Raw genomic sequence first — 99,244 nt, 5'->3', positions numbered from 1 at the left:
TGACCATATTCAGATCCCAAATTCAACGGTATACAAAAACATCATCAGAAATATCAGTGCCAACCCTAATTCAAGAGGTAATTTTGTTATTGGTGTTGGTTATGATTCAAGTGTTGTTGAAGCGCAAAAGCTCGCAATGACAGTGCTGCATATGACGGAAGCTGTGTTAAAAGAGCCAGAACCTCAAGTTTTAGTTGATAATTTAGGATCTTCAACGGTTAATCTTAGAGTGTACTTTTGGATTGATACCCATCAACATAGTTTACTAAAAGTTTCTTCATTATTAATGAGAACAATATTAAATGAGTTCGAACAAGCAGGTATTAGCATGCCGGATGATGCTCGAGAGGTTATTTTTCCTGATGGTATTAAATTAACGGGCGCTGATCATTTAGTTGCAGATAAGCAAAAACAGCAAGAAAGCGATGAAGAGAAAGATAAGCTATTGAAAAAACAGGACAATCAATTGGATAATAAAGCTTTATCAACTAAAATTAAAAATCAACATCAAGACGCAGATTTTACAGAAGATTTGAGTAGCGATGCTGATACTATTCGAGAGCAGGCTAAATCTGCAAGAAACCCAGAACAAGGGCAGAATATATTGTAGCTAGTTTAACTAGATAGCATAGTAAGGTAGATTTTTAGTTCGATGAAAAGAGTATGCGAATTTGAATTTTGTGGGTAAACGGAGTCATCCCAAATGAATTGGTTACAACCTAAGGTTTTTGCAGAGCTGCTGATTAAGAGGAATACGCTCTGGTTTCTGCTGTTACTTATTTTTGTGGGTTCGTTAAACGCAAAGGAACAAGTTCTGCTGGTTGCAGAAGAGCATGTCCCTTATATTGGATTAAACATACCTAATCAAGGTTATGTACATCAAATCGTTTCAGAAGCATTTAATCGTCAAGGAATAAATGTTGATATTGTCTATTACCCCGCAGCAAGAGCCCAAAAATTAGCAATCGAAGGCAAAGTAGACGGAATTCTACCTGTTTATGAAAACAACTTACTCTCGGACACATTTCTGTATTCAAAACCCTTTCCTGGAGATGTCATAGGCTTATTGAAGCGCAAAGATACAGAGGTTTCTGTTGATATTGACAAAAAGAACATAAATGAAATATTTAGTGAATTGCGTAACTATCATTTTGGTTTGGTTAGAGGAAGCGCCTCAGAACAGTTAATTGAAGAGTCTCAATATTTAAGTAAGCAGTATGTGTCAAATAACTTAATAAATATTGATAAGCTTTACGCCAAACGAATTGACTTTGCACTTATCGATAAATTCAGTGCTGGGCACTTAATTGTTTCTCAGCGTCCTCATATGATAGGAAAGTTAGAGTTTGTTTATCCCGCTCTTGTTGATAAAGCCTTTCATATAGCCTTTACCAAAAGCAATGTAAATTCACAACGCTACTTAGAGCTATTTAATCAAGGTTTAGCGTCAATGGCGGCTGATGGTCGTCTAGCACAAATTCTAGCCAAGCATGGCTTTGCTATTTCGCCGTCTAATGAGGATAAGGAAGCAAATAAAACATCTTTGCTTATAGGTACGGTAAATAACGCGGACATGCTCATATTAAAAGACCTTTCGAGTCATTTTGAGGCCAGTAATCCTGATGTAAAACTAAGGTGGAAAGTGTTAGATGAAGAGGTGTTGCGAAAAAGGTTATTAACAGATCTGTCAATAAACGCTGGTGAGTTCGATGTTATGACAATAGGTTCATATGAGGTACCTATTTGGGCTAAAAATGATTGGATAATACCAATAGACTCTTTACCGCAGAAATACGATTTAGATGATATTGTTGAAAGCGTTAAAAATGACGTTTCCGTCAATGAACAACTTTATGCTTTACCTTTTTATGCTGAGTCTTCAGTAACTTATTATCGCGCAGATTTATTTAAACAAGCGGGCATTGTAATGCCGCAACAGCCAACCTTTGAACAAATATATGACTTCGCCAATAAACTAAATTCACCTACAAAAGGCGTTTATGGTATTTGTCTGCGTGGCAAAGCTGGATGGGGTTCGAATTTGGCATTGATTACGACTATGGTGAATAGTTATGGCGGAAGTTGGTTTGACCTAAATTGGCGACCTCAAATTGCTACTAAAGAATGGCATAATGCAGTTTCCATGTATGTTGATTTGATTACTAAATTCGGCCCTCCAAACGCAATAGATAATAATTACGTAGAAAATCTCAATCTGTTTCAAAGGGGAAAGTGTGCAATATGGATCGATGCCTCTATTGCAGCCAGTGCACTAGCTGATTCAACTCAATCTGAGTTTAGTGAGCATATTGAAATGGCAAATGCGCCAATCGCACTGCATAAAAACGGATCAAATTGGCTGTGGACTTGGTCTTTAGCAATTCCAAGCTCTTCTTCTCACAAAGAAGTCGCCACTAAGTTTGCACAATGGGCCACATCCAAAGAATACATAGAGTTAGTAGCAGAAAAGTATGGTTGGCACTTAATACCTCAAGGAACGCGTAAATCATCATACGAAAATGAAGCTTATATAAAAGCTGCGCCTTTTGCTCCAGTGGTAATGGAGACCATTAATAGTATCGACTTGTATCATTCAACATTTAAGCCTAGCCCCTATTTAGGCGTTCAATTTGTGCCTATTCCTGAATTTACATCAATGGGCGATCAAGTTGCCGAGCTTATAGCAAAGGCCTTGAGAAAAGAAATTACGATTGAGTTTGCATTGAAACAAAGTCAAATTTTGGTTGAGCGACAAATGCGAATATCGGGTTATTTTTAGTCGTATTGTGATTAAATTGAATCCGAAATAAAAATATTTGCTCTAAAACGCTATTCTACAATGAAAATCCCATCTTCCACTGTTGCGATGTATCTGGAAAGTGTACAATCGGTTTCTTGTAATAAGAACAAGATGTTATGAAAAAAATTGCGACTTTAGGGCCTCCAGGAACATTCTCTGATATGGCCACAGGTATTTATACCGCCAATCAAACAGACACCTATCAAGTGGAGTATTTTCCAACGATTGTTGGCACCCTTGCTGAAATCGGTAAAAGCTGTGATATCGGTATCATACCTATTGAAAACTTCTCCGAAGGCTTTATAGCTCTTGTATTAGATGAACTTATTGCTGCAGATTTGCATGTAGCCAGTGAGATTATTTTACCCATCAAGTTTTCTATGATCAGTAATGCTAAATCGTTATCTGAGATCCAACAACTGTATGTGCAATTTGTCGCTCGTGGCCAGTGTTTTGAGTTTTTAGATGAAATCAGCCATGCAAAAATAGTGACCACAGATAGCAATATTGAATCTCTTAATCGTTTTAAAGATGCACAAATACCCAGTGCGGCAATTGTTCCATCTACTTCGTATCGAAAAAGTGATTTTCCACTGGTTGTTGAAGAAGTAAATGACTATAAAAATAATCAAACCCGGTTTTTAGTTATGTCTAAAACGGCATTGCCTACATCAAAGGAAGCGGACAAGACTAGCCTAATTGTTCTAGACGATCATGATCATCCAGGTTATTTAGGGGAAGTACTGCTTTCATTTTCTAAGCGAAATATCAACCTCACCTCGATAATCTCTCGTCCGACGCGCAAAACGTTTGGCAAATATCATTTTTTCATCGATTTTGATGGGAATATTGATGATCCTATCGTGGCGGATGCGTTAAATGAAATTGGCAAAACGAATAATCTAAAATTACTCGGTTCCTATAAAAAGGCTAAAACCCTCAGTTAACCTGCTTTTTATTTAGGCGAGGGTAATGTTTTGGTTTTCCAGAGGATTCCATTTAACCTTTATAAATTGACGGCTATGCAATAATCACAACCTAAATTCTTAGCCATATTGTCGAACTCTACTCTTAAATTATGCAATGTTTTTTGCGAAAAATTGCATTACTAAATATGTTTAACATAGGTAAATTATGTCCACTATCACCTTATTTGCGATGCCAGGTAGTTGCTCAAGAGTTTCTTTGATTTTATTAGAAGAGGCGAAAGCTGATTACCATATTCATTGGGTGAATTTAATGAATGGCGATCACAAAACTCCTGAATTTAAGCAAATCAACCCTAAGTCGAAGGTACCAGCACTTTCTATAGCAGGCGAAGTACTGACTGAAAACCCCATGATCATCAAATATATTAGCACGCAATTTCCAGAAGCTAATTTATTACCTAAAGTCGACACTGGTTTAGCTGAATATCAGCAAATTTCTGATCTATGTTTTTGTTCATCAACTATTCACCCTTTAGTGACTCGATTCTGTATCCCTACTTTTTTTGCCGAAGAGAGTTGTGCTACCAGTGTTAAAGAAAAAGCCCTTGCTGCCTTGCATGAAGGATTAACTTGGGTAGAACAGAGGTTAGCTGAAAGCACTTGGTGGTATGGTGAACAATGGAGCGCCATGGATGCTTACATTTTTTGGATAATAACGCGTTTACAACGCTGTGATTTTAGCTTAGCAGACTTACCCAATTTAGCTCAACATACTGCAAATATGCTTAAGCGTGATTCAGTTATACGGGCTTTGGAAAAAGAGAAATTAGTCAATCAATAGAATTAAAATGCCAATAGTATTTAGGTTTTAGCGTGTTATTTCCCCGGTATTATTTGTATTGCTAAATGGCTGAGTGCAATACAGTGGGAAAGCTAATTAAAGTCGTTTTTAATGTCTGCATTTGTTTAACATTATTGACTGTTTTGAAATTAACATGGGATTAGAATAATCATATGAAACAACGAAGTATTGCAGGTACTTGGGTATCTGAGATTGGCCTAGGCTGTATGAATTTGAGTCATGCGTATGGTAACCCACCTCAAGAGAAAGAGGCTATTGCATTGCTCGAAAAAGCAATAGATTTAGGTGTTACCCATTTTGATACTGCTGCACTTTACGGTTTTGGAGCTAACGAAAAATTAGTGGGTAAAGTACTTAAACCCCATCGACAGCGTATTTTCTTGGCCAGTAAATGTGGTATGCGAGGGGTAAATGGAAAACGAATCATTGACGGCAGCCCTAAAGCTATCAGAGAGACTATAGAGCAGTCACTGTTGAGTTTGCAAACAGATGTATTGGACTTGTATTACTTGCATCGTTGGGACAAAAGTATCCCCATAGAGGAAAGTGTTGGAGAGCTTTCTCGTTTGGTGAGTGAGGGGAAAATTAAGAGCATTGGTTTGTCTGAAGTGTCCGCTGTAACTTTACGAAAAGCCCACTCGGAACATGCAATTTCGGCGCTGCAAAGTGAGTATTCATTGTGGACACGTAACCCAGAAATAGCCTGCTTAGAAACCTGTTTGGAGTTGGATATCGCATTTGTTGCCTTTTCACCATTAGCAAGAGGTTTTTTAAGTGGTGAAATTACCGATTCAAGTGGTTTATTAGACTCGGATATTCGTAAAAACATGCCACGGTTTCAAACTCAAAATTTACAAAAGAATTTAGTTTTACTTGAGCAACTCCAGAGTATCGCCAAAGAATATGATTGTAAGCTTTCCCAGTTAAGTCTTGCTTGGTTATTACATCAAGGGCCTCATGTCTTGCCAATTCCAGGCACCACACGAGTAGACCACCTCGAAGATAATATGAAAGCCTCAAAAATTGTTATTAAACCCGCTGATTTAAAAAAGCTGGAGCAGGTTTTTAATAGTAGTGCTGTCACTGGAGGCCGATATCCATCTGCCACACAGTTAGAAATTGATACTGAAGAGTTTTAATTTAAAGGCAACACCTGTTTTGCATATTCATTGGCCCAACCATACACAGATAATGGGCTTCGACGTTTTGAAACTGTGATGAACAAGCATGGAATTTTTTGTTAATGATTTTTTAGGTCCGCAACTTATCCTGTTATTAGTCATAGTTGCGGGTTTTAGCTCTTTTGTCACAGCTGGCTTTGGTGCAGGGGGAGGGGTTTTTCTGTTGCTGGTGATGGCCGCTGTTATGCCAATATCTGCAGTTATACCGGTACACGGTCTTGTTCAATTAGGCTCAAATACAAATAGGGCTATTTTAACCTTTCGCCACCTTGATAAAAAAATGCTGGTTTATTTTGGGTTGGGAGCCATTATTGGGGCATTTTCCGCGTCTTTGGTAGTCACACAACTGCCCCTAGCGTTAATGAAGTTATTACTAGGTGTGTTTGTTATTTATTTACTATGGGCAAAGCTACCAACCCTCAATGAAACGTCAGTATTCGGAAAAATTGTGGTTGGCATTGTTACCACGTTTTTGTCTATGTTTGTTGGTGCTAGTGGCCCTTTAGTGGGGAGCTATATGTACATGAACAATTATGAAAAATTAGCTTTTACTGCAACGTTTTCCTCGTGCATGACCTTCCAACATTGTTTAAAAGCTCTAGTATTTGGTGTCATAGGCTTTGCTTTTTGGGATTGGTTGCCATTAATTATTGTCATGGTATTAAGCGGCACAGTGGGTACTTGGTTTGGAATTAAGCTACTTAAAAAGCTTCCTGCAGAAAAATTTAAGCGGATTTTTAAGGTTATCTTGACGTTGATGTCTATCCACCTAATTTGGCAAGCCGGAATCGCCATATATCAATAAGTTTAGTGGTTTTGAGCTGCAATCATCAGGATGGTAAAAAATAAAAAAGCCCCGTAAAACGGGGCTTTCAGTTTACTTAGTTAACCCTTAAAAAGAAGCGGTAACTTCTTCAGAGCATGCAGTGCTTGCATCACAAATCATGTACACAAAGGTGGTACCTGAGGCGCGATACTCTTTATCACGATAACTACCGGTGTTTTCTACTGTCTCGAGTAGAGCACCATTACGGTAGATATCAACCATATCTGCACCAGAACCTGAGTATGACAAATCAACTAGCAGGTTACCGAAGCGAGATAAATAGGCTCTATCGATTTCAAGTTCAATATCGACACTGGAAACAGCAACGCTTTGAACCACTGTGTCCGATTGACCTTCAGCATCAGTTGTTGTTAAGGAAACATCATAGCTGCCCGTATCTGGGAATATATGAACTGGATTGACGTCTACCGAAGTCGCGCCGTCACCAAAGTCCCAATAGTAGCTAACAATATCATTGTTGACGTCGGTACTTTCATTGGTAAAGGTAACCTGTAAACCGTCAGATTCATAGCTAAAGGCTGATACTGGTGGCGCTTCTGCAACTTCACCTATTCCAGTAATCGTGAGTTCCCAACCATTAAGATTACCGTTATCACCGTTATAGATATCTAGCACATTTAATGTCCAATCACCGGTGGCCACTTCACCATCAAAGGCACTGGATTCAAAGCTCTCAACAATGTCATCTTCACTACCGCCAGTGTTAGCTGTAAGTACTGTTGATGTGCCAGAAGGAGAGGTCAATGTAAGAACTAAATCACCTCTATAGGTATGGGTGATATTAACAAAAGTACTAGTTCCAAAAACAGTCAATGGATCAGCAATGTTGATAACTGAATCAATACCAATATCATCAGGATCATCTTCATTCGGAAGGGTAGGTATAGAGGTGTTGTTACTATAAACAAAGTCGTTCAGCCCAAGCGGGAACACATATAAGCCTAAGGATTTTTCTTTGACAATGTCACCACTCGTTCCCGTTACTGTGAACTCGTAGTCGCCATAAGGCGTATCATCCGCCGTATCAACTGTTAGGGTAAATGTATCACCTGGCTCTACAGTGGTTGCAGATAACACACCTAGACCAGAACTATCAGTTAACGATAAGCTAACGTCACCTTCCCAATCAGAGATGCTACCCACTTCGAATGTATAAACAGCGCTTTCACCTGCGGTAATTTCCAAATTAACTGGGCTAACACTAAACTTAAAGCCTGGAGTGGGATCTGCCTCTAATAATGCCTGGTGAACATTAAGACGTTTACCAGTAACCGTTCGACCTTGCATTACCGCATTATCATCACCTGTTGCCATTAACAGGTCTTTCATCTCAAGTGCCGTTAAGTCAGGGTTAAATGACCAAACTAAAGCCGCTGCACCAGCAACATGTGGAGTTGCCATTGATGTGCCTGAATAGCTCGAATAGCCATTTCCTGGAGTAGTCGACAAAATAGCGGTGCCTGGCGCGGCCATATCGACAGTGGTTAATCCATAAGAGTACCCAGAGTCACCATCTGTACGGTTAACACTTGCCACTGAAAGGACATTGTCATTCTCATAATTAGAAGGGTAGTGAGGGAGTGCATCATTGTCAGTACCATCGTTTCCTGCTGCGGCTACAAATAATATATCTGCATCACCCGCCGCTGTAATCGAATCTTTTAAAGCTTGACTGAAAGGACCTCCGCCCCAACTGTTATTGAGTGCTCGGACGTTTACGCCAGCATCTTTTAGAGACACAAAATAATCAATACATTCAATAGCACCAGCGGTATCACCGAATCCATCTGCCGCAAGGAATTTACATCCCGCAATCGACACCTCGTGGTTTACGCCCACAACGCCAATACCATTATTACCTGTAGCACCGATAGTTCCAGAAACATGGGAGCCATGACCTTGATCATCCATCGGATCGGTATCACCGTTGACCGTATCTATGCCATACACATCATCAATATAACCATTGCCATCATTATCGATTCCGTCACCAGCAATTTCACCTGGATTCATCCACATATTATCGGATAGATCTTCATGCAAATAATCTACACCAGTATCTATAACACCAATTACAATACTGCTGTCCCCAGTGGTAATATCCCAAGCTTCGGGAGCATCAATATCAGCGTCTTCAATGCCGCCGCTTTGGCCTGTATTATTTAACCCCCATAGGGAACCAAAATCGGCATCATCTGGAATGAGCGCTCTGCTGACGATATAGTTTGGTTCTGCATATAACACAGCAGGGTCGGCTCTAAGTGTTTCAAGAGCAGATTTTACAGACCTTCCACTCAGCTTTAATTTTGCCAATCGCCCATTCATCAAATGAGAAAAGCGATCATCAATTTCATCTCTGTTTAAATCAGTAATGCGGGCAGCAATTTTAGCTCTGGCTGATTTCTTTTGGCTCACAGAAGCACCGTCTTTATATACAACTAAGACTGAGTCTGTTTTATAGCCATGCGAATTGGAAGCATAGGCATGGCTGACGGCTAGCGCTGGTAACAACGCCAGTGTGATTGCAGAAAGTTTGGCTTTCATAATTAAAGAATCCTAAATAAACACAAACAAACTTAGCTTTACGCTAAGTGACGGTTATAGATTCTCCAAACAACTTAACAATGAGTCTTGCATTTACACAACTAGTTCAGAGTAGCCCTAAATTATGGCTTTTATCCACCTTGAAGAACAAAAATACAACTTTTTTGGTAATAATATTGGGCATTTTTGTAATTCTGGTACTAAAGGATTAGGAGCAAAATCCTTACCTTTGTACGCCCATTTTAAATGTGATATTTACTAGCACTAAAGTGCTAACTGGTTGATTTGGTCAAGTTTGGTTTTTATTTAAGTGTATGATTTTTATGTTAATAATAAATACAACTTTAGGGCTATAGCGCTTGCTAGTCAGTTGGGTTTAAAGTCTTTCGCAGGTTTCAGAGCCGTATTTGTAGTGGACAAGGAGTTGTAAAAGATGATTGGAAGCCCCCGCAATAAGATTAACAGACTTTGGAGAACTCACTTTCTCAAAAACTTGGGGTCAGTTACCCTTTTTAGCGCGTTGTTACTTTCATCCTCTCCTTGCTTTTCACAACAAGACTCTCTAGACCTTGTAGACTCTCCTTTAACTTTAAGTCTAGCTCGTACCGTCAATTCTGATGCATCACAAAGCGTGCTAATTATTGATCAATACGGCATACACAACACAACACATATAATTCAAACAGCCAATTCTTCAAATCACATAAGTGTTACACAAACTGGTAATAGCAATTTTGCGGACATCACACAAATTGGGGTAGGAAACTACGTTGATTTGGTGCAAAGCGGTGATGAAAACTTGCTCGAGGTTGTACAACAAGGTGATTTTAATTTGGCGAATATAAGCCAACAAGGTGAGCAGAGTTTTATAGTTCATCAAATTGGAAACGATATGGTTGTAAACATCACCCAATATAAGAAGTAAAGCTGTTTACAATGACTCATGGAGAATAAAATGAAGTTTAGAAAAACGATAGTAGCCAGTTCTATTTTAATGGCGGTATTAGCAGCACAAGCTGGTATTGCTCAAGCACAAAATGCAGTTAAAGATGACAATCCATCAATCCAATCAGATTTCATGATTGATGCTGTGGGTAACGTTATTAACTTAACTCAATCTGCTCCCGTTGGTAATTCTGTAGGTAACGAAGCAATATTAACGCAAGAGGGCGATTTAAATGGCCTTGATATCACCATAGTCGGTGATGCAAATATGGTTGAAGCGGATCAAATGGGTGAAAGTAATATCATTTATGGCACCGTCACCGGTGATGAAAATGATGTAACTCTTTATCAAAATGGCATTCAAAATGATGCGGAAATTGTTGTCCAAGGAAATTTCAATGAAGTAGAGATTACGCAGATGGGAGATGGAGGTCCCTTTGGTTTTATTTTTAATCGTTCAATAAATGACATTACCGGTGATGACAATATATTAATTGTGGATCAAGGTGATGGTGGCAACTGGGCGAACAACTCCATTAGTGGTTACGGTAATGAAGTGGAGATTACGCAAACCGAAGATTGGCATGAGTCCTATATTAGCAATCTTGTTGGTGACGACAACGAAGTTGAGGTGGATCAAGGCGGCTACTATAACATTGCAAGTTTCTCAGAAATTACGGGTAACGATAATGAAGTTAGACTTGAATCTGACGGTGAATACAACAGTATCTACGGTTATGTCTACGGCGATGATAACAGCATAGACTTTGAACAGACTGGCGACGATAACTACGCCGAACTCGGGTTGTTTGAAGGCAATGATTCTAGTGCGGAGATCACTCAAATTGGTACCTTTAACGAAGCAACTATTGATAACCTAGGTGACGGAAGTGATTACGAGATCACTCAAATAGGTTACGGCAATACTGGTTATACAGGCGCTATTGGTGCTTATAATGACTTCTCTATTTTGCAAAATGGTGAGTTTAACTTTGCAAGTACAGTGAATTTCGATGGTTTCTACAATGAAGTAAGCATATCTCAGCAAGGGGATGAAAATACCTTATTAGCAGAAGCTGGAGTAGGGGAAGATGGTCCTAGTGGTTATTATGCTGATGGGAACATAATTGACGCTGAACAAATGGGTAACCAAAATGATGCTGTGATTCGCTTAGGCGGCAACATTGAGAGTAACTTTAATACCGTAGATGTCGCTCAAAATGGTGACTTGAATGTGTTGGACTTACTCATCGATGGTTCGGAAAATAGTGTCGATATTTTACAAGAAGGAAACGATAACTGGATTGTAGGTGAGGAAACATACGCGATGACGATTACGGGTGACGGTATGAGTCTGTCTATCTCACAAGTGGGTAACGATAACTTAGTTACTGGCAGCATGAGTGGCACCGGCGGCAGTATATCTGTTAGTCAAGTCGGCGACTATAATGTCGCTACTATTACTCAATTGTAAAAATTGGTCTTGAACAAGGGGGATTCTTCCCCCTTTTCATTTTGATCTAAGTGATGTTGTTTTTACAAATGAAGTTGATGAATAAAAATTCCTTAACACGACTTTCAAACTTAACTTTAAAGCTTACTCGAAGGTTGTGTCTTGTTGGTTTAATTTTATTTAAACCTGTCTTTGTGGCGGCGGATGAACTCGCCCTAAGTGGCCTACTGCTAGACAATACTATCAGTCGTCAAGGACATGAGTTCGCAAGCGAATTTGGTAAATACTGGCGAGATATCCCCGATACATTTGGCCAAAATGTTCACATTAAAGAAATTATTGTTCCCCAAGCCGGAACGAAATTAACAGTGCGGTTTGATAATCAAATTATTTATCAAACCTATATGGGGCGCAGGCAAACCCCAATCAAAGAACGCGTTGAAACCGCAGTGGTACTTTTAGTCGATGCTCTTTCACGCTCAGGCATGACCCAAAACAACCCTGACCTTGCGGAAGATGAATGGTAAAAATATGAAAAAAATAAAAATAGTTAATTTAACTTTCCTGATGGGAATACTTTCCTCACCACTATTGGCAACTGAACTAGTATATGAACCCATTAATCCAAGTTTTGGTGGGAACCCATTGAACGGTAGTTTTTTGCTAAGTAAAGCAAATGCGCAAAATACCCATAGTGCTTCAAGTGCCTCAAAAACCTATGCTGAGAGCTTACAAGAATCCTTAGAAAGAGCCTACATTAATAGAATCGTTAGAGAAGTGACTGATTTAGCATTTGGCGAAGTCAGTTATGATGAAAATGGTGACCCCATTGAAAGTATCTTTTCCGATGATTCCATTTTTGTTAGTGGCGAGTTTCAAGTGGAGTTAATCACCAGTAACCCTGATAGCATAATAGTTGAAATCAGCAATATCATCACCGATGAGATTACTATCGTCGAAATCCCAAGGTTCGAATAATATGAAGTATTATGTTGTATTGGCCACTTTATTGTTATCAGGGTGCAGTTCTTTTACAAATGTTATTCCTCCTGCCACTGAAGAAGCAATCGTCATTGAAGATTCCTCTACCTTAAAAGAGCTAAAAGGTTTACCTAAGCCTTTTGGTTCTATTCCTGTTTCAGTTTATGCATTTAGAGATCAAACTGGTCAATATAAACCGAGCACAGGTGCCAGTTCTTTTAGTACCGCAGTGACCCAAGGAGCAACATCTATTTTGATGCAAGCTTTAAGTGAAACTGATTGGTTTTTACCCGTTGAACGGGAAGGGTTGCAGAACATTCTTACCGAACGAAAAATAGTTAGAGCATCTCTACAAAGCGATAACAATGCTAATGAAAAAACCGAATTACCCCCCCTAACCACAGCTAAAATCATCATTGAGGGGGGAATAATCAGTTACGACTCGAATATTAAAACGGGAGGGTTTGGTGCTGAATATTTTGGTATTAATGCTTCAGAGTTATATAGAGAAGATCAAATTTCAGTTTATATGCGCGCTATTGATGTTCGAACTGGTCAAGTTTTAATTTCAGTTTCAACCAGTAAAAAGGTTCTGAGCAAAGAGGTTCGCGCGGGTTTGTTTCGCTATATCAGTTACAAAAGGCTAGCCGAAATCGAAGCGGGTTATACCACTAATGAACCTATGTTTACTTGTGTGCAACAGAGTATTGAAAAAGCTATTTCTGAACTAGTGCTCAAAGGCATTAATAAAGGGGTGTGGAAAGCGCGAACTTAGTTTGCATTTTTAAACTAATTTGATTGCATGGTACACGTTTTGAAAAACACAGAAGCTGCCTTTTAACAGGCAGTTTCTGTTGTTTGTCTAGACCAGGTGATTAACTCTACTCGATTCCTACAATTGGTTTTTCTAAAGATACTGTAGATGTGAGTTTTGACCGTATTAACACTGATATGCAGTTGATCGGCAATTTCTTGATTTTGCGCACCTTGGCTAATGTATTTGACGATAGTTTGTTCGCGCTTAGTTAAAGACTGTTGCCAGAATCCTGTTTGACTTCTGTCCACTATTTCTGTGGAAAAATTAGCATCACTCAACATTTCATTGATTAGCAACTCTAGGGCATTTCTGCGAAACCATTTTCTATCTTGTTTAATGGTGTTAATACCTTTAATCACTATTTCAAGTTTATCATTTGCGTAGAAAATACCTGTTACGCCTTGTTTAATGGCCGCAATTTCAAAGTCTAAATTACTACTTGCATTGAAAAAGATAATCTTTATTAAATTTTTGTATTTTAAAACTGGAACTTGTTGAATTGAATTTTTGTTAATTGTTTTACAATCAACAAAAATCACATCGAAAGATGCAATGTAATCAGATTTTGGGCAAAAGTTTCCAACTTGTAAATCAAATCCACAGGCATCTACAAGATCTAGAAAGTGGTTTAATTTACAGTGCCGCTTTTTGTGGATATCTTCTTTTTGAGGAGAAATTACAAACGCTCTATTTCCTTGCATAGCTTAGAGTCCTTTGAGAGTTTACTCTCTTTATTATTATGACGCTTAACGAGTTTGTAACACTCAGAATACATACATGGACCCATAAGTTCAATAAAATAAGGTAAAAAAAATATGCTCGAATTTGTTTGTTATTTGTACATTTGTCTGAGGTGAAATAAAGTAAATTAAATTAGTTACTTACACAGAATTGAGAAAATGAGTCGAGGTTATTGATAAATGAATCTATGATTTTTACAATTCATTTTTAAGCGAATTTTTGACTAAATTTAGATAGTTTTATGGTGTTTTTAAATTATTTGAAATATCACGTTTCATGACAATACGAGGGTTGTCATTTAGGTTGAAAATCAACAATGGGTACTAGTGTTTAGAGGCTTCAGTAAAATTCGAAAATTGTGTTACGATCTTCAAATCGAATAAATGCATTAACAGACTCTCTTAAAAAGTCTGTTTTTATCCTCCATATATAATGCTTTATAGATAATTATCAAAAGTTTATTGTGTGGCAAAAGGTTTATACTGATTAGCAATTTCAGTGTTAGGCCACTGTTTATATAATAAAATAGCTGCTCAGTTGGCAGTAAATTCATCCAAGAACTTAGCGTTAACGCTTACTAATTTAAAAGGCCCGTTTGATGTCAGGATTAGATCGACAAGTATTACAATCACTCCCTAAAGAAGTTCGTTTACCAAAATATAACTTGGAAACAACTACCCGTGGCATTGTACATTTAGGACCGGGTGCATTTCATCGTGCTCATCAAGCTGTGTATACCGATTTAGCTATGTCTGAACAAGGCGGGAACTGGAAGATTGATGGTGTATCCTTACGTAGTAAAGATCTACGAGACAAGTTAGCCGGCCAAGATAATTTATATTCATTAATGGTGTTGGATGAAGCTCCCTATGTACAAATTGTAGGAGCGTTTAACCAAATGTTTGTGTTAGGCGAACAGCGGCAACAAGTGATGGATGCAATGACCGATGCTGCTACCCATATTATTTCGTTAACCGTAACTGAAAAGGGCTATTGCCTTAATAGTAAAGGCGAGCTTGATAGGCAAAATTCTGACATTAAACATGATTTGGCGACACCTGAAGCCCCGGTTTCTGCCATTGGCCTTTTAGTGGCTGCATTGAACCTAAGATTTGCCGAACAGAACAGTGAATTAACTATTATTAGCTGCGACAATGTATCGGGCAATGGAGATAAACTGGCTAAAGCCGTGTTGACTTTTGCTGCAGAGATATCCAGCTCTTTGAGTCAATGGATAGAAAAGAATATTTGTTTCCCCAACACTATGGTAGACAGTATCACGCCAGCTACAAATGATGAGTTGAGAGAGAAAACTCAACAGGAAATTGGTGTGGAAGATGCTTGGCCTATTCAGCGAGAGTCTTTTAGCCAATGGGTAATTGAAGATAAATTCAGTGGTCCTAGACCTGCTTGGGATAAGGTGGGGGTTACCTTTACTGATGATGTGCATCAGTACGAAAAGGCAAAACTACGAGTGTTAAATGGTACACACTCAACTTTGGCTTATTTAGGGAGTTTATGTGGACTGGAAACGGTTTATTCAGCAATCAGTTTACCTGCAATAGAGCAGTTCATAAAAAAATTACTGTCCCAAGAAATTGTTCCATCAATTGGAAATTCAGATAGCATGAATTTAGAACAGTATGCCGAAGATATTATTCACCGATATCACAATAAGAATATTCGTCATCTGTTGGCACAAATAGCTTGGGATGGCTCACAAAAACTGCCATTTCGTATACTTAACCCGATTAGAGATAACCTGCAAAATCAGCGCAGTATCAAACTGCTTTGTGTTCCTGTAGCTGCTTGGTGCTTATTTGTTGGCAAACGTTACCAAGAGCAACAAGAGTTAGTTGATCCTATGGCACAAAGCTTACTCAAACTAGCACAGAAGCATGCTGATGATCCCCTGCAATTAACTGATGCAATCTTGGATTTAACCGCCATATTTGATGATTTGTCGAGCAATGAGGTGTTTAGAAGCATAGTTAAAGATCATGTATCGACCTTGTCCACTATCAATCAACAAAATTTGACGGATTGTTTGAACCGTTTAGAAGAATGAGTTTTCGCTTTTAGCGCTCATTCATCTGCATGTGGAAGTTTATGGGTATGTATAGAATGAAAAATGCGTTGCTAGTTTAATTGACCGTAACCTAAACATTCATTGCTTAATTTCAAAAATAGTAATAGATGTAATGATTCTGGTTTGAAAACGTTGAATTTAACGGTGTTGAACTAAGCTTATGATGTAATGCTTTCTATACTTTACCTTGCAACTCAGTGTTGACGTACGTATACTATGCGCATCTTTTGAGACGGGCTCCCTCTGAATTGGATAGTAACGTCTCGATTAGTTGGTTTAACTGACTAAGAAACTGCAAGAAAAGATACTGATTTTTCCAGAATTACCTTATTAGGTGAGTCGATTCTTGCGACCACTTATTCGACGGTCCGCACAACATCTGTTTCGCGTTTCGCATTCAGTTTGTTAAGCAGCCATAAGAGTTGAATAGTGGGTTAGGGTCCAGAAACAAAAAGCCCCGCTTGTCCGGGGCTTTTTGTTGTTATTATTGGTTTACTATATCTGGGCTTTTCGCCCTTTTTTTGTATTTGGAGCTTTATTTTTGTCACAACTTGAACAAAAACTCACGGATATGCTAGTTGCACCAGTTGAAGCTACAGGCTTTGAGCTGGTGGGAGTAGAATTTGTTCGTGCCGGAAAACACTCAACTATGCGTGTCTATATAGATCATCCCGATGGTATTACTGTTGAGAATTGCGCTGATGTGAGTTTACAGGTGAGTGCAGTGCTAGATGTGGAAGACCCCATTAGTACTGAATATAACCTAGAAGTGTCATCACCAGGCATGGATAGACCGCTTTTTAAAGAAGCCCACTATCAACAGTGCGTTGGTGAGGTTGTGGCAATACGGTTGCGTATGCCAATGAATGATAGAAGAAACTTTAAAGGTACATTGTTAAGTGTAGACAATGGAAATTTAACGGTAGAAGTTGATGGTCAAGAATTCGTTTTAGCCGTGGCAAATATCGAAAAAGGTAATTTGGTTCCAACATTTTAAGAAAGATTCATATTAGCGCTTTCTTAGGGAAGCAATCAGTGAGGCAACGATGAATAAAGAAATTTTGTTAGTGGCAGAAGCCGTTTCAAATGAAAAACAGGTTCCCAAAGAGAAAATCTTTGAGGCATTAGAATATGCTATTGCCAGCGCTACTAAAAAGAAGAATGAAGGCGAAATTGAAGTAAGAGTAAATATCGACCGTGAAACTGGTGATTTTGATACTTTTCGCCGCTGGGTAGTTATTCCTGATGATCAGGTACAAGAAAACCCGTATGCAGAAATTACCTTTTCTGCAGCCCAAGTGGATGATCCCGAAATTCAATTGGGTGAATTTATAGAAGATCAGATTGAATCAATTAAATTTGACCGTATCACTACGCAAACAGCTAAACAGGTTATCGTGCAAAAAGTACGTGAAGCCGAGCGAGCACAAATGATTGCGGAATACGAAGATCGTGTTGGTGATTTGGTTACAGGTACAGTGAAAAAGGTGAATCGCGACAACGTTATTATCGACTTAGGTAATAATGCTGAAGGGGTTATTTACCGTGACGATATGCTTCCTCGCGAAACTTTCCGCCCAGGTGACAGAGTACGTGGTTTGTTATACGTAATCCGTCCTGAAGCTCGCGGTGCACAGTTATTTATTAGCCGAACACATCCAGATATGTTGGTTGAATTGTTCCGTATCGAAGTGCCGGAAATCGCTGAAGAAACGTTAGAAATTAAAGCCGCTGCCCGTGATCCAGGTTCACGAGCTAAAATTGCTGTGAAAACTAACGACAAGCGCTTGGACCCTGTAGGGGCTTGCGTAGGAATGCGTGGTTCTCGTGTGCAAGCCGTTTCTGGTGAACTTGGCGGTGAGCGTGTTGACATCGTGTTGTGGGATGAGAATCCAGCGCAATTCGTCATCAATGCTATGGCTCCTGCAGAAGTAGCATCAATCGTGGTTGACGAAGATGCCGGTTCAATGGATGTCGCTGTTGAAGCAGACAACCTAGCACAGGCAATTGGTCGTAGTGGTCAAAACGTACGCTTAGCCAGCCAGTTAACTGGTTGGACACTCAATGTAATGACCGTTGAAGACTTAAACTCTAAACACGAAGAGGAAAATTCGAAAGTGTTAGGCGTGTTTATTGAAAGTCTTGATATTGACGAAGATTTCGCTGCCGTTTTGGTTGACGAAGGATTCTCAACAGTCGAAGAAATCGCTTATGTTCCAGCTAATGAATTGTTAGCCATCGAAGGTTTCGATGAAGACATGGTTGAAGAACTTCGTGGTAGAGCAAGAGCGGCATTAACCACACAAGCTTTGGCAAATGAAGAGTCACTTGAAGCTTCTGAGCCAAAAGAAGAATTACTAAACCTCGAAGGTATGGAGCGCCATGTGGCCTACGTACTAGCAAGTAGAGGAATTACAGACCTTGAGGGCTTAGCCGAACAAGGTACTGATGAAATCAGTGATATTGAAGAACTAGACGAAGAAAAAGCCGGACAGCTAATAATGGCTGCACGTAACATCGTTTGGTTTAGTGAAGAATAAGTAAGATCAACAAGAGGAATACAGCTATATGGCAGAAGTCTCCATCGAAAAACTAGCCACCGACATAGGCACTCAAGTTGATCGCTTAGTTCAGCAGTTTGCAGACGCAGGTTTAACAAAAAAAGCGGGTGATATGATCACCGAAGATGAAAAACGTCAATTGCTTGATCACCTGAGTAAATCTCACGGTGGCAATGGTTCGGAAGGACCAAAGCGCATGACCTTGCAACGCAAGACTACTAGTACGTTAAGTGTTGGTAAGTCAAAAGCTGTTAAAGTTGAAGTACGTAAAAAACGTACTTATGTTAAACGCACTGATGTTGAAGAAGCGCGTTTAGCAGAAGAAGAAGCTAAGCGTAAAGCGCAAGAAGCGCAGGAAAAACTTGAAGCAGAGAAAAAAGCTGCTGAAGAAGCGAAAAAAGCAGCTGAAGAAAAAGCAGTAAAAGCGGCAGAAGCCAAAGCGAAAGCAGAAGCTGAAAAAGCGGCAAGAATTGAGCAAGCGAAAAAAGAAGCTGCTGCTCGTCAAAAAGAAGAAGTGCAGTTGTCTCCAGAAGAAAAGGCCGCTCAGGAAGAAGCAAGAGCAGAAGCTGAGCGTATTCGCAAACTTCAGGAAGATGAAGCACAACGTAAACTTGAAGAAGACGCTAAGAAAGCGGCTGAAGAAGCAAAACGTTTAGCAGAAGAAAATGAGCGTCGTTGGAAAGAAGAAGAAGAACGTCGTAAAAAGCAAGAAGCTGAAGAAGTGCATGTACACTCTAACCGTTATGCTCAAGAAGCAGAAGATGAAGAAGATGCGCAAGTAGAGCGCGGATCTCGTCGTCGTAAGAAATCGAAAAAGAATGCTGGTGCTGACCTTAAGCATGGCTTCAACAAACCAGCTCAACCCGTAGAACGTATTGTTCGTATTGGTGAAACTATCAGTGTTGGCGAACTTGCTAGCAAAATGGCAATTAAAGCCACTGAAGTAATCAAAGCGATGATGAAAATGGGTGAAATGGTTACCATTAACCAAGTATTGGACCAAGACACTGCGGTATTAGTAGTAGAAGAAATGGGTCACAAATATGAATTGGTCAATGACAACGCATTAGAAGACGAATTGTTAGCTGATAAAGCGTCTGGCGATAAAGAAAACAGAGCGCCAGTGGTTACCATCATGGGTCACGTTGACCATGGTAAAACCTCGTTGTTGGATTACATTCGTAGAGCGAAAGTTGCCGATGGCGAAGCTGGTGGTATTACCCAGCATATTGGTGCTTACAGCGTTGAAACTGATAATGGTCGAATTGCCTTCTTAGATACTCCTGGACACGCCGCGTTTACTGCAATGCGTGCTCGTGGAGCAGTAGCAACAGATATCGTTATCTTGGTTGTTGCCGCAGACGATGGCGTAATGCCACAAACAAAAGAAGCTGTTCAGCATGCAAAAGCTGCTGGCGTACCTTTGATTGTTGCGGTTAACAAAATGGATAAAGAAGCTGCCGATCCAGATCGTGTTAAGACTGAATTATCGCAACTTGAAGTTATTTCAGAAGAATGGGGTGGTGAACACCAATTCGTAAACGTATCTGCTAAAACAGGTATGGGCATCGATGAGCTTCTAGAAGCGATTTCTTTGCAAGCTGAATTACTTGACTTACAAGCTGTACCAACTGGCCCTGCAAAAGGTATCGTTATTGAATCTCGCCTTGATAAAGGTCGCGGCCCTGTGGCTTCGGTACTGGTTCAAGAAGGTGAGTTGAAAGCTGGCGACATTCTATTATGCGGAATCGAATACGGTCGTGTTCGTGCCATGCGTGATGAAAATGGCCATGAAGTAACAGTTGCCGGTCCATCTACACCAGTAGAAGTGCTTGGTTTATCCGGTGTGCCTATTGCCGGTGAAGACGCATTAGTTGTGCAAGATGAGCGTAAAGCCCGTGAAGTTGCGAGCAAACGTCATACTAAACAACGTGATTTGAAATTAGCTAAACAACAAAAAGCCAAGCTTGAAAACATGTTTGCAAACATGGAAGCCGGTGATGTTAGTGAACTGAATGTGGTACTAAAAGCCGACGTTCAGGGCTCAGTAGAAGCAATTTCAGAATCCTTAACCAAACTTTCTACTGATGAAGTAAAAGTCATTATTGTAGGCAGTGGTGTTGGTGGTATTACTGAAACTGATGCTAGCTTAGCCGCAGCTTCTAGTGCCATTGTGGTTGGTTTTAACGTTCGTGCCGATGCGACAGCTAGACGCATAATTGAAGCTGAAGAAATCGACTTACGTTACTACAGTGTTATTTATGACCTGATAGATGAAGTTAAACAAGCAATGAGCGGTATGCTTGCACCTGAGTTCAAACAACAAATTATTGGTTTGGCTGAAGTACGTGATGTATTTAAATCACCGAAAATTGGTGCAATCGCTGGTTGTATGGTAACTGAAGGTAACATTAAACGTAGTGCGCCTATTCGTGTACTTCGTGAAAACGTAGTTATCTATGAAGGTGAACTTGAATCACTTCGCCGCTTCAAAGACGACGTACAAGAAGTACGTAACGGTATGGAATGTGGTATCGGCGTGAAGAACTACAACGATGTTAAGGTCGGTGACCAAATCGAAGTATTCGAAACCGTAGAAGTAAAACGCGAAATATAACCCTCGCGTTTCAATTAGAATTAAAACGGGGGCTTAAGCCTCCGTTTTTGACTGGAATTTAGGAGTGTCAGTATGGCTAGAGAATTTTCCCGCACTGAACGAGTTGGACAGCAAATCCACAAAGAAGTGGCCAGCATTTTCCAAAATGAATTTAAAAACCGTGATCCACGTTTAGGCATGGTGACTGTGTCTGGGGTTGATGTCTCTCGAGATTTAGCCCACGCAAAAGTCTATGTGACTTTTTTCGAAACAGATGAAGAAAAACTGAAATTGTTTAATCAAATTTTGGAAGATAACAAAGGCTTTATTCGCACTTTGTTAGCTAAACGTATGCGTATGCGTGCAGTTCCAGCTTTGAAATTTTATCAAGACACGTCAATCACCGAAGGTATTCGTATATCCACTTTAGTGTCACAAACACTGAATGAGGATAAAGAGCGAGCCTTAAAAGCTGGGCGTGATTTAGATAAAGAAGATCAGGACACGGACGACAATAACTAATGGCGAGAAAGCGTAAAGGGCGTGCCATTGATGGCATGTTACTCCTCGACAAGCCGTTAGGTTTATCCTCTAACGATGCACTGCAAAAGGTTAAGCGTTGTTTTAATGCTGCAAAAGCTGGCCACACGGGTGCCCTTGACCCTCTGGCAACAGGAATGTTACCTATTTGTTTAGGAGAAGCTACCAAGTTTTCACAGTTTCTTCTGGATGCAGATAAAACCTATTCAGTTACAGCCACTTTGGGTGTGCGTACGACAACGTCTGATGCTGATGGTGAGATTGTTGAGAGCAAACCTGTAGAGGTTAGCAAAGCAGAAATTGAAAAAGCCTGTTTGAGCTTTGTGGGAACGTCGGATCAAGTACCCTCCATGTTTTCGGCCTTAAAGTACCAAGGTAAACCCCTTTATTTTTATGCCAGACAAGGTATTGAAGTACCCAGGGAAGCCCGGAAAATCACTATCTTTTCGCTGCAAATTGAAAAGATTGAAGGCCATAAAGTGGATATGATTGTGCATTGCAGTAAAGGCACTTATATTCGCTCTTTGGTTGATGATATTGGCCAACTTTTAGGGTGTGGCGCTTTTGTTAGTCGTTTACATCGCTCTAAAGTAGCCGACTATCCTGCTGATAAAGTCATAACCTTAGATGCATTATTGGCTATGCGACAGGTCATTAATGATAATGAATTGGATATTATGGATGACAGCAGTTTTGAGGCCATGGATGCCTTGTTATTAGCCATGGATTCACCGGTCAAAACTCTGCCTGCAGTTGAACTGGAGCCTGAGCGAGCAAGTTATTTTTGCAATGGTAATCCAGTCAATCCTAAACAAAAATTATCGATGCCATTAGATTCTCAAGTGAGAGTTTATTGCGATGATCTATTTTTAGGGGTAGGTTTCATTGATGATAACCTACAGATTGCTCCTAAACGTCTAGTGGTAAGATAAATCCTTCTGCACTAACAATCTAATGTTAAGTGAATCAATACTCAGGGCAAGCAGTTAATTTAACACTGTTTCCCCTGAGTTTTTTTATGGGTGACAATCACTCTTGAATGATAACTTGGCTAATAATAACTGCATCGGTTACTTTAAAAGGTGATGCCATAATATCCTCACTGCGAGGTGTTAATTGCATAAAATGTTGTGCTAAGTCTCGACTTGTTTCCACTAAACGTAATTGTGCTGGTTGACTATCAGGACGATATTTTATTTTTACCTCAATGGGCTGCATGTCAGTTACAACATAGTACATCACCGAGTTATTCTGTTTTCTACTGCCTAATATGTCGAATGCTTTTTGGTTAATGGACAATGCAAACACATCTAAAGGTGTATCACTTATAATTTGAATTGAATTAAGAGGGCGGTTGGGTTCGATTTTCAGTGTGAGTTGGCTGATATCATTTTCATCTACTGAGTGAGTTACCACTACATTTGTGGGTTGGATATCAAGTTTTTTAGTTTGGCTAGCATAATGGGCAGAACGACTCGTTCTATCTGAAACTAAGCCCTTTAAATCACTCGTGTCAGTGTCCTTAAGCGTAAAAAAAGGTTGAACAAAACTATCTAAATGTTGGTTATAGGAAAATAACCTAGCTTGGTTTGACTCAGTATCGTATAGGTAATTAATACTGCTTGGCTTTTTTCGATCCTCAGAATAATCAGCGTTGAGGTGAATGCCTACAAAACTAATAAATGCGCCCGCTAAACAAAATAACTGAATACTTCTGAGACCTTTGATAATAAAAAATATTGGCAGTAAGGTCATCAGTAACATCGTGGTCATTATTGTAGCGATAGCTAAATTTGGAAGCCCTAGTCCTACCACAATCGTCGGTATCAGAGGCGATATTATGACTAAACCGGGTAAACTAAAAAGAGTATAGGTAATGACTTTTCTGTTTGCCGTGGTTCTGTATCGAAGAATATTGCCAAAAATTGCCAGTGGAGCGACGGCTAAAATAATAAAGAAGCCCGCTCCCGTTAGAAAAATACCAATTAAAATATTAATGACAATCCACAGGGCAATAATAGGCAAATACCATTCAACTATTCTTATGCTTGGAAACCGTTTAGCGAATACTTGGTAGGTGAAAAAGCCCATACAAATGGTAAGCAAAATAGCGGTAGCTAATATGTAGTGACCGCCGTAGGGGAACCTTTGCGGTATGTCATTGAATTGCGGATAAAACCAAACTAAGACATGCCAACCTACTAAGCCTATAGCGATTGCGAAAATAATATTTAGGATAATGGGGAAAGTGGCTATTAATACAGACTTCAATTTAATCCGTCTTTTGTTAATGGCGCTAATGGACATCATTAAAAATACCAGTGCCACTAAAATACTTATGGGCAGTACCCATAAAAACGGATAGTCATAGAGCGCAATATTAGCAAAATTAAAATACACCACATCTTTGTTAGTGGTGAGTTTTTCTAAATCTGAATTAGCAAAGTAGGGTAATAATGCCGATAAATAGCTAATTTGATGATTAAGGCTAGACGCATCTAACCTCTCTGGAGTGTCTTGGGCAGTATGGTAATCGAAATGATCATCAATAAAGGCAAAGTTTAAGCCGTTGATGTCAGCTTCTTCTCTAAATACAGTGAGATCGGTATCATTTGGCAACATTTTATAAATGCTATACATCAAAGAATTAGCCGTAGGGTTGGATAACTTAGCATCAACTAACCCTTCCAATATATTTTTGTTACCGTGATTGGTTTCCAATAAGGTAAAGCTTGGTCCCCCAGAACCTCGTGCTTCAAAGTTTAGAATTAAGCCAATTTTATCTGCTAAGGGATGTTCTTTGACAAAACCTTGCGCGCCAAGTAAACCTTGTTCTTCGGCATCGGTAAAAATAATATAAATATCGTTGCTGTGGGTTAATCCACTGTTTAAAAATGCGCGGGTTGCTTCAATTATTGCCGCCACGCCACTGCCAGCGTCACTTGCACCATGAGAATAGCCGTTGGCCGAATCGTAATGGGACATTAAGGCTAAAGCTTTATTCCCCTTTGAAGGTGTTGTAGCTGGTATCTTGGCAATAATGTTAGATACAGTTGAAGCCACAAAATAGTTTGATCGCAACCCCAAGGTTGTTTGCACTTCGACCTCTAAATCTAACTCTTCTAACTGATTGACTAAATAGTCTCGAACCTTGGCATGTCCGCTAGAGCCGGTGAAGTGGGGGAGTTCACTAATGTTAGCTATGTGAGCCCAAGTATTGGTAATGGATATAGTCTCGTCAGCTATTTTATATTGAGCATCATCAGCGGGTTTTTGTGCATTCCAGGTCCATACTACTGTAAATACAATTGCCATCACTACGAGGAAACTATAAAGCCTTGAAGCTGTCATTTCATATTGAGCCATGGCATTCCTTGGTAAAATTTGCCGTATACTTGCTAGGCTACGGGGGCTGATAACTATTAGTTTAATGTAGAATAAAAAAGCAACAAATTCGAGTTAGATTAATTAAAGCATCACTCAGGTTCTATAATCAGTATTTGTCGGTAATTTACCTTGATAAAAATAGCGGCATCGCTATAATACGCCCTCTTTCGACTCCGCTGAATTAGTGATCGGCGAGTCTTTATTAAATTTGGAGAAAAATATGTCACTAACTACTCAAGAAACAGCACAAATAATTGCCGACTTCGGTGTTAAAGAAGGTGATACTGGTTCACCTGAAGTACAAGTTGCTTTATTGACTAACAACATCAATAAATTGCAAGGTCACTTCGCTGATCATAAGAAAGACCATCACTCACGTCGTGGTTTGTTACGTATGGTTAGCCAACGTCGTAAGTTACTTGATTACCTTAAAGGTAAAAATGTAGAGCGTTATCAAGACCTTATCAAACGTTTAGGTCTACGTCGTTAATTCGATTTGATAGCATAAAAAAGGCGCTTAATAGCGCCTTTTTTGATCCAGTTTAAAAATTCTATTGGGCTAATGTCGAGCTTGTTGCTGGTTGAAAAATTCTTCACGTTCAGTCTCAGTCAGAATTCCAACGAAAGGTGAGTGACGTCGTAATTTATTCATCCGCTCATTTTCAACACATAGTTGTGAGACTAAACTGGACATATCACCTTTCAGTTCCAGAACTGACCACCAATCTAAATATAAGCCTCGATAAATTAATCCAGCATTGAATCGTGACTCAAGTTTCTCTTCAACTTTGTTGATCATCTCGGGGGACTGCAAAAGCTTTTCACCAATACGTTGATGGATAGCCAACAAATTTTCGTCAATGGCATTGCGCTGTTTAGTATTGTTTCGCGATACTCTCATGGGTTAACCTCCAAATAGATATGGAACCCGTTATTGGTTTTCATCTAATAAAGGCGCGAGCATTGATTCTAAGCCGTTAAGTTTTATTTCATACATCAATGCCAGTTGTTCTCCTAGTTTTCCTGCTGGAAAGCCTTTTTGATGAAACCAGACTAAATAGGGCTCAGGTAAGTGCAGCAGTTTTCGGCCTGCATACTTGCCAAATGGCATTGTTTGGTTGACTGCTTGTTTTATGACTGTTGGATCAAACATTTGCTTGTTTCATTCTAATCTTGTTGTAATGAGTTTTGTTGGGTATCCCAAAGCTTTTTATATAAATCATGCTGCTGTAAAAGCTCTTTATGCGTGCCTTGTTCTACTACGTTTCCTTTTTCTAGTACAACAATTTTGTCAGCATCTATGATTGTGGAAAGACGATGAGCAATGACCAAACTTGTATGCCCCTTAGATACGTCTTTAATGGCATCTAAGATCGCTTTTTCTGATTGGCTGTCTAACGAAGACGTCGCTTCATCAAAAACTAAAATAGGGGGCCTTTTTAAAATGGTTCTGGCTATTGCAACCCGTTGTTTTTCACCACCAGAAAGTTTTAGTCCACGTTCGCCCACTTGGGTTTGAGCGCCTTTAGGTAAACTGTCTACAAACTTTCGGAGATGGGCTAAGTCTATCGCTTGATTCACTTCTTCATCGCTAGCGGTAGGCCGGCCATAACGTACATTTTCGAATATGCTGTCATTAAATAAAACTGTATCCTGGGGCACTATTCCAATGGCTTTTCGTAAGGACTGTTGGGAAACTTGACTGATATCTTGGTCATCGATCAGTATCTTTCCCTTTGTTACATCGTAGAAGCGAAATAGTAGTTTTACGATAGTCGATTTTCCAGCACCGCTTTCACCGACCACGGCGACTTTTTCTCCAGCTCCTATGGTGAATGAGAGGTTATCTAAAATAGGGCGGTCGGGATGATAGCTGAATCCGACATTGCTAAAGGTGATCTCGGCACCATTGACCTTTAAAGCCGTATCGTCATGCTCATTTTTAACTGTGGCGGACTTGCCAAGTAAACTAAATAAATTTTCAATGTTCGCCAACGAACCTCGAATTTCTCGATATACAAACCCCAAAAAATTTAAGGGCATAAATATTTGCATGGTAAATGCGTTGATCAATACAAAATCACCAATGGTCATCTTACCATCGGCAACACCATAGGCAGCCATGGCCATCATCGATGTCATGGCAATGGCAATAATTAATGCCTGTCCACCATTTAGCGCAAATAATGATAGTCTGTTTTTGCGTCTGGCCGATTCCCAGCCAGCTAAGTCATTATCATACCGATTGGCTTCATAAGCTTCATTATTGAAGTACTTGACGGTTTCATAATTGAGGAGGCTATCAATGGCTCGTGTATTGGTACTGGAGTCAGCAAGATTGACTTCACGTACATATTTAGTTCGCCAGTCAGTGGCTTTCATTGAAAATGTGACATAAAACACCACTGAAAGAAGGATAACGATGGCGAAGTTAAATCCATAGTTATAAAACAGTAAGCCAACTACCATGGCGATTTCAATTAGCGTAGGGCCAATATTAAAAACCATAAAACGCATAAGAAAACTTATGCCACTGGTACCTCTTTCGATGTCTCTGGTGAGTCCGCCAGTTTGTCGATTCAGGTGAAAGTCTAAGTCTAGGCTATGTAGATGCTCAAACACACGTAACCCAACTCGACGCATGGCTCGCTCTGTCACTCTGCCGAATAGGGTATCTCTAATTTCACCAAATAAAACATTAGCAAGGCGCAATGCACCGTAGGCAACGATCAGCGCAATGGGAGCGAGAATTAGCTGCTCTGTTTTTGAATTTAAGCTATCCACAGTGTGTTTTAGCACAAAAGGCAAACCGACACTGGCTAACTTGGCGGCCACTAAACAAACAAAGGCAAGTAAAACCCGTTGTTTAAACTCTAATAAGTAAGGCCATAGTTGCTTGAGAACTAGCCAGTTAACAGGAGTATCAGGATCAATTGGTATTCTTCGTGAACGCATATTGTTGCTGCAGGAATAAAACGTAGGGTCAGTTTATCAGAAAAGCTCACTCACTGATTGACGGTTTTACAAGAACCTCAATTTTCCGGGCGCTAGAGTCCATATGCTGCTTTAGCGCGAATTGAACCAGCTTAAGCGCTCTCGTGTAACATTTCTCTGACTTTTTGATAGCGTTCAAATTGCTCATCATTAAGTTCACCGTTCTCAATCACACGAATACAATTATCGATTAGTTTTTGAATCGAAATATCGGATTTATTGGTGTTCTCATTCATCGTGATAGCTTGTAGCAAATTTAAAGCAATGGCGATATTTTTGGGCATTACCGTAAAAGCTTGTCTGAAAACACGTAACGCATCTTCTAAGTCACCTCGTCGATAAAAGGCAACCGCAGTGTTGTTAAGCTCTTTAGGTGTTTGTTTAATGGTTGAGCGTTCTTGTTTTTCTTGTTTTACATAATGCAAAAATAGACTACCTTGCTTTTCGTCTTTTTTACATCTTTGCTCAATTACATCCATTATATTGTTTGATTTTTCATACAGCCCTAACTCATGAAATGCTTTCGCTTTGTCTAACAGGGCATCCATACTTTCTAATTCCCAGTTTTCTTCAGCTAGCTGATCAAGTAAGGCTTTGGCATTTTCTTTTTCGTCTTGTAAATAAAGAAGACGGGCATCAATCACTTTAATTTGATCGTTAAGTTCGGCTTTAGGAAAAGCAGACTTAAATTGTTTTACATATTCGTTGGCTTGCTTAAGTAAATTATAAGTTTCACTTTCATCGGCTGTCATGGCGAAGTCAATTCCGGCGCGCGCAACGTTTAAATAGTTTTCTGGCTTATCATGAATTGAGTCTTTGGCAAAACGAACAATTTTTTTGGCAGCATCAAATTGTGTTTCATAATCATGGGTAATACGCGATAAATCTAGCGCGGTCTTATGCCGTCTAATATTACGTGGCGATATTTCTGTTGCCATCACAACGCATTCTAAAGCCACATCAAAGTCTTTTTGTTTGATATGCAGTGCAGATAATAAATCATAAGCGGCTAACTGGGAGTCCGACTTAAACGCTAATTCAAGGACTAACTTTTCAGCTTCGTCATCTTCATTTAAACGTATATGGGCATTCACTAAGCCTAATTGCGCCCAGGTAAAAGACTGCACGTTAATAATGGCTTGATAAAACTCTTTTGCTTGCTCGTAATGACCGCAGGCTAATAATAACTCTCCCTTTGTTTTAAGGGCGAGGGGGAAAAATTCAGCATTTTTGGGCTCAGATAAAAATAACTCTACTTCTGCAAGTGCTTTAGATAGCTGCCCTTTACCCATATAGCGATAAACTTTTTTGAGGGCACGCTTTCTTACTAATACCTTGGTTAAGCGTTTATCTAAATCATTTACAGTAAAGGGTTTGGCGAGAAAGTCATCGGGTTGCAATTCGACAATGCTATGGACTAAATCTGAGGTGGTATCGGCACTAATAAAAATAAATGCAGTACTAGGCTCTAGTTCGCCATTATGTTTTAACTGATCGTACAGATGATAGCCATCGTGATCTTTTTTCAAGTTGTATGAGCAAATGATAAGATCATAGTGTTCATGCCTGATTTTATTCAATGCATGTTGAGCTCTATCCACATAAGTAATCTGGTTAAAACCCAGTTCTTCTAAAGAGTATTTCATATAGCCTTTAGCTAAAACTTGATCATCGACGACCAGTACTTTTGTTTCTTTCGATATCTGGGGATTCATAAGCCAATAAATTTGCAAACAGATGACTAGGTTATCGTACTTTTTACGATTTTGATAAGGTCTTTTTGCTATCCAAGGTTAAAAATTTTGACCTGAATCAACGGAATAAGCTTTATTACAGCACTTCTATTTAATAAAAGAGTATGGGGGCAATATCAATAATTTTCGCAAATGAGTCTTTCAGTTACTTACCTACTAGGTAAAGCATGAACTATGGCTGTTTAGTTTTAATCTGGCTAGAAATAGAGAAATAGAGAAATAGAGAAATAGATATTTTAAAATATGGGGAAAAAGATGGTGGACGCTACTGCCGGCTCGGTCTGAAAGACTTGACCAGTGACCCTCGCCTAAAGATTTTGAAACATGGAAAAAGATGGTGGACGCTACTGGGCTTGAACCAGTGACCCTCGCCTTGTAAGGGCGATGCTCTCCCAACTGAGCTAAGCGTCCATATTTTGTGTTGAACCAGTGACCCTCGCCCTTCTTTTGTAAAAGGCGGTGATGCTTGCTCTTCTTTCTAACTGAGCTAAGCGTCCATTTTGAACTTTTAAATCTTGCAGAAAATTGGTGGACGCTACTGGGCTTGAACCAGTGACCCTCGCCTTGTAAGGGCGATGCTCTCCCAACTGAGCTAAGCGTCCAATTTTCTTCTTTACTTGCTGTGCTTGGCAAGTGGAGCGCTATTATAGATATGCGACTTAGACTGTCAACCCTAATCTATAAAAATATTGTTTAAATGGTGAATTTCTATCCATTTGGCTATTTTGCCGAGTGATTTATGTACAAATGGCCTTAAAAAAGTCGTTTATCGTGGATTAGTTTTTAAAATTGGTTTTTTTTAGCCTACGTAGACTGGTAAACTTCGCGCACTTAATTAAAAAGGAAACAATAATGTCCGTGATCACCCGATTTGCTCCCAGTCCCACCGGTTATTTACATGTAGGAGGTGCAAGAACAGCACTTTATTCATGGTTATATGCCAAGAGTAAAGGAGGTAAGTTTGTATTGCGGATTGAAGATACTGATATTGAGCGTTCCACCCAAGCGGCAATAGATGCCATTTTGGAAGGAATGGATTGGTTAGGTTTGGATTATGATGATGGACCTTACTATCAGACTAAACGTTTTGACCGTTATAAAGAATTGATTGATCAACTGCTAAGTGAAGGAAAAGCCTATAAGTGTTTTATGAGCTCTGCAGAATTAGATGATATTCGTGAAAAGCAAATGGCTGCCGGTGAAAAACCTCGTTATCCAGGAACTTGGCGCGACAGAACAGATCATCCAGAAGATCAGCCTTTTGCTATTCGCTTTAAAAACCCGTTAGAAGGCACTGTCGTAATCAATGACCATATCCGTGGCAAGATAGAAATCGCTAATGCCGAATTAGACGACTTAATCATTCAGCGTAGTGACGGTACTCCTACTTATAATTTCTGCGTTGTCGTTGATGATTGGGATATGGGAATCTCTCATGTGGTCAGAGGGGAAGACCATATTAATAATACTCCTCGTCAAATAAACATATTAAAAGCGCTAGGTGCGCCTGTACCAGAATATGCTCACGTATCGATGATTTTAGGTGATGATGGTAAAAAACTGTCTAAACGACATGGTGCCGTGGGTGTCATGCAGTATAGAGATGATGGTTACCTTCCCCAAGCATTGTTGAATTACCTGGTTCGTTTGGGATGGTCCCATGGCGACCAAGAAATTTTCTCCAAACAAGAAATGATCGATTTGTTTGATTTAGATTCCATTGGTCAATCAGCGTCGGCATTTAACACTGATAAACTTATTTGGTTAAATCAGCATTACATTAAAACGTTACCGGCAGCTGAAGTTGCAGAGCATGCCAAATGGCATTTTCAGCAACAAAACATCGATATAAATAACGGACCTAGTCTTGAAGCGGTTATTGAAGCGCAGGCTGATCGAGTGAAAACCTTGGTTGAGTTAGCCCAGATTAGTCGATACTTTTATGAAGAGTACGAAGAGTTTGATGCTAAGGCCGCGAAAAAACATTTACGTCCTGTTGCTAAAGAAGCGTTAGTGTTAGTTAAAGAAAAATTATCGACTATTGCTGATTGGACTCCTGAGTCAATTCAGAACGCAATTAATGAAACTGCGGAAGAATTAGAGATTGGTATGGGTAAAGTGGGTATGCCGTTACGAGTGGCTGTTACAGGGGCAGGGAACTCACCTTCTCTAGATGTTACTTTACACCTGTTAAAATCTGAACAAATTGCACAACGAATCGACAAAGCGCTCATTTATATAGCAAACAGAGAAAAAACATAAAAAAATCTTAAAAAAGTCGTTGACATAAAAAGGTCTGATGCCTAGAATGCGCCCCGCTGTCAAGGAATGGTAGCTAGCTAAAAAGCTTAGCCACTAGTGACATATAGCACGGGGCTATAGCTCAGCTGGGAGAGCGCTTGCATGGCATGCAAGAGGTCGGCGGTTCGATCCCGCCTAGCTCCACCAATATCATGGATTGTTTACTACCACCTAGGCCAGTAAACAGTAGATATGACAAGAATTTGATTTTGTAAGGCGTTTAAAGTTGTAGGGTGGTTCACCATCCGATAATGTCGCTCCTCTCGCAGGCTCGACTCGCCTTACAGAAATTTATCGAAGCTTGCTTCGATAGGTAAAATTTCTGTCCCCATCGTCTAGAGGCCTAGGACACCGCCCTTTCACGGCGGTAACAGGGGTTCGAATCCCCTTGGGGACGCCATTTTAAACAGAGTACAGGATGTACTCGGTGGCCGGCAACGGCAACAAGGAACGCTTAATTCACACTCCTGGGCGAATTAAGTAAATAGTAGAGATAGAAAATTGTTTTTTGTAAGTCGTTTAAAGTTGTAGGGTGGTTCACCATCCAATAATGTCGCTCCTCTCGCAGGCTCGACTCGCCTTACAGAAATTTATCGAAGCTTGCTTCGATAGGCAAAATTTCTGTCCCCATCGTCTAGAGGCCTAGGACACCGCCCTTTCACGGCGGTAACAGGGGTTCGAATCCCCTTGGGGACGCCAATTAGAAAAACCGCACTTTTTAGTGCGGTTTTTTTATGTCTGTTTTTTATGCCGGAAGAAAAGAGAACCGTTTCTATCATATTATCCATGCCTGTCCACAATGAGCTTTATGAGCTTGTTCGTTTCTATCATATTATCTATGCCTGTCCACAATAAGCTTGTTCGCTGATATGAGTGCTTGCTCTAAAACCCTTGTTTCTAACTTCATCTGAATCCCTAGTTTGCACAAATAGAGTAGCTGTTGCATATTAGGTGCTATTCAAACTTATCGGTAATTAGCATTGAGTCCATTGACGTGGATAGGCGATAAAATAGCGCACTTTTTACAAAAGCCTAGCCCAACATACCAAAGTGAAACCACTTGCGAACCTGAAGCTTTAATTAAAACCTTAAAAAAGGGCGACGTATTGCTTATTGACGGTATTAGTCGGGTAAGTACTGCAATTAAATATTTAACCCAATCCAGCTGGTCACACGCCACCTTATGCATTAGTGACCAATATGGTGTTGAAAAACCGGATATTGCTAAAGTACAGCTTCTTGAGGCTGATGTAGTGGAAGGGGTTAGGGTGATAAATTTACAAGAGTACGTGGAACAAGGTACTCGAATCTGTCGACCTGTTAGTCTCAATCAAGAGGATATTGAAAAAGTAATAGCCTACGGGAAACAGCGAATAGGGCATCAGTACGACACTAAAAATATCCTCGATTTAGCCCGATACTTGATTCAAACGCCTCCTGTTCCTGTGGGCTGGAGACGGAATATGCTGTCTTTAGGGAGCGGTGATCCGACACGAGCCATTTGTTCTTCTTTGCTAGCTCAAGGATTTCAGTCAATTGGCTATCCTATTTTGCCGCAAAAAGTGAAGCCAACTAATACCAGCGGTTATCAATCCAAACTAAACCACTTTTTCCAATCTAGGCACCACACTTTGTTTGTCCCAAGAGACTTTGACATCTCGCCTTATTTCGCCATTATAAAACCCACTATCGAACAACACTTCGATCCCTATACCTTTAATTGGGATTCTGAAACTAAGATAGAAACAGAAAACCAACCACCTGCTGTTGCAAGTGATTAGCTGGAGATTGAGATGCTCGAACTGAAACCAAATTGTGAGTGGTGTGACAAAGATTTACCGCCTGAGAGTGAAGACGCGTTTATCTGTACCTACGAATGCACCTTCTGCCAAGACTGTGTTGAAACTGTACTTTTGAATGTTTGCCCCAACTGTGGTGGTGGCTTTAGTGCCAGACCCATAAGACCTGCTACTGCTTTTCGGCCGGGTGTTAGCTTGCAACATCAGCCAGCATCAAACAAACGGGTAGTCAGTCCATATAGCATTGATGAAATTCGAGCGTTTCGTCAATCTGTGCTGGCTAAATAAAATAGGCTTAAAAAAGCAGATGAAATTGCACTCCCAAAAAATTGACTCACCTTGTATTCGCAATTGCTGTTTAGACCAAGACGATGTTTGCGTGGGCTGTTATCGCAGCATAAAAGAGATATTAGCGTGGGGCAGTGCTAACGAGCAACAAAAAGCTAGCATACTGCTTGAGGTAGAAAAACGTAAAGGGCAACGAAACAAAATTTCAAATAACAGATCATAAAACTGCCATTCTTGCTACAATCCGCGACTTTCTGAAGCCCTTTAGTTTAATTATTTGAAATGAAAATAGTGTTAGCGCCTATGGAAGGCGTGGTTGATCATCTAATGCGCGATATGCTTACTCAAGTTGGCGGTTTTGATTCCTGCGTGACTGAATTTGTGCGTGTGGTGGATCAACTGTTACCTAGTAAAGTGTTCTACCGTTTATGCCCAGAGTTGCACCAGCAAGGACTCACACCCTCAGGTGTGCCGGTAAAAGTGCAATTGTTAGGGCAAGAACCTGATTGGTTGGCCGAAAATGCAGTCAGAGCTATTGAATTAGGCTCCCATGGCGTAGATTTGAATTTTGGCTGTCCTGCTAAAACCGTGAACAAAAGTAAAGGCGGAGCAGTTCTTCTAAAAGAGACTGAAGCTCTTTACAAAATCGTATCAGCCGTCCGTAAAGCCGTTCCATTAGAACACCAGGTCACAGCCAAAATGCGCTTAGGCTTTGAAGACAAGTCATTGGCCATTGAAAATGCCCAAGCTATTGAATCTGCTGGGGCTAATAGTCTAGCAATACACGCACGAACAAAAATCGAAGGTTATAAACCGCCAGCGTATTGGGAGTGGATCGGCAAAATACGTCAGCAAACACAAATACCAATAATTGCTAACGGTGAAATTTGGTCAAAGGCAGATGCAATTCTCTGTCAACAACGCTCACAGTGTGATGACATAATGTTAGGACGCGGTGCATTAGCGATGCCGAACCTAGCCCAAGTGATACGACAAGACGCTCAAGAAATGACTTGGGAACAGGTTAAAGCCTTGCTGTTGACCTATTCAGGATATGAAATTTTTGGTGATAAAGGTCGATATTACCCAAATCGAATAAAACAATGGTTAGGCTATTTAAAAGTACAATATCCGCAAGCGGATAGTTTATTTTTACGTATTCGCGCTTTGACTAAGTCTGCTGACATTGTATCTGTTTTGCAGCAACCATAATAATCGAGATCCTTTAAAAAAGGGGTTTCCAACAACAATCAAGGTGATTTGAGATGGCATTGAAGCCAACAATTTATAAATTTCGTATTTCGTTAGCGGATATGGACAGACATCATTATGAGAATTTAAACCTAATCGTCGCACAACATCCATCAGAAACAACACAACGAATGATGGCGAGAATAGTGGCGTTTTGTATTAATGCACAAGATCGTCTCGAATTAACCAAAGGATTAAGTGAAACCGCAGAGCCGGACATTTGGTTAAAGGAAGCAAACGACGATATCAGCCTATGGATCGAAATAGGTGAGCCTGAAGTTGAAAGAATCAAAAAAGCGGCTCGTTTAGCCTCTGAAGTCTTGGTATATAGCTTCAATACTAAGTCGGATGTGTGGTGGCAACAATCAGCAGCAAAATTTAAGCAGTTAAACGCAAAATTTTATCGATTCGATTGGCAGCACATTTGCCAACTAAGTGAATTAATAGAACGAACTATGGATATGACAGTGACGATTTCTGACCAATCCGCGTTTATCGCCACCAACTTAGGTGAATGCGAAGTTCCTTGGGATGAACTCTAAGACAGTTAATTGCAGTATCTTCCACAACTGGTATATTTAATTCTATCAAAACCCACCTAGCTTTCTTTTTTCTGTGGCTTTAGCAGAGCGAATAAAACATTGGTAGGCGGGCTTGACCATTCGTTATTGATATACATTAGAAAACAAAAACAAAAATAAAAAAACGAACTTACTTACGGCAGGAAATCATGAAACTACTATCTACCTACGCAGGGATGTCCCTCAGCGTTTTGGCTAGCGTGTTATTGGCTGGTTGTGATGCAGAACAACCAGAAAAAGAACCACCAGTCACCCTCAACAAAAACCCGTTCCCCAGTACTTATCAAGCCATGGAAAGTGAGCCAACGTTAATTACCAATGTACACATTCTTGATGGAATTGGCGGTTACATTGAGTCTGGTGCTGTTTTTATCAGTGACGGCAAAATTCAAGCTATTGGAAAATCTGTGAGTGTGCCAGATGGGACTAAAACCATTGATGGAAAAGGCCAGTGGGTCACCCCCGGAATTATAGATGTGCATAGCCATCTTGGTGTTTATGCTACACCCGATACCGCATCCCATTCCGATGGCAATGAAATGACGGATCCCGTTACCGCACAAGCTTGGGCCGAACATTCAATTTGGCCACAGGATCCCGGGTTTCACCGCGCCCTAATGGGTGGGGTAACTAGTTTACAAATTCTCCCAGGTTCTGCCAACTTAGTGGGTGGCCGAGCGGTTACGGTTAAAAACGTGCCTAACCGAGTAATTCAAGATATGAAATTTCCAGGGGCCCCGTATGGCATGAAGATGGCGTGTGGTGAAAACCCCAAACGTGTTTATGGTAAAAAAGGCGGCCCAGGAACACGTATGGGTAACGTTGCTGGTTATCGCCAAGCCTGGGCTGATGCCCAAGACTACAAAAACAAATGGGATCGTTATTATGCCGAATACGATCAAGGCAAAGATCCTAAAGTCCCTAAACGGGATTTAAAATTAGAAACTTTAGCCGCTGTGCTAGACGGTGAAATTATCGTTCACATGCACTGTTACCGTGCTGATGATATGGGCACAATGCTCGATGTAATGAAAGAGTTTAACTATCAAATTGGCTCTTTCCACCATGCTGTTGAGTCCTACAAAATTGCTGATAGATTAAAAGAAAACAATGTTTGTTCTTCAATGTGGGCAGACTGGTGGGGCTTTAAAATGGAAGCCTATGACGGCATTCAAGAGAATATTCCTATGGTTCATGCCGCAGGTGCTTGTGCCATTGTGCATTCTGATGACGATAAGGGGATCCAACGTTTAAACCAAGAAGCTGCGAAAGCTTGGGGCAATGGTAAACGTGTTGGAATAAACATATCGCAAGCGGATGCATGGCAGTGGTTATCTGCCAACCCAGCGAAATCCTTGGGGATTTTTGAGCAAACCGGTTCTTTGGAAGTGGGTAAAAATGCTGATTTAGTGCTTTGGAGTGCGGATCCGTTTTCTACTTATGCAAAAACCGTCAACGTCTATATTGATGGAGCCCTTGCCTTTGATCGTAATGATCCCAGTAGCTGGCCAGTTAGTGACTTTGAGTTGGGACAACCAGGTGAAGGAGATAGCAAATGATTAACTTACCTAAATTACGTTCATTGGCTGTATTAGCGGTTTCTTTAAGTAGTGTATTTAGCGGTGTAGCCCTGGCGCAAAATATTGCAATCGTCGATGCCACTGTTCACACCATGACCGAGCAGGGCACACTTAATAATGCCACTGTGCTAATTAGAGATGGCAAAATTCAAACTATCCTAACGGAAACGCCTGCCTTAACCGGGTACGAAATTATCGATGGTAAAGGTAAAGTCGTGACCCCAGGTTTGATCGGCGCGTTTACCTCTTTAGGACTAGTCGAAGTTAGCTCGTCTGCAGGTACCGTAGACAGCAGTGCCTCTGCTAATGCAATCAGCAGCACTGGCGCTGCATATGACGTATCTTACGCAATTAATCCAAATTCTTCGTTATTGGCAATTTCGCGCATAGAAGGGGTGACCTCGGCGGCGACTAGTATGAATAGAACTGGTCAGTTGTTCCAAGGACAAGGAGCTATAATTACTCTTGCTCAAGGCATGGGCCCGCTGATGAAAAAAGCTGCTTTTGTGACTACCGGTGTTGATAATGACGCTGCAGACCACAGTGGTGGTAGCCGCGCGGCACTTTGGGTTGCCTTGGAGCGTGCTCTAGATGAAGCGAGTTATGTAAACGGTAAAACACTCAATCCACAATCGCCATGGTACGGTATGAGCAGTCTAGATGATGCAATGGCCCTAGTGCCGGTTATCAAAGGTGATACACCGTTGATGATTGCTGCACATCGTGAAGCTGACCTACTGCAAGTGATCGCATTAAAACAACGCCATCCTGCGCTAGATATTGTGGTGTTATATGCCACTGAAGGTTGGAAGGTGGCGAGCCAATTAGCTGAAGCAAATATTTCGGTCATTCTGAACCCTGAATCGAATTTGCCTTACGAATTCGATCAATTAGCGGCCACAATGGAAAATGCAGGGCGTTTACAAAAAGCCGGCGTGACTATTGCCATTGGCATGAACACTCACAACATCCGGTTAGCTACCCAGCATGCAGGTAATGCGGTTTCTCATGGTTTACCTTACAATGCTGGTCTTGCTGCGTTAACCATCAACCCAGCTAAAATATTCGGTATTGATGATAAAGTGGGTAGTTTGAGTGCGGGTAAACAGGCAGATGTAGTGGTTTGGTCTGGTGATCCTATGGAAGTGGCTGAGGGCGCTGAGGTTGTTATTATTAACGGTGAGTTAGTGGATATGACTTCTCGTCAAACAAAACTCCGAGACCGCTATTTACAACCTGTTAGCGGTAAGAGCGTGCATTACACTCGACCTTAACGGTTGTCAGTAACAAAAAACCGAGCTTAATTAGCTCGGTTTTTTTGTTTTGGTTGTCAGTGTTGTTGTGTAAACCAATTAAGCCTGAGTATTAATCACCGAACCCACACGAGAATTAGGTGTAGGGTTGTTTTCTGCTGACGATGTCGGTGCCGGAGACTCAAGCTCGGCTTGTCGCTGTTGAGTGTCAACCTGTCGCGCCTGCTGTTGCGGTGCTGCCTGAGCAGCAGAATTGCTAGTTGAAGAACCTACTTCCATTTTTGTCATCCTCGTTGCCAAAATTTATCTATAAATATAGTACAAAAAATAACAGCATGCACATTCGTTAGCTTTTCTGTTACTGAATCCACAGCTCTAATTGTTGCTGCATATAATCAGCGATCATTGGTTGAGCTTGCAAATTGGGGTGGATGCCATCTTTTTGCATTAACGATTTATCTAGGGCAATGTCCTGCAAAAAGAACGGAACTAATGGAATATCATTTTGCTCGGATAAGTCAGTGAACATTCCGGTAAACATCTGATTATATCTGCGACCGTAATTCGTGGGGATCTGCATTTGCTGTAAGATTATTGTCATTCCTTGCTGCTGAGCAATATCTATCATCCCTTGAATATTGTCACGCATCTTTTTCACCGGATGACCTTGTAATCCGTCATTTCCGCCCAATTCAATATATAAATGGGTTGGAGCGTGTTGCTCAAGCAATCTAGGCAGTCGCGCTAGGGCACCATCAGTGGTTTCACCGCTTATTGCGGCGTTTACAACGCTTATGCCTTGGTTTTTCCACGCATTTTGTAACAAACTAACCCAACCTTGCTCTTGCGTTAGTCCATAAGCCGCGCTTAAGCTATCGCCTAAGATCAGTATTTTTACCGGTTGCGGATTGTCAGCTTGTTGAGCTTGTAAGTGATCTGAAATACTCAGTAAAAGTATAACTATTAACCCAACATTGAACAGACGAATTCTGTCTCTTTTAAACCATAAGTGCACTATGACATCAACTCCAAATGTAATGATAGAAACTAAACAAATCACCAAAGTAGTAAGTACGAGCGAAGGTGAACTTCAGATCCTTCAACCAATTAGTTTTAAAGTCAAGGCTGGTGAGTCAGTTGCCATTATTGGTGCGTCAGGTTCCGGTAAATCAACATTGTTGAGTTTACTGGCTGGACTGGATCAAGTGACTGATGGCGAAATCTACTTAGCGGGCTCACCTTTGCATTCTTTGGATGAAGAACAGCGAGCTAGATTGCGTGGTGAAAAAGTCGGATTTATTTTTCAAAGTTTTATGTTAGTTCAGAGTCTAACCGCGCTAGAAAACATTATGTTACCAGCTGAAATTGCCGGCTTAGATAACGCTAAACAACTTGGTCAAGAGATTCTTGAACAAGTGGGCTTGGCTCACCGTGGTAATCATTATCCTAATCAGTTATCTGGTGGTGAGCAACAACGTGTGGCCATTGCTCGTGCCTTTATTACTAAACCGAAGATTTTATTTGCTGACGAACCAACGGGTAACTTAGATTCAGCTAACAGTGAAAAAGTGGAATCTTTGTTGTTCGAATTAAATCGCGATTCAGACACAACCTTAGTGCTAGTGACCCATGATCCGGTACTGGCAAAACAGTGCCAGCGTCAACTTAATATGCAAGGGGGAGTGTTAACCGAGGTGACTTCTGATCCTCAGGACACTCAACCAGACCAGCAACAACAGGCTAGTTAATCATGAAATATGGATTTAATTTAGCTTGGCGATTGTTCAAGCACGAAGCAAAGCGAGGCGAGCTGACGATAATTCTGTTTGCGATTATTTTGTCTGTGGCAGCAGTATTGTCTCTATCATTGTTCAGTGAGCGTCTGCAAGGTGCACTAACCGCAAAGTCTGCAGAGTTTATCGCCGCAGATCGACGCCTAGAGTCGGATAAGCCGGTTGATCCAGCATGGATATCAAAAGCCAAAGAGTTAGGCTTAGAAACCACACAGCAAGTGTATGCCCGCTCCATGGTGTTTGGTAACGAGCAAATGACCCTAACCAGTCTGCGCGCCGCCGATGATGGTTATCCCTTAAAAGGCGAGTTAAAAACCTCCACAGAGGCCTTTGGCTTAGGTGAGGTGACCGCTGAATTACCTGCCTCAGGAGAAGCCTGGGCTGAGTCATTGTTATTACAAAAACTTGGTTTAAAACTCGGTGATAAAATTGAGGTGGGAGACAAAGAATTTAGTTTAACTCGGGTGATAACCGATGTACCCGATTCTGGCTTTAGTGTCTTTGGCGGAAACCCTAAAGTGCTCATTGGCCTTCAAGACTTAGCTGCCACCCATATAACGGGCCCGGGCAGCAGAATTGACTATACCTACTTCTTTGTCGGCAATAGCAGTGATTTAGATGATTATTATGATTGGTTACGACCCCAATTAAATCGGGAAATTCATTCTTGGCAATCTGTAGAAGATGATGACTCGCGACTTGGTCGCTCTGTGGGTAGGGCCGAGCAGTATTTTTTACTGGCTAGTTTGTTGGCTATCGTCTTAGCCGCGGTGTCTATTGCTGTTGCTGCACAGCGCTACAGCCAACGACATTATGATCCTGTGGCAATTATGAAAACCCTAGGGGCCAGTAAACAATTGGTACAACGAATTTATCTGTACCAAATATCTTTTATCACTGTGTTAGGCATTGTGTTAGGTACTGTGGCTGGATTTATTATTCAACAACTGGTGGTGTTAGCCATTGCCGATAAAGTGAATGTGTCCATTGACGTCTGGCACTGGCGACCTTTAATTATTGCGGTTTTCACTGGAATGATTTGTGCGGTCTTATTTTCACTGTACCCATTGTTAAAACTATTTTCGGTGCCACCACTGCGAGTTCTTAGACGGGATCTCGGAGCAGGGATGAGTTCACGGGTATTGCAGTTTGCGGCCACCGGTTCAGCTATTTTATTGTTGATGTGGGCGTACAGTCAGGACTTGAAAATTAGCTTAATCCTGTTTGTCTCAGGTATTGTTTTGGTCTGTGCATTATTGGCTATTACCTATGGCCTTATCGCTGTGGGGCGAAAGCTCGGACAGGGTAAAATGGGGGCGTGGCAATTAGCTTGGGCCAGAATTAAAAGACGGGCTATGGATAACAGTGTTCAGTTAATTAGTTTCTCAGTGACTATCATGCTGTTACTTGTGGTCTTGGTTATGCGTAACGATATGGTTTCACAATGGCGAGACCAGTTGCCACAAGGCACGCCTAACTATTTCATGTCAAATATTACCGAACAACAACGGCCAGCATTGGAACAACATTTTAACCAATTAGAGGTTAAAACGGATGTATTTTATCCGGTGGTACGGGCAAGGTTTGTGTCTATTAATGACGAAAAAATACGTACCGAAATCACTAAAGAAGATGAAACTCAGCAAGATAGTGGTCGTAACGGATTAGGTCGTGAGGCAAACTTAACTTGGAGTAACACACTTCAAAATGAAAATGAAATTGTCGCTGGTAAATGGTTAGACGAATGGCAACCCGGGGACGAATACGGGGTGTCTGTTGAAGAGCGACTAGCGGCAAGGTTAAACATTAAGTTAGATGACAAACTTACTTTTAATATTGGTAGTGAGGTGATTACGGTTACCGTAACCAGCCTGCGTAGTGTCAATTGGCAGACCATGCAGCCTAATTTCTTTTTTGTGTTGCAACCAGAAGCAATGCAAGAATATTTACCCACTTACATTACTAGTTTTTATGTTCCTACCGATGACAAGGCGAAAATTGCGCAACTGATGCAGCCATTTTCCAGCGTCACCCTATTTGATGTGGACGCAAGAATTAATCAATTAAGGGACATAGTCGATCAGGTGTCAGTTGCCGTTGAGTTTATTTTAGTCTTAGTGTTAATTGCCGGTTCCTTGGTATTAATCGCACAGGTTCAGGCTAGCATGGACGAACGACAGCAAGAATTAGCGATTTTACGTACCTTAGGGGCAAAAGGTAGCTTAATACGCGCCAGCGTGATTTACGAGTTCTTGATCATCGGCTCAGTGGCGGGCCTCATGGCGGCGTTTGCTAATGAGTTCACTCTGTATCTATTGCAGTCACAAATTTTTGAAATGCAGGGTAAGTTGCATTTTGAATACTGGATTATTGCCCCCCTTGTTGGTGCGATAACGGTGGGATTGTTAGGGGCTGCTGGGTGTTGGCGCTTGTTGGCGTTGAATACCAGTCAATTATTGCGAAAGATGGTTTAATCGATTTTCTAAAACCATAAACTAAAAAAGGGCAATTTGCCCTTTTTTAGTATCTGTATAACAAAAAACAGGTTTTATTCTTTGGTACAGGACAAACACAGGGAAACAGAATCAGAAAATCGCAAAGCATGGGGCTTGTCTACTTCAGCTTCGGCGTAAATCACCCAAGGGTGCTCGGCGGCAATTTCAAGAACGTCAGAGGTTAGCTTTTCCAATAAAGAAAAACGGTTATCTTCGACTAACTTAATAATGCGCTTAGTGATGATTTTATAATTTAACGCATCTTCCATATCGTCTGAGTCAGTGGCTTGTTCGGCATTATAATGAATCTTCACATTTACGATAACGTCTTGTTTGTTCACTATTTCATCTTCATTAATACCAATGTAAGTGCGTAACCTAAGGTTTTTAATTCTAATAGTGGCTGGATTCAGCTTCATTTATTGTTACTTCCTTAAAAATCGCGAAATGTTGTCTAATCGTTGTGTTTTCAATGGCGCTATTATCTGCTAGTTTGTCAGCCAACATCAAATAATCCAATGTGAATCTGTATGGAAACTAAGTCGCCCACTGCGATTAAAGCAATACTCGTGTTAGCCTGTGTTGTCGTTATTTTAGCTGGAATTAAAGCTGCCAGCACAATCGTAGTTCCTTTTTTATTATCAATTTTTATAGCGATGGCATGTCATCCAATCATCCATTGGGCATCGAAATATAAGGTGCCCCGGTGGTTATCGGTCATCCTGGTTATACTATTAATTGTGATATTTGGATTTATGTTAGCAGGTTTAGTGGGTAACTCCATGGCCGAATTTCGTGAAAATATTCCTCAATACAAACAACAATTAAGTGATGAGCTGGTTTGGGTAACAACTAAGCTTGAGAGTTTGTTTAGCATTGAAGTAAATAGTGATTTATTAGTTTCTTATTTAGACCCGGGCATCGCCATGAGTATGGCAACCAATATACTTACCAGCTTTGGTAGCGTATTAACCAATTTTCTACTGATCATTCTAACCGTTGTGTTTATGTTATTTGAAGCCGACTCTGTGCCTAAAAAAGTGCATATCGCCCTTGATGATCCATCTATGAAAATTCAGCAGATCGACAAATTTTTAGTCTCGGTTAAAAATTATTTGGTGATCAAAACCATCGTCAGTATTGGTACCGGAACCGTGATTGGTCTTTGGTTGTATTTCCTAGGACTTGACCACTTTATGTTGTGGGCGGTGTTAGCATTTTTATTAAATTATATTCCAAATATAGGATCTATTATTGCCGCAGTGCCAGCTGTGCTTCTTGCGTTTGTGCAATTGGGCCCTGGTGTAGCCGGACTCACCGCTATTGGTTATGTGGTCACCAATACTGTAATGGGCAATGTGGTTGAGCCTAAATTTTTGGGTAGGGGATTGGGTTTATCTACCTTAGTGGTGTTTTTATCATTGATTTTTTGGGGATGGTTATTGGGTACGGTAGGGATGCTATTGTCTGTGCCGCTAACTATGATCGTAAAAATAGCACTAGAGTCGAATGAGGACAGTCGTTGGATTGCGGTCTTGTTAGACAGTGAAGATATTCCCGAAGAGCAACAACAAGAATCGGCTGATGTTAATCAGGTGCCTGAGTAAAGGTCATTTCAATTCTGGCTCCACCTAGAGTGGAGTCAGTAATTTCCATCTTACCGTGATAAGCAGTGATGAGATCGCTGACCACTGCCATACCAATGCCTTGACCTTCTTGATAGCTATCTAAGCGTTTTCCTCGGTGCAGTAATTCCTGACGATGCTGAGGCTCAATACCTTTACCATCATCTTCTACGGTAATAAATAAACGATTATTGTTTTGCTGTGCGGATACTTTGACTCGGGATTTTGCGGCTTTGCAGGCGTTATCCATTAAATTTCCAAGTAATTCCATTAAATCCGTTTGGTCGCCTTTAAATTGGCATTTCTCATCAACCTGTATGTTGATGGTTAAATGCTTATCTGCATGCACTTTAGCCATCGCTGACTGCAGTTTTTGCACTATGGTCAATACACATATCCCTTGCTCCCAACCACTGCCAGCACCGGCTACTGCGCGCTTCAATTGGCGTTGAATAATATTGTCTATTTGCGAAAGAGGCTCGTTGGCAGAGTGGGGTAAGTTAGGGTTACCGGTCAGCACGGCCAAAGGTGTTTTTAGGCTGTGGGCGAGGTCACTAAGACTATTTTTGTAGCGACTACGTTGTTGTTGTTCGGTATCCAGTAGGTGATTAATACTGCGCTTTAGCTTTTCCAATTCAGGGGGATAAGTTTGTTGTAATCGCTGAATATCGCCTTCTTCGGTTTTTTTAATTTGCGTAATTAAAGCATTTATTGGACTCAATGCCATGTTCAAACTGGCAATAAGCACAATTAAAAGTAACAAAGCTAAAAAGCCGAGCCAATACCAAAGGGTATTTGAAAAAGCGTCGCGTTCTTTTTCAAAAGTGAGTTGATCTTGGACGATGAAAAAACTCACTGGTACAAAGTCGACATCCCCTTCGAATTCAGCAGTGTAGGAATATAAAAAATAATCTTTATCCATGGCAAAATCAGTTAAGAATATTTCTTTACCGATAATAGGCGCATCTAACCGAGGTTGTTCAGGCCAGTTTAAAGTGGATAAGGATTGCCATACGACGTCATCGTTTATTTTAATAAATGCGTACAATCCTGAACCTGGAATGTTGAGTTTGTCGTTAAACAACTGTTCTGGCATTTCTGGCTCAGCCTCTACCATTTCAAATTCAGAAATCAGAGTGAGACTTTGAATACGGAGTTGTTCGAGCATCGATTGACTCAAACTATCCGTATAGGCTTGTTCTAGGGTCATTGCGCCTAGGGGAATGAAAAGCAGCAATGCCAGCAGGGCTGCGGCAAAACTTCTTAGGCGCAGGGATAATCGGATCATAGCTCTCGATTAATTCGGTAACCACGTCCGCGTAGGGTTTCTATGGGTTTGTAGTCATTTTTCGGATCAAGTTTTTTGCGCAGTCGTCCTACAAACACTTCAATAACATTACTATCTAAATCAAAATCTTGGTCATAGATATGCTCAGTTAATTCAGTTTTAGATACTACTTTTTGCGGATTCAAGAAAAGATACTCTAACACCTTATATTCATAGGCAGTGAGTTCAAGAGATTGCCCATGTACGGTCACTTCTTCAGCTGTTGTATCTAAGGTTATGGGGCCTTTTTCAATTAACGGGTTAGCCTGTCCTGATGAGCGACGAATAAGAGCTTTTGCCCGAGCTAAGAGCTCTTCGTTGTGAAAGGGTTTGGTAAGGTAATCATCAGCACCAGCATCTAATCCTTCTACCTTCTCTTGCCAACGATCCCGCGCGGTTAAAATCAGAATAGGGCAGGTGACGTTGTTTTTACGAGCATTTTTTATCACATCAAAGCCATCGATAATAGGCAGTCCTATATCCACTATGGCTAAGTCATAAGGGTGTTCAGCTAACAAATAACTGGCTTTAGCACCATCATCGGCTAAATCTACGCTATAGCCATGCTGCTGAAGTAACTGATCTAATTGGGTCAACAATCTACTATCATCTTCGACTACAAGAATGCGCATTATTTATCTCTACTACGTTGTTTGGTTATTTTACCTGAGCGTTTATCGACATCAACCGTGACCACACGTCCGGTTTTTTGTAACACTTTTACCTTGTAGGTATTTTTGCTTTGGTTAACACGCAATACTCGGCCTCTAACCTTCTGCAGCACTTTTTCTGCGGCTTGGGCTTTATCAATGCTGCTGTTTGATTTTTCTTGCGCTGACACTTGCCCGCCGAAGCTAAGGGCAAATGCCATCAACAACAAAATCAATTTACGTCTACTGAGCACAATCAAAATGGGTTCCTGACTCGTTGGCGTTTAAATAATAACAAAAAGTTTAATGTCTTCTTGGTGAACCCTTAACCTTGACCTTCACTGTATTACCAGGATGGGATTGCATAAAGGTTTCATAAGCTGCACCTTGATAACGATATTTTACGTTATAACCTTTGATTTTTCTTACTTTTTTTGAAGTTTGATAAACCGTCTCACAATGTTGAGTGACAGAAGTACTGTACTGTGGCCCTTGGGCTTGACTTCCAATTGCGCCACCAATCACCGCACCTGTTATTGTGCTGCCGCGATTATCACCGATTACATTACCGATCACGCCGCCAATTACCGCGCCAGCAATGGTAGATTGAGCACGTTGGTGAGCGTTGTTATAGCTAACCGTTTTTTTAACTGGATAACACTGCTGTACCGGTTGTTTAACAGAAGTATATTGATAAACAGGATCAACTTTAATCACTTTTGCATAATCATAACGGCTATCGGCTAAGGCTTGAGTAGCTGATAAACCAAACAATAAGGTAGCAATTGAAATACTTTGTAAATTTAACATTATGTCTCTCCTTTGAAATCTTAGGATCATAATAGGCGAGACTAACTGAACTATAACTGAACTGAACCTTATCGATAAGTTAAGGTTGGCAGGGTTAAACTGATTGAATGTCCTCTTGCTGTAAAGGATTTACGCAGGTAGCTGAAATCGTACTATTTTTATTTTTGGTGTAAATGTGTATTTCTAAATCCATATTTCTCAGTTTGTACCACAGATCTAGATTATCCTCACCTGGACAAATTATTTGCTGTAAATACTGTTCTTGCACATTTTTGGCTAAATCCAGTTTCTGAGGAATTTTAATAAAAGCTCTTACTTCACCAAAAGAGGTGTTCGAACCTTGATAATGCCAATCACCTAAATGTAAAGCTGAGTAGAAGGTTCTATCCACGGTTTCCAGAGTTTGTGGGTCTGCTTGGTAGCTATCTTTATCGGCAAATCGTACAATTTTCATCGAGAACAATTGATTACAGGCAGAAATGCTCAACATGATCACACAAAGCAAAGTAGCTCTTTTAATTAATTTAAGCGTAAACTTGTGTGTGTTTTTCATTGGCTAAACTCCCGTTATTACACAGGATATCGGCTTGCAATTAAAAACCTTGAATGGCACAAACTGGCGAGGTGTTGTTTTAGCTAAACGAACGTTCGGTTAGCTAGAGATAGTTATTCTGTGTATCTGGGCGTCGTTAATTAAGCATGAGTGTCTAGGGAAATTCGTCTAGGGTAATTCGGTTAATCGAAGTCGACTTTTTTTCGTAGGGATTTGGTTTTTCCGGCTTTTTTCTTACTTTCCACTCGCCGTATTTGGGAAGACTTGGTGGGTTTGGTGGCGCGCCTAGGCTTGGGTTTTTCACCGGCTTTTTTAATAATCTCAACTAACCGAGTGATGGCATCTTCACGGTTTTGTTCCTGAGTACGGTAGTTTTGCGCCTTGATAACTAGGATACCGTCATTGGTAATACGGCTGTCTTTGCTGTTGAGTAAACTGGTTTTGTAAAACTCCGGCAAGCTCGAGGCGTTAACATCAAAGCGTAGGTGGATGGCGCTGGAGACTTTATTCACATTTTGGCCGCCAGCACCTTGGGCACGAATAGCACTCATATCAAACTGATCGTCTGATATGCTCAAGTGTTCTGTTATCTCTATTCGTGCCATGTTTTGCTACCTAGGGTAATGTTTGTGAAAATGGTTTAACCACAACATTTTTAAATACTCCAGCACCTATGTAAGGGTCGGTATCAGCCCACTGTTGTGCGGCGCTTAAACTATCAAATTCAGCGATGATCACTGAACCGGTAAATCCAGATTCACCTGGGGTTGGGCTATCAATTGCCGGGCAGGGGCCTGCGACCACTAAACGACCTTGCTGTTTGAGCGACTCTAACCTTTCTAAATGGGCCGGGCGGACGCTTAGTCTCAACGGCAAACTATTGGCTACATCTTCAGCGTAAATGACATACAACATTGAATTATCCTTCTTATCAAATCAGTTATTTATGGGTAGCCGCTTTCATGTCAGAGACAAAGCTTGCCAGTTGTTCGATCATTTTACTCGGATTATCCAGGTTTTGTTCGATTATGTTGACCGTGGCAGAGCCGGAAATGGCACCCGCAGCGCCTGCGCTTATCGCTTCAGTAACTTGTGCAGGTTTTGATATACCAAAGCCCAATAATGGCGGAGCTACTTTGTATTGAGTTAGCTTAGCAATTAATTCATCAGCTGGAATAGTCGCGGCCGTTTCTGCCCCTGTAACACCGGCTCGGCCGAGTAAATAAGTGTAACCCGTGGACTTATGACCAATCTCTGCAAGGGTTTCGTCACTGGCATTAGGCGGCGCGATCAATATTTGATTAATATTGTTGGCTTCAGCGACGTCGATAAATCGTTGTGCTTCGCGAAGAGGCACATCGGCAATTAGAATGGAGTCAACACCGGCAGCGTTCGCTGCTTGATAAAACTCAGGCAAGCCTTTTTTAATCACAAGGTTGCTATATAACAACAGGCCAATGGGAACCTCTGGAAATATATCGCGAATTTGTTTAATCACTTCAAAACAATCTGCTGGAGTGATTTTATTGTCTAGGGCGCGAATACTGGCTTTTTGAATAGTGGGACCATCGGCAATAGGATCAGAGTAAGGAATACCTAACTCTAGGGCGTCGGCTCCACTTTCTACCAGGGTCTTAATAATATTAAATGAGGTTTCTTTGTCTGGATCACCTAACATCACGAAGGGCACGAAGGCTCCTTGATTATCCTTATTTAGGCGTTCAAACATGTTGTCATAACGGCTCATTCTTGTTCTCCCAAAATGTTGTAAACGTGGGCTAAATCTTTGTCACCTCGGCCAGATAGGTTCACCACTATAATGGTTTCCTCTTCTGCTTCATCTGCCATATTTAAGGCATGGGCGAGGGCATGGGAAGACTCAAGGGCTGGAATAATTCCTTCTTTACGGGCAAGTAATTGAAACGCATTTAAGGCTTCATCATCAGTTACAGCTGCGTACTCTGCGCGACCAATATCATGTAAATGAGCATGTTGCGGACCTACGGCTGGGTAATCTAAACCCGCGGAAACCGAATAAGACTCTTCAATTTGTCCGTCGTTATCTTGCATGATATAGCTGTAGGCTCCGTGTAATACACCTTTGCTACCTGTACAGATGGCTGCACCGTGATCTGGTGTGTGGATCCCTTTACCAGCAGGCTCTACACCCACTAAACGTACACTAGGCTCATCAATGAAATCAGCAAACATACCTATGGCATTGGAGCCACCGCCTACACACGCCACAACCGCATCGGGTAAACGACCCTCTTTTTCCATGATTTGAGCACGGGTTTCTTCGCCAATCATACGGTGAAATTCACGTACGATGGTAGGGAAAGGGTGAGGTCCGGCAGCAGTACCAAGTAAATAATGGGCTTTGTCGTAAGTGGCAGACCAATCACGCATAGCTTCATTAACGGCATCCTTCAAAGTACCTGAACCGGCATTTACGGGAATGACTTCTGCACCCATCAAACGCATACGGAACACATTTGGCGCTTGACGTTCTACGTCTTTGGCACCCATGTAAATCCGTGCTTTTAAGCCCATTAATGCACAGGCTAAGGCCGTGGCTACGCCGTGCTGACCCGCGCCAGTTTCAGCAATAACTTCGGTTTTGCCCATACGTTTAGTTAAAATCGCTTGGCCCAATACTTGATTGGTTTTATGGGCACCGCCATGTAACAAGTCTTCGCGCTTCAAGTACAGTTTGACCTTAGGGTTGCTCACCAAGTTTTTGGTCAGGGTCATGGAGGTTGGACGACCGGCATAGTCTTTTAAAAGACCATTAAATTCTTCCACAAAACTAGGATCATTTTGTGCGTCGATAAAGGCTTGCTCGAGTTGATCTAATGCGGGTATGAGCAATTCTGGTACATACATACCCCCGTACTCGCCAAATTTACTGTCTAAGTGATTCATGTTGCTCTCTTATCTATAATATTTGTTTAACGTGATTATTTGTCTTTGGGCTAGTATTCAACTGGTGTTGAATTAAACTTTAATAGCGCCGCAATAGATCAAATAATTGGCTAATCTTTTGTTGATCTTTAATGCCTGGGGCAGTTTCCACCCCTGAGTTAGCATCAAGCCCTAATACGTTAGTTGCTCGGGCTTGTTGAATGTTTTGAGGACTCAGCCCGCCAGCTAACATCACATTATTGTTATCTGGTAATTGGGATAACAATTGCCAATCAAATTGTTGTCCCGTGCCGCCGGTTTGCTCGCCCACTTTACAATCAAGTAAAAATCTATCGACTTGTGCTAAATCTAGCGCAGGTAAGGTATCTGTCACACCAAATGCTTTCCAAATTTCACATTTGCTGTCCAATTGAGTACGCAAGTTATCAATAAAAGTTTGATCTTCGTTGCCGTGCAATTGCACTGCAGCTAAATTTAACTGATTGGCATACTCTACAATAGTGTCGATGGTTTCATTTACGAATACCCCGACATAATGGAAAGGGATAGCTTCAACAATCTCCTTTGCTTGCTCAAGGGTGATAGCCCGTGGGGATTTTTCAGCGAAAATTAAACCGCCAAAGGTTGCACCACTGCTGGCGACGACTTGGGCATCTTCTACCTTGGTTATCCCGCAAATTTTGACATCGCCATAAACTAGCTTTTTAACAGCGTTGGTAACATCGTCTTCTTCCATGACAGAGCTGCCAACCAAAAAGCCATCGACTAGGGGGGCAAGTCTGCGCACATCTTTAGTGGTATAAATTCCCGACTCAGATATCACTACACATTGGTGCTGACTCTGTTTAATTAGGGGAACTAAGCGTTCAGTTGTGGCTAAATTAGTGCTCAAATCTCGTAAATCACGATTATTAATGCCAATGATTTTCGCGCCTAGAGCTAGGGCTCTATGGACTTCTTCTTCATTACTGACTTCCGTTAAAACATCGAGTTGATATTGTTCGGCTAGGGCAGCAAGTTGAGCATATTCTTGATCATTAAGCACTGATAACATCAGCAATACCGCATCAGCATTGTGATGCCGGGCTAAATATATTTGATAAGGGTCGACAAAAAAATCTTTGTTTAATACCGGTTGGCTGACCCGCGCACGAACATACTCTAGGTACTCAAACTTACCTTGAAAATACTTTTCATCGGTTAATACTGAAATACAGGCAGCGTAGGGACCATAGGCGGCAATAATATCATCGAGATTGAAATCGTCTCGGATCAACCCTTTTGAGGGAGAGGCTTTTTTGCATTCAAGTACATAGCCCGCATTCGGTTGCGATAGGGCTTGGTAAAAGCTGCGATCTGAAGGCGTCAACGAGTCTTTAAAGGATGACAGCGGCAGATCTAATTTTCGTTGCACCAATTCTTCTCGTTTATTGGCGACTATTTTTTCTAGTACATTTGCCACTTACTGGACTCCTTGTTGACTGATCTCGGCGGCCGCTAATATGGTATTTAATGACTGTTTGGATTGCATGGCCTCGATTGCCATCTCCGCACCTTGTTCATAAGTGGATGCTAAACCGGTTAATTTCAACAGTGCGCCCGCATTCATGGCAACTGCCGATTGATGGGCAATCTGACCCTTGCCGGTTAATACCGCTTCGATCAATGCCTTATTCTCTTCCGGCTCACCGCCTTTAATACTTTCTAGGGAGTGTTGTTGCAAACCAAAATCAGCTGGGGTGACAGTGTATTGGTTAATTTCCCCATTTTTGAGCTCTGCCACTTGCGACGGACCGTGTAAAGCTAATTCGTCTAAGCCACTGCCATGGACTACAAGGGCGTGTTCGTAACCCAATAATTTTAGGGTTTTAGCAAATGGCATTACCCATTCTGGGGCGTACACGCCAATCATCATATGAGTTGGTTTGCCAGGATTTGCTAAGGGGCCAAGTAAATTAAACAAAGTCCGAGTTTTTAAGGTGGTTCTGACTGGCATCGCAAATTTAATTCCAGCATGGTAATTGGGAGCAAACAGGAAACATAAATTTGCATCATCGAGGCAGTTTTTTGCTGTTTGCGCACTCATGCTGAGATCCATACCAAACTCTCGAAACAAGTCAGCGGAACCTGATTTGCTTGAGACACTGCGATTGCCATGTTTTGCCACTTTAACTCCACAACTCGCGGCGACTATGGCTGCTGCTGAGGAAATGTTAATAGTGTTGTGGCCATCTCCTCCGGTTCCTACAATATCTGCAAAGGGGTAATCAGGACGAGGGAAGGGCGCTGCATTATTGATTAATGCCGCCGCTGCACCGGCAATTTCCGCAGGCTTTTCACCTTTTATCTTCAGGGCAGTTAACATGGATGAAATAACGATGTCATTTAATTCGCCTTTCACCACCATTGAGAATAGGGCTTCGCAGTCTTGTTGCGATAAATCCTGACCGAGGTATAGCGATTCCAAATGGGAAAGAGTATTGATAGTCATGTTTATGCCTTTTGCGTTAAATAACGAATGCTTTGTTCAAGAAGTTGACTGCCGTGGGATGTCAAAATGGATTCAGGGTGAAATTGAAAGCCCAACATTCTATCGGCAGGATGATACACACACATGGGAATACCTTCAAAGTTGGCAATGACATTTAATTCACTAGGAATGTCACTCACCACTAAAGAATGATAACGCGCCACTGGCAATGGGTTGGATAAACCTGAGAACAGGGGACTATTGTCATGCTCAATATAAGAGGCTTTGCCATGCATCACTTGTTCTGCACGAATAACTTTTCCGCCGTAGGATTTCACAATGGCTTGGTGGCCCAAACAAATCCCTAACACTGGGAATTGGCCTTTTATCAGGTCAATCAGCTCCAGCAAACAACCGGCTTGCGATGGTTCACCTGGCCCTGGTGACAATAGTAATAGTACTTCTGTATCTTGGGCTTTTTGTTGCATCTGAGAGTAGATCATTTGTGCCGAAACCGAGTTTCGATAAATAATTAAATCCATTCCCATGCCACGAAGCTCATCAACAAGGTTGTAAGTAAAAGAATCATAATTATCGAGTAGGAACACACTTATTGGACGGCTCATAAATGCTTCTCCTTAGTATGGGCACTAACAATCGCAGTAATCACCGCTTGTGCTTTACCACGGGTTTCGTCAGCCTCAGATTGAGGATCTGAGTCGTAAACCACGCCAGCTCCGGCTTGGATATAGGCAATGTCATTTTTAACAAATGCTGAACGAATGACGATACAGGTATCCATGTCGCCATTGCCATTGATATAACCGACTGCGCCGCCATAACTGCCTCGGCGCTTTTTCTCTACTTCACGTATGAGCGAAGCGGCACTGACCTTAGGCGCGCCAACTAGCGTGCCCATATTCATGCAGGCTGCATAGGCGTGTAGGGCATCTAAGTCGTCTCTTAATTGGCCTACCACACGACTAACTAAATGCATTACATGGGAATATCGGTCAACTTTTAGCAAGTCTTTTACAAAGCGAGTACCGGGTTGGGAAACTTTGGCTACGTCATTTCGCGCTAAGTCCACAAGCATCAAATGTTCGGCTTTTTCTTTTTGGTCTTCACGCAGATTAAGTTCAATGCGGCTATCCAAATCTACATTGATACTGCCATCGGCATGTTTGCCCCTTGGGCGAGTCCCTGCTATGGGATAAATCTCAACCTGATTACTGTGTTTGTCGTATTTTAAAGCGGACTCTGGTGAGGCTCCAAACATACAAAAATCATCATCTTGCAGGAAAAACATATAGGGACTTGGATTTTGTTTCTTCAAATTTGCATAGGCAGCGTATGGGGCGGTGCAAGGTAATTTGAAGGTGCGCGAGGGAACAACTTGGAAAATATCTCCAGCCAAGATATGTTCTTTAAGGTTCAACACATCTTGTTTGTATTCTTCGTCTGACTTATCCACTTCCAACTGCATGTCAGTGACTGTGGGAGTGGGCTGAACCGACTGCGTATCGAGTTGGTTTAAATGGCTAATGGTTTCTTCTAATTGTTGATTGACAGAAAAATAGCTACTGCTTACATTTTTGCCGCTAAAGACGGTACTGATAACTTCTGTGGTTTGCAGTTGATGGTCGATAACCAATAAAGATTGGGCTAGATAAAACACGAAGTCGGGACAGGTATTTTCGCTGTCAGGCACATCGGGTAGGGTTTCAAAGCTGGCCAATAAATCGTAAGCAAACGCGCCACCTAGGAACAAATTTTGTGGGTGTTGGCGCAAACAATGAATATTTTTGACGATTAAGCGCAGCGCATCAAATACCGCGGGTGCTTTTAAACGAGCATCTTCATCAAGATTTGCATCGGGAATGGAAAAGGTCAATGTAAGGGCGTTATTTTTGGCGTCTGGGGTGGCGATTACACCATCAGGAAGATGCTCTTCAAACAATGGCAACACAGAGGCCCCGTTGTCGTTTAGCCCTTGAATAAGTACTGTATGCCCATGACAAGTTAACTTTAGGGCTGCATCGAGCAAGATTAAACTTTTTAAATTATCCTTGCTGTCAATCTCCGCAGACTCAAGTAATAACGTATTTGTTTTACTTTTGCATAACTGTTGGTAGGCGCTGAGTGGATCGGCTACATAAGGTCCATGTTTAACAATGGTTTCGGCAATTCCAGGTTTTTCACTTAGTTGAGTTAAACTCATGTTTTACTTCTCAAGTTTGATTTTAATGTTAACGCGTTTGCGGGCAGATACGAAAAAGGCCCGATAAACGGGCCTCTTAATAATTATTTGCTACACACAAACACTCACAGCCCGCTAGTTAGGGATGTGCCACCACCAGATTTTGCTATTTGTGGAAAAAGTTGTATGTGTCATTTGTCTTATTTCACTCTGTAAACAATCATTTCGCCTTAATTAAGGCTATTATGGGTCTTTTTTAGGGATTTATTCAACTCCCAAGGGATTTAACCTGAATATTTTTTGACGTTTAACATATAATAACGCCAGTACCCTTATAGAAGAAAACAATTCGCTCGTTGTGTCAATACATCGGACGATAAAAAGTTTAAAATTGCCTAATTAAAGCGTTATATGATAGAAGCCATGAAAATAGATTTGCACTGCCACAGTAGTTATTCAGACGGTCGACTGACTCCCCAAGAGCTGTTAGATCGTGCTCACAATATGCAAGTGGATGTGCTGGCATTAACCGATCATGATACGGTTAATGGGGTACAAGAATTAAAACAACATCAGCAACAATGTAAACGGCAACTAACTGTGATTGCTGGTGTTGAGTTGTCAACTAGCTGGCATGGTTTTGACATCCACATAGTTGGTTTGAATGTGGATGACAACAACGCGGAGTTTCTTGCGCGATTAAACAATCAAAGTCAACGCAGAGAGCTGCGAGGACAAAAAATCGCCCATAAATTAGACAAGGCGGGTGTGCCAGGAGTGTACGAAGTTGCAAAACGTCTTGCTGGAGTGGGACAAATCACCCGAGCTCACTTTGCCCAAGCATTAGTTAAACTAAATGTGGTATCGAGCCTGGATGAAGCCTTTAAAAAGTATTTAGGTAAGGGCAAAAAAGCCCATGTAAAACCAGAGTGGATAACTATTCCTGAAGCCGTGACTTGGATTCAAGAAGCCGGTGGTCAGGCTGTTTTAGCTCATCCTGGTCATTACGATATGACCGCAAAATGGTTACGTCGGTTAGTGGCAGAATTTAGTGAAGCTGGTGGTGATGGAATTGAAGCCAATCATATGCATTTAGCGGCAGCTAAAAGAGAATTGCTGGTGGAACTAGCCATTGAGCATCAATTATTAGCGTCTACGGGTTCGGATTTCCATTATCCAAGCCGCTGGACCGAGTTAGGTAAAAGTTTAGCCATTTCAGAGCGTTTAACCCCTGTGTGGCATGATTGGAAAAATATTCCAGAAAGATAGTCGTAAATTAGTAGAGTAACGGAAACTTATGAGCCAGTATTTTTATGTACATCCCGATAATCCTCAGCAACGGTTATTACGCCAAGCCTGTGAAATTATTCGATCCGGTGGTGTGATAGTTTATCCCACTGATTCTGGTTATGCCATTGGTTGCCAAATGGAAGACAAGTCTGCCCTTGAGCAAATTTGTCGTATACGGCAAATTGGCAAACAACATAATTTCACACTCATGTGTCGTGATATGTCTGAGCTGTCGAATTATGCTCGGGTAGACAATACCGCCTTTCGATTAATTAAAAATAATACCCCTGGGCCTTATACTTTTATCCTAAAAGCGACAAAAGAAGTGCCGAAGCGCTTACAGAATCCAAAACGAAAAACCATCGGTATTCGGGTTCCCGATAACATTATCGCTTTGCAATTGTTGGAAGAGCTAGACGAACCCTTAATGTCGACCACTTTAATTTTACCTGGCGAAACCCAAGCTGAATTTGATCCCGAAGATATTAGAGACAAATTAGAACGTCAGGTGGAGTTAATCATTAATGGTGGTTACTTAGGTGAGCAACCCACCAGTGTAATCGACATGTCTGAAGGCGGAATTGATATTATTCGTGAAGGCAGTGGCGACACTAGCGTGTTTGGTTAAGTCGAATTAACCCATGACCCAAGAGTCAACACCGAACAAGCCTCCCATTCAACAACCATTGCCACTTGCCTTTGTGAATGGCGAGGCGATGATTGATAAGCCGGAAGATTTGTATATTCCACCAGATGCGTTAGAGGTTATTTTAGAGGCCTTTGAAGGGCCACTCGATTTACTCTTGTATTTAATACGCAAACAAAAATTCGATATTGTTAATTTACCGATATTACAAATTACCCAACAATACATGGAATATGTTGAGGTAATGAAAGAAATTAAGTTAGAGCTAGCCGCTGAGTATTTATTGATGGCGGCCATTTTAGCTGAAGTGAAATCAAGGCTATTATTACCTAAGCGAGCGGATGCTGATGAGGATGAAGACGATCCCAGAGCTGAATTGATACGGCGTTTGCAGGAATATGAAGCGATAAAATTAGCAGCGCAAGAAATGGATGCGTTACCGCGAATGGAAAGGGATCTATTTGGTGCCAGTGCCGAGCCGAACGAGCAAGTAGCACCGATAAAAATACAGCCAGAAGTCAATCTGCAAGAATTAGCACTGGCGTTTCAATCGGTGATGAAAAGAGCCAAAGCCTTTGAGCATCATCAAATTGAACGGGAAGTGTTGTCGACCCGGGAGCGTATGAGCAGAATTTTAGAATTGTTAAATAAAAACAATTTTCTTGGTTTCGAAACCTTATTTTTAGTTTCCGAAGGGAAAGCTGGAGTGGTGGTGACTTTCTTAGCTATTTTAGAGCTGGTAAAAGAAAGTTTGGTAGAATTGGTGCAAGCACAACCCTTTAGTCAGATACATCTAAAGCTACGAGAAACAGAAGAGGATGCATGGCAAGGTTAACCGATGAACAATTGAAGCAAATTGTTGAAGCAGCCATTTTTGTTGCCGACCAGCCATTGAGCAAGGAAAAGTTGCAAACCACGGTACTGGATGGTTTGAGAGTGTCTAACAAAAAGCTTGATGCTGCCCTTGCTGAGTTAACCTTGGATTATGCGCCTCGTGGTATTCAACTGATTGAAGTGGCATCGGGTTTTCGCTTTCAATCGTTGGATAGTTTGAGTCCATGGCTAAGTAAATTATGGCAAGAACAAGCCCCACGTTATTCACGTGCGCTTTTGGAAACACTGTCTTTAATTGCCTATCGACAACCTATCACCCGAGGGGAGATAGAAGATGTGCGTGGGGTGTCAGTGAGTAGCCATATTATTAAGACCTTAACTGAAAGAGAGTGGATTAAAGTGGTTGGTCATAAAGAAGTGCCAGGTCGACCTTCGCTCTACGCGACTACTAAAGGTTTTTTAGATTATTTTGGGGTGAAAAGTTTAGCTGATTTGCCACCCATGCAAAGTATTGATGTGCTTCCAGAATTGGAGCAGAAACAACAAGATGAACAGCGACTAAAAGCGGTGGCTGAACAAATGAAATCAGATACAGTGTCTCAAGATTCAGCGCCAAATTTGGCTGACCTAGGACCCAATAAAGAGCAATTACATTAATGAGTGAAAAACTGCAAAAAGTACTAGCTAACGCTGGTCAAGGTTCCCGTCGTGAGATGGAAAAATGGATAGAGCAGGGGCGTATTTCGGTAAACGGCAATGTCGCTACTTTGGGGGATCGTGTTGAAGTTACCGATCAGATTAGAGTGGATGGCCAGATATTAACCGTGGCCCAAGAAAAGCCCGTTTGCCGTGTGCTAATGTACAATAAACCTGAAGGAGAGTTGTGTAGCCGCAAGGATCCTGAGGGACGGGCAACGGTATTTGACCGCTTACCTAAAATTGCCAATGGTCGCTGGATAGCGGTGGGGCGATTAGATATTAACACCAGTGGTTTGTTATTATTTACCAATGATGGTGAGTTGGCCAACCGTTTAATGCACCCTAAACATGAAATTGAACGAGAGTACGCAGTACGCGTATTCGGTGAAGTGGATGAGAAAGTCATAGCACAGCTTAAAAAAGGCGTAGAGCTTGAAGATGGTGTGGCTAAATTTACCACTATAAGACGACGTCCTGGCGATGATGAAAGTCTAAACTCGTGGTTTAGCGTGACATTATCTGAAGGCCGAAATCGCGAAGTACGCCGCTTATGGGAATCTCAGGGCATGCAAGTAAGCCGTTTGATCAGAGTAAGCTACGGCGGTTTAGAGCTGCAAAAACGTCTACCTCAAGGGGGGTGGATTGAATTACCCTTAGAAGATTTGAACCCTTTGCGTCAATCAGTACAGTTACCTAATGAAACTGAAAGTTTGATCAATGAAAAACGCAATAAACTCGACCATGTGCGTATCAGCCGCATGCGCCGCTCAGTTAAAAAGCACAAACTTAATAAAAACTTAAAAAGACGAAAGTAGTCTTTTAAACGCGATGAAGCACCTATAGATTCAAGTCGTAGGTGCTTTTTTTATGAAGCAGGGTAATTTACAAACAAATAATCAGTAAACCAATCGAACAGGCTAAGCCTATTGACCACACCACACTTCTCAGTACATGAATGTCTAGCCAATAACAAATAGCATAGATCAAACGTGAAACAACAAATCCAATGGCTAAATATTGAGGGATGTCACCCACATTTCGAGTGATCAGGGCAGTTAATGCGCCAGGAATAAACATCATCAATGCTTCAAAGCTATTTTCATGGACCGCCCGTGCTCTTGCACCAAAACCAGTGAGTTTACTTTGTTGTTCTCTCGGGTTTCGGTTGTCGTATCCCCCCATTTTATTTTGTGCAAACGCTAAGGGTGCTTTGAATAAAATAGGCATTATAGTGGCAATAATTAAACAGATTATTATGGTGTTCATAGGGTTCTCAAGTAACAGATAATGTTGTATCGGTTTTTACATTAACATTATCGTCTTCGATCAAACAAACTGATATTCATTCACTTTTATTTGCTTGCAGCTATACAAACACTAAAAGGATAAATAAAAAAAGGCCGCTCACACTTAGAAGTATAGAGCGGCCGAATAGTCGGGAATGACATTGGGTACAGTTATAAAATTAACTTATTTTTCGTCGTCGAATTGAAATTCAATTTTGTTTAGTAATTGAGCATCATCAATGTTTAGCTCAACTTCACGATACAGTATGATTTGTCCGCTTACGGTAGCACTGTGTTTTATACTCAATGTGGGAACCGACTGGTTGCTATTGTTGCCATTGTTTTTATGAAAGATAATGTCACCAAGTACCTGGGTATTATTGGTTAACAGAATATCGCCAGTATGAGTGTGAACAGAGCCCTCTACTAAAACACCATTTAACTTTATCTCACCGTTGATGGTTTCAACATCTTCAGCCACGTTTGAAAAAGCTTGTAAACTAATATCGCCGTTAACGGTTTTGACAACTCCGGCACTGCTAAAGTGTTGTTCAGCAGAAATGTCACCATTCACTGTTGTGGCATTTTGAACAGATACGTATTCGCCCATTTCAATACTGCCATTAACCGTGTCGACCGTGCGCGCTGTAACGTCATCGTGTAATTGGATGCTGCCATTTACGGAGCTTACATTAGAAACATGCTTACCTTGTGAGACTTCTAAACCACCAAATACGCTACTTACGCTATTGCCACTTGAGGTATCGTTACTTCCGCCTCCAACATGAATAATACAACCTGACAAAATTACCACTGCTGAGCTGGCGATTATTGCTTGTGAAAGTGTTTTTAATGGCTTGGCGATTAACATAAAATTCCTAGTAAGTATAATTTTGATAGTTTGAGTGTTATTTTTAGCAGAAGTTGCAGAACTCAGGCCATGTTTTTAACATGTTGATTTTATTAATGTATTTTGTTTGGTGAAATGAAAAAATTCATATTATTAGGCAAAATAACAATATATTAGTTAAATAACTAAAGAGCTTAGTGATTTTCGCTACAGGTTAAAAAGAGCTCGGTTGGCCAGTGTCATCATCCAACTATCAAAAACTTGATAGTTGGATGACAGCACCCCAAAAACAAAAGGCCAGTTTTATCTTACGTGTTGTTAAGAGTTAGTTTTTCTCTAGCAAGGTGATTAAGCTAGATGTGTCAAACCGGCCGCCACCGTTAGCTTGCACTTGACTATAAAATTGATCGACCAATGCGGTTAACGGCAAGTGTGCGTTAGATACCCGAGCTTGGTCTAAAACAATACCGAGATCTTTTCGCATCCAATCGACGGCAAAACCAAAATCAAACTGGTTATCTAACATGGTGCTTGCACGATTATCCATTTGCCAAGATTGCGCAGCGCCTTTGGAAATGACCTCTACTACAGCTTCTGCATCTAAACCATTTTGTTTAGCAAAGTGTAATGCTTCAGATAAACCTTGCACGACTCCTGCGATACAAATTTGATTAACCATTTTAGCCATTTGGCCGCTGCCAACAGGGCCTAATAACTTTTGCATTTTGGCGTAACAACGGATTAGAGACTCTATTTTTTGATAAATCTCTGGCTCAGTACCTATCATCACCGTGAGGGATCCGCTTTGAGCACCAGCTTGCCCACCAGAAACTGGGGCATCGGCATAACCAATGTTTTTAGACTTGCCTATCTGAGATAGCTCCTGAGCCACAGATGCGGAGGTGGTTGTATGGTCAACAAAAATGCTTCCCGTGCCCATGCTATTAAATGCGCCTTTGTCACCGATAGTAACTTCTCGTAAATCATCGTCGTTACCGACACAGGCAAATACCACATCTTTGCCCTTTGCTGCCGCTTCAGGAGTGCTGGCTTTGTCACCTTTAAATTCTTGTAACCAAAGTTCCGCTTTGTTAGGGGTACGATTATAAACGGTCACTTTGTGGCCAGCATTAGCTAAATAGCCTGCCATAGGAAAGCCCATGACGCCTAAGCCTAAAAACGCAATATTCAAAGAATGATTTTGATTGGTCATTGGAACTCCTTTTAAATTTATGCGCGTTGTGCGCTAGTCTGGTTTTCTTCAGCAGTTTTTGTTTTTAGGCCGCTACTGGACTCTAAAACATAACTTTTAGGCATGAAGCAATCTACCGAAGACTCCTGCATTTCTTTTTTAAACTGCTCTGGGTAATCATCTGTTAATAAACAGCCTGTCACTAGGCTAGGGTAAATTTCATCATAACGTTTTATTTCTGTTTGGCTGGTGCGTCGATAGATATGGCCACGATGGATGGAACCGTAATCTGACAGGCCAGCAGAGGAAACAATATCTAAGGTCGCGTGAACGGTTTCTTGGTGATATCTAGCAACTCTTTGCGCTTTATCTTCAACCACGATCCCCTTGGCTAAATGTTTATTCTGTGTGGCAATACCAGTAGGACATTGATTGGTATTACAAACTAGCGATTGTACACACCCCAATGCCATCATCATTCCTCGTGCGCTGTTACATATATCTGCACCTACTGCGATATTTCTAACCACGTGGAAGCCTGTAAAGGTTTTCCCACTCGCTATGACTTTGATATCTTTTTTGAGATCGAAACCTTGCAAAATATCACAAACATAAACAAGGGCTTCGCGAAGGGGCATTCCCACTGAGTTAGAATATTCTAGAGGCGCCGCACCTGTGCCACCTTCGCCGCCGTCAACTGTAATAAAGTCAGGTTTTATTCCGGTTTTAATCATGGCTTTACACATGGCCACAAATTCACTCTTTTGACCAATACAAAGCTTAAACCCAACGGGTTTTGCACCGGACAAATCCCGTAATTGTTGAATAAAGTCCATCATTTCAAGGGGAGAAGAGAAAGCACTATGTCCAGGAGGTGAGTCGACGCGGGTTCCAGGTTCGACTAATCTTATTCGTGCTATTTCAGCGGTATTTTTATCTGCAGGCAAAATACCACCATGACCAGGTTTAGCGCCTTGTGACAATTTAATTTCAATCATCTTAATTGATTCTTTGTTGGCAACTAGTTTAAACGCTTCGGGATTAAAGTTACCTTGGTCATCTCGGCATCCAAAGTAACCTGTACCTACTTGCCAAACCAGATCGCCACCATTTTCAAGATGATAAGGGCTAACGCTTCCTTCTCCAGTGTTGTGATAAAAGTTACCTATCTTTGCGCCTTTATTTAAAGAGCGAATAGCATTGGCACTTAAAGAGCCGAAACTCATGGCTGAGATGTTAAAGACACTAGCTTGGTATGGTTGTTTACAATCTGGGCCACCCACGGTCACTCTCGGTTCTGGTTGCTTTTCATCGTAATGAATGGCACCCACTGAGTGACTTATCCATTCGTAGCCAACGTTTTGTGTATGTAATTTGGTTCCGTAGGGAAGGGAGTCAAGTTGGCCTTTTGCGCGCTGATATATAACAGAGCGAAACATACGGTTGACTGGCACGCCATTGGTTTCTGATTCGAAGAAATATTGCCGCAAGAATGGTCTGATATCTTCCATTAACCATCGTCCGTGACCAACGATAGGGAAGTTTCGAAGCAATGCGTGTTTGCTTTGAAAAATATCGTAAAAACCAACAATAGTTAAGGGGATAAGAATCACTAATCCCCACATGGAGGCCCACCATAAATTGCTGGCTAGAATTATCAACCCCCAACTTAAAAAACAAAAAACATAAAATGCTAGTCGCATAATTTTCCCCGTTGATCACAAAACCACTACTGATATTGCGTTAGTGCTCCGTGAATTATTTTATAACGATAACCTAAGATTAGATTGCACTTCTTCAATGAGTGTCTTGGGCACATGATGTTCAACAGCCAAATATTGCCACTGTGACACTTGTTCTACGACCTCATCTATTATCCGATCAACTTTTCGCTTGTTGAATATGGGACTGAGTTGAGCGAAGGCGTAAAAATCCTCTCTAGCAAAGTTGTCGCGCTTACCATTTATTGACATCCAATGACTATTTACCCACTTGCTACCTGGCTTATAGCTATAGGCAAGGTCGTAGGCCGGTGCTAACGTCCATTGTTGTTCATGGTTAAACATAAACGCAATATTCTTTGCATGATCGTCATGATTTCGAGCCACAACATTAAAAACCATTCTTCTGAATATTTGCTCTGCTTCTTTAGCCGATAACCTTAGTTCACGAGCAACATCAAATAACTCTGCATAAGAATAGATACCTACTTGTTTAAAACTAACATGGGCAAGTCCATTTAATGTTTGCACATGTACTTTATCATTGCCTATTCGATCAAATCTTTGGGTAATAAAGTGTCGCCGTTTTCCCTCGTTGAGCAAATGGCAAGGCATCATTTCAATTTGGCATGCAGTGGCCATAAGGTAGTATACATACTCCATGGCGCCATAACCCATAGGATCACCAAATGTTTCCTGATCCTTGTTGTGCTCACTTACCCCGTCAAACTTCATTAAATAATGACTAAACCCATCAGGTGCATTAGTTTGCCCAGAGCGCACTTGGGTAAAATCCTGGTTAAACGCCAAAACAGCTTTGGGTCTTGCGCCACCAGCACTCATACCCACTGACATGAGCGCCATCATTGCTTCTTTGTCCTCATAACCTTGTTGGTTTAAAGACACATTAAATTCTGAGCGTTGATTAACTATGTCTTGTGCTATTTCTACAAGATTCTCAACCTCCAGTTGTTGCGAAGCATTGAGGTTCTTATGACGGCTAGCGGGGGCAAACGTTAACGCGCCCATTCCGCGAGTACCGGTATATTTTAGGCGTTGTAGGGGAGTGATGTCCCTGGGAGACTTACCCTGAGATGCAACCCATGCATTAATAACAGCATTACCAAAGTCATCGGGTAGGGAGTCAGCTACTAATCCTGGCAAACCTTTAAAGGCCGCAAAATCAGCTTCAGGGAAGGTATAAATTTGTTTTGACAATGGCATTTTAAGCGGTGATAACTGTATCCCGCTTTTAATAAATGCCGTTGTATATTCGAATGCGCCTAACTGTTTATCTGGATCGTAACTTACAGCGCCAACTTGTTGATCCTGATAATTCACCATGACAACTTCATTTACCATGCTGGGTCACCTTTTTTCAGTTGGGGATTATTGCCTGATGCACGTTGTCTTTTTTGTCCTTGTCGTTTGGCTAATTGAACTGGGGATTCGGTTGGAATAGGGATAAACAGATCCAGTTGTTTACTTAATCCCAATGCGACTAAAATTGCTACCACAGTCTCTAACTGAGCATGACCTTTTTCTGCACGCATAATTACCTTTCTGGAAAGGCCTGTTTTATCCGCAATGTCTTGCTGCGTTAAATCTGCATTTAATCGCGCTTGTTTGAGACGTTCGCCTAAATTTGAAACAATTTCTTTAATTAGCATAATGGCCTTAAAGTCGCCCTTTGGGAACATTATTTGATTTTACCTATATAATGTTCCTAAATTGTAACTTTATCAAGATATATATTAATGTTCTATTATGGTTACATTAGCGGTGTATTTTCTTTTAATGTGCGGTTTTTGGGACTTTGTGCTGTTATAATATTATAATCTACTACTTTCAAAAAACGTTTTAATTTCAGTGGCATCCAAATCAATCTCTTTAGATTCTAACCATTCGATTGCGGCATCAACTGAGTCGAAGAAAGCGTAATCAACGCCTACTGTTTCATAACCTGAAGAGAGTTGCTGCCTAATCGTATTACTGATATCTGAATTAAGGATCACAATGGCAATAGACCTTATGCCATTATTTTTGCGCATTCTTGTTTGCTCTAAGAAAAGCTCATAGGTTGAGGGGGGAAATAAACTCTCTCCGTACAAACAACTTAACTGTCCCCACGGGCGAGATTGATCAACAGATTCTGAAGCATAACTAGTATTTTCAACCCCTTTTTCAAGGGCTTCATCATTCCAAGGGCCTCGACCACTAAAGAGTAAAACCTGTCGGCATTTACCTACAACGTAATTACCATGTTCCCATAATTTCATTGGACTCCGTGTACTCTCTCGAGTTTAACTGTTATTCAACTCATCCGCGTAAATGCTGAATACAAAGTTAAAGATGGTATTTTTATCCTAAAGGGTAGAATAAGGGGCGAAACTAAACAAGTTGATTGGTGATTTGAATCACCTTAATAAAAAAATTAATCCCGTTTGAAAAAGTAAAAAGCTGGGATGGCGGTTACCCCTTTTTCTAGAATATCATTTCCATCAGCTAGGTGAATTTTAGGTGTGGGAGCGTACACGTCGCCATATGATGGACCCGTCACAACCACTTTTTCTGACAATAGCTTTTGTAACTCTTTAGGAAGGCGTCCGGTAAACACTATGGCCTCGGGATCGAGTAAACTTTGAATGGCTTTTAGCGGAAACTTCATGGTTTCCACACAGGCAGTGACCCAAGACATAATACTGGTATCTTGGCGGTCTATTGCAGACTGCACTTTTTCAGGCGTTGCTTCTTCCCCCCATACGGCAGATAAGTGTTTGTATAGTGAACCTAGGGTAGGTCTTAATAACGATTTATCGCTGCTAAACAAGGCGGAGATTTCCCCTGCATTGCCAAACGCACCATCAACCACTTCACCTTCAAAAACAAAGCCACCACCAATGTCTAAGGTGAACAACATTAAATAAAAGCTTTGTAATTTTGCGCCTTTTTGGGTTAACGAAAAACCAATTGAAGCCGCATTACCATCATTTTCAACAAAACACTGGTGCCCGTATTTTTTAGCAAAAGTTTCTTGGAAATTAACCACTGACCAGCCTTGAGGATCTTGTTGTGAGCAGATCCGCCCCTCTACGTCAGTAAAAAAGCCAGAGATAGAAATACCAATTCCCAAAACATTAATGGCAGGGTTCAGTTCAGCAAACAGTTTATCAAGCATGGCTATCGCCGCTTTAATTGCCAACTCAGCAGATAGGAAAGTACCATCTTGGCAAAATCTAACAATGTTCGTGCGGTCAAGATCATCCAATAACACCACAACTCTATCGTGTTCAAATATGACACCAACACTGGCAAAAATCCCTGGTTGCAAGGTCAAATAGGTCGCTGGCTGGCCTCGTTGGCCGGCGATTTTAGAATGTTCAGCCACTATGCCTAAGGATATGAGGTGTTTAGTTAATCGAGTTAAGGTTTGATTTGATAACCCCGTTGATTTAGCAATTTCTGCACGGGTAGCTTTTCCATTTCTGCGAATATTCTCAATCACTTTTTTGTGACTGCTATTTAATTGTTTTTCAATAGACGAAATAGAACTGACTGGTTGTTGGCTGTGCACTTATATCTCCTTGGGGGATGTAAATGACAGATTTCAACGTTGATAATCAAAAACATCCATCAAAGTAGAATACCAATATGGTTACTTAATTACCATATTGATATTTAAGTTTACTGAATATAGCCGTTCAAGGCATTTTTAGGTTTTTTCGTGTAACAGTAAATTACTGAAAAATATAAATATTATGTTTTTTGCTAATTTATTTATCAAATATTAAGTATTGCAGTGGTAATTAATTGTTGACAATTTACCCAAGGTTCCGCTAGTTTAATTACCAGAGTGGTAATTAATAACTATAAATACACTGTCAACATTGAGGAAAATTCATGAGCAGAACACTTGTTACTCCCAAAAGAATTAAATTCAGTAAGATCTCCACTGCAGTAATCTTAGGCATGTTAAGCAGCGCGTCTGCTAACCTCTACGCCCAAGAGTCAAGCGAAGGTGATATTGAAGCCATTACCGTAAAAGGTGTGCGCGGTAGCCTTTTAAAATCCCTAAATCAAAAACGATTCGCCAATAAAGTGGTTGATGTTATTACCGCTGAAGATATTGGTAAGTTTCCTGAAGCTAACTTGTCTGAAGCGATTCAACGTGTACCAGGTGTTACCTTAAACCGAAACCCTACCGGTGAAGGGACTGCAATAAACTTACGTGGTCTTGGTCCTGAATTCACTTCGACGGAAGTTAACGGCATGTTGGCTGGTGGTAGTGATGGAACTCGTGGTTTTTCATTCGAAATCTTTCCTGCTGAATTATTTAACAGTGTAGAAATATCTAAATCAGTAACGGCTGATCAAGTGGAAGGGGGCATTGCAGGAAGTGTTTCTCTTTATACGCCAGACCCGTTAGCGACCAAAGACCAAGTACTCAATGTGTCTGTTTACAATAACTACAGTGATAATACGGGCACAAACAGCCCTAAAGCGTCAGTAGTATTTAATAAAAACTGGGATGATACTTTCGGTATTAATGCCGCTTTGGTCTACTCAGATACAGATATGCAAAATAACGAAGTACGTGGCAGTAGCCATAGTCCTTTATCTTCCGTATGGGCCGGACCTGACGTAGGTGAAGAAGGTGGTCCTACTCAAGAGCAATTGGACGCACTTTATCCTCGAATCGAAAGTTTTGGTTACACTTCTGAGGAACGTGAAACCCTAGGTGCTGTTTTAGGTCTGCAATGGCGTCCTAATGATGACCTTGATATTAAAGCAAGAGCACTTGTTGGTAAAATCGATGGTGATCGAGTAGAAACCATTCTAGATGCGCCCTCTGAGAGTAATATTACTGCGGTTAGTAACACTGTCATTGAAAACGGTGTAGCGACTCAAGCTACCCTAACTGGTGTACAACAACGTGTTGGTGCAAGACAAGAGGCAATTGACGAAGAAGTTAACCAGTTCACTTTAAGTGCAGATTGGCACATCTCTGATAGCTTGAAATTTTCGCCTTATATTGGCCACTTTAGCCGCGAAAAGACTAACAGTAATGACTTGTTTTCCTTTCGTAGAATGGAGGCAGACGGCAATTTCTACCCAGCTGATGTAAGTTACATTATGCGTGACAACTATCTAGAGTGGTCTACCCCAGATACTGATTTTGCTAGCAACCCTGAAGAATTTGTTGTTAACGTATTCATTCGTCGTCCTTTGGAGACAAAAGACTCTAACAATACCTTGAAGTTGGATTTTGAATACGACAACGGCGATATGATGAAAGTTGACTTTGGTATGCGTTTTACTGATAGAGAATTGCAACAACACCAAACTCGATCTGATATTAGAGCGGAAACCTTCTTAGAAGATGGTGTTACTCTTCTAAACCGCCGTACTGATTTACCCACTTTAGCGGATGTATATACTCCACTAGACCGTTTTAATGTAGATGGTGCTGGTTTTGCTCCTTCTACGTTAATTGGTGGTGATCCTGCGCAAATCCTATCAACTTTCTTTAGTGCTGATGGCACGCCCATTGACGGTTTATACGAAGATGTAAACGAACCTTTTGAGCTAATCAACAGCTTTGAATTGCAAGAACAAACTATTGCAGCCTATGCTCAGGCAAATATTGAAGTAAGTGAAAGTGTTACATTAAGCACTGGCTTGCGTTTTGTTAGAACATTGCAAACCATTGATTCACAAGTAACTACAGACTCCTCAGATGTGAATGCGTTTACCCCCGTTAGTTTGAAAAGTGATTATCAAGAGATTTTACCGAACATGAATGTACGTTATGCGCTGAATGACGATATGGTTGTGCGTGCTGCATACTTTAAGAGTTTAACGCGTCCAGCGTTGGGTGAATTGGCTGCATTCGAAAGCTTTAACGGAATTGATGAAGGGGGCGGTCTTGGTTCTCGTGGTAACCCAGATCTGCAACCGTTTACAGCGGATAACTATGACATTGGTTTTGAGTGGTACTTTACCAGTGAAGCAGTGGCAGCGATCAATATATTCTATAAAGATTTAGATGGTTTCATCGATACCTCATCGACTACAGAAATTAGAGAGTTTCCTAGACAAAGCGATGGTGTGATTGTTAGTGGTCCTATTATCTTTACCCAACCAGCAAACGGCGTTGGTGCAACTATTACGGGTATAGAGTTAGCTTATCAATCTAGACTGGGATTCATCAGTGAGTCTTTAGACGATTTTGGTTTGTTGGCAAACTACACAATGATTGATAGTGCTGCTCAATATTCAGATGAAGGTGATGTACGTAACTCCGGTTTACCTGGATTGTCAGAAAGTAGTTACAACTTAGCCTTGTATTATGATGTTCCTAGCTTTAACGCCAGACTGTCATACACATGGCGTGATGAATACTTAGTGGAATTTGCTTCAACTGCGGGTATTCCTCAATGGCAAGAAGAGTATGGACAGCTTGATTTCTCCGCTAGTTACAATGTGACTGAAGCGCTACAAATTCAGGTGCAAGGATTAAATCTGTTAACTGAGCAAGAAGTGAATCGTTCGGTTCAAAATACCCCGTACGATCTTGCCCAAATCGATAGAAGATTTATTGTTGGTGCTAGATACTCGTTTTAAACACGAAAATTAGGTTAAGGAGCATCAAAAGATGCTCCTTGCTTAAACCTATCAACATAGCAATCTACACTATCAACTCTAAGCTAACATTTCTTACCGAGTGAAATATCATGTCTATGTTCGGTTTCTCAATAAGATGCTTTGTCATTGCTTGCCCTTTATTGGTCAATGGCTGTTCATATCCAACGCAAACATTGACGGGCTTGCCTGCATCATTTGTAGGTGCAACTCAAGAAGTCATTGCGCCTGGACTAAGCTACTTCAATGTACAAAGAGGTGAGCTGTCTGGATACTTTGAGTTAAGCAGTTCAGTGTTATCTGCAAGCGATGCTGAAGTTTTGGTTGAGAAATTAAACAACTATTTATCAACACTGGATCACCAATCAACCGCTGACACTTTGGAAGCGAAACAGGTAGATCTGGTTGAACAAGGACCTGATGGCAGTGATTTAGGCAAATTAATCACATTAGGTCAGTTTAATACATTAGCTGATGCGCAAAAAATGCAACAACAACTTGTAGCAAGTGGATTTCAATTGCGTCCCTCACACTCTAGCCAACGAAGTGGTGGTGAGGGTAAACAAGAGATTAGTATTCTTAAGTTGGTGCCAACTGCATATTCTGGCAGTTTAACTTCCAATTTGGCTAAGCAACAAATATCAGGTGTTGAAAAAACATCTTCAATAGCGGCAAGAAAACAAGCACTTGCTGCAGTGAATGGTGGATTTTTTGCATTTAATTCAAGCCAAGGAGTCATTGGTGATGTGGCTGGTTTAGCCGTCGTCGATGGCACATTAGTGAGTGAGGCTGTAGCTGGCAGACCTGCATTAGTGATCAACAATCAACCTGCATTATCCGTTGATATTATAAATAATGTGCATTCTCAGATAAGTTTGTCCGTTGCGGACAAGGTCTTTCATGTGGATGGCATTAATCGTTTACCAGGAAAAATATTTAACTGTGGTTTCAGTCATCCAAACGTGCTGGCAATACACGATTTTGTTTGTCATAAACCCAATGAAATCATTGTTTACAATCATTATTTTGGCAATCTCGCTGGGATTTTGAGTCATAACGAATTTCACTTTTTTGTAGATGAAAATAATTCTGTTTATTTTGATTTACCTAACCAGTCAGCGGTTTTACCCATCGGGCACCGTCTTGTTATTGCTACCGGTGAGTCAGCGACACCATTAAAAAAGACAGTGTCATCTAAAGCCCAAGTGGCTATCGCTGAGCAGATAATAAGTGATTCAGGCGTACTGACTTTAAACAAGGGTACCTACGTGATTAACGGTGGACCGACGTTGTTAATTGATGGCAAACAACCTGTTTCTCAGCGAAGCAGTCAAGGTTGGGGAGTGAGGGCTATCCAAGAAGGCACAGCCGCTATTGATGAGCGAGACGGTATTTCTGAAACCTCGGCGTTAAACCAACGAGTCAACTTTTATCAAAACTGGGTGTTAAAGCGCCACCCTCGCACAGCTGTGGGTGTCACAGATAACGGCGAAGTATATGTGGTGGTGGTTTATGGACGAGACCCATTTAAAAGTATAGGCGCATCCATTACTGAAATGGCAGAGCTTATGTTGGAGTTAGGTGTTGAAAAAGCGATCAATCTTGATGGTGGCGGTTCTAGCGTAATGGTCGTGAATGGCCATATAACAGGCAGACCATCGGATAGTACTGGAGAAAGGGCAGTCGCTGAAGCGTTGCTATTTACGGCGAATAAAAAGGTTTAGAAGTGGTAACGGGATTAAAAAATACATTGAAAAATAACGCAAAACCTGATGGTTCCCTCATTTTGGGAATTGATGGCGGTGGTACAAAATGCAAAGCCGTATTGATGTCGGCAGATAATGTGGTTTTAGGCGAAGGTACTGCAGGACCTGGAAACCCCGTTTACGGTTTAGAACAAGCTAAAGACTCGATTACAAACAGTGCTCTTATGGCTCTAAAGCAAGCGGGGATTGCACCCAGTGAACTGGCAAATATTACCGTTGGAGTAGGTCTTGCCGGTGTAAACCTACCAAATCATTACAAAACGATTATGTCTTGGCAGCATCCTTTCAAACAAATTTTTTTAGCAACGGATTTATTGATTGCAAGTTTGGGGGCTCATAACGGCGGAGACGGAGCGGTCATAGTTACCGGAACGGGTTCCTGTGGATTTTCTTATGTGAATCAAACATCGACCATATTAGGCGGACATGGTTTTCCCCAGGGCGATAAAGGCAGCGGTGCATGGTTTGGCTTAAGGGCCGTTGAACAAGTTTTGCTGTCACTGGATGGTTTAGGTAAAACAACACAACTTGTTGAGGTTATGCAACGTCAACTTAATGTTAAAAATAGCGAAGAGCTCACAGAGAAAGTTGCAGGTAAACCAGCATCATTTTTTGCTCAACTGGCTAATTGTGTATTCATTGCAGCTGACGCTGGGGACGAAATTGCCATATCCATTGCCCATGAAGGCGCGGATTATATTTCAGCTATGGCTGAGAAGTTAATGAGCATTAATCCTCCTAGAATTTCTTTAATAGGTGGTTTGGGAAGATCACTTTTCCCTTGGTTAAGCAATGGATTGAAAAATGCACTATCTGCACCACTATCGACGCCAGAGGTGGGAGCTGTATATTTTGCGCGGCAAAATATACAAGCTTTGGGCGCAGATGAATCTTTATCAACAGTTATATAAATAAGAGTTTTACATGACACAAACAATAATGGAAAAAGAAGCGCGACAAACTCCCGAAGTTATTCGCGGACAGATTCAAGAAAATCAAAAAATCGTCACCAAGATTGCTGATAAGTTGCACGAGTTTAAACCGAAAATGGTGATGATTATTGGTCGCGGCTCATCGGATCATGCAGGCGTTTTTGCCAAATATCTAATTGAAATTGAAGCGCAAATCCCTACATTTGCTGCCGCGCCCTCAGTTTCAAGTGTGTATAACAAACAGTTAGATTTAGACAATGCTTTAGTCATTGTTATTTCTCAGTCTGGTCGTAGCCCCGATATTTTAGCCCAAGCAAAAATGGCAAAAAAAGGCGGTGCTTATTGCATTGCTTTGGTGAATGATGAAAGCTCACCTTTACAAGATATTGTGGATGACGTTTTACCATTAAAAGCAGGCAAAGAAGAGTCTGTTGCGGCAACTAAGAGCTATCTTTCAACACTTTCTGCACTGCTACATTTAGTGGCAACTTGGACAAACAACCAAGGTTTGTTGGAATCCTTAAATCAATTACCTAGCGCACTTGACGCTATTATTGATTCACCTTCACAATTAGCGCCCACAGCGGTTGATAATGTGAATAATCTTGTGGTCTTAGGACGCGGGCTAGGGTTTGCGGTTTCTAAAGAAATAGCCTTAAAACTAAAAGAAGTTTGCAGTATTCATGCTGAGGCGTTTAGTAGTGCTGAATTTTTACATGGCCCTATTACTCTGATAGAGCAAGGACTAGCAATATTAGATTGTTTAGTTGCAGATGAAAGTGAAGCTTCGCATATTGAACAAATAAACGAAGTGAAGCGTCGCGGTGCTCAAGTTATACATCTTCACCAAAATAAACTAGTAGCACATCCGAGAATAGCGCCCTTATTAGTTTTGCAACGTTTTTATATTGATGTAGCTAAGCTTTCAACCCATCGCGGCCTAAACCCCGATGTTCCCTTAGGATTGAATAAAGTAACCAAAACATTATGAAGCAACAAATGAGATTGCATGCTCAACGGTTATTTGATGGACAGGCATATCATTGTGACCAAGTGCTGGTAATTGAAGGCAAGAAGATCATTGCAATCGATGAAGATACTTCGCAGGTTGATAAGGTACTCAGTGGACTGGTTGCTCCAGGGTTTGTAGATTTACAAGTCAACGGAGGTGGCGGAGTGTTATTCAATGCTCTACCAACCGTTGAGTCGTTAAAAACTATCTTTGCAGCCCATGCTCGCTACGGTACAACTGGACTTATGCCCACGGTGATTACTGATGATATCAATACCATGAATATGGCAGCTGACGCAGTAGCGGAAGGGATCCGTCTGGGCGTACCGGGTATCATGGGTATACATTTTGAAGGACCGCACATTTCTACAGTTAAAAAAGGTGCTCATAGTCAGCAGCATATTCGGCCCATAACTGAGCAAGAATGGGCACTGTTTAATCGACAGGATTTAGGTAAAATCATCGTCACGTTAGCACCCGAAGTGGTGCCTGAAGAGCAAATAAAAGCCCTAGTGAACTTAGGTGTAAAAGTCTGTATCGGCCACAGTAATGCTGATGGAGTGACCACAAACAAAGCAATAGAGTGTGGAGCGACTGGATTTACCCACCTGTTTAATGCCATGTCGCCTATTGCAGCTAGAGAGCCTGGTGTAACTGGCGTGGCATTAACATCGGAAACCACGCGTTGCGGATTGATCGTAGATGGCCATCACGTCGATGATGTCAATATTCAATTAGCGCTAAAAGCAAAACCTAAAGGTGGGATCTTTTTGGTCACCGATGCTATGCCTCCGGTTGGCACAGACGCCACTGAATTTGAATTTTTTGACCGCCAAGTCAAGGTCAAAGCTGGACGATTAATATCCACCACGGGTGAGTTAGCTGGTGCTGCTATCGATATGGCATCATCAGTAAGGTATTGTCACTTTAACCTTGGGATCGCTGAAGATGAGTCAATTCGTTTAGCTAGCCAATATCCTAAAGATTATTTGTCAGGTTCACCTATACAAGCAAACCCGAAAGTACAACTTGCGCCAGGTATGCTGGCCAATTTTATTCAACTGGATGAGCAACTTGTTGTGCAGTCAACTTGGGTAAATGGTAATAACGTGTTCTCTCAAGAAACAATGGCTAAAGAGGTCTAAGAAAATGCAAACTATAACAACAAAAAAAACCAGTACTCTTGTTCCAATGATCGTGGTTGGCATCTTGTTTTTTATTTTTGGTTTTGTCACCTGGCTTAATGGTTCATTAATTCCATTTCTGCAATTAGTCTGCGAACTCAACGAGTTTGAAGCCTTATTCGTGACCTTTTCATTTTATATTGCTTACACAGTGATGGCGTTACCCATGTCCATCATTCTCAAAAAAACCGGCTACCGAAACGGTATGGCCTTAGGTCTTGCGATTATGGCAGTGGGCGCGTTGTTGCATATACCCGCAGCGATTACTGCCAACTACGCCTTTTTCTTAATTGCCTTATTTGTGCTGGCTGCTGGATTAACAATTTTACAAACTGCATCGAACCCTTACATTGTCTATTTAGGACCGGTTGAAAGTGCCGCAATGCGAATCAGTATTATGGGGTTGATAAACAAGAGTGCCGGTGTGTTGGTGCCAATTCTATTTACCTCTTTAATCTTATCTGACATGGGAAGTTTTACAGAAGAAGCCCTTAGCGGCCTATCGGAAGCGGCAAAAGATCAGCGTTTAATGGAGTTGTCCCATAACTTAATCGTACCCTATGTGTTAATGGCTATCGCATTAACTGCTCTCATTGGGCTAGTGAAGTTTTCTTCATTACCTGAAATAGCGACAAGTAACAGCGAACCTGAAGAGAGTGGGGCAAAAACCTCCATTTTTCATTTTCCGCACACAGTACTGGGAGCTATTGCGTTGTTTTTCTACGTCGGCGTTGAAGTGATTGCCGCGGATACCATTGGCCTTTATGGTTCTTCTTTAGGGGTTAGCAATTTCGCTGCTTTAACCTCATTTACTATGGTCTTTATGGTATTTGGTTATTTGATTGGTGTTACCTGTATTCCACGCTTTGTCTCGCAAGAACGTGCTTTACTCGGCTCTGGGATTGCAGGCTGTTTGTGTATTTTGGGTATCGTCTTGTCTTCTACACAATCCACCAGTATTGCCGATGTATTGTGGGGATGGACAGGTATTCCGGTTATTCCTAACACTATTACGTTTGTGGCGTTAATGGGGCTGGCTCATGCGTTAGTGTGGCCATCTGTATGGCCTCTAGCATTGAAAGGACTCGGAAATTACTCGGCGCAAGGCTCAGCGCTACTAATTATGGGTATCTCTGGTGGCGCTATATTACCCTTATTATTCGGCAAAATTTCCCATGAAATAGGCGATCTGCAATCTGCTTATTGGATAGGTTTGCCATGTTATTTATATATTTTCTTTTACGCGATTCGTGGACACGCTATCCGCTCATGGAAGTAGCACGTTAAACTTTAACTATCATTAAAAATAGGCTCAGTATGAAATGTAAAATTGGATTGCTCTCATTATCGCTAATACTTTTTGGCTGCAATGATCAGCAACAAACAAATCAAACCATTGTGGTTCCAGAAAAACCAAAAAATATCATTATGGTTGTGGGTGATGGTATGGGCCCCGCTTATATCAGTGCTTATCGATATTTTAACGATGATCCTAACACTGCTGAAATTGAGAAAACGGTTTTTGATCGCACGTTAGTGGGTATGAGCAGCACCTATCCAGCCCCTGTGTCTGGCTATGTGACAGATTCTGCGGCCGGTGCAACAGCCTTATCAGCTGGGGTAAAAACCTATAATGGTGCTATTGCCATGGATGTTAATAAACAGCCAGTGACTACCGTATTAGAGGTATCTAAACGCCTTGGTAAAAAAACTGGTGTAGTGGTAACTAGCCAAGTAAATCACGCCACCCCTGCAAGTTTTATGTCTCATAATGAAGCTCGTGGTAATTACGATGAAATCGCTGATAGTTATGTTGATAATTACCAAATGTATGATGTTGTATTGGGGGGCGGTTGGAAGTTCTTTTTACGTGATGATAGAGACTTAGTCAGCGAGTTTAAAGAGCTGGGTTATCAATATGTTGATGACTATGCAGCCCTAAACAATGTTGCAAAGGATAAACCGCTTTTGGGCTTGTTTGCAGATGTGGGTTTACCTTGGGCCTTGGACGACACTGATGCCAATCGTTTGAAAACCATGACATCCACTGCTTTGGATCAGCTAGAAAGTGACAAAGGTTTTTTTATGCTAATAGAAGCAAGCCAGGTTGATTGGGGCGGACACAGTAATGATATCGCTGCTGCAATGGGAGAAATGCAAGATCTCGCCAGCACGTTAGAAATGCTTGAAGAGTATGTAGCTCAGCATCCTGATACCTTGGTGGTGGTTACTGCTGATCACAGTACTGGTGGCATGACTCTAGGTGCCAATGGAAAGTATGAGTGGAAACCTGAGGTATTGCGCAGCATGACGCATTCCCCAATTTATATTGCTGAACAGTTGTTAAAGGCAGATATTACCGAAGCGCTAACTTCAGATTTGTTTAGTTTTAAGCTAACAGAGTCCGAACTTTCATTGTTAAGCTTCAGTAAAAGTATGGGAGAAAATAATCCACAGTTAAGCAACGAGGGGAACCCTTACGCAGATGCATCAGCGGATGCGGTTAAACAAGCACTTTACGTTAATATTAAACATATTATTGATGCAAGAACCCTTACTGGTTGGACTACCGGGGCGCATACCGCCGTGGATGTACCAGTATTTGCTTTTGGCAGTCACAGTGAGTCCTTTGTGGGCCTAAGCAATAATACTGATATCGCGAATACGGTGTTTTCGTTACTCGAACAGAAATAAACTAGATCAAGGGTACCTTTTGGTACCCTTTTTTATTGAAAGAGCAGGGCGTAAGAATAAACGCCCTTATTTATTGATGTGCTTTGGGCTTATTGCCCTTTGAAATTACTCCGGCTCACCCTCATCTAAATTCAGAGCCAATACCTCACAATTGAGTTCTGCCAAAATGGATTCAGCAGTATTTCCCAAAAATGCTGCGGAAATGCCTTTACGAGCCACGGTGCCTAAAATCACTAGCCCTGCGTCGATTTGTTTAACTACATTTGGGATTACTTTTTCTGGCATGCCTGCTACAACATGCTTTTTGGCCATGGGAATTTCATGGGCTTTTTCCATGCTATCGAGTTTATCACTGTGAAATTGAGCACTATTGGCACTGAGTTTTTCAAAATTAATGGTAGGGAAATCAATGGCGGCACTCATGTTATGCACTAAATATGCGCTCACGGTGTGTATTTCGCTTTCTCCTAACTGTGCAAAAAGTCGGGCCGCTTCCAAAATGTCTTGATTCAACGCAACGTGTTTATCGTCTTTGGCTAACACATCAACCGCAGCCAATATAGGCGAGTTTGTCCAACTGGCGTGTTTTACCAATAACAATGGTGCTTTGCAGTAACGCAGCAAGTGCCGGTCGATTGGCATAGCAAAGGGATTTATACTCATGGAGTCTGCGGTTATGCGTTTGATCACCAGATCCGGTTGGATCTTGCTTACGGCATCTTCGATACCTTCGTGTACCTCTCGACACCATTCAACATGGGTAGTGCAACGGATGTTCTTTTTCTCAAGATCTTCAGCAATGGTATTGAGATAGAGATAACGATCTGCAAGATATTCTTTTTTCATTTCTTTACGGTGATCGCTTGAAAGCACATCGGTTAGATCTAAAATAGGCTCGTAAATTACATTCAGAAGATGAATATGTACTTCATTCAATTCGGCAAATTTTAAAGCCCGAAGTAAGGCTTCATGCTGCTTACGCTTGCCACTGATGACAACTAGAATTTTTTGCGGTGTTTGCATAGTAATCTCCATTAATGAATCAAGCCGATACACTTTGACCATACACCGATTATTCAATCACTACTTGATGTCGATCAATATTGGTGAATAAACAGTTTAGTCGAATATGTTTAGGCAAACCTAATGATTCCCTTATACCTACTATAATTTTCATTTTTCAAAGGCAGTAAGGGCTTCAAACCCATTCACTAAATCAGCAAGCTCTTCATCAATGGCACTTTGTCTGAGTTTATTGAATGACTTTTGCATTTGCTCTTGTAACTCTTCTATATTTTTTTCAGCTCGCTGCATTGCTATAAGTCGACTTGCATTTTCACTTGCTAGTGACTCTATGCAACCTTTAAAAATGGATGTGAAAATATATTCTTTTATGAGTGTGCTAAAGGTCGTCGCATTATTAACCAGCAACTCTGGAATACATTGATTAGGCCAAGTTAGTGATACAAATTCGTGTTTCCACTTTTGGTCAAAAGGTAATATCCGCTTAAAGCAAGGGCCATAGTTAGGTTTGTCTAAGGTACGATTGAAAAAAAGATAAACTTCTTTTAACTGATTTTTTGTTTGTTGTTGCTCGATTTCTATCAAAACCTCAGAAACAAAAGAGGTAATGCTTTCTATTGAATTCGGCAATGGAAACTGTCTTCCTAATGGAACTTTTTGTCCTTCGAGTAACGACTGTATTCGCTCACCAGCTGTCCATATCAGTTGCGCGGCGCCGAACTGTTGACGCTTAACATTTAAAAAATCGACTAAAATATCATTAAATTGTCCCACCAATCCCTGATCAGAGCCGATAACAATAATTCCAATTTTGGTTTTATGATCTGTTGGGGAGGATATTTTTTCTGTAGCGGGATAGTCACTTTTATCAGTATTGATAAAATAAGCAGTTAATCCTAATTGTACGGTTCGGTAATAATCTTCGAGTGAAAGTACTGCATTTTCATATTGATTTATATTTGCCGCAGCCATGGCTTTCATGGTTCTAACAACTGATTTCAAATCAGTTGCACTGACAATTTTACGTTGTAAATCGCTATTCGATTCACTCATATTATGATTCGCCGCTTTCCGTATTAGCGTGAGAAGGGCTATCAGAACCGCTTTGCAAAGGTGCCAAAACCTGTTTAAACATAGTCAGAATATCCTTGAGCTCTTGTTCTGTTAAGGTATTCGCTAGGGCTAATTTGTGTTGAATATCCTCATGAAGGTTATCAATTCCATCGACTACGGCATCTTGCGCCTGTTGAATATACTGAAGTGAAATCCCATCAAAGAAATGGTGTGTCAGGGCTAACAATACAATAATTTGTGCAGATACTGACAACGGAGACGACTCTGGTTGGTTTAAGCAGGCTCTAATACGCTTACCATGTTCGATTGTTGCTAAACTGCTGTCATCTAAACGAGCGCCAAAACGCGCAAATGATTCCAGTTCTTCGAATTGTGCATATTCCAATTTTAATGTGCCCGAAACGGCTTTAAATCCATCTCTTTGCGCTTTTCCGCCTACTCTGGATACGGACTTTCCCACATCAACCGCTGGCAATACCCCCAAATCAAATAATTTGGGAGACAAGTAAATTTGCCCATCGGTAATGGAAATTAGGTTGGTCGGAATGTAAGCCGACATATTTTGTTCTTCGGTTTCAATGATAGGTAAGGCCGTCAGGGAGCCGCCTCCATGTTCTTCATTTAAGTGAGTTGAACGCTCCAATAACCGCGAGTGCAAATAAAATATATCTCCTGGAAATGCTTCTCTTCCAGGCGGACGACGAAGTAATAAAGATAACTCTCGATATGAACGGGCATGACGAGTTAAATCATCGTAAACGATAAGTACGTCTTTTCCTGCGTGCATAAAGTACTCGCCAATACTGGTTGCAGCATAGGGCGCGATATAATCCAATCCTGGCGGATCATTGCCTTCGGTTACCATAACAACTGTGTATTCAAGGGCATTGTGCTGCTGTAATGTGGCAATGGTTTTCGCAATTGAAGATGATTTTTGGGCGATAGCACAATAAATACATAGGACGTTTTTGTCGCGCTGATTAAGAATGGTATCAATGGCGATTGAGGTTTTCCCAGTTTGTCGGTCGCCCATAATTAATTCCCGTTGCCCGCGTCCAACGGGGAGTAGGGCATCTAACACCTTAATACCTGTTTGCAATGGTTCGGTCACTGGTAAACGTGACATAATTTCTGGAGCAGGGCGCTCAATGGGTAAGCGTGGCGTTTGTGAAAGGTGACCTTTGTTATCTTTGGGGTGGCCCAAAGGATTGATAACGCGGCCCAATAGGTGTTCACCCACAACGATGTCCATTACTCGTCCAGTTCGCTTTACTTGGTCTCCTACACTTAGCTGACAATAGTCACCTAACAACACTACGCCAACTTCATTTTCATCCAGATTAAAGGCAATTCCGTAAATGTTATTTGGGAAAAGCACCAGTTCTTCAAAACCTACACCTGGTAAGCCCTTTACTGTGGCAATACCCGGAGACACACTGTTAACAATACCAACTTCTTCAAGCAAACAGTTGCTCGTCACATCATTATTTGATTGGTTTAGCTGCTCAAACAGTGAATCATAATTTTGCTGTAAACTTGCCTCAGGATCCTGTTTCATTCTATCTCTGCACTTTTTTTGGTTTAACGTATGTTGGATTGCGCCAGATCTGGCTTATTAACTGTCTTTATGGTGCTAATGTGAGCAGACACTTTTTTGGGCAACTGGTGTTGCAGGTTTTCTTGCATTGAATTCAAGTAATTTTGTGTACTCCAAGGAATTTTCCAACCATCAAAAATAACTTCTATGCCACAAATTAATTCTCGGTTTATTGTGTAGTTAAACTCAAGTGCTTCCACGCTGTCTGATGAATACGTTTCTTCAACCCATTGTTGCAACTGACTTTTTTGTGCTGAAGTTAACTCGAAGGTGCTGTGAATATGAATAGGCGCTGTGGTGGCGTTTAACGCTTTACTAAACTGAGCGTGTTGTTCCTTATCCAAGGTGTTAAGTTGCAGCAACAACTTATTGAACATCAATGTTTGCAATTCACTATCGGCAAGTTCATTCAGTATTTTTTGACTCGTACTAAAGACTTCCTGCATGCTTCTTTGCACAACTTGCTGTTGCAAGGCTTGGATCTCTTGTTCGATAGAATGTAATCGAGTTTCCAGAATTTCAGCCGCCTCTTGTTGTGCGATATCGAGTAGTTCTTGACGTTTAGCTTTCGCTTCTTGATTGGCTGTATTAATGATCTCGCTGCGTTGTTTTTCTATTTGCTTTAACTTCAGTTGATACTGCTCTTGCAACGCTTCAGCTTGTTCATTTTTTGCCTTTGCGTCACTAAGAATCTGAGCAATTTTGGTTTCTCGTTTATTCAAACCGTTGATAATTGGATGATACAAAAAGCGTTTTAATAACCACAATAATATTAAGAAATTGACGGTTTGAGCGATTACGGTAAACCAATCTATAGGCATTGCTTAGCTTCCTGCTTTCTCAACAAAATAGTTCCAAAATGGATTACTAAAAAGCACAATCATTGAGACCACAAAACAATAAATGGCGGTTGATTCAATCATGGCTAAGCCAACAAATAATGTTCGTGTGATGGTGGATGAGGCATCGGGTTGCTGAGCAAGTGCCTTTAACGCATTTGCAATTGCAGCCCCTTCTGCTAACGAAGGGCCTACCACCCCTATACCAATTGTCAGCCCTGCAGTTATGATTGAACAAATTGCAATTAGGGTGAGGTTATCCATTATTTTTCTCCTTAACAGAAACGGATATTGAAGTGTATTTTTGATTAGATTGTTGATCTTGCGCTGTGGCGGCGGCGATATACACAGCGGCAAGAATAAAGAAAATATAAGCTTGCACCATACCTGTTAATAACCCTAACAAAGACATAATTATTGGGAAAACAAAAGGCGAAATAACTAATAGGATGGCAAGGATCATGGCACCACTCATCATGTTCCCAAATAAACGTACAGCTAAAGCTAACGTTCGACTTAGCTCACCAATAATATTAAACGGCAGCATAAAAAAGTTAGGTTGAGCGTATGATTGTAAGTACCTTATTGGCCCTTGGTTTTTTATTCCGTATAACGGAACCGAAATAAATACACAAAGTGATAACGCGATTGTGGTGGATAGCGAACCGGTTGGAGGCTCATAACTTGGAAATATAGTGAGTAAATTAGCCATGGCAATAAACAAAAACAAGGTACCCAAAAAACCGATATATTTTGCTGGTGAGCGTAAATCCGCGTCGTTTATTTGTTGTAAAATTGTCACAACCAAAACCTCTAAACCATTTTGCCAGCGGGTCGGTCGCAATTGATCATTTAGATTACGAGTAATAAGGTACGCGCCCAAAACTAAGATAAACATAATTAACCAGGTAAAAACGATAGTGGCATTAAGTTTAAAAAAGCCGTATTGCCAATAAATAATTTCATCGGGCGTAATATGCATGGTTCTAAGCCTTTTTTGTTTTATCTAATATTCGACTAAAGCTTTTGTTTTTAATCACTGGATCTGGGGTTTGGGCGTAATAGTTAGCACTTTATTGGTAATCACTCGACCAATTAAAAAGCCAACGAGACTTGAAATCAGCAGCCAAAACTGCTGGTTTGAAATAAAGTAAAATCCCGCCACACTGACTCCCATGCGAAGCACAAAACCACCAATAAACCAGTATTCTGGGCGATCAGACTGCAATCCTTTTTGTACCGTAAACCATAAGCTATAGAAAAAACTAATGCCCAAAACAACACCTGCAAATAACGCTATTAGCATACTGTAGTGATCGCTCATAGTTTGTCTTCCTCGTCGGTTATATTGTTATGTTGAGCATCAGCGTCGGCATCATGAATCGCTTGGTGCTCTTTACTTACCCAGCCCCAAGCGGTGAAACATCCAATGGCTAGCCCCGCAAGCAATAATGCTAGGGTCCATGAACGTTGTTGCTCGAAGTTGTTATCAATCCAAATGCCTAACATTACCCCAAGAAAAGTTGGTACAGCCACAGACCAGCCAATTATTCCCATCATCCCTAAACCAAACCATACTCCAGGGGAGGAGCGGCGCTTTGCATTTAGTTTTAATTGTGCTTTAGTTTCCACTTGTTTAACCAACGCATGGGTTGATTGTGAATGGGACTCTTGTTTGTTGCCTGTTTTGCTCATACAAATTTAATCTTTCGAAATCGAAGAAAATTGCTTTAAAAAAGTAGTTTCTAATTTCGCCAGGACACTGCGTAATTCCAACTGTTCCTGATCTGCTTTTAAAAATTCTTCCTCGACAGTTTTATGTAATTGCTGCAAAGAGCCTCCAACAATTGCTCTGCGCACGGAAATGAGTAATTGTCTTCCGGTTTTAATTAACATTCCCTCATCAACGGCAATATACGAATGTTCGTTAGCTGCTAGTTGATAGGTTAATATTCCCGGGACAACAGGGGTTACACAGTCAAGTCTATTGGGTAAAACGCCGAAGCTGCCTTCTGGCGTTTCAACAACAACACTATTCACGTCTTTTAACTCCAAAAATATTTGGTTGGGCAGTAAAATTTTAACTAGCATGTTGATTTTCCTGTTGGTTTGGCTCGACATTCTCAGTGTTAGATTTTACTGCTTCGCTAATATCACCAATCATGTATAGCGCGCTTTCTGGGTAGTCATCAAAATCACCTCGCAAAATTTGCTCACAACCATTCAAGGCATTTTCTAAACTGACAAATTTTCCTTCCATTCCAGTGAATTGTTCTGTGGTAAAAAAAGGCTGAGTGAAAAAGCGTTCTAAACGACGGGCTCGAATAACAACTTTACGATCTTTATTTGCAAGCTGCTCTAACCCGAGCATGGCTATAATGTCTTTAAGTTCATCATATTGAGCTAGAATTTCTCTTACTTCTTGGGCTAATTTGTAGTGCCGTTGGCCGACAATATTTGCGGTGGCTAAACTAGAGCTGGATTGCAGCGGATCGATTGATGGGTAGAGCCCTTCGCTGGCTCGTTTTCGAGAAAGCACCAAGGTTGCCGAAAGGTGTGAAAATGTGTGGGTGGCAGCAGGATCGGTAAAATCATCAGCCGGCACATACACTGCCTGAATTGACGTTATGGCACCATTTTGGGTGTTTGCGATGCGCTCTTCTAGACCAGATAGCTCAGTTCCTAAAGTTGGTTGATAGCCCATTCTTGATGGCATTTGGCCCATTAAACCAGATACTTCGGATCCGGCTTGAATAAAGCGAAAAATATTGTCGATAAGGAGTAAAACGTCTTTATGTTCGTCATCACGAAAATACTCAGCCATGGTTAATGCACTATGGCCTATGCGAAATCGACTTCCTGGTGGTTCGTTCATTTGTCCAAACAGCATCACCATATTATCTAAAACACCAGCCTGTTTCATTTCACGGTATAGCTCTTCACCTTCGCGGCAGCGCTCGCCAATACCACAAAAAATACTGACACCTTGTTGATGACTTACCATATTGTGGATCATTTCTGTTAGCAGTACGGTTTTACCTACCCCAGCTCCCCCAAACAATCCTGCTTTACCGCCACGCTCAAGTGGACAAAGTACGTCGACAATTTTGATACCGGTTTCAAATATTTGTTGTTGGCTAGATAAGTTTGAAAGCAGTGGAGGCGCTTGATGGACACTTCGGCGCTGACATTGGTGGTTGAAATCTTTACCATCAATAGGGTTGCCAAATACATTAAACATGCGAGATATATTTTGTTTGCCAATGGGAACAGTAAGAGGTTGGCCAGAATCTTCTGCTTGCATGCCTCTTGCTAAACCTTGTGTAGGGGTTAAGGCAATTGTACGCACTTTGTTGTCCGGTAATTGGGTTAGGACTTCTAGAACGATAGCGCGATTGTTGGCGTAGATAATATTGTGAATAGCAGGTGGTTTATGTTCGAATTTGATTTCAACAATACTTCCACGCACAGCACTCACAACCCCTATCTGCATAGATGCGAGTGGCTCAGCTTCGACTGCCATATTCGTGGGATCTATTCGTGACATTAACGATTTGCCTTAGTCTATAAGATGGTTATAACTTTCACTGCCAACACCAGATTGATAGGGATCAGACTTTTCGCCGTTAAAGGTTTATAAATTTCCTAAAGGTTATCGCTTATCTATATTTTTGGTTGATCCTAGGATTGCCCCGTCGTTTCTAAATTTGCGACACCAAAACTTATCCCTAAAGAAAGGGCACTTTGTAAGGTGATGTTGTCCCTAGCTACTCCTTTAGTTTGATTAGCAACTTGCTCTAAAGGTACGCTGGTTAACTGATTTTTTTGTTGCACAACAACTCGACCAAATAATTTTTCGGAAATGAGTTTCGCGGCAAATGCGCCCACGTTTGTTGCAAAAATTCTGTCATTAGCCGTGGGGGAGCCACCACGCTGGATGTGACCTAAAGATGTTGCTCTGACTTCGCCATTTAAGCGTGTTTCCAACTGGCTTTTTAATACATCTGAGATACCACCCAAGCGGATGGGATCTGGACTATCTGCAATGGTTTCTTGCACTGCCATAGTGCCATTTTCAGGTTTAGCACCCTCAGCGACAACAATAATAGAGTAATGCTGCTCACTGGCTCTTAGTTCACAAGCTGAAACTATTTCATCAATGTTGTATGGGTATTCTGGTATCAAGATCACATCTGCGCCGCCGGCCACGCCAGCATGTAGCGCTATCCAACCTGCATAACGGCCCATGGTTTCAAGGATCATAACTCGTTTATGTGAATGTCCAGTGGTGCGCAGTCGGTCAATAGCTTCGGTTACAATAGACACTGCGGTTTGGAAACCAAATGTACGCTCAGTACACATCAAATCGTTATCAATGGTTTTTGGCACACCAACAATGTTCATTCCTAACTTAGATAGCTCATAAGCAATTGACATTGTGCCGTCACCGCCAATCATCACCACTGCATCTAAACCTAGTTCATGATAATAAGACATAACGTCAGCCGAGCAGTCTTTGCCCTGATAGTCAAAAGGATTAGCTTTATTACTGGTTCCTAAAATAGTACCGCCAAGAGAAAGAATACCGCTGCAATCTGCATAGCTAAGCTGACGGACTTTACGTTTCAATAAACCGTCAAACCCATCTTCAATACCTATAATTTCGGCATTGTTATTTAACATTAATGATTTAGCTACAGCTCGAATTGCTGCATTTAATCCCTGACAATCACCACCGCCAGTAAGAATCCCAATCCGCATTATTATACTTCCTACGTTTTTATTTATAATTGCAATGTATTCATATTGGGGAGAAGTCTATTCAAGATTTTACCACTGTGGCGTGATTACGCTATTAGTAATAACCCTTACTTTTATGCTGATATAGACAAAAAGTCAGCCTATGAATATTCATCAATGGACGAGTACTTGAAGACGTTTTTGTTCATTCTTAGTAAACATCTTGTCTCTGAGGGTTTGAACTTTATTTGTTAGTTGCGTAGATGAATATTGAGCAGATAACCTATTTACTTCAGATTGGTAATCGGCTAATTTTTGTTGCCAATTTGCGCGTTTTTGCTGTAACGCCATTAATCGCTGTGCTGCCTCGTCACCAAACTCAGCGGCATAGTCATTATATGTGCTAGTTTGAGCAGGGGATTGTTGATGCAGCGAGGTTAATTTTGCTAGTTGTAAAGTTGGCGTTAAGGAGTTTTTTAATGAATCGGGTAGGGCTTCAATATGGGCCTCAAGCAACATCCGTTTTTGCTCTGCTGATAAGTTTTCATCTTGCCTAATTGCTAATCGTTGCAACGCCGCTTCATCCCATGCTTGCTCGCGAGCAAATAACATTTCAATTTCAGCTTGGCCGAAAAATTGCTCACGCAGCATCACTAGATCATCCATTCTAGACCGAAAAGAAAGGGTATCTGTTGGCGAAGCTCCGTCTATATTAATGAGTGATTTTTTATATTCTAAATAACGTGAAAAAAGCTCAGTTAACCCTTGGCAGTTCTCAAATAGAGCACATTCTTGATTGAACACTTGCCACATTTTTTGTTCGCTTTGTTCAAACATTGCGGTAAAACGATCAAGTCGATCTTTTAGGGCCTGATTAAACCAAGAGAGTTTGAGTTTGCTGCCATGGTTGCTAATCTGTTTATTTTGGTTAATTGACGTTTCCGCCACATTCAAGGTGCTGTTGTTATCGATAGTCGCCCTTGGCGAGTTTTTAACCTGGTTTGAAAACAGGCTAAAAACTGCGGTTATGACGACAAGACCGATAACCAAACTAAGGGCTTTCCCCATCCTTAGTTATAACCCCATATTTTTTAATCGATTAGCGTGTTTGCGATAAACCGTGATGGGGTCGGTCTCAAATAAGTGATGTATACCTAATGTTTGATTTACTTCATCTAGGTGATTCATTTTGTAATTATCTTTAATCACATACCCCAAATGACTGCTACAAGCTGACACTAATCCATCATTTGGCTCGTTAATCAGTAAACTAACAAGAGACAAAGGCCCATCTACAGGATCAAAAAAGTTCGTGTAAGGGCGGGTACCACTCCACGAAAAATACGCCACGCCATTGCTTTCCAACATGGTGCCTTGGCCACAATAACTTTGCGGGATCCCCTCTGGATACTTCTGATTAAACGCTATTGAACCCGCAGTGGTAAGAGAATCCAGACTATCAATTGAATTTTGCGGTAAGCCACTATTCCCAGAGATTATGCCGATTAGGCTTGCAAAGCTATTGACCGCTGAACCCACAAGAGATTCCGGTAACGCTCCAGGTGGAATTTGGTTCCTCATCAAGTCAGCAACAGGTGAACCCCAATTAACGCCGCCAACACTAGTCACAGACGCAACTAATTCTGGCATTACCGAGCCGACATAGCGAGTTGTAGGGCCACCATGACTGTGACCAATTAGATTGACTTTTTCTGCACCAGTAAGAGCTAAAATATCTTCCACTTGCTCTAATAATTGTTCACCACGTACCTCAGAACTGTTAGCCGCAGAAACTGACACAATAAACACTTGCGCGCCATCTCTACTCAACGAATCTGGAATACGGTAAAAATAATCAATACCAAATACATCATCAAAACCAAACAAGCCATGCACCAAAACAATTGGATATTTAGTTTGAGTATAACTAGAACTCATGGCGGAAAATGGTAGTAGTGAAATTAAAAGCAATAACAAGTAGGCGGATTTTAGTTTCATAATTAGGATGCGTTTCTGTTAACAAAAAATTTACATTATCCTAGCATGGTCTAATGAGACGTCAAATTTAGTTTGTGCGGGGCAGCAGAATGTCAGACATAAAAAAAGACGCTAAAAAGCGTCTTATTTTATAGATTTGGTGGAGCTGGCGGGATTTTATTTGAATGTTAAGTGTCTAGAATTAATTGCTTGAGTTATTTCCACAACTGTTTATTTTATGAGAGCTATATCTATTCAATCAAACAAATGCATATATGTGAAAAAATAGTACCTTACTCATCAGCAATTTAGTTCGGATATCGGCAATCTTTAAAATAGGGAATCTAATAGATGTGCGGAATGTGTATAGAAGCTACTCTGCTTGGTTGTGTAAACAACAAAGGAGTAAATTTAGAGATGTTTCTGGACCTTATTGGAGAAGAAAACGCTCCTGCTTTTCTTGATCCTCATGGTCTGACAGAGTTAGCTCTGGGCGAACCACAATATGCCGATAAGCTTTTTACTCAATATACAAACAGTCCCACTTTAGTTTGGTACTTACTCCATCATAATCAGTCAATCGCTCTTACTCCTAAACAGTTAGAAACAATTTCTGACATCTATCACCCGTCTTTGCAAAAGGAATTGGCCGTTATCAGTGCAGAGTTAAAATTTTCATTTTCAAACCTATTTTTATTATTAGAAACTCTGCCGATAGCTTCGGCATCTGAAGTCGATGGTCTTTTTAAACAGCTTCTTGTACAACCCGAATTAAACTTAGCCGTTGCAGAAGCCGAAACCTTTTTAAAGACACTTTGTGGAAATTACCTAGAACTACTAGACGAATATCAAGTAGAAATCTATACAGAGACGGACAACGGGGTGACAGACGGTGCTGTTGATAGTATTTTAACTCAATGTCCAATCACTATTTTTTTGACAAAATGGTTATTGGAGCGGATGCAGCCCAGCAATCTAGTTCATGATCTTATCCCTGTCATAGAATATCCTGTCCCATTTTTTTGTTCCTATTATATGGCATGGCGTCGCAGTGCCACAGTGTGGTTATTTAATAATCGTAGCGAAGCTCATTTCCTTTCTTTGCTCCCAAATATGTACATTGAATCACTATATTATCTTAAGAATACGAAGCCGGTATCGGTTGCGCTTCAAACAGCAATTGAACAGAGGGTGAGCAACGAACATCTAGGGTGTTAGGTATTTGAATTTCGTTAATTCACCTTTAAAAAACAGCCTAACACTGCTTCAATTGACTTGATCCTCTGACGTTTATAGACACATTACTTAAAGTCAAATATCAACGGTTCTTTAGATATAAATGTATAGTCCTAAAGTCAATTGGATTGCTTACTTATGTACATTGAACAAGGAGTGTTATTGTATCCTTTGGTCATTTCATACATTTTAGATTTGGTGGTAAACGTAGATGGATACAAAAGAAAAAGAGCAATATGTGTTTAATCGTCTTTGCATAAGTGACTTGCAGGAGTGCATAGCTACTCTAAAGTTACTTGACGGGTTAGAAAATGATGGCTTAAAGCTTATAGTAATTAAATCTGCCATAGTGTCATATGCTCGGCCATTTAAGACTAACTACGGGAAGTATAACAAGAGATTGAAACAAGACGCCAAGTCGCTTATACCATCTAAATATGTTGCGAAACATCACGAGGTTATGGAATATCGAGATCAATTCATTGCTCATACAGATATATCTTTCAGAAATCCACAACTATTAAATGATTCTATTGGACATGGTATAGGAATGCATCTTCCAGAGCTTCAAGATCTAATTGAGTTGTCGCAGCCACTAATAGATTTATGTGAACATATCAGAAGTGAGCTATGGATTAAGGTAAGCAAATATATTTAAATCGTTTCTAAAAAATGAAAATAAGTTTGCAGTAATCTACATAAATTGAGCTGCGTTCCATTCTCATGGGGTTTATAAACTCAATAGTTTTTTATAGCTATTGGTTTTTATCATATAAATAACCAAGAACATTTAAATCAGTACTATTATAATTATTTTGAAAAACTGTCCTCTATTTTATCTCTAATTGAATCAATATCAGTGTTGCCAAACGCTTTTGAAAAACACAAAAGAACCATTTGTTCTTACACAATATTCTGCTATTCCCAGTTCACTGTCTATTTCTTGGAACTTAACCCATTTAATGCGTTTCTCTTTGTTCAAGTAACATTATTGCTGTGTCAACAATAAACTGGGTGGCTTCTATACGTAATTATGCGGTTCATAAATAAAATACTGATATTAATAAAGTATTTTTCTTGTAGTACCTTTTGCATTACAATAAATTAACAATTGACTCTGTCGTTTTTTGAATGAGAAATAAAATTTTAGACGATAAAACTATTAAAGTTAACTACACAATGCATATCAACAACTATCTTAAATTATGAAATATAGAGCAGATATTAATGGATTGAGAGCTATAGCTGTCCTACCAATAGTCTTTTATCATGCAGGAATATCATCTATGAGCGGAGGGTTTATAGGTGTGGATATCTTTTTTGTCATTTCTGGATATTTAATTTCTAAAATTATAATCGATGAATTAGATAATAATAACTTTAAGTTGATAGAATTTTACAAAAGAAGAACTATTCGAATATTTCCCGCTTTATTATTCATGCTATCTGCTCTTTTAATCGTAAGTTATTTTTTGGCTCTACCAACGGAACTTGCAAGCCTTAAAAATAGTATAAATGCAGCCGCACTCTCGGTATCTAATATATATTTCTGGTTCGAAACTGATTATTTTAGTCCTCTGGCTGAAACTCAGCCGTTGCTGCATACTTGGTCATTAGGTGTGGAAGAACAGTTTTATCTGTTATTTCCTTTACTTTTGTTACTTATTAAAAAATATTTCAACAAAAATTATGCGCCTTTTTTGTTGGTTATTATCGTTCTATCATTAGTTTTAAGTTGGTATGCATCAATCAGTCATGCGGACGCAGGCTTTTATTTACTCCACAGTAGAGCTTGGGAATTAGCCCTTGGAAGCCTTGTTGCTATTAAATTCTTCCCCAAAGTAAACTCTGTAACGCTAGCAAACAGTTTAGTTTTGCTTGGTTTATTCTGTATCTTGATAGGTTTTTTTTATATAGAACCACGATGGCGCTTTCCGTTTCCTTGGGCGATGCTTCCTTGTTTGGGAACATTCTTATTGTTGTCATATGGGGAAGTTGCTCAATTAAGCAAGTTGCTTTCGCTACAACCTCTCCAATATGTTGGGAAAATTTCGTATTCTTTATATCTATGGCATTGGCCAATAATAACTTTGTATCGTATAGAGACCGGCATAGAATTGGATTTAAATGAAACAGTATTTTTGGTGGCTCTTTCATTTATCGCTGCTACATTTTCATATTACATAATTGAAAAGAATTTTCTCATTAAATTTAGAAGTAACCAATCACCAAAACGGGTTGTAATGGTTGGAGTTTTATCTCTATTTGTGTTTTGTTTAGTAACCAGTTTTCTGATAAACAATATAGATTATTTGAAAACGACAGATAAATACATCTCGAAAATAGACTCATATAATAATTATAAAAAGACGCCGAACTATAAATTTCAATATCGTGTTGGATCACCGTGCTTCAGAGGAATGGCACATCGACATATTTCATTTAGTCCTGAAATGTGTGCAAAAACAATAGGGAATAGCAGAAATGTTATTATTTTGGGGGATAGCCACGCAGCACAGTTTTGGCGAGCATTTGAAATTCAATATCCTCAAGCAAATGTAATGCAGGCTACAGCTTCTGGATGCAGACCTGTTTTAGATAGTAAAGGAACAAGCTACTGCACTGAAGTTGTTGATTATGTACTTGGGCCTATGTTGGATAATCAAGGTTTTGATACCATAATAATTTCGGCTCGCTGGGTTAGACGTGAGATACCATTGCTAGCAAAAACGGTATCGTTTTTAAAGCAAAGAGGTATTAGGGTTTACGTATTGGGTAATACTGTAGAATATAATGGTAGTTTCCCATCAATACTGGCTAGAGCGATTAAAAGGGGGGAATTGGAATCAATAGATAGCCATCGTATTCATTCTAAAGAAGTTATGGATAAATATATTGAAGCAGCAACGATAAAAAATGGAGGAGAGTTCATATCTCTGTTTAATAGTGAGTGCCAATCTGGTCAGTGTAAATTAACAACTGATGAAGGCGTCCCATTACATTTTGACTATGGGCATTTAACTTTATCAGGTGCGAAATGGCATGTATCTAAGATGCCCAAGATTTATTAGATTTATCGGTTGATCTAAATCAAACACTGTTTTACTTAGGCCTTTTTAAAAAAGAACCACCTTAGTGTGATTAGTAAATGAGAGATATGCAGATCAGGGCAATCTAAATAATAAGTAAAAGAATGTCAGACATAAAAAAAGACGCTAAAAAGCGTCTTATTTTATAGATTTGGTGGAGCTGGCGGGACTTGAACCCGCGTCCAGAAAGCTTCAACCGTCGGTACTACATGCTTATTTTGTCTTTTATTTAACTATTTTGGACTCCGACAAACAGGATTCCTCGTAGCTGTTCCGATACTATTTCGCGGTTCAACCTCGGACAAGTTTCCCTCGCTATTCTATTAGTATGACCTTCCTAACCTTCACGAATAGAAGACGGCTGAAGTGGAAGGGCCTATACAGGTTATTAAGCTGCTAGTGCGTAGTTTTCGTCGTTTGCGACTATTTTTTTGCGGCTGTTTAAAGAGGCAAACCGCACCTCTGCATGCACCTAAGGCATCCCGATTCCTGTCGAATCCAAAATCAGCCCCGATGTAGTACTTTTTCAAGTAGCAGATAGGATAACACATCCTTCTATAAAACAATATGTGGGGACAGTAAATTTTGTTTCAAGTGGCTGGGTTTTAATCGTTTATCAGAGGATTTTGTGTTGTTGCGGTTTTATTGTACAGGTTTACGGTTGAAAACCGCGACCAAGTCGACGTTTTGCTTGCTTTTGCTGATGAGAGAAGAGCATTTTGACAACCCAGTGTATGAAGATGATAAGATTTCCTCAAGGTAGAGGCCAGCCATCAATACCCACTTTTAGGGGGGCAAATAATGGGGCTAGTTGGTGTGCAAATAGCTATTTTGTATTGAAAAAATAACGTTTAATTTTTGTTGAGTAAGAAGGGTGTAATGTCTAACGCTATATTTGAAGAATTTTCGCTGCCTTGTGGTAAAACCCTGAAAAATAGATTGGTAAAGGGGGCGATGGAAGAAAACTTAGCTAACGCCAAACAATTGCCCGATGAAACCTTGTTTAATTTATATCAAAAGTGGGCGGAAGGTGGAGTGGGCCTAATCATTACTGGTAACGTCATGGTGGATGCCTTAGCCATGACGGGCCCTGGTGGTATGGCGTTAGAACAAAATACGGATTTAGCTCCGTTTGCAACATTAGCGCAAAAAGCTAAAAAGAATAATACACAGGTTTGGATGCAAATTAATCATCCAGGGCGACAGGTGTTTAAGAAAATGGGCGGTAAAGTCTTGTCACCATCGAATGTGGCACTGGATCTTGGTAAACATTCAAGCCTATTTAGCCAACCCAAAGCGATGACTGAAGACGAAATAGAAGATGTTATTCAACGATTTACCACAACCGCTTTACTAGCTGAAAAAGCTGGCTTTGATGGCGTTGAGATTCATGCTGCCCATGGTTATTTATTAGCGCAATTTTTAACTCCGTTAGTTAATCAGCGCACTGACCAATGGGGGGGAAGTTTAGAAAACCGAGCCCGTTTATTGCTAAAAATAGTCAGTGCCATAAGAGCTGCCTGTGCTACTGATTTTGCCGTGGCAGTGAAGCTTAATTCCGCTGATTTTCAGCGAGGCGGTTTTGATGTGGATGATGCATTAGCCGTTGTGAAAATGCTTGAGCCCTATAATATCGATGTGGTTGAACTCTCTGGTGGTAGTTATGAAGCGCCGGCTATGCAAGGTCGAACCGCAGATGATAGAACACTAGCAAGGGAGGCCTATTTTCTTGAGTTTGCGAGTAATATTGCCCAACAAAGCCAAATTCCGATTATGACAACAGGGGGGATTAAACGCTTGCCGGTAGCTCAGAAGGTACTTGAGTCTGGAGTTGATTTAGTGGGAATGGCCACCGCACTTGCTTACAATCCTGACTTACCCAATCATTGGCAGCAAGTACCTGGCATGGTCAGTATTACGCCTCATGTGCAATGGAAAAATAAAACCTTGAGTGGCTTGGCAAATATGGCTCTTGTTAAGCGTCAACTGCGGCGCATCGGCACTGGTAAAGACGCTAAAATCAATGCTTCAGCCATCTTTAGCTTAGTCTTGGACCAAGTGATAGCCGCTAAATTAACCAAGCGTTATCGCCAAAATAGGCCGCACCAAGGCAAGTAATAGGTGCACGAAGATAGGGGGCAAGGGAAAACAGCCGAGCCCAATTGCTTACTAGCGATTGGGCTCGTTAACTCAGGGCGTTTACCTTATTAGCTCAAGGCTTTTACTTTGTTAGCTCAAGGCTGTAACTAGGCACTGTGTTTCATCATGCGTTCTTTTTGGCGGGCCCAATCACGATCTTTAACCGTATCGCGTTTATCATGGGCGTCTTTACCTTTGGCAAGGTGTATTTCTACTTTCACCCAGCACTGTTTCCAGTACATAGCCGTTGCAATAATCGAGTAACCTTGTCGTTCCCTCGCGCCCATTAAACGATCAATTTCCCGGCGATGAATTAGCAGCTTTTTTTGACGGTCGGGATCACACACAACATGGCTAGAAGCTTGGTTTAGTGGAGTGATTTTACATCCTTGCAAATAAGCTTCGCCATTGTGAATATTCACAAAGCTATCTGTTAAGTTAACTTTTCCTGCACGAATGCCTTTTACTTCCCAGCCTTGCAATTCTATACCCGCTTCGATTTTATCTTGCAGGTGATAGTCATGACGGGCTTTTTTGTTTAAAGCTATCGTATTGCTTTTATTTGATTTAGCGTTCTTTTTCTTCATAGTGGCGAATTATATCAGGCCGATTTAATTTGTCTGTAGATGAGTTGAAAAATAGTTGAATTTACATGGATAAACTATGCAATCGAGTATTTCGTGGTAAACTTCCACGAGAAATTGCAAGGTTATTAAGAGGAAAATGGATGGCAAGTGTTCATCGCAGTGCGCTAGTAGCATTTAGTGCCGAATCGATGTTTGATTTAGTCAATGACGTAGCTTCATATCCTGAATTTTTGCCTGGTTGTGCAGAAACTAAAGTGCTTGAACACGACAACGATTCAATGAAAGCGGCAGTGTTGATCGCCAAAGCGGGGGTAAAGCAGTGGTTTACAACATTAAATGCCTTAGACAGAGGTAAAACCATTGAAATGAATCTTGTTGAAGGACCTTTTTCCCATTTAAGTGGTGGTTGGTCGTTTACCGCTTTAGCCGATGATGCCTGCAAAATAGAATTAAAATTGGATTTTGCGTTTTCGAGTCGTTTGGCGGAAATGGCTTTTGGTAAAGTATTCAATGCTCTGGCGACTAACATGGTAAATGCGTTTACAGCCAGAGCGAAAGAGGTTTACCTATGAGCGATTCGCAAATCACAGTTGAGGTAGTTTACGGTACACCAACAGAGCAAGCTCTGATTAGCGTCACCATCGAAAAAGATAAAACCGCAGAGCAAGCTATACAGGCGTCGGGTGTTTTACGGCGCTTTCCAGAGATTGATTTGTCAAAATTGAAGATTGGTATTTGGAATCGGACATGCAAGCTAACAGATATTCCCAAGGACGGTGATAGAATCGAGATTTATCGACCTCTCATCGCTGATCCTAAAGAGGTTCGCCGTATTCGTGCTGAAAAAGCTAAACTAGAAGGGCGAGCTGATAAAGTAACGGGTGGCAGAGTTAAATCTTAAAGGTCGTATTACTTGGAAGTAGATGGTTACTTGGAAGATAAATCTGTTGTTCACACGCTCGTTAATCTGGTTTGATTACCTAAAAATTTAAACAAGTATGGTTCATCCACTTCTTAGTTTAATTGAAATTTTTTCTGCAAATTTGAATTCTTATCGTGTAATGAATTCGATTTAGCAATTACATGATAAGAATATAATAATGGCAATTCAGTGGTATCCCGGGCATATGCATAAGGCCCAAAAAGAGATTAAAGATGTTCTACCTAGTGTGGATCTGGTTATTGAAGTGCTGGATGCGCGAATACCTTATTCAAGTGAAAATCCAGCTATTAAACACTTGCGAGGAGAAAAACCTTGTATAAAAGTGTTAAGTAAAACAGATTTAGCTGACCCTGAACTGACGCTCAAATGGCAAGACTATTTAGAGCAAGAAAAAGGCGTAAAAACCTTTCCTACTACCACCGAGCAGCCAGCAAAAATTAAGCAAATCGTTGATTTGTGTAGAAAAATGTTACCTGATAAAGATGCAGGTATTAAGTCCATAAATACTATGATTGTTGGTATCCCTAACGTGGGTAAATCGACACTGATTAACACCTTAGCGGATCGAATCATTGCGCAAACTGGCAATGTCCCGGCTGTGACTAAAACCCAACAGCGGATAAATTTGGGAAGTGGCATAGTGCTGTTTGATACTCCTGGTATCTTGTGGCCAAAAATTGAAAACGAAAACAGTAGTTATCGTCTTGCAGCATCAGGAGCCATAAAAGACACCGCAATGGACTATGAAGATGTGGGGTTCTATGCAGCGGATTACCTGATCAAAGCCTATCCTGATTTAATGCAGGAAAGGTTTAGTCTTGATGCTATTCCCGATACTGAAATTGAGTTTCTAGAGGCTGCCGCAAGCAAACGTGGTGCTTTACGCGCCGGCGGAAGAGTTAATTTGCATAAAATCTGTGAGGTTCTTATCAATGAACTTCGCTCTGGAAAATTGGGCCGTATTACCTTAGAAACTCCAGATATGGTTGTCCAAGAAGAAAAACTGGTAGCTGAATTAGCGGCACAAAAGATAGCCGAAAAAGAGGCTAAAAAACAGCGATTCAAAGACGGTTCTGCGACCCCGAATAAGCGCGATGCTAAAGCCATAAAAATGGAAGGAAAAACTAAAAATAAACGACGTAAACGTTGAAGTGGGTAGCCTAATTTTACAGAACATTCAAATGTTTAGGTAAAAAAATTACCGTTGATTTATGTTTCCAAGTAATTAGACGGAGCGGGTTTTTGATCTATACTTAATACGTATTCATTTTGTAGATGATCTTGATGACTGACTTTATTGAGCTAAATACCAAGAAGCTTCTCGAAAATG

Annotated in this window: 93 protein-coding genes, 5 tRNA genes, 1 other RNA gene and 1 pseudogene (1 of these 100 running past the window's edge); 52 read left to right on the top strand and 48 right to left on the bottom strand. The window is 40.9% G+C overall.

The annotated features are described in order from the left end of the window. The 6 genes and pseudogenes from ABJV04_RS19325 to ABJV04_RS19300 all read left to right on the top strand — a co-directional run. Positions 1-610: pseudogene (locus ABJV04_RS19325) on the top strand (mechanosensitive ion channel family protein); the annotation flags it as partial. A 93-nt stretch (positions 611-703) separates the two neighbouring features. Further along, positions 704-2,779 (top strand): extracellular solute-binding protein, encoded by a 2,076-nt coding sequence (locus ABJV04_RS19320; RefSeq protein WP_348493236.1) that lies wholly within the window; start codon positions 704-706, stop codon positions 2,777-2,779. A gap of 137 nt (positions 2,780-2,916) precedes the next feature. Then, positions 2,917-3,747, top strand: coding sequence for a prephenate dehydratase domain-containing protein (locus ABJV04_RS19315; protein WP_348493235.1), 831 nt, complete (start codon positions 2,917-2,919; stop codon positions 3,745-3,747). Between the two features lie 187 nt (positions 3,748-3,934). Beyond that, a complete protein-coding gene (locus ABJV04_RS19310; protein ID WP_348493234.1) occupies positions 3,935-4,570 on the top strand; it encodes a glutathione S-transferase family protein in 636 nt (211 codons plus the stop codon). A gap of 173 nt (positions 4,571-4,743) precedes the next feature. Further along, a complete protein-coding gene (locus ABJV04_RS19305; RefSeq protein WP_348493233.1) occupies positions 4,744-5,730 on the top strand; it encodes an aldo/keto reductase in 987 nt (328 codons plus the stop codon). Positions 5,731-5,818: 88 nt separating this feature from the next. Next, the gene (locus ABJV04_RS19300) at positions 5,819-6,577 is read left to right on the top strand and encodes a sulfite exporter TauE/SafE family protein (protein WP_348493232.1); all 759 of its coding nucleotides are present in this window, start codon (positions 5,819-5,821) and stop codon (positions 6,575-6,577) included. Between the two features lie 87 nt (positions 6,578-6,664). On the opposite strand, the gene ABJV04_RS19295 is transcribed toward ABJV04_RS19300, so the two are convergent. Next, on the bottom strand, positions 6,665-9,163 hold the full coding sequence (locus tag ABJV04_RS19295) for a S8 family serine peptidase (RefSeq protein ID WP_348493231.1): 2,499 nt from the start codon (positions 9,161-9,163) through the stop codon (positions 6,665-6,667). Positions 9,164-9,596: 433 nt separating this feature from the next. Here ABJV04_RS19295 and ABJV04_RS19290 point away from each other — a divergent pair, with 433 nt between their 5' ends. The 5 genes from ABJV04_RS19290 to ABJV04_RS19270 all read left to right on the top strand — a co-directional run bounded on the left by ABJV04_RS19290 (position 9,597) and on the right by ABJV04_RS19270 (position 13,317). After that, positions 9,597-10,088 carry a curlin subunit CsgB gene (locus tag ABJV04_RS19290; protein ID WP_348493230.1) on the top strand — a complete coding sequence of 164 codons (492 nt, stop codon included), beginning with the start codon at positions 9,597-9,599 and terminating at the stop codon, positions 10,086-10,088. Between the two features lie 30 nt (positions 10,089-10,118). Beyond that, the gene (locus ABJV04_RS19285) at positions 10,119-11,582 is read left to right on the top strand and encodes a curlin (protein WP_348493229.1); all 1,464 of its coding nucleotides are present in this window, start codon (positions 10,119-10,121) and stop codon (positions 11,580-11,582) included. 77 nt (positions 11,583-11,659) lie between these two features. Further along, positions 11,660-12,088: a CsgE family curli-type amyloid fiber assembly protein gene (locus tag ABJV04_RS19280; protein WP_348493228.1), complete on the top strand. Its 429-nt coding sequence runs from the start codon at positions 11,660-11,662 to the stop codon at positions 12,086-12,088. A gap of 4 nt (positions 12,089-12,092) precedes the next feature. Further along, on the top strand, positions 12,093-12,539 hold the full coding sequence (locus ABJV04_RS19275) for a curli assembly protein CsgF (protein WP_348493227.1): 447 nt from the start codon (positions 12,093-12,095) through the stop codon (positions 12,537-12,539). Position 12,540: 1 nt separating this feature from the next. Then, complete coding sequence (locus tag ABJV04_RS19270; RefSeq protein ID WP_348493226.1) at positions 12,541-13,317, top strand: CsgG/HfaB family protein; 777 nt, start codon at positions 12,541-12,543, stop codon at positions 13,315-13,317. Positions 13,318-13,379: 62 nt separating this feature from the next. Here the strand turns inward: ABJV04_RS19270 and ABJV04_RS19265 are convergent, their stop codons facing one another. Beyond that, complete coding sequence (locus tag ABJV04_RS19265; protein ID WP_348493225.1) at positions 13,380-14,060, bottom strand: response regulator transcription factor; 681 nt, start codon at positions 14,058-14,060, stop codon at positions 13,380-13,382. Between the two features lie 638 nt (positions 14,061-14,698). On the opposite strand from ABJV04_RS19265, the gene ABJV04_RS19260 reads away from it, so the two are divergent. The 6 genes from ABJV04_RS19260 to truB all read left to right on the top strand — a co-directional run bounded on the left by ABJV04_RS19260 (position 14,699) and on the right by truB (position 22,818). Beyond that, on the top strand, positions 14,699-16,168 hold the full coding sequence (locus ABJV04_RS19260; protein WP_348493224.1) for a mannitol dehydrogenase family protein: 1,470 nt from the start codon (positions 14,699-14,701) through the stop codon (positions 16,166-16,168). A gap of 562 nt (positions 16,169-16,730) precedes the next feature. Then, positions 16,731-17,186, top strand: coding sequence for a ribosome maturation factor RimP (rimP, locus tag ABJV04_RS19255; protein WP_348493223.1), 456 nt, complete (start codon positions 16,731-16,733; stop codon positions 17,184-17,186). A 49-nt stretch (positions 17,187-17,235) separates the two neighbouring features. Next, on the top strand, positions 17,236-18,729 hold the full coding sequence (gene nusA / locus ABJV04_RS19250; protein ID WP_348493222.1) for a transcription termination factor NusA: 1,494 nt from the start codon (positions 17,236-17,238) through the stop codon (positions 18,727-18,729). 28 nt (positions 18,730-18,757) lie between these two features. Continuing rightward, positions 18,758-21,367 carry a translation initiation factor IF-2 gene (infB, locus tag ABJV04_RS19245; RefSeq protein ID WP_348493221.1) on the top strand — a complete coding sequence of 870 codons (2,610 nt, stop codon included), beginning with the start codon at positions 18,758-18,760 and terminating at the stop codon, positions 21,365-21,367. Between the two features lie 72 nt (positions 21,368-21,439). Further along, positions 21,440-21,868, top strand: coding sequence for a 30S ribosome-binding factor RbfA (rbfA, locus tag ABJV04_RS19240; RefSeq protein ID WP_348493220.1), 429 nt, complete (start codon positions 21,440-21,442; stop codon positions 21,866-21,868). Then, positions 21,868-22,818, top strand: coding sequence for a tRNA pseudouridine(55) synthase TruB (gene truB, locus ABJV04_RS19235; RefSeq protein WP_348493219.1), 951 nt, complete (start codon positions 21,868-21,870; stop codon positions 22,816-22,818). Before rbfA ends, truB begins: the two co-directional genes overlap by 1 nt. A 97-nt stretch (positions 22,819-22,915) precedes the next feature. Here the strand turns inward: truB and ABJV04_RS19230 are convergent, their stop codons facing one another. Then, a complete protein-coding gene (locus ABJV04_RS19230) occupies positions 22,916-25,252 on the bottom strand; it encodes a M20/M25/M40 family metallo-hydrolase (protein ID WP_348493218.1) in 2,337 nt (778 codons plus the stop codon). A gap of 241 nt (positions 25,253-25,493) precedes the next feature. Here ABJV04_RS19230 and rpsO point away from each other — a divergent pair, with 241 nt between their 5' ends. Then, on the top strand, positions 25,494-25,763 hold the full coding sequence (gene rpsO / locus ABJV04_RS19225) for a 30S ribosomal protein S15 (RefSeq protein WP_216047418.1): 270 nt from the start codon (positions 25,494-25,496) through the stop codon (positions 25,761-25,763). Between the two features lie 69 nt (positions 25,764-25,832). Here rpsO and ABJV04_RS19220 read toward each other — a convergent pair whose 3' ends face one another. The 6 genes from ABJV04_RS19220 to ABJV04_RS19195 all read right to left on the bottom strand — a co-directional run bounded on the left by ABJV04_RS19220 (position 25,833) and on the right by ABJV04_RS19195 (position 30,623). Further along, on the bottom strand, positions 25,833-26,174 hold the full coding sequence (locus ABJV04_RS19220; protein ID WP_348493217.1) for a hypothetical protein: 342 nt from the start codon (positions 26,172-26,174) through the stop codon (positions 25,833-25,835). Between the two features lie 30 nt (positions 26,175-26,204). Then, positions 26,205-26,426: a DUF3820 family protein gene (locus ABJV04_RS19215; RefSeq protein WP_303474229.1), complete on the bottom strand. Its 222-nt coding sequence runs from the start codon at positions 26,424-26,426 to the stop codon at positions 26,205-26,207. A 14-nt stretch (positions 26,427-26,440) separates the two neighbouring features. Continuing rightward, positions 26,441-28,228, bottom strand: coding sequence for an ABC transporter ATP-binding protein/permease (locus ABJV04_RS19210; RefSeq protein WP_348493216.1), 1,788 nt, complete (start codon positions 28,226-28,228; stop codon positions 26,441-26,443). 131 nt (positions 28,229-28,359) lie between these two features. Next, complete coding sequence (locus ABJV04_RS19205; RefSeq protein WP_348493215.1) at positions 28,360-29,982, bottom strand: response regulator; 1,623 nt, start codon at positions 29,980-29,982, stop codon at positions 28,360-28,362. Between the two features lie 374 nt (positions 29,983-30,356). After that, positions 30,357-30,432, bottom strand: a tRNA-Val gene (locus ABJV04_RS19200). Between the two features lie 115 nt (positions 30,433-30,547). Next, positions 30,548-30,623 (bottom strand) — tRNA-Val (locus ABJV04_RS19195). A 250-nt stretch (positions 30,624-30,873) separates the two neighbouring features. On the opposite strand from ABJV04_RS19195, the gene gltX reads away from it, so the two are divergent. The 11 genes from gltX (at position 30,874) to ABJV04_RS19140 (ending at position 39,095) form a co-directional block, all read left to right on the top strand. Beyond that, positions 30,874-32,283 (top strand): glutamate--tRNA ligase, encoded by a 1,410-nt coding sequence (gene gltX, locus ABJV04_RS19190; RefSeq protein WP_348493214.1) that lies wholly within the window; start codon positions 30,874-30,876, stop codon positions 32,281-32,283. Positions 32,284-32,393: 110 nt separating this feature from the next. Next, positions 32,394-32,469, top strand: a tRNA-Ala gene (locus tag ABJV04_RS19185). A 177-nt stretch (positions 32,470-32,646) separates the two neighbouring features. Beyond that, positions 32,647-32,722, top strand: a tRNA-Glu gene (locus ABJV04_RS19180). A gap of 223 nt (positions 32,723-32,945) precedes the next feature. Beyond that, positions 32,946-33,021: transfer RNA gene (locus ABJV04_RS19175), tRNA-Glu, on the top strand. A 281-nt stretch (positions 33,022-33,302) separates the two neighbouring features. Beyond that, positions 33,303-34,103, top strand: coding sequence for a YiiX/YebB-like N1pC/P60 family cysteine hydrolase (locus tag ABJV04_RS19170; RefSeq protein ID WP_348493213.1), 801 nt, complete (start codon positions 33,303-33,305; stop codon positions 34,101-34,103). 12 nt (positions 34,104-34,115) lie between these two features. Next, the gene (locus ABJV04_RS19165; protein ID WP_348493212.1) at positions 34,116-34,409 is read left to right on the top strand and encodes a DUF1272 domain-containing protein; all 294 of its coding nucleotides are present in this window, start codon (positions 34,116-34,118) and stop codon (positions 34,407-34,409) included. A 19-nt stretch (positions 34,410-34,428) separates the two neighbouring features. Continuing rightward, complete coding sequence (locus ABJV04_RS19160; protein ID WP_348493211.1) at positions 34,429-34,632, top strand: DUF1289 domain-containing protein; 204 nt, start codon at positions 34,429-34,431, stop codon at positions 34,630-34,632. Positions 34,633-34,691: 59 nt separating this feature from the next. Beyond that, positions 34,692-35,621 (top strand): tRNA-dihydrouridine synthase, encoded by a 930-nt coding sequence (locus ABJV04_RS19155; RefSeq protein WP_348493210.1) that lies wholly within the window; start codon positions 34,692-34,694, stop codon positions 35,619-35,621. Positions 35,622-35,674: 53 nt separating this feature from the next. Further along, the gene (locus ABJV04_RS19150) at positions 35,675-36,202 is read left to right on the top strand and encodes a YaeQ family protein (protein WP_348493209.1); all 528 of its coding nucleotides are present in this window, start codon (positions 35,675-35,677) and stop codon (positions 36,200-36,202) included. Positions 36,203-36,390: 188 nt separating this feature from the next. After that, positions 36,391-37,800 carry an amidohydrolase gene (locus ABJV04_RS19145; RefSeq protein ID WP_348493208.1) on the top strand — a complete coding sequence of 470 codons (1,410 nt, stop codon included), beginning with the start codon at positions 36,391-36,393 and terminating at the stop codon, positions 37,798-37,800. Continuing rightward, positions 37,797-39,095, top strand: a complete 1,299-nt coding sequence (locus ABJV04_RS19140) for an amidohydrolase family protein (protein ID WP_348493207.1) — start codon at positions 37,797-37,799, stop codon at positions 39,093-39,095. The genes ABJV04_RS19145 and ABJV04_RS19140 overlap by 4 nt, the downstream gene beginning before the upstream one ends. A 78-nt stretch (positions 39,096-39,173) precedes the next feature. Here the strand turns inward: ABJV04_RS19140 and ABJV04_RS19135 are convergent, their stop codons facing one another. Next, positions 39,174-39,362 (bottom strand): hypothetical protein, encoded by a 189-nt coding sequence (locus ABJV04_RS19135; RefSeq protein ID WP_348493206.1) that lies wholly within the window; start codon positions 39,360-39,362, stop codon positions 39,174-39,176. Between the two features lie 70 nt (positions 39,363-39,432). Continuing rightward, positions 39,433-40,089, bottom strand: a complete 657-nt coding sequence (locus ABJV04_RS19130) for an arylesterase (protein WP_348493205.1) — start codon at positions 40,087-40,089, stop codon at positions 39,433-39,435. A 22-nt stretch (positions 40,090-40,111) separates the two neighbouring features. Here ABJV04_RS19130 and ABJV04_RS19125 point away from each other — a divergent pair, with 22 nt between their 5' ends. Beyond that, the gene (locus tag ABJV04_RS19125; protein ID WP_348493240.1) at positions 40,112-40,822 is read left to right on the top strand and encodes an ABC transporter ATP-binding protein; all 711 of its coding nucleotides are present in this window, start codon (positions 40,112-40,114) and stop codon (positions 40,820-40,822) included. A 2-nt stretch (positions 40,823-40,824) separates the two neighbouring features. Then, entirely contained in the window at positions 40,825-43,341 is a 2,517-nt protein-coding gene (locus tag ABJV04_RS19120; protein ID WP_348493204.1) for an FtsX-like permease family protein, read from the top strand. 74 nt (positions 43,342-43,415) lie between these two features. Here ABJV04_RS19120 and folX read toward each other — a convergent pair whose 3' ends face one another. Then, entirely contained in the window at positions 43,416-43,781 is a 366-nt protein-coding gene (folX, locus tag ABJV04_RS19115) for a dihydroneopterin triphosphate 2'-epimerase (protein ID WP_348493203.1), read from the bottom strand. 111 nt (positions 43,782-43,892) lie between these two features. Between folX and ABJV04_RS19110 the strand changes: the two genes are divergently transcribed. Then, positions 43,893-44,969, top strand: coding sequence for an AI-2E family transporter (locus ABJV04_RS19110; protein WP_348493202.1), 1,077 nt, complete (start codon positions 43,893-43,895; stop codon positions 44,967-44,969). On the opposite strand, the gene ABJV04_RS19105 is transcribed toward ABJV04_RS19110, so the two are convergent. The 13 genes from ABJV04_RS19105 to ABJV04_RS19045 form a co-directional block, all read right to left on the bottom strand. Further along, positions 44,950-46,275 (bottom strand): ATP-binding protein, encoded by a 1,326-nt coding sequence (locus tag ABJV04_RS19105; protein WP_348493201.1) that lies wholly within the window; start codon positions 46,273-46,275, stop codon positions 44,950-44,952. The genes ABJV04_RS19110 and ABJV04_RS19105 overlap by 20 nt on opposite strands. Continuing rightward, a complete protein-coding gene (locus ABJV04_RS19100; protein WP_348493200.1) occupies positions 46,272-46,946 on the bottom strand; it encodes a response regulator transcription factor in 675 nt (224 codons plus the stop codon). Before ABJV04_RS19100 ends, ABJV04_RS19105 begins: the two co-directional genes overlap by 4 nt. Next, the gene (locus ABJV04_RS19095; protein ID WP_348493239.1) at positions 46,946-47,218 is read right to left on the bottom strand and encodes a PepSY domain-containing protein; all 273 of its coding nucleotides are present in this window, start codon (positions 47,216-47,218) and stop codon (positions 46,946-46,948) included. The genes ABJV04_RS19100 and ABJV04_RS19095 overlap by 1 nt, the downstream gene beginning before the upstream one ends. A gap of 49 nt (positions 47,219-47,267) precedes the next feature. Next, positions 47,268-47,774 (bottom strand): glycine zipper 2TM domain-containing protein, encoded by a 507-nt coding sequence (locus ABJV04_RS19090; protein WP_348493199.1) that lies wholly within the window; start codon positions 47,772-47,774, stop codon positions 47,268-47,270. Between the two features lie 94 nt (positions 47,775-47,868). Continuing rightward, positions 47,869-48,327: a hypothetical protein gene (locus tag ABJV04_RS19085; RefSeq protein ID WP_348493198.1), complete on the bottom strand. Its 459-nt coding sequence runs from the start codon at positions 48,325-48,327 to the stop codon at positions 47,869-47,871. A 182-nt stretch (positions 48,328-48,509) separates the two neighbouring features. Further along, a complete protein-coding gene (arfB, locus tag ABJV04_RS19080) occupies positions 48,510-48,932 on the bottom strand; it encodes an alternative ribosome rescue aminoacyl-tRNA hydrolase ArfB (RefSeq protein ID WP_348493197.1) in 423 nt (140 codons plus the stop codon). Between the two features lie 10 nt (positions 48,933-48,942). After that, positions 48,943-49,242: a YciI family protein gene (locus ABJV04_RS19075; protein WP_348493196.1), complete on the bottom strand. Its 300-nt coding sequence runs from the start codon at positions 49,240-49,242 to the stop codon at positions 48,943-48,945. Positions 49,243-49,267: 25 nt separating this feature from the next. Then, positions 49,268-50,074, bottom strand: coding sequence for a tryptophan synthase subunit alpha (trpA, locus tag ABJV04_RS19070; RefSeq protein WP_348493195.1), 807 nt, complete (start codon positions 50,072-50,074; stop codon positions 49,268-49,270). Then, positions 50,071-51,252: a tryptophan synthase subunit beta gene (trpB, locus tag ABJV04_RS19065; RefSeq protein ID WP_348493194.1), complete on the bottom strand. Its 1,182-nt coding sequence runs from the start codon at positions 51,250-51,252 to the stop codon at positions 50,071-50,073. The genes trpA and trpB overlap by 4 nt, the downstream gene beginning before the upstream one ends. 79 nt (positions 51,253-51,331) lie before the next feature. After that, entirely contained in the window at positions 51,332-52,714 is a 1,383-nt protein-coding gene (trpCF, locus tag ABJV04_RS19060) for a bifunctional indole-3-glycerol-phosphate synthase TrpC/phosphoribosylanthranilate isomerase TrpF (RefSeq protein WP_348493193.1), read from the bottom strand. After that, complete coding sequence (gene trpD, locus ABJV04_RS19055) at positions 52,715-53,743, bottom strand: anthranilate phosphoribosyltransferase (RefSeq protein ID WP_348493192.1); 1,029 nt, start codon at positions 53,741-53,743, stop codon at positions 52,715-52,717. 2 nt (positions 53,744-53,745) lie between these two features. Next, complete coding sequence (locus ABJV04_RS19050) at positions 53,746-54,348, bottom strand: aminodeoxychorismate/anthranilate synthase component II (RefSeq protein WP_348493191.1); 603 nt, start codon at positions 54,346-54,348, stop codon at positions 53,746-53,748. Further along, positions 54,345-55,943, bottom strand: coding sequence for an anthranilate synthase component 1 (locus ABJV04_RS19045; protein ID WP_348493190.1), 1,599 nt, complete (start codon positions 55,941-55,943; stop codon positions 54,345-54,347). Before ABJV04_RS19045 ends, ABJV04_RS19050 begins: the two co-directional genes overlap by 4 nt. A gap of 402 nt (positions 55,944-56,345) precedes the next feature. Here ABJV04_RS19045 and ABJV04_RS19040 point away from each other — a divergent pair, with 402 nt between their 5' ends. The 5 genes from ABJV04_RS19040 to rluB are packed head-to-tail and all read left to right on the top strand — an operon-like array spanning position 56,346 to position 60,206. Further along, entirely contained in the window at positions 56,346-57,191 is an 846-nt protein-coding gene (locus tag ABJV04_RS19040) for a PHP domain-containing protein (protein WP_348493189.1), read from the top strand. A 28-nt stretch (positions 57,192-57,219) separates the two neighbouring features. After that, on the top strand, positions 57,220-57,840 hold the full coding sequence (locus ABJV04_RS19035) for an L-threonylcarbamoyladenylate synthase (RefSeq protein WP_348493188.1): 621 nt from the start codon (positions 57,220-57,222) through the stop codon (positions 57,838-57,840). Positions 57,841-57,853: 13 nt separating this feature from the next. After that, positions 57,854-58,693 carry a ScpA family protein gene (locus ABJV04_RS19030; RefSeq protein ID WP_348493187.1) on the top strand — a complete coding sequence of 280 codons (840 nt, stop codon included), beginning with the start codon at positions 57,854-57,856 and terminating at the stop codon, positions 58,691-58,693. Then, a complete protein-coding gene (gene scpB / locus ABJV04_RS19025) occupies positions 58,681-59,349 on the top strand; it encodes an SMC-Scp complex subunit ScpB (RefSeq protein ID WP_348493186.1) in 669 nt (222 codons plus the stop codon). Before ABJV04_RS19030 ends, scpB begins: the two co-directional genes overlap by 13 nt. Further along, positions 59,349-60,206 carry a 23S rRNA pseudouridine(2605) synthase RluB gene (gene rluB / locus ABJV04_RS19020; RefSeq protein ID WP_348493185.1) on the top strand — a complete coding sequence of 286 codons (858 nt, stop codon included), beginning with the start codon at positions 59,349-59,351 and terminating at the stop codon, positions 60,204-60,206. Before scpB ends, rluB begins: the two co-directional genes overlap by 1 nt. Positions 60,207-60,273: 67 nt before the next feature. Here rluB and ABJV04_RS19015 read toward each other — a convergent pair whose 3' ends face one another. The 8 genes from ABJV04_RS19015 to ABJV04_RS18980 all read right to left on the bottom strand — a co-directional run bounded on the left by ABJV04_RS19015 (position 60,274) and on the right by ABJV04_RS18980 (position 68,014). Continuing rightward, complete coding sequence (locus ABJV04_RS19015; protein WP_348493184.1) at positions 60,274-60,657, bottom strand: MAPEG family protein; 384 nt, start codon at positions 60,655-60,657, stop codon at positions 60,274-60,276. 204 nt (positions 60,658-60,861) lie between these two features. Next, positions 60,862-61,548: a hypothetical protein gene (locus ABJV04_RS19010; RefSeq protein WP_348493183.1), complete on the bottom strand. Its 687-nt coding sequence runs from the start codon at positions 61,546-61,548 to the stop codon at positions 60,862-60,864. Between the two features lie 304 nt (positions 61,549-61,852). Next, entirely contained in the window at positions 61,853-62,740 is an 888-nt protein-coding gene (locus ABJV04_RS19005) for an NAD(P)-dependent oxidoreductase (protein ID WP_348493182.1), read from the bottom strand. 17 nt (positions 62,741-62,757) lie between these two features. Further along, positions 62,758-64,422 (bottom strand): FMN-binding glutamate synthase family protein, encoded by a 1,665-nt coding sequence (locus ABJV04_RS19000; RefSeq protein ID WP_348493181.1) that lies wholly within the window; start codon positions 64,420-64,422, stop codon positions 62,758-62,760. Between the two features lie 60 nt (positions 64,423-64,482). Beyond that, the gene (locus ABJV04_RS18995) at positions 64,483-65,802 is read right to left on the bottom strand and encodes a type II toxin-antitoxin system HipA family toxin (protein ID WP_348493180.1); all 1,320 of its coding nucleotides are present in this window, start codon (positions 65,800-65,802) and stop codon (positions 64,483-64,485) included. Further along, the gene (locus ABJV04_RS18990; protein WP_348493179.1) at positions 65,796-66,140 is read right to left on the bottom strand and encodes a helix-turn-helix transcriptional regulator; all 345 of its coding nucleotides are present in this window, start codon (positions 66,138-66,140) and stop codon (positions 65,796-65,798) included. The genes ABJV04_RS18995 and ABJV04_RS18990 overlap by 7 nt, the downstream gene beginning before the upstream one ends. 132 nt (positions 66,141-66,272) lie before the next feature. Continuing rightward, positions 66,273-66,719, bottom strand: coding sequence for a hypothetical protein (locus ABJV04_RS18985; protein WP_348493178.1), 447 nt, complete (start codon positions 66,717-66,719; stop codon positions 66,273-66,275). Positions 66,720-66,874: 155 nt separating this feature from the next. Continuing rightward, the gene (locus ABJV04_RS18980; RefSeq protein ID WP_348493177.1) at positions 66,875-68,014 is read right to left on the bottom strand and encodes an ROK family transcriptional regulator; all 1,140 of its coding nucleotides are present in this window, start codon (positions 68,012-68,014) and stop codon (positions 66,875-66,877) included. Between the two features lie 326 nt (positions 68,015-68,340). Between ABJV04_RS18980 and ABJV04_RS18975 the strand changes: the two genes are divergently transcribed. From ABJV04_RS18975 to ABJV04_RS18945, 7 genes are all read left to right on the top strand, one after another. Further along, the gene (locus ABJV04_RS18975; RefSeq protein WP_348493176.1) at positions 68,341-71,064 is read left to right on the top strand and encodes a TonB-dependent receptor; all 2,724 of its coding nucleotides are present in this window, start codon (positions 68,341-68,343) and stop codon (positions 71,062-71,064) included. Between the two features lie 110 nt (positions 71,065-71,174). Then, entirely contained in the window at positions 71,175-72,806 is a 1,632-nt protein-coding gene (locus ABJV04_RS18970; RefSeq protein WP_348493175.1) for a phosphodiester glycosidase family protein, read from the top strand. 26 nt (positions 72,807-72,832) lie between these two features. Beyond that, positions 72,833-73,759, top strand: coding sequence for a BadF/BadG/BcrA/BcrD ATPase family protein (locus ABJV04_RS18965; protein WP_348493174.1), 927 nt, complete (start codon positions 72,833-72,835; stop codon positions 73,757-73,759). Positions 73,760-73,772: 13 nt separating this feature from the next. After that, complete coding sequence (locus tag ABJV04_RS18960; protein ID WP_348493173.1) at positions 73,773-74,771, top strand: SIS domain-containing protein; 999 nt, start codon at positions 73,773-73,775, stop codon at positions 74,769-74,771. After that, complete coding sequence (nagA, locus tag ABJV04_RS18955) at positions 74,768-75,937, top strand: N-acetylglucosamine-6-phosphate deacetylase (protein ID WP_348493172.1); 1,170 nt, start codon at positions 74,768-74,770, stop codon at positions 75,935-75,937. The genes ABJV04_RS18960 and nagA overlap by 4 nt, the downstream gene beginning before the upstream one ends. Before the next feature lie 4 nt (positions 75,938-75,941). Beyond that, positions 75,942-77,255 carry a sugar MFS transporter gene (locus ABJV04_RS18950; RefSeq protein WP_348493171.1) on the top strand — a complete coding sequence of 438 codons (1,314 nt, stop codon included), beginning with the start codon at positions 75,942-75,944 and terminating at the stop codon, positions 77,253-77,255. Positions 77,256-77,293: 38 nt separating this feature from the next. Then, a complete protein-coding gene (locus tag ABJV04_RS18945; protein ID WP_348493170.1) occupies positions 77,294-78,670 on the top strand; it encodes an alkaline phosphatase in 1,377 nt (458 codons plus the stop codon). A gap of 105 nt (positions 78,671-78,775) precedes the next feature. Here the strand turns inward: ABJV04_RS18945 and uspE are convergent, their stop codons facing one another. The 13 genes from uspE to ABJV04_RS18880 form a co-directional block, all read right to left on the bottom strand. Further along, complete coding sequence (gene uspE / locus ABJV04_RS18940) at positions 78,776-79,693, bottom strand: universal stress protein UspE (RefSeq protein WP_348493169.1); 918 nt, start codon at positions 79,691-79,693, stop codon at positions 78,776-78,778. Positions 79,694-79,843: 150 nt separating this feature from the next. Then, positions 79,844-80,746 carry a F0F1 ATP synthase subunit gamma gene (locus tag ABJV04_RS18935; protein WP_348493168.1) on the bottom strand — a complete coding sequence of 301 codons (903 nt, stop codon included), beginning with the start codon at positions 80,744-80,746 and terminating at the stop codon, positions 79,844-79,846. Between the two features lies 1 nt (position 80,747). Then, positions 80,748-82,325: an alternate F1F0 ATPase, F1 subunit alpha gene (locus ABJV04_RS18930; protein WP_348493167.1), complete on the bottom strand. Its 1,578-nt coding sequence runs from the start codon at positions 82,323-82,325 to the stop codon at positions 80,748-80,750. A 23-nt stretch (positions 82,326-82,348) separates the two neighbouring features. Beyond that, positions 82,349-83,185, bottom strand: a complete 837-nt coding sequence (atpF, locus tag ABJV04_RS18925; protein WP_348493166.1) for a F0F1 ATP synthase subunit B — start codon at positions 83,183-83,185, stop codon at positions 82,349-82,351. A 3-nt stretch (positions 83,186-83,188) separates the two neighbouring features. Continuing rightward, positions 83,189-83,467: a F0F1 ATP synthase subunit C gene (locus ABJV04_RS18920; RefSeq protein WP_348493165.1), complete on the bottom strand. Its 279-nt coding sequence runs from the start codon at positions 83,465-83,467 to the stop codon at positions 83,189-83,191. After that, on the bottom strand, positions 83,460-84,185 hold the full coding sequence (locus tag ABJV04_RS18915) for a F0F1 ATP synthase subunit A (protein WP_348493164.1): 726 nt from the start codon (positions 84,183-84,185) through the stop codon (positions 83,460-83,462). The genes ABJV04_RS18920 and ABJV04_RS18915 overlap by 8 nt, the downstream gene beginning before the upstream one ends. 54 nt (positions 84,186-84,239) lie before the next feature. After that, positions 84,240-84,527, bottom strand: a complete 288-nt coding sequence (locus ABJV04_RS18910; protein WP_348493163.1) for an ATP synthase subunit I — start codon at positions 84,525-84,527, stop codon at positions 84,240-84,242. Further along, positions 84,524-84,898, bottom strand: coding sequence for an AtpZ/AtpI family protein (locus tag ABJV04_RS18905; RefSeq protein ID WP_348493162.1), 375 nt, complete (start codon positions 84,896-84,898; stop codon positions 84,524-84,526). Before ABJV04_RS18905 ends, ABJV04_RS18910 begins: the two co-directional genes overlap by 4 nt. Positions 84,899-84,904: 6 nt before the next feature. Further along, positions 84,905-85,294 (bottom strand): F0F1 ATP synthase subunit epsilon, encoded by a 390-nt coding sequence (locus ABJV04_RS18900; RefSeq protein WP_348493161.1) that lies wholly within the window; start codon positions 85,292-85,294, stop codon positions 84,905-84,907. Beyond that, a complete protein-coding gene (gene atpD / locus ABJV04_RS18895) occupies positions 85,284-86,696 on the bottom strand; it encodes a F0F1 ATP synthase subunit beta (protein WP_348493238.1) in 1,413 nt (470 codons plus the stop codon). The genes ABJV04_RS18900 and atpD overlap by 11 nt, the downstream gene beginning before the upstream one ends. A 188-nt stretch (positions 86,697-86,884) precedes the next feature. Further along, a complete protein-coding gene (locus ABJV04_RS18890; protein ID WP_348493160.1) occupies positions 86,885-87,964 on the bottom strand; it encodes an ATP-dependent 6-phosphofructokinase in 1,080 nt (359 codons plus the stop codon). Positions 87,965-88,117: 153 nt separating this feature from the next. Next, the gene (locus ABJV04_RS18885) at positions 88,118-89,011 is read right to left on the bottom strand and encodes a lipase chaperone (protein ID WP_348493159.1); all 894 of its coding nucleotides are present in this window, start codon (positions 89,009-89,011) and stop codon (positions 88,118-88,120) included. A gap of 6 nt (positions 89,012-89,017) precedes the next feature. Beyond that, a complete protein-coding gene (locus tag ABJV04_RS18880) occupies positions 89,018-89,941 on the bottom strand; it encodes a triacylglycerol lipase (protein WP_348493158.1) in 924 nt (307 codons plus the stop codon). A gap of 339 nt (positions 89,942-90,280) precedes the next feature. On the opposite strand from ABJV04_RS18880, the gene ABJV04_RS18875 reads away from it, so the two are divergent. From ABJV04_RS18875 to ABJV04_RS18865, 3 genes are all read left to right on the top strand, one after another. Then, positions 90,281-91,138: a hypothetical protein gene (locus tag ABJV04_RS18875; RefSeq protein ID WP_348493157.1), complete on the top strand. Its 858-nt coding sequence runs from the start codon at positions 90,281-90,283 to the stop codon at positions 91,136-91,138. 229 nt (positions 91,139-91,367) lie between these two features. Next, on the top strand, positions 91,368-91,814 hold the full coding sequence (locus ABJV04_RS18870) for a hypothetical protein (protein WP_348493156.1): 447 nt from the start codon (positions 91,368-91,370) through the stop codon (positions 91,812-91,814). A gap of 547 nt (positions 91,815-92,361) precedes the next feature. Further along, a complete protein-coding gene (locus tag ABJV04_RS18865; RefSeq protein ID WP_348493155.1) occupies positions 92,362-94,227 on the top strand; it encodes an acyltransferase family protein in 1,866 nt (621 codons plus the stop codon). A gap of 170 nt (positions 94,228-94,397) precedes the next feature. Here the strand turns inward: ABJV04_RS18865 and ssrA are convergent. Continuing rightward, positions 94,398-94,757: a transfer-messenger RNA gene (gene ssrA, locus ABJV04_RS18860) on the bottom strand. Between the two features lie 367 nt (positions 94,758-95,124). Here ssrA and ABJV04_RS18855 point away from each other — a divergent pair. Further along, entirely contained in the window at positions 95,125-96,363 is a 1,239-nt protein-coding gene (locus ABJV04_RS18855; protein WP_348493154.1) for an NADH:flavin oxidoreductase/NADH oxidase family protein, read from the top strand. 128 nt (positions 96,364-96,491) lie between these two features. On the opposite strand, the gene smpB is transcribed toward ABJV04_RS18855, so the two are convergent. Further along, positions 96,492-96,971, bottom strand: coding sequence for an SsrA-binding protein SmpB (smpB, locus tag ABJV04_RS18850; protein WP_303473886.1), 480 nt, complete (start codon positions 96,969-96,971; stop codon positions 96,492-96,494). 140 nt (positions 96,972-97,111) lie between these two features. Here smpB and ABJV04_RS18845 point away from each other — a divergent pair, with 140 nt between their 5' ends. The 4 genes from ABJV04_RS18845 to ABJV04_RS18830 form a co-directional block, all read left to right on the top strand. Continuing rightward, a complete protein-coding gene (locus ABJV04_RS18845) occupies positions 97,112-97,543 on the top strand; it encodes a type II toxin-antitoxin system RatA family toxin (protein ID WP_348493153.1) in 432 nt (143 codons plus the stop codon). Then, a complete protein-coding gene (locus ABJV04_RS18840) occupies positions 97,540-97,872 on the top strand; it encodes an RnfH family protein (protein WP_348493152.1) in 333 nt (110 codons plus the stop codon). The genes ABJV04_RS18845 and ABJV04_RS18840 overlap by 4 nt, the downstream gene beginning before the upstream one ends. A gap of 199 nt (positions 97,873-98,071) precedes the next feature. Next, complete coding sequence (gene ylqF, locus ABJV04_RS18835) at positions 98,072-99,064, top strand: ribosome biogenesis GTPase YlqF (protein WP_348493151.1); 993 nt, start codon at positions 98,072-98,074, stop codon at positions 99,062-99,064. A gap of 134 nt (positions 99,065-99,198) precedes the next feature. Further along, positions 99,199-99,244: the 5' portion of a diguanylate cyclase gene (locus ABJV04_RS18830; RefSeq protein ID WP_348493150.1), read on the top strand. 1,349 nt of this gene lie beyond the right edge of the window; the window shows 46 of its 1,395 coding nt (coding positions 1-46); it begins with the start codon at positions 99,199-99,201; its stop codon lies off the right edge, out of view.

It is taken from the genome of Aliiglaciecola sp., assembly GCF_039982535.1.
Taxonomy (GTDB): domain Bacteria; phylum Pseudomonadota; class Gammaproteobacteria; order Enterobacterales; family Alteromonadaceae; genus Aliiglaciecola.
The sequence above is the reverse complement of the archived record's forward strand: the minus strand, read 5'-3'. Positions and strand labels throughout refer to the sequence as shown.

Coding starts and splice junctions, on each gene's coding strand:
- ABJV04_RS19320 (WP_348493236.1), top strand. CDS start 704: ATGAATTGGTTACAACCTAAGGTTTTTGCAGAGCTGCTGATTAAGAGG.
- ABJV04_RS19315 (WP_348493235.1), top strand. CDS start 2,917: ATGAAAAAAATTGCGACTTTAGGGCCTCCAGGAACATTCTCTGATATG.
- ABJV04_RS19310 (WP_348493234.1), top strand. CDS start 3,935: ATGTCCACTATCACCTTATTTGCGATGCCAGGTAGTTGCTCAAGAGTT.
- ABJV04_RS19305 (WP_348493233.1), top strand. CDS start 4,744: ATGAAACAACGAAGTATTGCAGGTACTTGGGTATCTGAGATTGGCCTA.
- ABJV04_RS19300 (WP_348493232.1), top strand. CDS start 5,819: ATGGAATTTTTTGTTAATGATTTTTTAGGTCCGCAACTTATCCTGTTA.
- ABJV04_RS19295 (WP_348493231.1), bottom strand. CDS start 9,163: ATGAAAGCCAAACTTTCTGCAATCACACTGGCGTTGTTACCAGCGCTA.
- ABJV04_RS19290 (WP_348493230.1), top strand. CDS start 9,597: ATGATTGGAAGCCCCCGCAATAAGATTAACAGACTTTGGAGAACTCAC.
- ABJV04_RS19285 (WP_348493229.1), top strand. CDS start 10,119: ATGAAGTTTAGAAAAACGATAGTAGCCAGTTCTATTTTAATGGCGGTA.
- ABJV04_RS19280 (WP_348493228.1), top strand. CDS start 11,660: ATGAATAAAAATTCCTTAACACGACTTTCAAACTTAACTTTAAAGCTT.
- ABJV04_RS19275 (WP_348493227.1), top strand. CDS start 12,093: ATGAAAAAAATAAAAATAGTTAATTTAACTTTCCTGATGGGAATACTT.
- ABJV04_RS19270 (WP_348493226.1), top strand. CDS start 12,541: ATGAAGTATTATGTTGTATTGGCCACTTTATTGTTATCAGGGTGCAGT.
- ABJV04_RS19265 (WP_348493225.1), bottom strand. CDS start 14,060: ATGCAAGGAAATAGAGCGTTTGTAATTTCTCCTCAAAAAGAAGATATC.
- ABJV04_RS19260 (WP_348493224.1), top strand. CDS start 14,699: ATGTCAGGATTAGATCGACAAGTATTACAATCACTCCCTAAAGAAGTT.
- nusA (WP_348493222.1), top strand. CDS start 17,236: ATGAATAAAGAAATTTTGTTAGTGGCAGAAGCCGTTTCAAATGAAAAA.
- infB (WP_348493221.1), top strand. CDS start 18,758: ATGGCAGAAGTCTCCATCGAAAAACTAGCCACCGACATAGGCACTCAA.
- rbfA (WP_348493220.1), top strand. CDS start 21,440: ATGGCTAGAGAATTTTCCCGCACTGAACGAGTTGGACAGCAAATCCAC.
- truB (WP_348493219.1), top strand. CDS start 21,868: ATGGCGAGAAAGCGTAAAGGGCGTGCCATTGATGGCATGTTACTCCTC.
- ABJV04_RS19230 (WP_348493218.1), bottom strand. CDS start 25,252: ATGGCTCAATATGAAATGACAGCTTCAAGGCTTTATAGTTTCCTCGTA.
- rpsO (WP_216047418.1), top strand. CDS start 25,494: ATGTCACTAACTACTCAAGAAACAGCACAAATAATTGCCGACTTCGGT.
- ABJV04_RS19220 (WP_348493217.1), bottom strand. CDS start 26,174: ATGAGAGTATCGCGAAACAATACTAAACAGCGCAATGCCATTGACGAA.
- ABJV04_RS19215 (WP_303474229.1), bottom strand. CDS start 26,426: ATGTTTGATCCAACAGTCATAAAACAAGCAGTCAACCAAACAATGCCA.
- ABJV04_RS19210 (WP_348493216.1), bottom strand. CDS start 28,228: ATGCGTTCACGAAGAATACCAATTGATCCTGATACTCCTGTTAACTGG.
- ABJV04_RS19205 (WP_348493215.1), bottom strand. CDS start 29,982: ATGAATCCCCAGATATCGAAAGAAACAAAAGTACTGGTCGTCGATGAT.
- gltX (WP_348493214.1), top strand. CDS start 30,874: ATGTCCGTGATCACCCGATTTGCTCCCAGTCCCACCGGTTATTTACAT.
- ABJV04_RS19165 (WP_348493212.1), top strand. CDS start 34,116: ATGCTCGAACTGAAACCAAATTGTGAGTGGTGTGACAAAGATTTACCG.
- ABJV04_RS19160 (WP_348493211.1), top strand. CDS start 34,429: ATGAAATTGCACTCCCAAAAAATTGACTCACCTTGTATTCGCAATTGC.
- ABJV04_RS19155 (WP_348493210.1), top strand. CDS start 34,692: ATGAAAATAGTGTTAGCGCCTATGGAAGGCGTGGTTGATCATCTAATG.
- ABJV04_RS19150 (WP_348493209.1), top strand. CDS start 35,675: ATGGCATTGAAGCCAACAATTTATAAATTTCGTATTTCGTTAGCGGAT.
- ABJV04_RS19145 (WP_348493208.1), top strand. CDS start 36,391: ATGAAACTACTATCTACCTACGCAGGGATGTCCCTCAGCGTTTTGGCT.
- ABJV04_RS19140 (WP_348493207.1), top strand. CDS start 37,797: ATGATTAACTTACCTAAATTACGTTCATTGGCTGTATTAGCGGTTTCT.
- ABJV04_RS19135 (WP_348493206.1), bottom strand. CDS start 39,362: ATGACAAAAATGGAAGTAGGTTCTTCAACTAGCAATTCTGCTGCTCAG.
- ABJV04_RS19125 (WP_348493240.1), top strand. CDS start 40,112: ATGATAGAAACTAAACAAATCACCAAAGTAGTAAGTACGAGCGAAGGT.
- ABJV04_RS19120 (WP_348493204.1), top strand. CDS start 40,825: ATGAAATATGGATTTAATTTAGCTTGGCGATTGTTCAAGCACGAAGCA.
- folX (WP_348493203.1), bottom strand. CDS start 43,781: ATGAAGCTGAATCCAGCCACTATTAGAATTAAAAACCTTAGGTTACGC.
- ABJV04_RS19110 (WP_348493202.1), top strand. CDS start 43,893: ATGGAAACTAAGTCGCCCACTGCGATTAAAGCAATACTCGTGTTAGCC.
- ABJV04_RS19105 (WP_348493201.1), bottom strand. CDS start 46,275: ATGATCCGATTATCCCTGCGCCTAAGAAGTTTTGCCGCAGCCCTGCTG.
- ABJV04_RS19100 (WP_348493200.1), bottom strand. CDS start 46,946: ATGCGCATTCTTGTAGTCGAAGATGATAGTAGATTGTTGACCCAATTA.
- ABJV04_RS19090 (WP_348493199.1), bottom strand. CDS start 47,774: ATGTTAAATTTACAAAGTATTTCAATTGCTACCTTATTGTTTGGTTTA.
- ABJV04_RS19085 (WP_348493198.1), bottom strand. CDS start 48,327: ATGAAAAACACACACAAGTTTACGCTTAAATTAATTAAAAGAGCTACT.
- arfB (WP_348493197.1), bottom strand. CDS start 48,932: ATGGCACGAATAGAGATAACAGAACACTTGAGCATATCAGACGATCAG.
- ABJV04_RS19075 (WP_348493196.1), bottom strand. CDS start 49,242: ATGTTGTATGTCATTTACGCTGAAGATGTAGCCAATAGTTTGCCGTTG.
- trpA (WP_348493195.1), bottom strand. CDS start 50,074: ATGAGCCGTTATGACAACATGTTTGAACGCCTAAATAAGGATAATCAA.
- trpB (WP_348493194.1), bottom strand. CDS start 51,252: ATGAATCACTTAGACAGTAAATTTGGCGAGTACGGGGGTATGTATGTA.
- trpD (WP_348493192.1), bottom strand. CDS start 53,743: ATGACTATCAATACTCTTTCCCATTTGGAATCGCTATACCTCGGTCAG.
- ABJV04_RS19050 (WP_348493191.1), bottom strand. CDS start 54,348: ATGAGCCGTCCAATAAGTGTGTTCCTACTCGATAATTATGATTCTTTT.
- ABJV04_RS19045 (WP_348493190.1), bottom strand. CDS start 55,943: ATGAGTTTAACTCAACTAAGTGAAAAACCTGGAATTGCCGAAACCATT.
- ABJV04_RS19040 (WP_348493189.1), top strand. CDS start 56,346: ATGAAAATAGATTTGCACTGCCACAGTAGTTATTCAGACGGTCGACTG.
- ABJV04_RS19035 (WP_348493188.1), top strand. CDS start 57,220: ATGAGCCAGTATTTTTATGTACATCCCGATAATCCTCAGCAACGGTTA.
- ABJV04_RS19030 (WP_348493187.1), top strand. CDS start 57,854: ATGACCCAAGAGTCAACACCGAACAAGCCTCCCATTCAACAACCATTG.
- scpB (WP_348493186.1), top strand. CDS start 58,681: ATGGCAAGGTTAACCGATGAACAATTGAAGCAAATTGTTGAAGCAGCC.
- rluB (WP_348493185.1), top strand. CDS start 59,349: ATGAGTGAAAAACTGCAAAAAGTACTAGCTAACGCTGGTCAAGGTTCC.
- ABJV04_RS19015 (WP_348493184.1), bottom strand. CDS start 60,657: ATGAACACCATAATAATCTGTTTAATTATTGCCACTATAATGCCTATT.
- ABJV04_RS19010 (WP_348493183.1), bottom strand. CDS start 61,548: ATGTTAATCGCCAAGCCATTAAAAACACTTTCACAAGCAATAATCGCC.
- ABJV04_RS19005 (WP_348493182.1), bottom strand. CDS start 62,740: ATGACCAATCAAAATCATTCTTTGAATATTGCGTTTTTAGGCTTAGGC.
- ABJV04_RS19000 (WP_348493181.1), bottom strand. CDS start 64,422: ATGCGACTAGCATTTTATGTTTTTTGTTTTTTAAGTTGGGGGTTGATA.
- ABJV04_RS18995 (WP_348493180.1), bottom strand. CDS start 65,802: ATGGTAAATGAAGTTGTCATGGTGAATTATCAGGATCAACAAGTTGGC.
- ABJV04_RS18990 (WP_348493179.1), bottom strand. CDS start 66,140: ATGTTCCCAAAGGGCGACTTTAAGGCCATTATGCTAATTAAAGAAATT.
- ABJV04_RS18985 (WP_348493178.1), bottom strand. CDS start 66,719: ATGAAATTATGGGAACATGGTAATTACGTTGTAGGTAAATGCCGACAG.
- ABJV04_RS18975 (WP_348493176.1), top strand. CDS start 68,341: ATGAGCAGAACACTTGTTACTCCCAAAAGAATTAAATTCAGTAAGATC.
- ABJV04_RS18970 (WP_348493175.1), top strand. CDS start 71,175: ATGTCTATGTTCGGTTTCTCAATAAGATGCTTTGTCATTGCTTGCCCT.
- ABJV04_RS18960 (WP_348493173.1), top strand. CDS start 73,773: ATGACACAAACAATAATGGAAAAAGAAGCGCGACAAACTCCCGAAGTT.
- nagA (WP_348493172.1), top strand. CDS start 74,768: ATGAAGCAACAAATGAGATTGCATGCTCAACGGTTATTTGATGGACAG.
- ABJV04_RS18950 (WP_348493171.1), top strand. CDS start 75,942: ATGCAAACTATAACAACAAAAAAAACCAGTACTCTTGTTCCAATGATC.
- ABJV04_RS18945 (WP_348493170.1), top strand. CDS start 77,294: ATGAAATGTAAAATTGGATTGCTCTCATTATCGCTAATACTTTTTGGC.
- uspE (WP_348493169.1), bottom strand. CDS start 79,693: ATGCAAACACCGCAAAAAATTCTAGTTGTCATCAGTGGCAAGCGTAAG.
- ABJV04_RS18935 (WP_348493168.1), bottom strand. CDS start 80,746: ATGAGTGAATCGAATAGCGATTTACAACGTAAAATTGTCAGTGCAACT.
- ABJV04_RS18930 (WP_348493167.1), bottom strand. CDS start 82,325: ATGAAACAGGATCCTGAGGCAAGTTTACAGCAAAATTATGATTCACTG.
- atpF (WP_348493166.1), bottom strand. CDS start 83,185: ATGCCTATAGATTGGTTTACCGTAATCGCTCAAACCGTCAATTTCTTA.
- ABJV04_RS18920 (WP_348493165.1), bottom strand. CDS start 83,467: ATGGATAACCTCACCCTAATTGCAATTTGTTCAATCATAACTGCAGGG.
- ABJV04_RS18915 (WP_348493164.1), bottom strand. CDS start 84,185: ATGCATATTACGCCCGATGAAATTATTTATTGGCAATACGGCTTTTTT.
- ABJV04_RS18910 (WP_348493163.1), bottom strand. CDS start 84,527: ATGAGCGATCACTACAGTATGCTAATAGCGTTATTTGCAGGTGTTGTT.
- ABJV04_RS18905 (WP_348493162.1), bottom strand. CDS start 84,898: ATGAGCAAAACAGGCAACAAACAAGAGTCCCATTCACAATCAACCCAT.
- ABJV04_RS18900 (WP_348493161.1), bottom strand. CDS start 85,294: ATGCTAGTTAAAATTTTACTGCCCAACCAAATATTTTTGGAGTTAAAA.
- atpD (WP_348493238.1), bottom strand. CDS start 86,696: ATGCAGATAGGGGTTGTGAGTGCTGTGCGTGGAAGTATTGTTGAAATC.
- ABJV04_RS18890 (WP_348493160.1), bottom strand. CDS start 87,964: ATGCGGATTGGGATTCTTACTGGCGGTGGTGATTGTCAGGGATTAAAT.
- ABJV04_RS18885 (WP_348493159.1), bottom strand. CDS start 89,011: ATGGGGAAAGCCCTTAGTTTGGTTATCGGTCTTGTCGTCATAACCGCA.
- ABJV04_RS18880 (WP_348493158.1), bottom strand. CDS start 89,941: ATGAAACTAAAATCCGCCTACTTGTTATTGCTTTTAATTTCACTACTA.
- ABJV04_RS18875 (WP_348493157.1), top strand. CDS start 90,281: ATGTGTATAGAAGCTACTCTGCTTGGTTGTGTAAACAACAAAGGAGTA.
- ABJV04_RS18870 (WP_348493156.1), top strand. CDS start 91,368: ATGGATACAAAAGAAAAAGAGCAATATGTGTTTAATCGTCTTTGCATA.
- ABJV04_RS18865 (WP_348493155.1), top strand. CDS start 92,362: ATGAAATATAGAGCAGATATTAATGGATTGAGAGCTATAGCTGTCCTA.
- ABJV04_RS18855 (WP_348493154.1), top strand. CDS start 95,125: ATGTCTAACGCTATATTTGAAGAATTTTCGCTGCCTTGTGGTAAAACC.
- smpB (WP_303473886.1), bottom strand. CDS start 96,971: ATGAAGAAAAAGAACGCTAAATCAAATAAAAGCAATACGATAGCTTTA.
- ABJV04_RS18845 (WP_348493153.1), top strand. CDS start 97,112: ATGGCAAGTGTTCATCGCAGTGCGCTAGTAGCATTTAGTGCCGAATCG.
- ABJV04_RS18840 (WP_348493152.1), top strand. CDS start 97,540: ATGAGCGATTCGCAAATCACAGTTGAGGTAGTTTACGGTACACCAACA.
- ylqF (WP_348493151.1), top strand. CDS start 98,072: ATGGCAATTCAGTGGTATCCCGGGCATATGCATAAGGCCCAAAAAGAG.